The organism is Streptomyces sp. NPDC042100 (assembly GCF_055582325.1).
On record NZ_JBVJDK010000010.1, the window covers coordinates 1 to 111,316 of the forward strand.

Genomic DNA, 111,316 nt, shown 5'->3' on the forward strand with positions numbered 1-111,316 from the left:
CGCCCGGTTACATTCCGAACCCGGAAGCTAAGCCTTTCAGCGCCGATGGTACTGCAGGGGGGACCCTGTGGGAGAGTAGGACGCCGCCGAACAATATTTCAGGACCCCTGGGTCCCAGCGTTCACGCTGGGACCCAGGGGTCCTTTTGTTTTTCCTTGAATTTTTCTGAAGCGCGCGTCGGGGTGCCGGCTGCGCGAGAATGACTGCAGTACCCGAAGACAGGAGTCACGTCGATGTCCACCAACTCTCCCGACGACCGTCCGGAGCGCCGCCGCGACGGTGGCGACCGGGGCGGCTTCCGTGGGCCGCGTCGTGACGACAACCGTGGTGGCGGAGCCGGCGGCTACCGTGGCCGCGACGACCGTCCGTCCTTCCGGCGCGATGACCGCCGGGACGACCGGCGTGACGATCGTCGTGACGACAACCGTGGCGGTGGCGGTGGCTACCGTGGGCGGGACGACCGGCCGTCCTCCTCGTACCAGCGGGATGACCGCCGGGACGACCGGCGTGATGACCGGCGCGATGACAACCGTGGTGGCGGGTTCCGCCGCGACGACCGGCCCTCCTTCCGCCGTGATGACAACCGTGGCGGCGGCGGCAGCGGCAGCAGCGGCGGCGGCTTCCGGCGCGACGACCGCCGTGATGACAACCGTGGCGGTGGCTTCCGGCGGGACGACAACCGTGGTGGCGGCGGTGGCGGTGGCTACCGCGGGCGGGACGACCGGCCGTCCTTCCGGCGTGACGACCGCCGCGACGACAACCGTGGCGGTGGCGGCGGTGGCGGCTACCGTGGGCGCGATGAGCGGCCGTCTTCCTCGTACCAGCGGGATGACCGCCGGGACGACCGGCGTGATGACCGGCGGGATGACAACCGTGGTGGCGGGTTCCGCCGCGACGACCGGCCCTCCTTCCGCCGTGATGACAACCGTGGCGGCGGCAGCGGCTTCCGGCGCGATGACAACCGTGGTGGCGGTGGCGGTGGTTACCGTGGGCGCGATGAGCGGCCGTCCTCCTCGTACCAGCGGGATGACCGCCGGGACGACAACCGTGGTGGCGGGTTCCGTCGCGACGACCGGCGGGACGACAACCGTGGTGGGTACCGTGGGCGGGACGAGCGGCCGTCTTCCTCGTACCAGCGGGATGACCGCCGGGACGACCGGCGTGATGACCGGCGGGATGACAACCGTGGTGGCGGGTTCCGCCGCGACGACCGGCCCTCCTTCCGCCGTGACGACCGGCCCTCCTCGTACCAGCGTGACGACAACCGCGGTGGTGGCGGGTTCCGGCGTGACGACCGGCGGGACGACCGGCCCCGTGGGCCGCGTCGGGACGACGACCGGCGTGGTGGCGGCGGCTTCCGTGGCCGCGACGACCGCCGGGACGACCGTGGCGGCTACGGGCGCCGCGACGACCGGGACCGTCCGGACCGCGCGCCGATCAAGCGGCTGCCGATCCCGCCGGAGGTCACCGGCGACGAGATCGACCCGGATGTGCGTCAGGAACTGATGAGCCTGCCCAAGGGGCTGGCCGAGGACGTCTCGCGCAACCTCGTCATGGTCGCCCAGCTGATCGACGAGGAGCCGGAGAAGGCGTACGAGTACTCGCGCGTCGCGCTGCGGCTCGCCTCCCGCGTCGCCGCCGTCCGCGAGGCCGCCGGCTTCGCCGCGTACGCCACGCAGAAGTACTCCGAGGCGCTCGCCGAGTTCCGCGCCGCCCGCCGGATGACCGGCAGCGTCGAGCTGTGGCCCGTCATGGCGGACTGCGAGCGCGGTCTGGGCCGTCCCGAGCGCGCGCTGGCCATGGCCGGCGAGCCCGAGGTGCAGAAGCTGGACAAGGCCGGGCAGGTCGAGATGCGGCTCGTGGCCGCCGGTGCCCGCCGGGACATGGGGCAGCTCGACGCCGCCATCGTGACCCTGCAGAGCCCCGAGCTCGCGTCCAACGCCAACCACCCGTGGACCGCCCGCCTGCGGTACGCCTACGCCGACGCCCTGCTCGCCGCCGGGCGTGAGCGCGAGGCCCGCGAGTGGTTCGCCAAGGCGCTGGAGGCCGACAAGGACGGCTCCACGGACGCCTCCGACCGGCTCGCCGAGCTGGACGGGGTCGAGTTCACCGACGCGTTCGAGGACGACGAGGACGGGGACAGGGACGGTGACGAGGGCGCGCTCGGTGACGAGGCGGGCTCCGTGGACGATGTCGACGTCGACGGCGATGACGACCAGGACGATGACGACGACGAGGACCGGCGTCGTCACGTCTGAGGGGTGACCCTGTGACGAAGGCCCACCCCGAGCGGGGTGGGCCTTCGTCATGTCCGGGGCGGGGTCAGTCGAGCGCCAGGCTGCGCAGGACCAGGCCCGTGGCCGGCTTGGGGCCGAAGGACGTCGACTTGCGGGGCATCGTGACGCCCTGGCGGGCCAGGTCGCGGACGACCTCCTCCTTCACCGGGTGCATCAGGACCGCCGTACCGCCCCGGCGCTCCGCCTGGGCGACGGCCGCCTCCGTGTCGTGGATGTAGGCGATGTCCTCCGGGGCGTCCGGGATGTGCCAGACGTGCTCCAGGAGCGTGGCGTGCAGGACCGTCGCGTCCAGGGTGCGCCACGCCTCGGGGCGGTCCGCGCGGACCGTGGCGGCCAGCAGGGCGGGGTCCGGGCGGTCCACCAGGTGGAAGGCGCCGTCGCCGGCGAGGAGGAAGGCGTTGCCGTGGGCCGCGGCCGACGCCAGGGCCTCCTGGGCGGCGGGCAGCGGGCCGTCGACGCGCGTCACGCGGAAGGAGTCGCCCAGGGCGGCGAGGGCGTCCGCGACCGGGAGGCGGTTCAGGAGGCGGTGGATCGCCCGCACCCGCAGCGGGTAGCGGGCCGTGTCGATGAGGAGGACCAGGCCGTAGTTCCACGGGCCGGGCGCGGTGTGCTCCTCGCGCAGGCGCAGGTAGGTGGCCCAGCGGTGGTGGCCGTCGGCGATCAGCGCCTGGTGGCGGCCGAGCTCGGCGGCGACCGCGGCGAGGTCGGCCGGGTTGGTGACGGCCCAGAGGCGGTGGTGGAAGCCGTCCTCCGTGGTGGTGGAGAGCAGCGGATCGCGCTCCACCGTGCGGTCGATCACCGCTCCCGCTCCGTCGCCGTCGCCTCGGTAGGTCAGGAGCAGCGGCTCCAGGTTGGCGGCGGTGGTGCGCATGAGGGCGGCGCGGTCCTCGACGACGTGCGGCATGACGTCCTCGTGCGGCAGGACGATCCCCTCGCCGGGCGCGGACAGCTCCAGGGCGCCGATGAGGCCGCGCTGGAGGATGCCGTCGCCGCGCTGCTCGTACACGTACAGCGCCGGGTCGGGGTCCGGGGCGAGGATGCCGTCGGCGAGCCAGCGGTCCAGGGTGACGGCGGCCTTGCGGTGGCGGGTGCCGGCGGTGATGGCCTGGGGGAGGATCAGGCGCACGATGTTGTGGGGGTCGGCGGATTCCAGGTGGAGGAGTCCGTCGGGTCGTACGACGACGTCGTACGGGGGCGAGGTCACGGCTGCCAGGCTGCCGACCCGTTCGGGTACGTACCGGAGGCCCCGGAAGGGGGCCAGGCGCAGTCCTGGGGCGCGGACGTCATCGGCCGCGTGACCTGAAGTGTTCATCTCGTCATCGTAGGTGGCGGGTAGCGATGAGCGATGATCGGGGGAGCGGGGGAATTTCACCGAAGGACGTGAGGAGCACGTGGTCATGACGGGAATCGGCCAGGGCCGGCAGGGCAGGAACAAGCCGGACGGGAGCGCGGTCGCGCTGAGCGAGGCGTACGACACGGCGCTGCTCGACCTGGACGGCGTCGTCTACGCGGGCGGGCTGGCGATCCCGTACGCCGTCGAGGCGCTCGGCACCGCCCGGGCGGGCGGGATGCACCTCGCGTACGTCACGAACAACGCGCTGCGGACGCCGGACGCGGTCGCGGCGCACCTCACCGAGCTCGGGATCCCGGCGGAGCCGGGCGACGTCATCACCTCGGCACAGGCGGTGGCGCGGCTGATCGCGGACGAGCTGCCGCCCGGTTCGCGGGTGCTGCTGATCGGCGGCGAGGGGCTGCGGGTCGCGCTGCGCGAGCGGGGGCTGGTGCCGGTGGAGTCGGCGGACGACGACCCGGCGGCGGTGGTGCAGGGGTACGGGGGGCCGGAACTGCCGTGGGGGCGGTTCGCGGAGGCGAGCTACGCGGTGGCGCGGGGGCTGCCCTGGTACGCCTCGAACACGGACCTGACGATTCCCGGGGCCCGGGGGATCGGGCCGGGGAACGGTGCCGCGGTGGAGGTCGTGCGGATCGCGACCGGGGCCGAGCCGAAGGTCGCGGGCAAGCCGTTGCCCCCGATGCACCGCGAGACGGTGCTGCGCACCGGGGCCGAGCGTCCGCTGGTGGTGGGGGACCGGATGGACACGGACATCGAGGGGGCGTTCAACGGGGGCGTCGACTCGCTGCTGGTGCTGACCGGTGTGACGGATGTGGCGGGGCTGCTCGCCGCGGTGCCGGAGCACCGGCCGACCTACGTCTCCGCCGACCTGCGCGGGCTGCTCGTGGCGCAGCCCGAGGTGGTGGCGACGGCGGGTGCCGAGGGGGCGTTCCGGTGCGGGGGCTGGACGGCCTCGGTGAGCGGCGGGTCGCTCGTGGTGGAGGCGGCGGGTGAAGCCGGTGGGACCGGCGAGGCGGGTGGTGCGGGTGCGGGTGCGGTGGCGGGCTCGCTCGATCCGCTGGACGGGGTGCGGGCGCTGTGCGCGGTGGCCTGGACGGCCGCGGGCTCGGGTGCCTGTGGCCTCGACGCGGGGAAGGCGCTGGGGAGGCTGGGGCTGGCCTAGGACCGGCCGGAGGCGTGGGCGCGAGGGGCGCGCTGTCGAGGGAGGCGCTGGCGCGGGGCGGGGGCGTTCCGGTGCGGGGCCGCCGGGTGCGCGGCCATCGAGTGCGGGGACCGAGGGCGGCGGGCCGGCTCCGGTCCCGTACCCCTCCGCCCGGGGCGGCGGGTCGGCCCCCGGGCTCGTATCGGTGCTCCGGATCCTTCTGCTGTCAGGGGATCGATCACCGATGGGAGGGTAGGCTAACCTAACCTCGTGTTGGTCGAGAGTCCCTCCCGTATGAGCGCGGAGCCGGTCGGTCCTGTCCCGAAACCGTCGCGCCGCAACTCCCTGCGTGCCGCCGGTCTGGTGGCCGCCGTCGGAGTCCTGCTGCTGGTCTGTGTCCTGAGCATCATGATCGGCGCCAAGCCCGTGCCGCTCGCCGACGTGTGGCACGGCCTTTTCCAGAACAGCGGCATCCGCAACGACGTGGTCATCCACGACGTCCGGGTGCCCCGCACCCTGCTCGGGCTGCTCGTGGGCCTCGCCCTCGGGCTGTCCGGCGCGGTGATGCAGGGGCTCACCCGCAACCCGCTCGCCGAGCCCGGTCTGCTCGGCGTGAACGCGGGCGCCGCCGCCGCGGTCGTCTCCGCGATCGCGTTCCTCGGGGTCACCGACGCCGACGCGTACGTCTGGTTCGCCTTCGTCGGTGCCGCCGTCGTCTCCGTCGTCGTCTACGTCCTCGGCGGCAGCCGCAGCGCCACCCCCGTGCGCCTCGCGCTCGCCGGGACCGCGGCCACGGCCGCCCTCTACGGGTACGTCAACGCCGTCCAGCTGCTGGACTCCGCCGCCCTGGACCGGCTGCGGTTCTGGACGGTCGGCTCGCTGGCCTCCGCCACCATGGACACCGTCACGCAGGTCGCGCCGTTCATCCTGGTCGGCGCCGTGCTCGCGCTGCTCATCGTGCGCCCGCTGAACGCCATGGAGATGGGCGACGACACCGCCCGCGCGCTCGGCGCCCACCTCAACCGGACCCGGGTCATCGCGATGCTCGCCGTCACGCTGATGTGCGGGGCGGCGACCGCCGCCTGCGGGCCGATCGTCTTCCTCGGCCTGATGGTCCCGTACATCGTGCGCTCGATCACCGGCCCGGACATGCGCTGGATCCTGCCGTACGCGGCCGTCCTGTCGCCCGTGCTGCTGCTCGGCTCCGACATCGTCGGCCGGGTCGTCGTGCGGCCCTCCGAGCTCCAGGTCGGCATCGTCACGGCGCTCATCGGCGGGCCCGTCTTCATCCGACTCGTCCGCCGCAAGAGGATGGCCACGCTGTGAGCACCAAGACCCTGCGGACCGGCGGCGGCCTCTCCGTACGCTACGAGCCGCGCGCGCTCCTCTCCGTCCTCGGGCTGCTCGTCCTGTCCCTCGCCGCCTCGGTCGTGCTCATCGGCAGCGGCGACTTCCCCATCGCGCCCGGCGACGTCGTCGCCACCCTGCTCGGCAACGGCACGCCGGTGCAGGAGTTCGCCGTGATGGACCTGCGGCTGCCTCGGGTCCTCGTCGCCGTCTTCGTCGGCGCCGCGCTCGGCATCGGCGGCGCGGTCTTCCAGTCCATCTCCCGCAACCCGCTCGGCAGCCCCGACGTCATCGGCTTCGGCCAGGGCGCCAGCGTCGGCGCGCTCACCGTCATGGTGCTCTTCCAGGGCGGCGCCGCCGCGGCGGCCGGCGGCGCGATCGTCGGCGGTCTCGTCACCGGCGTCGTGATCTACCTGCTGGCCTGGAAGCGCGGTGTCAACGGCTACCGGCTGGTGCTCATCGGCATCGGCGCCGCCGCCATGCTCACCGCCGTCATCCACTTCCTCATCACCAAGGCACAGCTCGTCGACGCCACCCGGGCCGTCGTCTGGATGACCGGCTCGCTCGACGGCCGCGACTGGGCCCAGTTCTGGCCGCTGCTCGCCGTCAGCTGCGTGCTGCTGCCGGTCGTGCTCGGCCACGGGCGGGCGCTGCGGATGCTGGAGATGGGCGACGACGCCGCGTACGCCCTCGGAGTGAAGGTCGAGCGGACCCGGCTCGTGCTCATGGCCTCGGCCGTGCTGCTCGTCGCCGTCGCCACCGCCGCCGCCGGGCCGATCGTCTTCGTCTCGCTGAGCGCGCCCCAGCTGGCCCGCCGGCTGACCCGTTCGGCCGGCCCCAACCTCGCCGCTTCCGCGCTGATGGGCACCGCCCTGCTGCTCGTCGCCGACTGGGCCGCCACCCACGCCTTCGGCGAGCGGCAGCTCCCGGTCGGCGTCGTCACCGGCGTCCTCGGCGGCTGCTATCTGCTGTGGCTGCTCGTCAGCGAGCGGAAGGCGGGCCGGATATGACCATCCAGAACACCACCAGGAGCAAGGGTATGAACGGGCAGCAGCAGGCGCAGCGGCTCATGGCCGAGTCGGTCACGCTCGCCTACGACCAGCGGGTCATCGCCCGCGACCTCAGCGTCGCGATCCCCGACCACTCCTTCACCGTCATCGTCGGCCCCAACGCCTGCGGCAAGTCCACGCTGCTGCGCGCGCTGTCCCGGATGCTCAAGCCCAGTCAGGGCCGGGTGCTGCTCGACGGGCAGGCGATCCACTCGCTGCCCGCCAAGAAGGTCGCCAAGACCCTCGGACTGCTCCCGCAGTCGTCCATCGCCCCCGACGGCATCACCGTCGCCGACCTCGTCGCGCGGGGCCGGTACCCCCACCAGGGGCTGCTGCGTCAGTGGTCGCCCGAGGACGAGCGGGTCGTGCAGGAGTCGATGGCCTCGACCGGGGTCGCCGAGCTCGCCGAGCGGTACGTGGACGAGCTGTCCGGCGGGCAGCGGCAGCGGGTCTGGATCGCCATGGCGCTCGCGCAGCAGACGCCGCTGCTGCTCCTCGACGAGCCGACGACCTTCCTCGACATCCAGCACCAGATCGACATCCTCGACCTGTGCGCCGAGCTGCACGAGAACCAGGGCCGCACCCTCGTCGCCGTGCTGCACGACCTCAACCACGCCGCCCGGTACGCCACCCACCTCATCGCCTGTCGCGACGGCGAGGTCGTCGCCGAGGGGCCGCCGTCGGAGGTCGTCACGGCCGAGCTGGTCGAGCGGGTCTTCGGGCTGCGCTGCCAGGTCATCGAGGACCCCGAGACGGGCACCCCGCTGGTCGTCCCGGCGGGGCGCAAGGCGCGGGCCGGGCGCGGGACCGGGACGCCGGCCGCCGCCGCGGAGGCGGGTGCGGACGCGGACGCCGCCGGTGCCGCCGCGCCCGGCGCGGCGGTGCTGCCGGAACCCGCGCTACAGAAGTGACCGCAGTCTGAGGAGGTCGCGGAAGCCCGCCTCCAGGCCGACCCGGCCGGAGGCCCAGGCCTTCGCGAAGTTCAGCTCGCCGTCCACCATCGCCACCAGGTCGTCGCCGGTCATCCGGAGGCGGATCTGCGCCTTGTGGGGCGGCGGGCCGGGGACGGTGTCCTCGACCTCGATCCGGCCGTCCAGCAGCCTGCCGGTGAAGGTCGTGTCCAGGTCCGTCAGGTGGCAGCTCAGGGTGCGGTCGAACGCGGCCGCACCGCGCACCCCCTCGTCCGCCCGCGCGAGGTTGTCCGAAAGTCTGCTCAGTGCGCCGCGGCACTCCGTGATCGTCGCCATCGCCGACGACGGTACCCCAGCGCTTCGCGGTAGCGTCGGGGCATGAACGACGCGTACCCGCACCCCGCGGATGCCCGGCCGGCCGGCGGCGCCGCCGAAGGGCCCCCGGCCGCTTCCGGCCCCGCGTCCGGCGAGCCCTCCGGCCCCGGGCCCGGCGACCCCTACGAGGCCGCCGCGCCCGCCCCGCTCGGCGTCGTACGGACCCCCACCGGGCGGCCCGCCGTCGACGCGCTCCTGGACCGGCTCGGCGACGCCGACCACCTCACGGCCGACGGACACCTCGACGTGTACGAGGATGTACACCGTGGGCTGCGCGCCGAGCTGAGCTCGCTCGACGAGCGCCCCGCCCCCCGTCCGTACGACAACAGGAGCTGAACCGAACGTGGCAGGACCGGTCCGCCGCCGTCTCGACGCCGAGCTGGTACGGCGCAAGCTGGCGCGCTCGCGCGAGCACGCCAGCCAGCTGATCACCGCGGGCCGGGTGACCGTCGGCAAGACCGTCGCCACCAAGCCCGCCACCCAGGTGGAGACCGCCGCGGCCATCGTCGTCGCCCAGGACGACGCCGACCCCGACTACGTCTCGCGCGGCGGGCACAAGCTGGCCGGCGCCTTCGCCGCCTTCGTGCCGCTGGGCCTGCGGGTCGAGGGCCGCCGGGCGCTCGACGCGGGCGCCTCCACCGGTGGCTTCACCGACGTGCTGCTGCGCGCGGGCGCCGCCCACGTCGTCGCCGTCGACGTCGGCTACGGGCAGCTCGCCTGGTCGCTGCAGAGCGACGAGCGGGTCACCGTCAAGGACCGCACCAACGTGCGCGAACTGACCCTCGACGCCATCGAAGGCATCCCCGTCGACCTCGTCGTCGGCGACCTGTCCTTCATCCCGCTCGGCCTGGTGCTGCCCGCCCTCGCCGCCTGCACCGCGCCCGACGCCGACCTCGTCCTCATGGTCAAGCCGCAGTTCGAGGTGGGCAAGGAGCGCCTGGGCACCGGCGGCGTCGTCCGCAGCGCCGAGCTGCGCGCCGACGCCGTCAAGAACGTGGCCCGGCGGGCGGGCGAGCTCGGGCTCGGTGTCGTCGGCGTCACGGCGAGCCCGCTGCCCGGGCCCTCCGGCAACGTCGAGTACTTTCTGTGGCTGCGGGCCGGGGCGCCCGCCCTCGATCCGGCGGACGTCGACCGCGCCGTGGCGGAAGGACCTCGTTGAGCACTGGTTCCAGCACCTCGACCGACAGCACCCGTACCGTCTTCCTGCTCGCGCACACCGGCCGGCCGGCCGCCGTGCGCAGCGCCGAACTCGTCGTCCTCGGGCTGCTCCGCAGCGGCATCGGGGTCCGCGTCCTGGAGGCCGAGGCGGCGGACCTGCCGCTGCCGCCGTCCGTCGAGAAGGTGCCCGAGGCCTGCTCGGACGCGCTCGACGGCTGTGAACTGCTCGTCGTCCTCGGCGGCGACGGCACCCTGCTGCGCGGCTCCGAGTTCTCCCGCGCCTCGGGGGTGCCGATGCTCGGGGTCAACCTCGGCCGGGTCGGCTTCCTCGCCGAGGCCGAGCGGGACGACCTGGACAAGGTCGTCGACCGGGTCGTGACCAAGGCGTACGAGGTCGAGGAGCGGATGACCCTCGACGTCACCGTCTACCAGAACGGCGACGTCCTGCACCGCGACTGGGCGCTCAACGAGGCGGCCGTGCAGAAGGTGTCGCCGGAGCGGATGCTGGAGGTCGTCCTCGCGATCGACGGGCGGCCGGTGACCGGCTTCGGCTGCGACGGGGTGATCTGCGCGACCCCGACCGGCTCGACGGCGTACGCCTTCTCGGCGGGCGGCCCGGTGATCTGGCCCGAGGTCGAGGCGCTGCTGATGGTGCCGATCGGGGCGCACGCCCTGTTCGCCAAGCCGCTCGTGACCACGCCCGACTCGGTGCTCGCCGTCGAGGTCGAGCCGCACACCCCGCACGGGGTGCTGTGGTGCGACGGGCGGCGCACGGTGGAGCTGCCCGCCGGCGCCCGGGTCGAGGTCCGGCGCGGGGCCGTCCCGGTCCGGCTCGCCCGGCTGCACCACGCCTCCTTCACCGACCGGCTGGTGGCGAAGTTCGCCCTGCCCGTGTCGGGCTGGCGCGGCGCGCCGCACTGAGCCCGGCACGGGCGGGGCGGACCCGCCGGACAGGTCCGAAGGTCCACTCCGGTGGGTGACAGAAGGCCCCTGTGACCTGCGGATTCGCTCCCGGGCGGCAGGGGCCGTCGCACAGCGGGGCTCCGACCTCGTATGGTCTTCTCCGTGTTGGAGGAGATGCGGATACGGTCGCTCGGGGTCATCGACGACGCGGTGGTCGAGCTGTCGCCCGGGTTCACCGCGGTGACCGGCGAGACCGGCGCGGGCAAGACGATGGTCGTGACCAGCCTCGGGCTGCTGCTCGGCGGGCGCGCCGATCCGGCCCTGGTACGGATCGGGGCGGGCGCCGCCGTCGTGGAGGGCCGCATCGCGCTGCCCCCGGGCGCGCCGGTCGCCGCGCGCGCCGAGGAGGCGGGCGCCGAGCTCGACGAGGGCGCGCTGCTGGTCAGCCGTACCGTCTCGGCCGAGGGGCGCTCGCGGGCGCACCTGGGCGGGCGGTCGGTGCCGGTGGGGCTGCTCGCGGAGCTCGCGGACGAGCTGGTGGCGGTGCACGGCCAGACCGACCAGCAGGGGCTGCTGAAGCCGGCCCGGCAGCGCGGGGCGCTCGACCGGTACGCGGGGGACGCCGTCGCCGTCCCGCTGGGCGCGTACGGCGAGGCGTACCGGCGGCTGCGGGCCGTCGCGGTGGAGCTGGAGGAGATCACCACCCGGGCCCGGGAGCGGGCCCAGGAGGCGGACCTGCTGCGGTTCGGGCTCGGCGAGATCGAGGCGGTGGCGCCGCTGCCGGGCGAGGACGTCGAGCTGGCCGCCGAGGCGGAGCGGCTCGGGCACGCCGAGTCCCTGGCCTCCGCCGCCGCCCTCGCGCACGCCGCGCTCGCGGGCCAGCCGGAGGACCCCGAGGCCGTCGACGCGACGACGCTCGTCGCGGGCGCGGGCCGGGCCCTGGAGACCGTCCGGGCGCACGACCCGGCGCTCGCCGCGCTCGCCGAGCGGATGGGCGAGATCTCCATCCTGCTGTCGGACGTGGCCGGTGAGCTCGCCGGGTACGCCGACGACCTGGACGCCGACCCGCTGCGGCTCGCCGCCGTCGAGGAGCGGCGGGCGCTGCTCACGCAGCTGACCCGGAAGTACGGGGCGGACATCGCCGCCGTGCTCGCCTGGGCCGAGGACAGTGCCTCGCGGCTGACCGAGCTGGACGGGGACGAGGACCGGGTCGGCGAGCTGACCGGGGAGCGGGACCGGCTGCGCGACGAGCTGTCGCTGCTGGCGCAGCGGCTCACGGACGCCCGTACGGAGGCGGCGGCGCGGTTCGCCGACGCCGTCACCGCCGAGCTCGCCTCGCTGGCGATGCCGCACGCGCGGGTGTCGTTCGCGATCGGGCAGACCGAGGACCCGGAAGGTGTCGAGGTCGCCGGCCGCCGGGTCGCCTACGGCCCGTCCGGCGCCGACGAGGTCGAGCTGCTGCTGGCCCCGCACCCCGGGGCCCCGCCGAGGCCGATCGCCAAGGGCGCGTCCGGTGGCGAGCTGTCCCGGGTGATGCTGGCGGTGGAGGTCGTCTTCGCGGGCACGGACCCGGTGCCCACCTATCTCTTCGACGAGGTCGACGCGGGCGTCGGCGGCAAGGCGGCGGTCGAGATCGGGCGCCGGCTCGCCAAGCTGGCGAAGACCGCGCAGGTCGTCGTCGTCACCCACCTGCCGCAGGTCGCCGCCTTCGCCGACCGTCAGCTGCTGGTGGAGAAGACCAACGACGGCTCCGTCACCCGCTCCGGCGTCACCGTCCTGGAGGGCGAGGACCGGGTCCGGGAGCTGTCCCGGATGCTGGCGGGCCAGGAGGACTCGGAGACCGCGCGGGCGCACGCCGAGGAACTCCTCGCCACGGCGCGGGCGGACGGATGACGGCCTCCGTCTGACGGCTCGCGGCCCGCGGTTCGTGTCCGGCGGTCGCGTCCGGCGGGCCACGGCGGCGGGTCACGGTCCGGGGGCCCGGTCCGGTCCCCGGCCGCCGTCGGCGCCGTCGGTCCCGTCGCGGCCGGGGGGCGACAGGTGCGTCACGATCCCCTGGCCGGGGCCGGTCTCCCCGGTCACGCGGCGGCGTGCCACGTCGTAGGCCCAGGCGTACGTCGAGACCTTCTTCTCGATGGAGAAGTGCTTGCCCGTGGCGGAGTCGAGCACCGTGTGGAACTCCTCCATGAGCTCCTCCCACACCGCCGACGTGAAGTGCGCGTCCGTCCAGCCGTACAGCCCCTTCAGCTCGCGCTTGACCGCCGAGAAGAACGACTGCGGCTCCCTGCGCGGCGTGCCGACCCGCACCCCGTTCCGGCTCAGCCACTCCTGGAGTTCCGCCGGGGCGTCCAGCCACTTGTCCGGGCTGTCGCGGAGCTCGGCGTAGTCGACCCAGGCCCAGAAGCTCTCGGCGTCGGCGACGTCGGGGGCCTCGGCGTGGTGGGCGGGACAGAGCAGGGCGAAGTTCCGCACGTCGTTGGAGCCGCCGAGCTTGTCGGGGACCACGTGGCAGCGCTCGACCGGCCGCTTCCAGCAGACCAGGCAGGCGGGCTCGTCGAGCCCCAGGTACGCGGTGATGGCCTTGAGAGTCGGCTTGGACCTGCGCTCCTCCGCGTGCCTCTCGCGCGGCTTCAGGGACAGCTTCGCCGCGTCGTAGCCGTAGTCGCTGCCGTCGTCCGGGTAGCCGATGACCAGGGTGGCGGGCAGGTCGTCGCGCTGACGGTCGTTCCGGACCCGGAACAGCGGCGTACTGAGTTCGGTCAGGTACTGCAGCAGGTAGCCCATGCCGAAGTCCTGCATCAGCTCGAAGGCGTCGTGGTCGAAGCCCCCCGCCGAGTTCCGGTGGCCCTGGATGTCGAGGAACAGCAGGCGCGGCGCCCCGGGGGACTCCCGCTGGGCCCAGCCGACCATCTCGAAGAGGCGCTGGGCGCAGCGCTCGAAGTTCTCGTACACCTTCATGTCGTGGTAGATCGCCACCCCTTCGGGCCTCTTCCCCCGACCCGTGCGGGTCTGCTGCCGCGGCTTCTTCGCCATGTCCCCTCCCGTGTCGCGTCGTGCGCGGACAGCCTGTCAGCCGCCTCTGACACGGCGTTAGGCTGAACGGCATGATCAGGACAGGTGGCAGGGCCGCTTCGCTCGCCGTGGCCGCCGGGGTGTCCCGGGGCGTGTACGAGGGGCTGCGGCGGATCGGCGGACCCCGCTGGGAGCGGACGAACCACGCGGGGCGGGGCGTCCCCCTGTACGCGGGCCCCGCGGTCGCCCTCGGTGCCGCCGCGGGGGCCGGGGCGGTGCCCGGCGGGGGGCCGGCCGTCCTCGCGGTGCTGGCGGCGGGGGCGTGCGGGGCGTACGGAGACGTCCGAGGCGACGTCCCCGGTGACGGTGACGGGGGTGGTGACGGCCGGCGCGGCTTCCGGGCGCGGCTCGCGGCGCTGCGGGAGGGCGAGGTGACCGCCGGGGCGGTCAGGCTGTTCGGGATCGGGGCCGCCTCCCTGGCGGCCGGGGCGCTGCTCAAGGAGCGGCCGCTGGACAAGGTCCTCGCGGCGACCGTCATCGCCGGGACCGCCCACCTGGTCGGCCTGGCCGACGGCCGGCCGGGCCGGGCCGGGCTCGTCGTCCTCGCGCTCGGCGCGCCGGGGCTGCTGCGGGGGCCGCAGGCCGCCGCGCCCATGGGGGCCGTGGCCGCCGTCCTCGGCGACGACCTGGCCGAGGAGACCCTGCTCGGCGGCACCGGCGCGCACGCCCTCGGGGCGGCCGTCGGGGCGGCCGTCGCCGCCGGGAACGGACGGTTCGGGCTCGTGGTCCACGCGGCGGGGCTGGTCGCGGCGGCGGTGTACGGGGAGCTCGCCGACTGAGCCCGGGCCGGGGCGCACGCGCCTCGTCATGCACCGGCCTCACCCGTGTGGGTGATCCCCGTCGGTAAGTTGAGGCGCGCGACACGGTAACGACGCCACTTCGGTGCCGGAACGTGCGTACGGACTGGCATCCTTGGGCGCGTGACACAGCTCCGTACGGTCCAGGTGCTCGGCGGCGGCGGCGCGGGAAGCAGCGCGCACGTCAGATCACTGGCCTCGGGGCTCGTGGCGAGGGGCGTGCGGGTGACCGTGTGCGCCCCGCCCGAACTCGACCACACCTACGACTTCGTGGGCGCCGGCGCCCACTTCGTGCCCACGCCCCGGCATGGCGGCCCCGCCACCGTCGCGGCGCTCCGCAACCTCTCCATCGGCGCGGACGTCGTGCACGCGCACGGTCTCGACGCCTCCGTGCGGGCCGCGCTCGCGCTGTCGGGCGGCGGCGGTTCGCGGGCGCCGCTGGTCACCACCTGGCACACCCGGGGCCGGGCGGCGGGGGCCCGTGCCGGGCTGGTCCGGCTGCTGGAGCGGCGGACCGTGCGGGCCTCGGCCGTCGTCCTCGGCACCTCGTCGGAGCTGGTCGACCGGGCCCGCGGGCGCGGTGCCCGGGACGCCCGGCTGGCGCCCGTGACCGTACCCGCCTCGCGCGCTCCGGTCTGCCTGCACGACGGGAAGGCGCGGGCCGAACTGGGCGCCGTGGACCGGCCCTTGCTCATGGCGGTGGGCGCGCTGCGGCCCGGCCGGGGGTACGGGATGCTGCTCGACGCGGCACGCGCCTGGCGGGACCTGGACCCGCAGCCGCTGCTGGTGATCGCGGGGGAGGGGCCCGAGCGGCCGGAGCTCCAGCGGCGGATCGAGAGCGAGCGGCTGGGGGTCCGGCTGATCGGGCGCCGGGAGGACGTGGCCGAGCTGCTGGCCGCGGCGGACGTGGCCGTGCTGCCGTCCCGGTGGGAGGCCCGCTCGCTGCTCGCGCAGGAGGCGCTGCGGCTGGGCGTGCCGCTGGTCGCGACGGCCGTCGGCGGCGTGCCGGAGCTCGTCGGGGACGCGGCCGAGCTCGTGCCGTACGGCGACGCCGAGGGGATGGCGGCGGTGGTGCGGGAGCTGCTGGACGACGCCGACCGGCGGCTGGACCTGGCGGCGGCGGGGCGGGTGCAGGCGCGGACCTGGCCGACGGAGGACGAGACGGTGGCGCACGTCCTGAGCGTCTACGACGAGCTGACGGGGCGGTAGCGGCCGGATGCGGCCGCGCGCTCATCCCGTCTGCCGGCCCCGCCCCGGGGTCAGGTCGTGTGGCGGCGGGCCCGCAGCGCCAGCGAGAGGGCCAGGACCGTCTGGGGGTCGTCCAGGTCGGTGCCCAGGAGCTCCGCGATGCGGGCCAGCCGGTTGTACAGGGTCTGGCGGTTGAGGTGCAGCTCGCGGGCGGTCTCCGCCTTGCGGCCCGCGTGGGCCAGGTAGGTCTCCAGGGTCGGCAGGAGCGGCGGGCGGGAGGTGCGGTCGTGGTCGCGGAGCGGGCCGATGGCCCGGTCCACGAACGCCGCCAGGTCCGGGTGGTCCCGCAGCCGCCACAGCAGCAGGTCGGTGTCGAGGCGGCGGGCGTCGTACCAGGGCAGCTCGGACAGGCCCTGCGCGGCCGTCGCCGTCTCCGCCGCGTGCCGCAGCCCCGCCGAGGCGGCCGCCCAGCCGCCCGCGACGCCCACCACGACGACCGGCGGGTGGACGCCCGCCCGCTCCAGCCCGGCCCGCTCCACACCCGCCCGCAGCGCCGCCGCGACCCGGTCGGCGACCGCGGTGCGCTCGGACTCGGAGCGCAGCCCGAGGAGGAGCGGGACGCGGCCCTCCACGGGCCGGACGCCCAGCAGGACGGGCACGCCGACCGAGGAGAGCTCCTCCAGGACGGCGCGGGCCAGCAGCGCCCAGTTGCCGGAGGCGGAGAGCTCGGAGGCCAGCCGCATGACGACGGGCAGCAGTGGGCCGTCGCCGGGCCGGAAGCCGAGGACGCGGGCCTGGGCGGGGGCGTCCTCCGCCGAGATGCGGCCCTCCGCGAGGTCGGTCAGGAAGTCGCCTCGGCCCCGCGCCGCCAGCTCCTCCTCCTGCCGGGCCTGCATCAGGACGACCGCGAGCAGCCCGGCGGCCCGCTCGGCGGCCATCCGGTGCACGGGGGACAGCGCGGACGAGACGGCGAGCAGGACCAGCCGGGCCCGGACGCTGCCCGAGCCGGGGCCGCCGCCGGGCACGTCGACCAGGACCGAGCCGACCGGCGGCCCGGACTCCCGCGCCGCCCGCCCGCCGCGCAGCCCGTCCCAGACCTGGAGCGGGTCGGCCGGGCCGGACTCGGTGCCCGCCGCGTACAGCAGCTGGCCGTCGGCGGTCTCCAGGAAGACCGGGTTGAGGGAGAAGTCGGCGAGGATCCGCAGCACCTGCGGCACCCCGCCGCCGCCGAGCAGCGCCTCCGTGCACTGCCGGTGGACCTCCTCGGCCTGCCGCTGGAGCGCGTAGTGCCCGTTGACGATCTCGGTGTGGATCTCCTCCGTGACGGCGACGAAGGGGACCTCGCGGTGCAGCTGGACCAGGGGGAGGCCGGTGGCCCGGGCGGTCTCCACTATCGTCGCCGGCAGCCGGGCGAGGCGGGGGCCCAGCTCGACGACGAGCGCCGCGATGCCCCGCTCGGCGAGCCGCCGCACGAAGGCGCGCTGCTCGGCGGGGCGGGTGCCGAGCCCGAGGCCCGTGGTGAGCAGCAGTTCGCCGCCCTTGAGCAGCGAGGCGATGTTGGGCACCTCGCCGGCGTGCACCCAGCGCACGGTGCGGTGCAGCCGGTCGGCGCCCGCGACGACCTCCGGGAGCCCGCCGCGCAGCCCCGGAAGTTCGAGTGCCCGCTGCACGGTGATCCCGCCCTGATTGTCCATGGGGCGGGACGCTACCCGGGTCCGGGTTCCGGGGACATCACCGGGGTGTTACCGGACGGAACCCCTCAGCCGTCAGGGCGACAACTCGTCGTCCCGTGGCGGGAATTGTGCGACCGCATGTCGATTGTGGCCTACATCACCCCAGAGGATGCTCCTGCGCCATGGCAGAGAACCCCACCCCAGAGGTCCACCGGCTCAAGGCGGACTCGGTCGGCCTCGTCGGAGTCGTCTTCATGGCGGTCGCCACGGCGGCCCCCATCACGGCGATGACCGGCAACCTCCCCATCGCCGTCGGCTTCGGCAACGGCGTCGGCGCCCCCGCCGGCTATCTCTTCGCGACCGTCGTCCTGACCGTCTTCTCGGTCGGCTACGTGGCCATGGCGAAGCGGATCACCGCGGCGGGCGCCTTCTACGGCTACATCTCGCACGGCCTCGGCCGGATCGCGGGCATGGCCTCCGGCATGCTCGCCGTCCTCGCCTACATCGTCTTCGAGGCCTCGATCGTCGGCGTCTTCGCCTACTTCGCCAAGACGACCGTGGCCGACCAGCTCGGCGTGGACCTGCCGTGGGCCGGCTACGCGGCCGTGATGCTGGCGATCACCGCGCTCCTCTCGTTCTTCGACATCAACCTCACCGCGAAGGCGCTCGGCGTGATGCTGATCGCCGAGATCGCGGTGCTGTTCGCGGTGGCCACGGCGGTGCTGATCGCGGGCGGCGGCCCCGACGGCATCCCGGTCGAGCCGATCAACCCGAAGAACGCCTTCACCGGCGCCTCCGCCGGGCTCGGTCTCTTCTTCGCCTTCTGGTCCTGGGTGGGCTTCGAGTCGACCGCGATGTACGGGGAGGAGTCCCGCGACCCCAAGCGGGTGATCCCCAAGGCGACCCTGATCTCCGTCGTCGGCGTCGGGCTCTTCTACATCTACGTCTCCTGGATGACGATCGCCGGCAACGGCCTCGCCGGCTCGGTGAAGCTGTCCGCCTCCGCCAGTCCGCTCGACCTGTTCTTCGCCCCCACCGAGTCCTTCATCGGCGCCTGGGCCGTCGACGCCTTCCAGTGGCTGCTGCTCACCGGCTCCTTCGCCTGTGGCATGGCCTTCCACCAGTGCGCCTCCCGCTACCTCTACGCGATCGGCCGCGAGGGCTTCCTGCACCCGGCGCTCGGCCGCACCCACGCGCGGCACGGCTCGCCGTACATCGCCTCCTTCACGCAGAGCACCATCGCCGTGCTCCTCGTCGGCGCCTTCTGGGTCACCGGCCAGGACCCGTACATCCACCTCTACACGCTGCTCGCGATCCTCGGCACGATGGCGATCCTCATCGTGCAGACCCTCTGCTCCTTCGCCGTCATCGGCTACTTCCGCAAGAACCACCCCGAAGACCGGCACTGGTTCAAGACCCTCGTCGCCCCGCTCCTCGGCGGCGTCGGCATGACCGCCGTCGTCGTGCTGCTGATCATGAACATGGAGACCGCGGCCGGGCTCGCCGCCGGCTCCCTCTTCTTCAAGGCCATCCCCTGGATCGTCGGCCTGGTCTTCTTCGGCGGCCTCGGCCTGGGCTGGTACCTCAAGGCCCGGCGCCCCGAGCGCTACGAGATCATCGGCCGGATCGTCCTGGAGGACGCCGCCGAACGCGCCGACGACACCGAGGAGCCCGCCCCCGCCGCCGTGCCGCAGAGCTGATCCCTCCTCCCCGACGATCACCCAGGAGCGCCCCTTGGCACGCACCAACCCGATGCACCTCCTGAAGCGACTGGCCGCCGAGCACGCCGACGCCCGGCGGCCGGATATGGACCCAGCGCGCGCACTGGGCCTACGGGCAGACCTCCGAGATCGGCGGCGAGCTCATCGACACCAGCCACAGGAAGATCCTGGAGCTGTGCCGCCGCTTCGGCCTCGACACCGAGGACTTCCTCGGCGGCGCCTACGACGTCGAGTACGGGGCCGACAGGGCCGGCCTCGACCGCTCGTGACGAACCTGCTGCGGGACGCCCGGATGGGGGCCGGATCCACCTCGGCGGCGAGCACCGCTCGTACGACTTCCAGGGCTTCATGGTGGGCGGCGCGACCGAGGGCGAGCGGGCCGCGAAGGAGGTGATCGCCGCGCTGCGTCAGGCGGCGGCCGGTTCAGCCGGCCGGGACGATGTTCTGGTTGTACCGGAACACGTTCTCCGGGTCGTAGGCGGCCTTGACGGCGGCGAGCCGGCGGTAGTTCTCCGCACCGAACGAGGAGACGATCCGCTGCTCGCCCTCGGCGCCGACGAAGTTCAGGTACGTCGAGTCGAGCGCCCACGGCCGCACGTCGGAGCGCACGTCGCGCACCCACTGCCGGGCCGCCTCGTCGTCCGCCGGGTCCTCCCAGGTCGCGAAGGGGTGCACCGCCCAGGGCGCGGTGCGCCACGGCTGCGGGTACCCGGAGGGCCCGGCGGCCACCGCGCCGCCCATCAGGAACAGCACGTGCTGGGTGGCCGTGCCCGCCGGGATCCCGGTGCCTCGGGCGCAGAACACGTCCACGGCTTCGTCCGGGAGCTCCCGCAGATACTCGGCCGACCAGTAGTTCCGCAGCCCCGGCGGGTCGTCCATCATCGACTGGAGGTCCGCGTACGGGAGGTCCGTGACGACCTCCACCACCGGCCCCAGCGCGAACAGCGGCGCCGCGAACTCCCGCAGCTCCGCCACCGGCCCGGCGTACGTGAACAGCGCCCCGCAGACCAGCTTGCCGACCAGGTCGGCGGGTATGAATGGCTCCGGGGGAGCCGGCAGATAGATAGCGCCGCCACCCATCCCGTCGGGCGCGACGGCCCCGAGGTCCCGGAAGGTCCGCACCACCTCGGGTGCCTTCTCGGGCGGGTAGAGCAGCATCGACATGCTCATCTCGGGCAGCGGGTGCAGCCGCATCGTGAGCGAGGTCGCCACCCCGAAGTTGCCGCCGCCGCCGTGCAGCGCCCAGAACAGCTCCGGGTTCTCCTCGTCGGTGGCGTGGACGTGCCGGCCCTCGGCGGTGACCAGGTCGACGGCCAGCAGGTTGTCGCTGGCCAGACCGAACTTCCGCTCCAGCCAGCCCGAGCCGCCGCCGAGCGTGAAGCCGCCGACGCCGGTCGTGGACACCCGCCCGCCGGTCGTCGCCACCTGGAACGGCTGGCAGGCGCGGTCCAGGTGGGCCATGGTCGCCCCGCCGTCGATCCGTACCGTCATGTCCTCGGGGTCCACGACGACGCCGTGCATCCGGCGCAGGTCGACGACGAGCGCGCCGTCGATCACGGAGGTCCCGGCGACGCTGTGCCCGCCGCCGCGCACGGCGATCGGCAGTCTGGCCTCGCAGCCGAACAGGATCGCGTTCGACACGTCGGCCGCGTTGGCGCACTGGGCGATCACCGACGGGCGCCGGTCGATCATGCCGTTGTGCACGGCGCGGGCCTCGTCGTAGTCCGGGCCGCCCGGAGTGATCACCTCACCGGCCAGGTCCTCGACCAGTCCGGCCAGGGCGCTCTCGGAGATGTGGGGAGCCATGGGAGCCCCCCTTTCGTACGGGGGACGGGACCTTCCCATCGTAGATCCGGCCCCCCGTGCGCGCGCCTCAGCCCTCTCAGCCCCCGTAGGCCCCGCTGGCGGTCAGCCGCAGCGCGGTGTCGATCAGCGGGACGTGGCTGAAGGCCTGCGGGAAGTTGCCCACCTGCCGCTGGAGCCGGGGGTCCCACTCCTCGGCCAGCAGCCCCAGGTCGTTGCGGAGCGACAGCAGCCGCTCGAACAGCCTGCGGGCCTCGTCGACCCGGCCGATCATCGCCAGGTCGTCGGCGAGCCAGAACGAACAGGCGAGGAACGCGCCCTCGTCGCCCTCCAGGCCGTCCACGCCCGCCTCCTCGCCGGCGGTCGGGTACCGCAGCACGAAGCCGTCCTCGGTGGACAGCTCCCGCTGGATCGCCTCGATCGTGCCGATCACCCGCTTGTCGTCCGGCGGCAGGAAGCCCATCTGCGGGATCAGCAGCAGCGAGGCGTCCAGCTCCTTGGAGCCGTAGGACTGGGTGAAGGTGTTGCGCTCCTTGTCGTAGCCCTTCTCGCAGACGTCCCGGTGGATGTCGTCGCGCAGCTCGCGCCAGCGCTCCAGCGGGCCGTCGGCGTCCCCGGACTCGATCAGCTTGATCGTGCGGTCCACCGCCACCCAGGCCATCACCTTGGAGTGCACGAAGTGCCGGCGCGGCCCCCGGACCTCCCAGATGCCCTCGTCGGGCTGGTCCCAGTGGGTCTCCAGGTAGCGGATCAGCTTGAGCTGGAGCAGCGAGGCGTAGTCGTTGCGGGACAGGCCCGTCATGTGCGCCAGGTGCAGCGCCTCGGTGACCTCGCCGTACACGTCGAGCTGGAGCTGGTTGGCGGCCCCGTTGCCGACCCGGACCGGGCCGGAGTTCTCGTATCCCGGCAGCCAGTCCAGCTCCGCCTCGCCGAGCTCCCGCTCGCCCGCGATGCCGTACATGATCTGCAGGTTCTCGGGGTCGCCGGCGACCGCGCGCAGCAGCCAGTCCCGCCAGGCGCGGGCCTCCTCGCGGTAGCCGGTGCGCAGCATCGAGGAGAGGGTGATCGCCGCGTCGCGCAGCCAGGTGTAGCGGTAGTCCCAGTTGCGGACGCCGCCGATCTCCTCCGGCAGGGAGGTGGTCGGCGCGGCGACGATCCCGCCGGTCGGCGCGTAGGTGAGCGCCTTCAGCGTGATCAGGGAGCGCACGACGGCCTCCCGGTAGGGGCCGTGGTACGTGCAGTGCCCGACCCACTCGCGCCAGAAGTCGGCGGTCGCGGCGAGCGAGCCCTCCGGGTCCGGCAGCGCGGGCGGCTCCTTGTGGGAGGGCTGCCAGGAGAGGGTGAAGGCGATCCGGTCACCGGGGGTGACGGTGAACTCGGAGTAGGTGGTGAGGTTCTTGCCGTGGGTCTCGGCGGCGGTGTCCAGCCACACGGAGTCGGGTCCGGCCACCGCGACGGTGCGGTCGCCGACCTTGTGCACCCAGGGCACCACCCGGCCGTAGCTGAAGCGCATCCGCAGCGAGGAGCGCATCGGCACCCGGCCGCTGACGCCCTCGACGATCCGGACGAGCTGCGGGGCCCCGTCGCGCGGGGGCATGAAATCGGTCACCCGGACCGTGCCGCGCGGGGTGTCCCACTCGGACTCCAGGACGAGCGAGTCGCCGACGTAGCGGCGGCGGTCGGCGTGTGGCGCCGGCGCTCCTTCGGGTACGGCGGGCCCGACCCGCCAGAAGCCGTGCTCCTCGGTGCCGAGCAGCCCCGCGAAAACGGCGTGCGAGTCGAAGCGGGGCAGGCAGAGCCAGTCGACACTGCCGTCCCGGCAGACCAGGGCGGCGGTCTGCATGTCTCCGATGAGTGCGTAATCCTCGATGCGCCCGGCCACGTGCTCCACTCCAGATCGAACGGCCACATCGCCCGTGCGGGGGCGATGTCGTACAGGTCAGCGGTCAGGGGATCGTTGACGAGCTCTTGGTCCGGGGGAGGGCGGGGGTGGTGCCGTGCCGGTCCGGCTCGGCAGCGCGTCCGAGCAGAATACGACGCACCCTAGTGACCGGTGGCGCCGATCTTGTAACGGCGCTGCTCCGATCGGGTGAACGGGTCTTGACCCCGGCCACGACCGTGGCCGGAGCGCGACCGGTCACCCCGCCGGCCTTCCCGCCGGGACACGACCGACGACCCCGGGAAGACCCCGGCCGGAACCCCTGCCGACGCCTCCGCCGCGACCACCGGCGCACCCCGCCGCCGCTCCCGGGCCGAGCCGCCGGGCCCACGGCGTGTCGCGGTGTGTACGCACCCGACTGCCCCGTGTGGCCGGAAGCGGTCTCCCGATGTCGCTGATACCCTGGTACCCCGTGGACCGGTGGGAAACGGCGACAGCCGAGAACCCCGCAACCGCAGCGACGGCACCCCCCGATTCTTCCGGAGGGAACGCCGGTACGCACCTCCAAACGCGACCACGGGAGCCCCCTCTTGGCGATGCCGCCCAACACCACGACGACCAAGCACATCTTCGTCACCGGGGGTGTCGCCTCCTCGCTCGGCAAGGGCCTCACGGCCTCCAGCCTGGGTGCGCTCCTCAAGGCCCGGGGCCTGCGGGTCACGATGCAGAAGCTCGACCCGTACCTGAACGTCGACCCCGGCACCATGAACCCGTTCCAGCACGGCGAGGTGTTCGTCACCAACGACGGCGCCGAGACCGACCTGGACATCGGCCACTACGAGCGCTTCCTCGACGTGGACCTCGACGGCTCGGCCAACGTCACCACCGGCCAGGTCTACTCGCAGGTCATCGCCAAGGAGCGGCGCGGCGAGTACCTCGGTGACACCGTCCAGGTCATCCCGCACATCACCAACGAGATCAAGTCCCGCATCCGCCGCATGGCGACGGACGACGTGGACGTCGTGATCACCGAGGTCGGCGGCACCGTCGGCGACATCGAGTCGCTGCCGTTCCTGGAGACCGTCCGCCAGGTCCGCCACGAGGTCGGCCGCGACAACGTCTTCGTCGTGCACATCTCGCTGCTGCCCTACATCGGCCCCTCCGGCGAGCTGAAGACCAAGCCGACCCAGCACTCCGTCGCCGCCCTGCGCAACATCGGCATCCAGCCCGACGCGATCGTGCTGCGCGCCGACCGCGAGGTCCCGACCGCCATCAAGCGCAAGATCTCGCTGATGTGCGACGTCGACGAGGCCGCCGTGGTCGCCGCCATCGACGCCAAGTCGATCTACGACATCCCGAAGGTGCTGCACTCCGAGGGCCTGGACGCCTACGTCGTGCGCAAGCTGGACCTGCCCTTCCGCGACGTGGACTGGACCGTCTGGGAGGACCTCCTGGACCGCGTCCACAACCCCGACCACGAGGTCACCGTCGCGCTCGTCGGCAAGTACATCGACCTGCCCGACGCCTACCTCTCGGTCACCGAGGCCATGCGGGCCGGCGGCTTCGCCAACAAGGCCCGGGTCAAGGTCAAGTGGGTCACCTCCGACGACTGCAAGACCCCGGCCGGCGCCGAGAAGCAGCTCGGCGACTGCGACGCGATCCTCATCCCCGGCGGCTTCGGCGACCGAGGCGTGAGCGGCAAGGTCGGCGCGATCCAGTACGCCCGCGAGAAGAAGGTGCCGCTGCTCGGCATCTGCCTCGGCCTGCAGTGCATCGTCATCGAGGCGGCGCGCAACCTGGCCGGCATCCCCGAGGCCAACTCCACCGAGTTCGACCCCGCCACCGCGCACCCCGTCGTCTCGACGATGGAGGAGCAGCTGGCGTACGTCGAGGGCGCGGGCGACCTGGGCGGAACGATGCGCCTGGGCCTCTACCCGGCCAAGCTCGCCGAGGGCTCCGTCGTGCGCGAGACCTACGCGGACGAGCCGTACGTCGAGGAGCGCCACCGCCACCGCTACGAGGTGAACAACGCCTACCGCGCGGAGCTGGAGAAGAAGGCCGGCCTGGTCTTCTCCGGCACCTCCCCGGACAACAAGCTCGTCGAGTTCGTCGAGTACCCGAAGGACGTGCACCCCTACCTGGTCGCCACCCAGGCGCACCCGGAGCTCAAGTCCCGCCCGACCCGCCCGCACCCGCTCTTCGCGGGCCTGGTGAAGGCGGCCGTCGAGCGCAAGACGGGCAAGCCGGCCCAGTAGCCGCCGCGCGTTAACGTTGCCGGGGTACGGGTCCCTTCCGGGACGCGTGCCCCGGTTTTCGTAGTCGCGGTTCATGTGGGAGGACAGCCGATGCAGGTGCAGGACACCCCGGAGGAGTGGCGGGTCGTCGCCTCGACCACCCCCTTCAAGGGAAACAAGACGAGCGTCCGCACGGACGACGTGGTCATGCCGGACGGCTCGACGGCCCGCCGCGACTACCAGGTGCACCCCGGTTCGGTCGCGGTCCTCGCCCTCGACGCGCAGGACCGGGTCCTGCTGCTCAAGCAGTACCGCCACCCGGTGCGGCAGAAGCTCTGGGAGATCCCCGCCGGACTGCTCGACGTGGTCGGCGAGAACCCGCTGCACGCCGCCCAGCGCGAGCTGTACGAGGAGGCCCACGTCAAGGCCGAGGACTGGCGGGTCCTCACCGACGTCTACACCACCCCCGGCGGCTGCGACGAGGCCGTGCGGATCTTCCTCGCCCGGGACCTCGCCGAGGCGGAGGGGGAGCGGTACGAGGTCTCCGACGAGGAGGCCGACATGGAGCTGGCCCGGGTGCCGCTCGCGGAGCTGGTGCGCGGTGTGCTCGCCGGCGAGCTGCACAACAACTGCCTGGTGGTCGGCGTCCTCTCGCTCACGGCCGCGCTGGGCGGCGACGGCCTGGAGGCCCTGCGCCCCGCGGACGCGCCCTGGCCGGCCCGGCCCTTCGAGGCGTAAGTCCCGACCGGCGGGGGCCGCGCCGCCGGGACCCGTCGGGTGCCGGCGGGCTCGTCCGGTGCCGGCGAACCCGTCCGGTGGCGGCGGAGCCCCGGAGCCGCCGGTCGGACAATCCAGTGATCCGATCGGGGGATAAGCCCGCCGCGCTCCGCCGGGTCCGCCCCGCGCGCTGAACTACGCTCGGAAGCGCCCGTGCGGAGCCCCCCGCGGGATCGGCTCGTGCGCAGGTGGACGGGAGCGTGGCCCGTGACGGATCAGGCGGTGGGGGGTCCCCCCGGACGCGGTCTGGGGGAGGGTCTCCCCGGACACGGTCGGGTCGAGGGCGCCCCCGGACGCGGTCTGGTGGACGGTCTCCCCGGACGCGGTCCCGGGGGCGGTGCTCCCGGACGGGGTCCGGGCGAGAGTTCCCCCGGACGCGGTCCCCGGGAGGCCGGCGCCCCGCGGTTCTACGGCCGCCAGCGGGAGCTCAAGGCCCTGCGCGCCGACATCGAACGCACCGGCCTCGACACCCTCACCGGCCGCAAGGCCCCGCGCGCACGGGTCCTGCTGATCGCCGGCAAGCCCGGCTCCGGGCGCACCGCCCTCGCCGAGGAGCTCGTCGCGGGGCTCGCCGCCGACTACCCCGACGGGGTCTTCCGGGTCCGGCTCACCGAACCCGGCGGCGACCCCGTCCCCACCGGCCGCGCCGCCCAGGAACTGCTCGCCGCCCTCGGCGTCGCCGAGCCCCCGGGCGCCGCCGCCGACGAGCTCGCCTCCCTGGTCCGCGCCGCCTTCGCCGGGCGCCGGGCGCTGCTCCTGATCGACGACGCCGTCGACGCCGAGCAGGTCGACCCGCTGCTCCCGGACAACCCCGACAGCCTCGTCGTCGGCGTCGCCCGCGGCCCGCTCACCGGCATCCCGGACGTGCGGCCCTGCACCCTCGGCGGCCTCGACGCCAAGTCGGCCATCGAACTGCTCACCTCCTACACCGGCTCGGTCCGGGTCACCGTCGACCCGCAGGCCGCCGAGAGCCTGGCCGAGGAGTGCGGCGGACTGCCCGGCGCCCTCGTGCTGGCCGGCGGCTGGCTCGCCGCCCGGCCCAAGGCCTCCGTCGCCGACCTCGGCAAACGGCTGCGCGCGCTCAGCGGCGACCCGGTCACCCGCGCCTTCACCCTCGTCCACGCCTCGCTGCCGGGGCCCGCCGCGCGGATACTGCGACACCTGTGCCTCGCCCCGCTCGGCCGGGCCGACGCGCACACCGCCTCCGCGCTGGCCGGCTGCTCGGTCTCCGCCGCGGCCACCACCCTCGCCGACTTCGCCGCGACCGGGCTCGTCCGGGAGGTGCCCGGCGGGGACGGCCAGTACGAGCTGCCCGCGCACCTCGTCCCGCTGCTGCGCGCCCAGGTGGAGGAGTGCGACCGGCCCGCCGAGACACAGCTCGCCCGGGCCCGGATGCTGGAGCGGACCGTGCGGCTCCTCCAGTCGGGGCGGGCGACCACCGAACCCGAGGGCTCCCCGGCCCGCCGCCGGCTGGCCGGACTGCCCCGCGCGCTGCGCTTCCCGAACGAGGCCACCGCCGCCGCCTGGCTGGAGAGCCGCCGCCCGGTGCTGCTCGCCGCCGCGCGCCTCGCCGTCGCCGACGGGGAGCTGGACACCCTGGCGCGCCGGCTGATCGCCGCCCTGGTGCGGGCGCTGGCCGCGCACCGGGGTGCCGAGGCGGCGGCCCCCGACCTCTACGGGCTGCACCGGCTGGTGCTGGACGTCGCCGAGCGGCGGGGGCTGCACCGGGAGCGGGCCGCGGCGCTGCTGAACCTGGCGGACCTGGACGCGCGCACCGGACGCACCCAGGACGCATTGCTGCGATATCGGTCGGCTTTGGAGGCCGGAAGAGAAGCAAATGATCCGTACGCGGTGGGTCGCGCAATGGAATCCGTAGGTGGGGCCTACCAGGAGCTGGGAGACTGGTACCGGGCCGGCGACTGGTACGGCAGGGCGCTGGCCCAGCGGCTGGCCCGGGACGAGCGCGCCGACCAGGCCCGCCTCTACGGCCGGCTCGGCGCGGTGCACACCTACGCGGGCCGCTACGGCGAGGCGCTGCGCAGCTGGCGTGCCGCCGCGGCGGGCTATCGCAGGCTGGCCGATCTCCCGGGCCACGCACGGGCGTTGAGCGAGGCGGCCCGGGTCCAGGAGTACGCGGGCCGCCCCGAGGAGTGCCTGCGCACCTGCGAGGAGGCGGTCGAGTGGGCCCGCCGCGCCAAGGACGTACGGCTCCAGGCCGCGCTCCAGCTCCGGCTGGCGGACACCCTGGACCGGCTCGGCGACCCGGCGGCGGCGCGACTGCACAGGTCGGCGGCGGAGAGGCTGCTGGGAACCGAGGCTTCCGCCTACGAAATCCGTAGTGCTTCTGTCGAAGATTAGTACTTTGAAAGGCTAGACAGCGGGAACTCCTTCATTAGACTGGGTGAGCCGCGTTCGGTCGCGGTCTGTGCCGGTGCGCCGCAGTGCATCCGGGTATGTATGGCTATGCCGGACTTTGTCCGGTGCCGCCAGCGCCACAGTCACCCCCGTATTCACCCTGATTCAAGGACCGTGATCGACGATGAAGGTCGGCATCCCCCGCGAGGTCAAGAACAACGAGTTCCGCGTGGCCATCACCCCCGCGGGTGTCCACGAGCTCGTCCGCAACGGCCACCAGGTCTTCGTCGAGCAGAACGCCGGTGTCGGCTCCTCGATCACGGACGCGGAGTACGTCTCGGCCGGCGCCGAGATCCTCGCCACCGCCGACGAGGTCTGGGCCACCGCCGACCTGCTGCTCAAGGTCAAGGAGCCCATCGCGGAGGAGTACCACCGCCTCCGCAAGGACCAGACCCTCTTCACCTACCTGCACCTCGCCGCCTCCCGCGAGTGCACGGACGCCCTCCTCGAGTCCGGCACCACCGCCATCGCCTACGAGACGGTCGAGACCGCCAACCGCGCGCTCCCGCTGCTCGCCCCGATGTCCGAGGTCGCGGGCCGGCTGGCCCCGCAGGTCGGCGCCTACCACCTGATGCGCTCGGTCGGCGGCCGCGGCGTGCTCCCCGGCGGCGTCCCCGGCACCCACCCGGGCGAGTGCGTGGTCATCGGCGGCGGCGTCTCCGGCTGGAACGCCGTGCAGATCGCCATCGGCCTGGGCTTCCACGTGACCCTGCTCGACCGCGACATCAACAAGCTGCGCGAGGCCGACAAGATCTTCGGCACGAAGGTCAAGACGATCGTCTCCAACGCCTTCGAGCTGGAGAAGGCCGTCGTCGAGGCGGACCTCGTCGTCGGCGCCGTCCTCATCCCGGGTGCCAAGGCCCCGAAGCTGGTCACCAACGAGCTCGTCGCCAAGATGAAGCCCGGAAGTGTCCTTGTCGACATCGCGATCGACCAGGGCGGCTGCTTCGAGGACTCCCACCCGACCACCCACGCCGAGCCGACCTTCCAGGTCCACAACTCGGTCTTCTACTGCGTCGCCAACATGCCGGGCGCGGTTCCGAACACCTCCACCTACGCCCTCACCAACGCCACGATGCCCTACATCGTGTCGCTGGCGAACAACGGCTGGGTCGAGGCGCTGCGCCGTGACGCCGCCCTCGCCAAGGGCCTCAACACCCACGACGGCAAGGTCGTCTACAAGGAGGTGGCCGAGGCCCACGGTCTCGACCACGTCGAGCTGAGCAGCCTCCTGGGCTGACCCTCCCGTCGCTCCAGACAAGAGGAGAAACGGTCGGTCAACGCCTTCCGTCAACCTCACGCATCGGGCCGGACCTTGTCGAGCAAGGTCCGGCCCGTCGTGCGTCCGGCCACCGTCCGGCGGCCGGTCAACTCGCCTCGAACGTAACTCTTTAACCGTTTCGCGCACCCCTGAAACGTACGGTTCCATGCCTGCGCACCCTTGACAGCGGGGTGTTCGGTTGCCGACACATCGGGCCGGGTCCGGCGGATTGTGTTGCTGCGGACCGGTGACACGCCATAGAGTCGCCAACCGTCGGCATGGTGCCACGCTGACCTATCGATAAATGTTCCTGGTCACATCCAAGGAGGTAAGACGACTTGTGAATGAGTCGACATTTACTCCCGGGGGTGCGGAGTCAGGAGCCCCGATCGGCTCCGTCGCGGTGCGGGCCTTCGCGACGCACCAGCCCATGACGCCAGCCCATACGATGAAGATGACGGACGGCCTACACGTGAACGCCACGGCCGGCAACGAGATGGGCCGAGAGTCCACCCACTTCGCCGCCTTTGACGAGGTGCCCGAGGGGCACTTCTACGACCCCGACGCCGAGTACGAGCCCGACCCGGAGTACGCGGCCACCCTCGCACCCGACGCTGCCCGCCAGCGCCGCGAGCGGATCGGCCCCACCGGACGGCCGCTGCCGTACTTCCCGATCCCGGGCCCGCTGACCGACCACGGTCCCGCGAAGATCATCGCGATGTGCAACCAGAAGGGCGGCGTCGGCAAGACCACGTCGACCATCAACCTGGGCGCCGCGCTCGCGGAGTACGGCCGGCGGGTGCTGCTCGTCGACTTCGACCCGCAGGGAGCCCTGTCGGTCGGCCTCGGCGTGAACCCGATGGAGCTCGACCTCACCGTCTACAACCTGCTCATGGAGCGGGGCATGTCGGCGGACGAGGTGCTGCTCAAGACCGCGGTCCCCAACATGGACCTGCTCCCGAGCAACATCGACCTCTCCGCCGCCGAGGTGCAGCTGGTCTCCGAGGTCGCGCGCGAGTCGACGCTCCAGCGGGCGCTCAAGCCGCTGATGAACGACTACGACTACATCGTGATCGACTGTCAGCCCTCGCTCGGCCTGCTGACCGTGAACGCCCTGACGGCCGCTCACAAGGTCATCGTGCCGCTGGAGTGCGAGTTCTTCGCGCTGCGCGGTGTGGCCCTGCTGACCGAGACGATCGAGAAGGTCCAGGAGCGGCTCAACCCGGACCTGGAGCTCGACGGCATCCTCGCCACGATGTACGACTCGCGGACGGTGCACTCGCGCGAGGTCCTCGCGCGCGTCGTCGAGGCCTTCGACGACCACGTGTACCACACGGTGATCGGCCGGACCGTGCGCTTCCCGGAGACCACGGTCGCCGGCGAGCCCATCACCACGTACGCCTCCAACTCCGTGGGTGCCGCCGCCTACCGTCAGCTCGCCAGGGAGGTGCTCGCCCGGTGTCACGCCGAGTGAGTCTGCCCGGCGCCGACGAACTGTTCCGTACGACCGGCGGGATGGCGCTCCAGGCGTCCACGCCGCGCCGGGCCGTCCCGGCACCGGCGGGCGAGAGCGACACGGCGGCCTCAGAAGGAGGGGCTGGAGGGGCTGGAGGGGCCGGCGGGGCCGGCGGTGCGGAGCACGCCGCCGCGGACTCCGAGGCCGCCGAGCCGCGCGCCCGCGGGGCGGAGCCGGAGGCCTCGGCCCCCGCTCCGGCGAAGGCTCCGGCCGCCGCGCAGGCGGCCGCCCGCCGCCGGGCGCGCGCCGCCAGCCGGCGGCCCAGCGGGCGCGAGCGCCACGACGAGAAGATCACGGTCTACGTCTCCGCCGAGGAGCTGATGGACCTGGAGCACGCGCGCCTGGTGCTGCGCGGCGAGCACGGCCTGGCGGTCGACCGGGGCCGGATCGTCCGCGAGGCGGTCGCGGTGGTCCTGGCGGACCTGGAGTCCCGCGGCGACGCGAGCATCCTCGTCCGCCGTCTGCGGGGCCGCTGACGGTAGCCTGCGGGCTCCCGCACCCCCGTTCCACCAGGACCCCCGATGCCCCGCCCCCCTGACGAAACGTCCCGCCCGCCCCACCCCCGCCGTCTCCTGGGCCACGGCCCGGGGTCCCGGCCCCCCGTCACCCCGCCCGAGCCGGCCGCCTGGCCGCCCTCCGGGGAACCGGACGAACCCGCCGCCCCGGACGCGCTGCGGGGCCCGGGGGAGCCGCACACGGGCCCGGAGCGCGCCGAGGAGGCCGCAGGGTCCCCCGTACACCCGGAGGACGCGGCGGAGGCCGTGAAGACGCCGCAGAGCGCGTCGGAGGACGCGGCGGAGGCCGTGGAGGTCCCTGAGGACGCGCCGGAGGCTGTGGAGGCGCCCGTACCGCCCGAGGGGGCCGAAGGCGCCGCCGTGAGGCCCGTCGCCGCCGGGCCCGCTCCCGTACGGCCGGAGGCGGCCGAGCCCGCTCGCGTACGGTCCGAGGCGGCCGAGCCCGCTCCCGTACGGTCCGAGGCGGCCAGACCTGGCCCCGTGCCGTCCCCCGCCCCGTCCGAGCCGCCGTCCGGCGACGGGCGGTTCACCGTGCGGCTCGACAACTTCGAGGGGCCGTTCGACCTGCTGCTCCAGCTCATCTCCCGGCACCGCCTCGATGTCACGGAGGTCGCGCTCTCCAAGGTCACCGACGAGTTCATGGCGCACATCCGGGCCATGGGTCCCGACTGGGACCTCGACCAGACCACCGAGTTCCTGGTTGTCGCCGCCACGCTGCTCGACCTCAAGGCCGCCCGGCTGCTGCCCGCCGCCGAGGTGGAGGACGAGGCCGACCTCGCCCTCCTGGAGGCGCGGGACCTGCTCTTCGCGCGGCTGCTGCAGTACCGCGCGTACAAGAGGATCGCCGAGATCTTCGCCGAGCGCTGGGAGGGCGAGGGCCGCCGGTACCCCCGGACCGTGGGCCTGGAGCCGCACCACGCGGAGCTGCTGCCCGAGGTCGTCATCTCCATCGGCGCCGAGCGCTTCGCCGCCCTCGCGGTCAAGGCCATGCGGCCGAAGGCCGAGCCGACCGTGTACGTGGACCACATCCACGCGCCCCTCGTCAGCGTCCGCGAACAGGCGGGCGTCGTCGTCGCCCTGCTGCGCGAGCGCGGGGTGCTGACCTTCCGGGAGCTGGTGGCGGGCGCCGAGGACACGCTGACCGTCGTCGCGCGCTTCCTCGCCCTCCTGGAGCTCTACCGCGAGAAGGCCGTCGCCCTCGACCAGGAGACCGCCCTGGGGGATCTCACCGTCTCCTGGACGGGCGGCGGGACGGACCCGGCGGGGGCCGTCACCGACGAGTTCGACCAGGAAGCCCGCGTAGCCCGCGACGACCAGGAGGCCGCCCGATGAGCGAACTCGCCCTCAAGCCCGCGCTCGAAGCCGTCCTCATGGTCGTCGACGAGCCCGCCACCGAGGCCCACCTGGCCAAGGTGCTCGACCGCGCCCCGCGCGAGGTCGCGGACGCCCTGCGCGAGCTCGCCGACGAGTACACGGCCCAGGGCCGCGGTTTCGAGCTCCGGGTCGTCGCCGGCGGCTGGCGCTTCTACACCCGCGCCGCCTACGCGCCCGCCGTCGAGGCCTTCGTCCTGGACGGGCAGCAGGCCCGGCTCACCCAGGCGGCCCTGGAGACCCTGGCGGTCGTCGCGTACCGCCAGCCGGTCAGCCGTTCGAGGGTCTCCGCGGTCCGCGGCGTGAACTGCGACGGCGTCATGCGCACCCTGCTCCAGCGCGGTCTGGTGGAGGAGGCGGGCACGGAACCCGAAACAGGTGCGATCCTGTACAGGACGACGAACTACTTCCTGGAGCGGATGGGCCTGCGCGGCCTGGACGAGCTCCCGGAGCTCGCGCCCTTCCTCCCCGAGGCGGAAGCGGTCGAGCCGGACTCCCTGGAGGGCGTGCCGTCGTTCGATCCCGACGCAGACGAGACTACGGAAGACTGATGCGAAGCAGCGGCAGGAACAGCAGCGGAAACAACGGCGGGAGCCGTGGTGGCAACAGCGGCAGCCGCGGCGGCAGCAGCGGTGGCGGCTACCGGGGCGGCTCCGGCGGCTCCGGTGGCGGTGGCCGGGGTGGCTCCGGCAGCAGCGGTGGCGGCTACCGGGGTGGCTCCGGCGGCTCCGGCGGTGGCGGCGGCTACCGGGGTGGCTCCAGCGGCTCCGGTGGCTCCGGCGGCGGTGGCTACCGGGGTGGCTCCGGCAGCGGCGGCTCCGGCGGCGGCGGTGGCCGCGACGGGCAGAAGCGCTCGGTGAGCCCGCGCCGCCCCCGTCCCGAGGAGCGGAGCTACGACGTCGACGGCCTCGCCGGGCGTCCCTCCGACGGCCAGCGCCGCGGGCGCGGCGACGCCGCGCGCGGTGGCGCGAAGGGCGGCCCCAAGCAGTCCCCGAACCGAGGCGGCGGGCGCACCGCCCCCGCGCGGTCGCGCGAGTACGAGACCCGCGCGGAGGAGCGCAACCGCGAGCGGTACGCGGGCAAGCCCGAGATCAAGACCCCGAAGACCTTCCCCGGCGCCGAGCAGGAGGGCGAGCGGCTCCAGAAGGTGCTCGCCCGCGCGGGCTACGGTTCGCGCCGCGCGTGCGAGGAGCTGATCGAGCAGGCGCGCGTCGAGGTCAACGGCGAGATCGTGCTGGAGCAGGGCCTGCGCGTCTCGGACAAGGACGAGATCCGGGTCGACGGCCTGACGGTCGCGACCCAGTCGTACCAGTTCTTCGCGCTGAACAAGCCGGCCGGCGTCGTCTCCACCATGGAGGACCCGGACGGGCGCCAGTGCCTCGGCGACTACGTCACCAACCGCGAGACGCGGCTCTTCCACGTCGGCCGGCTCGACACCGAGACCGAGGGCATCATCCTGCTCACCAACCACGGCGAGCTGGCCCACCGTCTCACCCACCCCAAGTACGGCGTGAAGAAGACCTACCTGGCCGCCATCACCGGCCCGCTGCCCCGCGAGGTCGGCAAGCGGCTGAAGGACGGCATCGAGCTGGAGGACGGCTACGCGCGCGCCGACCACTTCCGGGTCGTCGAGCAGACCGGCAAGAACTACCTGGTCGAGGTCGTGCTGCACGAGGGCCGCAAGCACATCGTGCGCCGGATGCTGGCCGAGGCCGGCTTCCCGGTCGAGAAGCTGGTCCGCACCGCCTTCGGCCCGATCGGCCTGGGCGACCAGAAGTCGGGCTGGCTGCGCCGCCTGAGCAACACCGAGGTCGGGATGCTGATGAAGGAGGTCGGTCTCTAGGACCGGCCGTCCTCCGGGGACCCCGCGAGAGGCCCGTGACCGCGCCGCGGTCACGGGCCTCCGTGCGTCCGGCCCGCTCCGGCCGCCCCCGCGCACGAATTTCGTCCTTGTGTGCGAACGGCCCCAGGTTTATAGTCAGGGTGACTTTTAAAGGGTACGGGGGTGGGGAGGCGACCGCATGAAGCGTTACGGGCACGGCTTGGTCCTCGGCGCGTTCTGCCCGCCGCACGCCGCCCACCACCGGCTCGTCCGCACCGCCCACGAGCGCTGCGAGCGGCTCACCGTCCTCGTCCGGGGCTGCCCCGACGACCCGCTGCCGCTCGCCGAGCGGGTCGCCTGGATGCGCGAGATCCACCCCGAGGCCCTCGTCACCGGCACCACCGTCGAGGACCCGCTGCGCGCCGTCCGCGAGCCCGTCGACGCCGTCTTCACACCCGGCCGCCCCGCCGAGGACGTGCTGGGCGACCCCGCCGCCCACTGGGACCTCCTGGAGGCGCCCGTCCGCGCCGCGCTCACCCGGCGCGTGGTCGTCCTCGGCGCCGGTCACACCGGCACCACCACCCTGGTCCGCGCCCTCACCGCCCACTACCGCGCGCGCGGCGGCGTCTGGGCCCGCACCCGGTACGTCCCCGAGTACGCGCCGGAGTACCGGGCCGCCCGCGACGGCGCCCCGCTGCGCTCCGGCGACTTCCCGCTCATCGCGCTGGGCCAGGCCGAGCGCGAGGAGGAGCGGGCCCGGGACGGCTCCCCTGTCCTCTTCTGCGACACCGACGCCTTCACCGTCACCATCCGGCACGAGACCCACCTGGGCACCCGCAGCGCCGACACCGGCGAGATCGCCGCCCGCGCCCGCCACCACCTGTGGCTGCTCACCGACCACCGGGGCGTCGACGCCCCGGTTGCCCCAGTGGTCCCGGTGGTCCCGGTGGTCCCGGTGGCCCCAGTGGTCCCTGGCGACCCCGGCGATCCCACCCGACCCGCCGACCCCGGGGCAGCCGAGGCCGCCGCCCGGCTGCGGGACTGGGCCACCGCCCGGCTGCTCACCCAGCTCACCCGCACCGGCCGCCCCACCGCCGTCCTCACCGGACCCCACGAGGAACGCCTGGCCGCGGCCGTCGCCGCCGTGGACGCCCTGCTCGCCGCGCCCCTGGAGCGCCGATGACCACGGCCCACCCGGCCCTGGACGGCTACGACCCCCGCGCCTTCGAGCCCTTCGCCCTCACCGCCGACCTCGCCGTGCTCACCGTCCGGGGCGGCCGGCTGCACGTCCTGCTCGTCGAGCGCGGCCAGGAGCCCTACGCCGGGAGCTGGGCGCTGCCCGGAGGCTTCGTGCGGCCCGAGGAGTCGGCCGAGCTCGCCGCCCGCCGCGAACTGGCCGAGGAGACCGGCCTGTCCGGCGCCGTCGCCGCCCGGCTCCACCTGGAGCAGCTGCGCACCTACAGTGACCCGGACCGTGACCCCCGGATGCGGGTGGTCTCCGTCGCCTTCGCCGCCCTCGTGCCCGACCTGCCCGAGCCGCGCGGCGGCGGGGACGCGGCCCAGGCCCGCTGGCTGCCGTACGAGTCGGCCCGCGGGCTCGCCTTCGACCACGACCGGATCCTCGCCGACGCCCGCGAGCGCGTCGGCGCCAAGCTGGAGTACACCTGCCTCGCCACCGCCTTCTGCCCGCCCGAGTTCACCCTCGGCGAGCTGCGGGAGGTGTACGAGACGGTCTGGGGCGTCCCGCTCGACCGCCCCAACTTCCGGCGCAAGGTCCTCGCCACCCCCGGCTTCGTCCGGCCCGTCGAGGCTCCGCCGCGCCGCACCGGCGGACGGGGGAAACCGGCCGCTCTCTACCGGGCGGGCGAGGCCACCGCGCTGCACCCGCCGCTGCTGCGACCGGAAGGACGAACCACGTGACCCGCACGACGAAGAAGGCCGCGACCGGGACGATGCTGGGGCTGGCGCTGGGGGACGCGCTGGGGTACCCCACCGAGTTCAACGACGTGCCCGCGATCCTCGCGAAGACCGGGCCGTGGCGCGAGATGGCACAGCCGGTGCGGGGCGGGCGCTCCTACATCACCGACGACACCCAGATGACCCTCGCCCTCGCGCGCGGCCTGCGCACCGCCCTGGACCGGGGTCCGCTCACCCCGCTGCGGCTCGCCCGGCCGGTCCGCGAGGAGTTCGTCGACTGGTACCACTCGCCCGAGAACAACCGCGCCCCCGGCAACACGTGCCTGCGGGCGTGCCACCTGCTCGACTCCGACCGCCCCTGGCAGGACGCCAGCCAGATCGACTCCAAGGGCTGCGGCGCCAACATGCGCGTCGCGCCCCTCGGCCTGCTGCCCGGCCTCAGCGACGAGCAGCGGTCCGGCGCCGCCCAGCTCCAGTCGGCGCTCACCCACGGGCACCCCACCGCGCTGGCCGCCTCCGACCTCACCGCCCACGCCGTGTGGCTGCTCGCGCGGGGCGTCGACCCGGTGGGGCTGGTCGGGCGGCTGCGCTCCTACGCGTACGAGAGCCGGGACCGCTACCACGAGCGCTGGCTCGGCGACCTGTGGACCCGCTCGCAGGACCCCGACGCCGCCCGCTTCGTACGGCGCGGCTGGGACGAGTGCCTCGCCGTGCTCGAACGGCTCGACGCCGTGCGGCGCACCGCCGACCCGGAGCTCGACCCCTGCGCGTACACCGGCGACGGCTGGGTCGCCGAGGAGGCCCTGGCCACCGGTCTGCTCTGCTTCCTGCTCTTCCCCGACGAGCCGCTCACCGCGCTGCGCCGGGCCGCCTGCACCCGGGGCGACTCCGACTCGATCGCCTGCCTCGCGGGCGCCTTCGCGGGCGCCCACCTCGGCGCGGACGCCTGGCCCGCCGACTGGGTCGGGCCGGTCGAGCACCGCGACGAGCTGCTGGCCTTCGGGGCGCTCTGGGACGACACCCTCTAGCCGGGCGGGCTCAGAGCGCCGACGCGCGGGCCCGGGTCAGGAAGTCCTCGACGCGGTCCCGGTCCGGGGCGGCCGGCAGCGGGCTGCCGTCGCGGGCGCGGTCGGCCTCGTCGGCGAGCCGGGCGATCCGGCGCTCGACCTCCGCCCAGGAGACCTCACCCCGCTTCACCGCCAGCAGCCGCTCCCGCTCCTCCTCGCCCACGTCGATCCGGAGCTCGCCGCTGCGCAGCAGGTCGCGGCAGCTCGTCAGCAGGCGCAGCAGGTGCATGGCGTGCTTCCAGCGCGGGGCGCCGTACTGGCGCACGTCCGCCTCCAGCTTGCGGCCCTGGCCCTGCGCGTACCGCACGAAGGAGGTGTGGGCCGCGCGGGACAGGAAGGCGCCGCGCAGCTCCAGCAGTTCGCGGCCGACGGCGTCCGCGTGCTCGACGAGGGGGGAGTGGAGGCACTCCAGGACGTTGGGGTTGCTGCGCAGCGCGAGCTCGCAGAACCGTTCCAGCTCCCAGCTGAACTGCTCCTCGGCCGGGCCGTCCACATGGGCCGGCGGCTTCTCGAAGCGCCAGAAGAGCGGGGTCGGGGCGAGATAGACGCCCCGCCGGTCGACGTCGCTGCCCTCGGTCGCCAGACCGAACGCGCGCGACCCCATGACACACGAGTAGACCGTGTGGTCGCGGACCAGCTCTTCGGGGGTGAGGGGGGCCAGGGCGGCGGCCGGATGAGTCATGCGCGCCAGGCTAGGCCAGCGTGATGGCGCCCGCCGACACATTAATCGGCTCCTCGGGCAGCGGGCGGGGCGCGGGACCGGCCGCCACGGTGCCGTCGGCGACGCGGTACTTCGAGCCGTGGCAGGGGCAGTCGATGGTGCCGTCGGCGACCCGGTCGACCAGGCAGCCCTGATGGGTGCAGACCGCCGAGAAGGCCTTGAAGACGCCCGCCGACGGCTGGGTGACCACGACCTTCGCGTCCTTGAAGACGGTGCCGCCGCCGACCGGGATGTCCGCGGTCCGGGCGAGCGGCCCCGCCGAGGACGTGCCGCCCGTGCCGCCGTCACCGCCGCCCGAGCCGCCTCCGCAGCCGGAGACGGCGGAGACGGCGGCCAGGGCGGCGCCGCCGGCGAACAGCGCGGAACGGCGGGGGAGGGAGTCTGCGGTCATACGGCCAGGGTGGCCGGGCGCCGCCCGCCCGCGCGGCGACACGCCTACGCCCAGGGCGCCAGCTCCCTCGCACGGCCGTCGGCGTCCCGCCGCACCTCCAGGACGCCCGTCACCGCCGCCCGCTCGACCGGCCCGTACACGTGCGGGAAGAGCCGGTCCTCCGAGCCCTCCCAGCGGACCTCGCCGGAGAGCAGCGCCGGGTCGATCACCAGCACCAGGAGCGGGCCGGCCACGTCCCGGTAGTGGGCGTCGGCGATGGCCAGGGCGGCCGGCCCGTCCGGGGAGCAGTGGACGAAGCCCTCGGCCGCGAGGGAGGGCGGGGCGTAGGGGAGCGAGGGATCGGCGGACCATGCGTCCAGCGGTACGACGTGCAGCAGCATCCGACAGTTGTACCCCGCCGCACCGTGCGCCGGACCGCTACCCCGAGTGGCGGAACGCACCGGTACGGGCGAGATTGGGCGTGTTCCCCTCGGGCCCTCCTCGAACGAAAGGCACCCCCCATGGCGGGAAACGATCTCGGCAGTCTGCTCGGCGGTCTCCTCGGCGGCGGCCAGGGCGGCGGCTCCGGCGGCGGCGCGGGCAACCTCCTCGGCGCCCTCCTCGGCGCGCTCGGCGGCGGCCAGAGCGGGGGCGGAGGCGGCGGAGGCGGCTCCAATCCGCTCGGCGGGCTCCTCGACATGCTGGCCAGGTCCGGCCTCGCCGACCAGGCCCAGTCCTGGATCGGCACCGGCCAGAACCAGGCCGTCAGCGGCGCCCAGATCGCCGAGGCCCTCCCCGACGACGCCCTGCTGCGGGCCGCCGAGCAGGCCGGGGTGAGCCCCCAGGAGGCCGCCGACCAGCTCGCCCAGGCGCTGCCCCAGGCCGTCGACAAGCTGACGCCCGGCGGCGACCTGCCCCAGGCGGGCACCTCGCTGGAGGACCTGATCCGGCAGCAGAACCTCTGAACCGTCTCGAAGGGCGGGCGCGCCGCGACGGTGCTCCGGGCGGCTGACTAGGCTGACCGGAGCACCGGCACAGGCGAGAAGGGGTGACGGGACCGTGGACGTTCCCCTGATCCGCGCCCGGGAGCTCGACGTCCAGGGCGCCACGCCCCGGGTCGTCCGGCTCCTCGCGCACGCCGAGCCGGCGCCGCCCACGTCCCGGATCGCGCACGTCCACCTCGGCGCCGCGGCCACCCTGCGCAAGGACATCGCCCAGTGAGAACCGCGCTCGTCATCGGAACCGGCCTGATCGGCACCTCGGCGGCGCTCGCCCTCGCCGGCCGGGGCATCCGCGTCCACCTGCGCGACCACGACCCCTCCCGCGCCAGCACCGCCGCCGCGCTCGGCGCCGGCACGGACGAGGCCCCCGAGGGCCCGGTGGACCTCGTCGTCGTCGCCGTACCCCCCGCGCACACCGCGGGCACCCTCGCCGGGGCCATGCGCGCCGGGCTCGGCCGCGGCTACATCGACGTGGCCAGCGTGAAGGGCGGCCCCAAGCGGGAGCTGGAGGAGCTCGGCCTCGACCTCACCGCGTACATAGGGACGCACCCGATGTCCGGCAAGGAGCGCTCCGGGCCGCTCGCCGCCACCGCCGACCTCTTCGAGGGCCGCCCCTGGGTGCTCACCCCGGGCCGGGACACCGACACCGAGGTCCTCAACCTCGCCCTGGAGCTCGTCGCGCTCTGCCGGGCCGTCCCCGTCGTCATGGACGCCGACGCCCACGACCGCGCCGTCGCCCTCGTCTCGCACACCCCGCAGCTGGTGTCCTCGATGGTCGCGGCGCGCCTGGAGCGGGCCGACGAGACCGCCGTGCGCCTCTGCGGCCAGGGCATCCGCGACGTCACCCGGATCGCGGCCTCCGACCCGCGCATGTGGGTCGAGATCCTGTCCGCCAACCCGGGCCCCGTCGCCGACGTCCTCGCGGGCGTGGCGGCCGACCTGGACGAGACGGTACGGGCGCTGCGCGCCCTGGAGTCCGGCGACGACGCCAAGCGCCGGGCCGGGGCCTCCGGCGTCGAGGACGTGCTGCGCCGCGGCAACGCCGGCCGCTCCCGCGTCCCCGGCAAGCACGGTGCCGCCCCCACCTCGTACGAGACGGTCGTCGTGCTCATCAGCGACCAGCCCGGCGAGCTGGCCCGGATCTTCGCCGACGCCGGCCGCGCGGGCGTCAACGTCGAGGACGTGCGCATCGAGCACGCCACCGGCCAGCAGGCGGGCCTGGTCCAGCTCATGGTCGAGCCCTCGGCGGCCCCCGCCCTGGCGGAGGCGCTGCGCGAGCGGGGCTGGGCGCTGCGGACCGGCTGAGCCGGGCTCCCCGGGGCCCCGCGAGGGCTCCGGGGCCCGCTGGGCCGAACGGGGGCGGGGGACTCGGTAACCTTGTGGGGGTCCCCGCACGTCCGCCGGGGCCTCCCGCTCACCCAGGAAGGCGTTCCCCACCGTGGAAACCGTGATCGTCGCCATCGACGGCCCCTCCGGCACGGGCAAGTCGAGCACCTCGAAGGCGGTGGCCGCCAAGCTGGGGCTGAGCTACCTCGACACCGGCGCCCAGTACCGGGCCATCACCTGGTGGATGATCAGCAACGGCGTCGACGTCCAGGACGCCGAGGCCGTCGCCAACGCCGCCGCCAAGCCCGTCATCGTCTCCGGCACCGACCCGGCCCGGCCCACCATCACCGTCGACGGCCTCGACGCGGCCGGGCCGATCCGCACCGAGGAGGTCACCTCCAAGGTCAGCGCCGTCAGCGCCGTCCCCGAGGTGCGCGCCCTGATCACGGAGCTCCAGCGGTCCATCGCCAAGGGGGCCGAGCACGGCATCGTGGTCGAGGGCCGGGACATCGGCACCACCGTCCTGCCCGACGCCGACCTCAAGATCTTCCTCACCGCCTCCCCGGAGGCCCGCGCCGCCCGCCGCTCCGGCGAGGTCAAGGGCGCCGACGTGCACGCCACCAGGGAAGCCCTGATCAAGCGGGACGCGGCCGACTCCAGCCGCAAGACGTCCCCGCTCGCCAAGGCCGAGGACGCCGTCGAGGTCGACACCACCGAGCTCACGCTCGACCAGGTCATCGAGTGCGTCGTCACCCTGGTGGACGAGAAGCGGACGGCCGCCAAGTGACCGAGCCCTCCGGGAAGGGCGCCGCCGTCGGCCGCGGCATCGGCATCGGGCTGATGTACGGCTTCTGGAGACCGCGCGTCCTCGGCGCCTGGCGGGTACCGGCCTCCGGTCCCGTCATCCTCGCCGTCAACCACGCGCACAACCTCGACGGCCCCATGCTCATGGGCACCGCCCCGCGCCCCGTGCACTTCCTCATCAAGAAGGAGGCGTTCGTCGGGCCGCTGGGCACCTTCCTTGAGGGCATCGGCCAGCTCAAGGTCGACCGGGACAGCACGGACCGCGCCGCCATCGGCAACGCCCTCGCCGTCCTGGAGCACGGCGGCGTCCTCGGGATCTTCCCCGAGGGCACCCGGGGCGAGGGCGACTTCGCCTCGCTGCGCTCCGGGCTCGCCTACTTCGCCGTCCGCAGCGGCGCCCCGATCGTCCCGGTCGCGGTCCTCGGCAGCACCGAGCGGCCCGGACGGCTGGTCAAGGCGCTGCCCCGGCTGCGCAGCCGGGTGGACGTCGTCTTCGGCGACGCCTTCGACGCGGGCGACGGAAGCGGCCGGCGCACCCGCAAGGCACTGGACGAGGCGACCTTCCGGATCCAGGAACGCCTCACCGACCACCTGAAAAACGCCAGGCGCCTCACCGGGCGCTGAGCGACACTCTCAGTAGTGGGCCCCGCCGCCCGGGGACCCACCGACCACGAATGATCAAGGAACGGACTTCATGAACGACCAGCACGACCACGGGGCACTTGGCGACGCCGAGTACGCGGAGTTCATGGAGCTCGCCGCGGAAGAGGGCTTCGACGTCGAGGACGTCGAGGGCGCGATCGAGGAGGCCGGGCACGGCCCGCTCCCCGTCCTCGCCGTCGTCGGCCGTCCCAATGTCGGCAAGTCGACCCTGGTGAACCGGATCATCGGCCGCCGCGAGGCCGTCGTCGAGGACAAGCCGGGCGTCACCCGCGACCGCGTCACCTACGAGGCCGAGTGGGCCGGCCGCCGCTTCAAGGTCGTCGACACCGGCGGCTGGGAGCAGGACGTCCTCGGCATCGACGCCTCCGTCGCCGCCCAGGCGGAGTACGCCATCGAGGCCTCCGACGCCTGCCTCTTCGTCGTGGACGCCACCGTCGGCGCCACCGACACCGACGAGGCCGTCGTCAGGCTGCTGCGCCGCTCCGGCAAGCCGGTCGTCCTCGCCGCCAACAAGGTGGACGGCCAGTCCGGCGAGGCCGACGCCACCGCCCTGTGGTCCCTCGGCCTCGGTGAGCCCTACCCGGTCTCCTCGCTGCACGGCCGCGGCACCGGCGACCTCCTGGACGCCGTCCTGGAGGCCCTGCCCGAGGCCCCCGAGCAGCGCTTCGGCAACGCCATCGGCGGCCCGCGCCGGATCGCCCTGATCGGGCGCCCGAACGTCGGCAAGTCCTCCCTGCTCAACAAGGTCGCCAACGAGGACCGCGTGGTCGTCAACGAGCTCGCGGGCACCACCCGCGACCCGGTCGACGAGCTGATCGTGCTCGGCGGCAAGACCTGGAAGTTCGTCGACACGGCCGGCATCCGCAAGAAGGTGCACCTCCAGGAGGGCGCGGACTACTACGCCTCCCTGCGCACGGCCGCCGCCGTCGAGAAGGCCGAGGTGGCCGTCATCCTCATCGACACCACCGACCACATCTCCGTCCAGGACCAGCGCATCATCACGATGGCGGTCGAGTCGGGCCGCGCCATCGTCATCGCCTACAACAAGTGGGACGAGCTCGACGAGGAGCGCCGCTACTACCTGGAGCGCGAGATCGAGACCGAGATGCAGCAGGTCTCCTGGGCGCCCCGGGTGAACGTCTCCGCCAAGACCGGCCGCCACATGGACAAGCTGGTCCCGGCCATCGAGACCGCCATCGCCGGCTGGGAGACCCGCGTCCCCACCGGCCGGCTGAACGCCTTCCTCGGCGAGATCGTCGCGGCCCACCCGCACCCGATCCGCGGCGGCAAGCAGCCCCGCATCCTCTTCGGCACCCAGGCCGGCACCAAGCCGCCGCGCTTCGTGCTCTTCGCCTCCGGCTTCCTGGAGGCCGGCTACCGCCGCTTCGTCGAGCGCCGGCTGCGCGAGGAGTTCGGCTTCGAGGGCACCCCGATCCACATCTCGGTGCGGGTCCGCGAGAAGCGCGGCAAGAACGCCAAGGCGAGCAAGAAGCAGTAGGGCCCGGATGGGCGAACGGTGAACGGCGGAGGGCCGGGGCGATCGCGCCCCGGCCCTCCGCCGTCCGTCCCGGCGTCCCCGCCGTCCGCTACATGCCGGCCCGGGGCCCCGGTGGCAGCGCGTATGCCGACCAGCCCGTATGCCGGTGCTGCCCGTGGTGGCCCTGGCCGTACGCCTGCCCGTACCCGCCCGCCCCGAAGGCGCGGAAGGCCAGCTCCTCCTCGCCGCTGCGGTCGCCCGGCAGCGTGCGGAAGGTACGGCGGTACTCGGAGTACAGGGCGTCGTAGATCGGCGTCGCCGACTGGCCCGCCGACACGTCCTGCGCCGGACGCATGGACGGGATCGGACTCGGATACTGCTGGCGGAAAGGGTCGTATGGGTGCACGTAGGTGCCAACGACCCCGCCGTCCGTGAGATGCGGGCGCCCCTCGGAAAGAGGAGCCCGCCTCGGCCGAGGCACCGCCGGCACGCGCGCCGGCCCTATGGCCGGCCGGTCCTCCCTCACGTGCCCGCCAGCGGCATGGCGGCGGCCACCAGACGCCCGTTCGCCGCGGCCTTCTCCAGGGCGTCCCGGAGCAGGTCCTCGCGCGGCTGCTGCCCGATCGAGCCGACCGGCGCGGCGAACACCAGCACCGTGTGCGACTTGTTGGCGGCGGCCCGCCAGCCCTCGGTGACCTGGAGCGGCTGGTGCGCCTGCCACCAGGCGGCCTGACCGGCGCCGCCGGGGCCCGGCTGGAGCACCGAGTGCAGCTGGCCCATGGCCACCAGCACCGACCAGCCCGGCAGCGGGGCCGGCTTCACGTTCATGTCCGACACCGGCTGGAAGCCCTGCTCCGCCAGCAGCGGCAGGAACTCGTCCACCAGCCCCTCCGAGCCGGGCCGGGCCACCGGGGCGGTCGGCTCCACGACCAGCGCCGGGTGCAGCTCGCCCTCGATCAGCACCAGGCCGCTGGTGACGCCCAGCACCGCCTGCTCCGGGTGGGCCACGGCCAGCGAGTCGGCGGCGTCGGCCGCCGCGATGGACGCCACCGCGCCCTGGAGCTGCGCCTCCTCGACCCGGACGACCTGGGACGGGATGCAGCTGGCGTGGGCGAAGGCGAGGACGGCGGTCTCGTCGCCGACGAACAGCACGGTGCTGGTGCGCTCCTGCTCGGAATCGCCCGGCGTACGGCAGGAGGTGCAGTCGTAGCTGCCCGGGGCGTTGTCGCCGGCGAGCAGCCGGTCGGCTTCTTCGTCGCCGATCTCGGCGCGTACGTCCTCGCTGACGTCGAGCAGTCGCGGCACGGGGGGCTCCCTGGAACTCGGTACGGGCGACGGCCGGGCGGTTCCCGGGCGTCTCATGCCGACTTCAACGGGCAAGGCTCGGCCGGGGTCACGCGCGGGCGCCCGGCAACTTGCGTGACGCCGACCGGGTGGGATGTGAACGGTGTTCCGCGCGGCACCGGCCGGGCCGCCTCGGCACGTGCCTAGCCTGCGCCGATGTCGAAGATCCGATATGCGACGGCCGGTGCCGTCCTGGCCGCCGCGCTCCTCGTCCCGGGGACGGTCGCCGACACCGCGGCGGCGGCACCCTCGCCGGTCGAGGCGTGCGTACAGGACCAGTGGCCGTGGGGCTGCGTCGCCGAGTGCGAGAGCGGCGGGCGCTGGGCGGCGAACACCGGCAACGGCTTCTACGGCGGGCTCCAGTTCTGGCCGCCGACCTGGCGCGAGTTCGGCGGCACCCGCTACGCCCGGCGCGCCGACCTCGCCACCCGCGCGCAGCAGATCTCCGTCGCCGAGGACGTCCTGCGGGTCCAGGGCTGGAGCGCCTGGCCGGTCTGCTCCAAGCGGTACGGGCTGAGCGGGCGCGCGCACGTGGTGCAGCCCGGCGACACCCTCAGCTCGATCGCCCGCCGCTTCGCCGTGAAGGGCGGCTGGGAGGCGCTGTACGCGGCGAACCGCGCGGCGGTCGGGGACGACCCGGACCGGCTGATGACGGGCACCCTGCTGCGGCTGCCGTAGCGCCGGGCGCCGGGCCGGGAGCGCCGCCCGACACGTCGACTTTCTTGCGCTGTGCACCGGATCGGCACACTCTGGAAGTACAGGTCCCGGTTGCCGCGACGCGCTTCCGATACGCGGCTCACCGCCCACCCCTCCGGCGGTGGGCCGCTCCGCGCCGGGCACAGTACAGTCGCCCCGACCACGCACTTGACCGGGGGGAACCGGCAGCTTCATGCGCATCTCTTTCCTGCTCCACAACGGCTACCACATCGGCGGCACGATCCGGGCGACGTTCACGCTCGCCGCCGAGCTGGCGGCCCGTCACGAGGTGGAGATCGTCTCGGTGTTCCGGCACCGCGACGAGCCGATCCTCGGCCTCCCCTCGGGAGTGACGCTGCGTCACCTCGTCGACCTGCGGAAGAAGAGCCCGGGGTACGACGGGGAGCACCCCGACTTCCGGCGGCCCGCCCGGGTGTTCCCGCGCGGGGACGGGCGCTGGAAGCAGTACAGCGCCCTCACCGACACAAGGATCGGCGCGCACCTGGCCTCGGTCGAGGCCGACGTGCTGGTCGCCACCCGGCCGGGCCTCAACGTGCAGCTGGTCCGCCAGGCCCCGCGCGGGCCGGTGCTCGTGGGGCAGGAGCACCTGATCCTCGACGGGCACGCCTACCGGCTGCGCCGCGACATCGCGCACGAGTACGCGCTGCTGGACGCCGTCACCACCGTCACCGAGGCCGACGCCCGCGCCTACCGGGCGCTCGGCCTGCCCGGTGTCCGCGTCGACGCCGTCCCGAACAGCGTGCCCGTGCCGGCCGTGCCGCCCGCCGACCCCGCCGCCAAGGTGGTCGTCGCGGCCGGGCGGCTCACCCCGGTCAAGCGGTACGACCTGCTGATCGACGCCTTCGCCGACGTGGCCGCCGCGCGCCCCGACTGGAAGCTGCGCATCTACGGCACCGGCGACGCCTCCGACAACCTGAGGAAGACGCTGGCCCGGCAGATCGAGCGCCGCTCCCTCGGCGGGCACGTCTTCCTGATGGGCACCGCGCATCCGATGGAGCCGGAGTGGGCCAAGGGCTCGCTCGCCGCCGTCACCTCCCGGCGCGAGTCCTTCGGCATGACCATCGTCGAGGCCATGCGCTGCGGCCTGCCGGTCGTCTCCACCGACTGCCCGCACGGCCCCGGCGAGATCATCGAGGACGGCGTCGACGGGCGGCTGGTCCCCGTCGACGACACCGCGGCGGTCGCCGCCGCGCTGCTGGCGCTCATCAACGACGACGAGGGGCGGGCCCGCGCGGCGAAGGCGGCGCTGGCCTCCGCCGAGCGCTACGACCCGGCCCGGATCGCCGCCCGCCACGAGGCGATCTGGACCGAACTCGCCGCCGCGCCCGCCGCCCGCCCCCGCGCCCACGGGCGGGCCGGGGCGGCCGCGCACCGCGCCGTCGGCAGCGTCCTCGACGCGGTCTACGGGGCGAAGGCCCGCGCGGGCCGGCTGGTCCGCCGCCTGCGCTGACGCGACCGGCCCCCGGCCCCGTACCGGCGTCCCCGGCCCCGCACTCGCCCCGTACTCGCCCCGGACCGCCCCGGATCGCGGACCGTGGCTGTCCGCGAGGGCTGGCAGACTCGGCCGCATGTTGGAGACCTCCGCGCGGCTGCTGCGTCTGCTCTCGTTGCTCCAGGCCCACCGGGAATGGTCCGGGGCCGATCTCGCCGAGCGGCTCGGCGTGACCTCCCGGACCGTGCGCCGGGACGTCGACCGGCTGCGCGAGCTCGGCTACCCGGTGAACGCCACGCCCGGCACCGGCGGCGGCTACCAGCTCGGGCCGGGCGCCGAGCTGCCGCCGCTGCTGCTCGACGACGAGGAGGCGGTCGCCGTCGCCGTCGGCCTGCGGGCCGCCGCGGGCCAGGGCGTCGAGGGCATCGGCGAGAGCTCGGTGCGCGCGCTCGCCAAGCTGGAGCAGGTGCTGCCGGGCCGGCTGCGGCGCCGGGTGAGCGCCCTGACCGCGTACACCGTCCCGATGCTGCGCACCCCGCGCGACCGGATCGACCCGGCGGTGCTCACCGAGCTCGCGCACGCCTGCCGGGACGCCGAGCGGCTGCGCTTCGCGTACCGCGACCACGGCGGGGCCACCACCCGCAGGACCGTCGAGCCGCACCGGCTGGTGTGCAGCGAGCGCCGCTGGTATCTGGTGGCCTGGGACGTCGACCGGGACGACTGGCGCACCTTCCGGGCCGACCGGATCGAGCCGAAGCCGCCGCACGGCCCCCGCTTCCCGCCCCGCGAGCCGCCCGCCGAGGACCTGGCCGCCTATGTCTCGAAGGGCGTGTCCACGGCGGTGTACGCGACGGAGGCGACGGTCCGGCTGCACGTGCCGCTCGCCGAGGCGGCGGGGGTGGTCGGGCCGGCCGACGGGGTCCTGACACCCGACGGGGACGCCGCCTGCCTGCTGCGCACCGGCGCCCACAGCCTGGAGGTGATGGTCGTCCACGTCTCGATGATGGGCCTGGAGTTCGAGGTGGTGGACCCGCCGGAGCTGGCCGACCGGGTCCGGGTGCTCAGGGACCGGCTGTCCCGGGCCCTCGACCGGCCGGGAGCCGCTCCGGCGGCCGACGCGTGAGTGTGTGCGCGGTGCGCGGGAATTGTGAAAGCCGCCCATGTGGGCGGATGCCCCGGAATTCCCGGCGGAGGGGGTCGCGGGGGAATTCCGGAGAAGGGCCGATAAAAGCCGGATGAGCAGCCGGAAACCGTCCGTGCGAACGATCGGGTCCCTGTCAAACATATGTCGAGAACCTGTGACACAAGCGTGACCGGCAAGGGACTAACGTGAGCTGTATGACACCCGAACACGCACCCGAAACGTATGTGGGGCTCGGCGCCGACACCGCCGAGCGGATCGCCCGGAACAGGGGCTGGCGCGTCGTCCGGCGCCTGCCGCCGGGCTCCATCGTGACCATGGAGTACCTGGCCGGGCGCATCAACTTCGAGGTCGAGGACGAGGTCGTCACCCGCGCCTGGCTCGGCTGACGCGCGCGGCGCCACCATGACGGAGGACCCCCGCCGGGATCGGCGGGGGCCCTCCGTCATGGTGTGCGGCGGCTCAGCCGCCGGTGACCGGCCGTGAGTGCGCCGGGCGGCGGCTGCCCGCCGGACCGGCCGGGGCGCGCTCCGAGCGCACCGCGTGGTGCGGGCGGGCGGGCGCGAGCGGCGGGTTCGGCAGCCCGGCCGCGCGGCCCGTGGCCGCCCGCCCGGAACCGGCGCCGATCTTCTCCCGGACCGGCTCCCCGTCGGCCGTGGGGCGCTGCGGGAAGAGCCCGGACACCGGTCCGCCGGCCGCGACGGGCAGCGAGGGGACCAGCCGCCGGCGGGCCCGAAGCTGCTCGCGCAGCCGGTCCCGCAGGTCCAGGATCCAGGCCTCGGCCACCGCGATCACCGGCTCGCACCAGGGCAGCGCCAGCAGGATCAGCAGGCCCGCGGCCCAGCCGAGCAGCACGTCGCTGAGCCAGTGGGTGCCGAGGTAGACGGTGGTGAGGCCGACCCCGAGGGCGACCACGGCCGACAGGGCCGACAGATAGCGCCGGGCCCTCGGCGTGGTCGCGAGGTAGGCCAGGATGCCCCAGGTCACGACCGCGTTCGCGGTGTGCCCGGACGGGAATATATCGCCGCCCGCGAAGAGCTCGGCGGAGCCGACCTGCGTCGCGTAGTGGGGGCCGAGGCGGCCGAGTCCGAGCTTGACCGCGCCGACGGTCACGTTGAGGAGGAGCAGCGCGGCGCCGAGGGAGAGCAGCGGGCGCAGCGTGTGCTGGCGCCAGGAGCGCCAGCCCAGCCAGGCCGCCACCATCACCGCGGTGGGACCGCGCTGGCCGAGGACGACGTAGTAGTCGAGGAAGGCGTGCAGCTCAGGCCACTGCTGATAGGGCCGGAAGAGCATGATCTTCCAGTCGAGGGTCACCAGCCAGGTCGACAGCAGCACGGCGACGACGATGGCCAGATAGAACGCCAGCGTCCCGCCGAAGAGGGCGAGACGCGTGCGGGTCATCCGCGGGACCTCTATCTTCGGCGGTTCCGGCTCCCGGTCCAGCCGGGCAAAGATGTCGGTACGCACCCAATCGACGTTACAGGGAGTGAGTAGCGACCTTGGTCGTTCCGGTCTCTTCGTGATGACGATGTGATGTGGAGTTGCTCTCAGGTGCGCGTTTGTTCCCGTCGCCCGTCGGAAAATCCGATGACCTTCTGCCCTATTGCCGAGCCCCTGTTTGCGGAAGTCTGTTTGAAGGCCCGGAGAATACCGGGGCAATTGGCAGGGCGTCCTTCCGCGCGGAATTCCAGACGGCGCGCGGTGGGGGCCGAGTGGCGTACGCCACACCGCGCGGCCCGCCGTGGTGAGAGCTGCGCCACGCGCTCGGGCCTTGAACTCGCGTACGCTGACGGTCGCTCGCCCGTCGATGCCGGGCCGCCGCGGGGTCCGGCCCCGGCAGGTGCCCGCCGAGCGCGAGGGCTTCACTGGGAGGTACGTACATGACGCGGACGAACACGGCCGGAGCGCGGCTCCGAACCGCTGCCGGCGGCGCCAACCGCTGGCTCGTCCTCGTCGTCCTCTGCGTGAGCCTGCTGCTCGTCGCGCTCGACTCGACCGTGCTGCACGTCGCCGTCCCCTCGCTCACCGAGGACCTGCGGCCCAGCTCCACCGCGCTGCTGTGGATCGTCGACGCCTATCCCCTGATCTGCGCCTCGATGCTGATCCTCTTCGGCACCCTCGGCGACCGGGTCGGCCGCAGACGGGTGCTGCTCCTCGGCTACGCGCTGTTCGGCGTCGCCTCCGCGGTCGCCGCGCTCGCCACCACCCCCGAGGTGCTGATCGCCGCCCGCGCCCTGCTCGGGACCGGCGGCGCGATGATCATGCCCGCCACCCTCTCGATCCTCCGCACGGTCTTCCCCGACCGGCGCGAGCGGGCCACCGCGATCGCCGTCTGGACGGCGGTCGCCGCCATCGGCGCCGCCACCGGCCCGGTGCTCGGCGGCTTCCTGGTCGAGCACTACTGGTGGGGCTCGGTCTTCCTGATCAACATCCCGCTGATGGCGCTGATCCTCCCGCTGGGCCGCTGGCTGCTGCCCGAGTCCAAGGGCGGCGGCGACGGCCCCTGGGACGTGCTCGGCGCGCTGATGGCCGCCGCCGGCGTGCTCGGCTCCGTCCTCGGCGTCAAGCGGCTCGGCGCCGGCGACCCGCCGCTCGCCCCCGCCACCCTCGGCCCGCTGCTGATCGGCGCCGCGCTGCTGATCCTCTTCGTACGGCGGCAGAAGCGGCGCGCCCACCCGCTGATCGACATGCGGCTCTTCTCCCGCCCGGCCTTCACCACCTCGGTCGGCTGCATCGTGCTCGGGATGCTGGCCCTGGTCGGCCTGGAGCTGATCGCCGTCCAGTACCTCCAGCTGATCCTCGGACTCAGCCCCCTGGAGACCGGGCTGCGGCTGCTGCCGCTGACCTTCGCCGCCATGGCCGCCGGCGCCACCGGCTCGTACACGCTGCGCAGGCTCGGGCCGCGCCGGATGGTCGGCTGGGGCTTCGTGCTGACCGCCGCCGCGGTGCTGCTGCTGGTCCTCATGGGGCAGTACGACCGGCCGCTGCTGCTCACCGTCGGCTTCGTGATGCTCGGCTTCGGGCTCCAGACCACGCTCTTCTCGGCGTACGAGTCGATGCTCAGCGAGGCGCCCGCGGACAGCGCGGGCGGGGCGGCGGCGATCGGCGAGACCTCGTACCAGCTCGGCGCGGGCATGGGCATCGCGCTGCTCGGCAGTGTCATGAACGCGGCCTACGGGCCCGGTCTGAGCGGGCTGCCCGGGGTGCCCGTGGAGGCGACGGACGCCGCCGCGAACTCGCTCGGCGAGGCCTATCAGGTGGCGGCCCGGCTCGGCGGTCCGGCGGGGGAGACCCTGCACCACGCGGCCCGGCACGCCTTCGTGAACGGCCTGCACGTGACCCTGTTCGTGAGCGCCGGGCTGCTGCTGCTCGGGGCGCTGATGGCCCTGCGGCTGCCGAGGGTGATGGAGTGCGCCGCGGACCCGGAGCGGGCCGACGGCCCCGAAGGCGCGGAGCCGGCGGAGGCCGTGGAGCCGGCGGAGGCCGTGGAGCCGGCGGCCGGCGCGGACCGGACGGAGCCGGTGGCGGGGACCGCGAAGGTGCCCGGCAGCCGGGAGCCCGCGGAACCGGCCGGCTCGGCCCGGCCCCGGTCCTGACGCGGGACCGGGCCGGAGGGAGCCGAGGCGCGGCCGGGTTCAGCTCTGGTTGAAGAAGCCGCCCTGCGAGCGGCCGGCGGACTCGCCGCTGACGATCTGGGTGTCGGCCGGGGTCAGCAGGAAGACCCGGGTGGCCACCCGCTCGATCGAGCCGCGCAGGCCGAAGGCGAGACCGGCGGCGAAGTCGACCACGCGCTTGGCGTCGTTCGGCTCCATCGCGGTCAGGTTCACGATCACCGGGACGCCGTCCCGGAAGAGCTCGCCGATGCCCCGGGCGTCCCGGAACCCGTCGGGCGAGACGGTGGCGATCCGACGGCCCTGCTCCTGCGCCGTGTCGGTCGCCACCCGCACCCGCGGGTCCGTCACCCAGGCGTCGCCGGTGCTCTCGGCACCGTCGGCGTACTCGTCGTCGTAGTAACGCTCGTCGTTGTCCTCGACGAGTCCCAGCCAGGCACTCGCCTTGCGCACCGATCCCATGGACGCCTCCTTTCAGCGCGGTCACTTGTGGTTCCGCAATCCCTATCGTGGTCCATGATGCGGATCGCGCGCCAAGTGGATAGTCGGCGCGCAGGGGATTCGTGACGGTACTGGTGCAGAACGCCGGGTCCGAAAACTGGCGAATCGTCAGGAATCTTGCGGTATCGACGGGCTGACAGGGGCTCGGCCCGGGGTGCGCAACTTAAAATACGAATGTCGGTCCGGAAGGGTGACGACAGGGGCGTACGGGTGAACCGTCGCGCCCGGCAACCACGGGGGAGAACGTCTTGTTCGGCATGGTCAGACCCTGCTCGCACCGCCTCGCCGAGGGGCTCAAGACCGAGTGGATGGCCCATCTCTGCGGCCTCTGCCTGGCACTTCGCGCCGACCACGGGCAGCTCGCCCGGGTGGTCACCAACTACGACGGCCTGATCGTCTCGGTTCTGACGGAGGCTCAGACCGGCGCCACCCCGGCCGGCCGCCGCACCGCGGGGCCCTGCGCGCTGCGCGCCCTGCGCACCGCGCCCGTCGCCCGGGGCGAGGGCGCGCGGCTCGCCGCCGCCGTCTCGCTCGTGCTCGCCTCCGCGAAGGTCCGCGACCACGTCGCCGACCGGGACGGCCTGTTGGCCCGCCGCCCGGTCGCCGCCGCCGCCCGCCGGGTCGCCCGGTCCTGGGACCGGGCCGGCGCTCGCACCGGCCGGGAGCTCGGCTTCGACACCGCGGTCCTGGTCGACGCCGTCGACCGGCAGGCCGGCATCGAGGCGCTCGCCGGGCCCGGCACCCCGCTGCTCACCGTCACCGAGCCGACCGAGACCGCGACCGCCGCCGCCTTCGCGCACACCGCCGTCCTCGCCGGGCGCCCGGACAACGCGGCGCCGCTCGCCGAGGCCGGACGCCTCTTCGGACGCCTGGCCCATCTGCTGGACGCCGTCGAGGACCAGAGCGCCGACGCCGCCGCCGGGGCCTGGAACCCGCTGACCGCCACCGGCACCTCTCGCGCGGAGGCCCGCCGGCTCGCCGACGACGCGCTGCACGGCATCCGGCTCGCGCTCAAGGACGCCGAGTTCGCCGACGGGCGGCTCGCCCACGTACTGCTCGCGCACGAGCTGCGCACCTCCGTCGACCGCGCCTTCGGCACGACGAGCTGCTCCCACGGGGCGCCAGGGCCGGGGCAGCCGCACCAGCCGGTGCCCGGGAACCCGTACGCCCAGCCCGGCCCGTACGGAACGGGCGACCCGTTCGCCAAGCCGGGCGGCCCGGCGGGCCCCGGCGGTCCGGGCGGGATGCCGCCGCTGGGCGGCGGAGGCGGTGGCGGCGGGGCGCACAAGCCCGAGCCGCGCGGCTTCCTCGCCGGGTGCGCCGCCTTCACCTGGCTGTTCTGCACCTGCCAGATGTGCTGCGCCGAGAAGTACGAGGGCCCCTGGTCCCGCAAGAGGCGCGAGGGCTGCTGCCACAGGTGCGACTGCAACGGCGACTGCGGCGGCTGTGACGGCTGCGACTGCTGCTGTCCCTGCGACGGCTGACGGCCGCCGGTTCCGCACCGGCCGTCGGGCCCCGGTGCGGCGGGGTCCGACGGCCGGCGGGTCACTCGGCCGGCACCGGGGTCACTCGGCCGGCGCGGGGGTCACCTGGTCGGCGCCGGGATCTCCGGCGGCGAGATCCGCGACTCGGCGATGCCCGAGGCGGACACGCCCCACTTCTTCAGGATCCGGTCGTAGGTCCCGTCCGCCTTCAGCCCGTTCACCGCGGCCTGGAAGGCGGGCGGGAGCTCCGAGCCCTTCTTGAAGGCGAAGCCGACGTCGAGGCGCCGGTACTCGTTGAGGAACTTCGTGCCCGGCTGCTGGGTCACCGCGTACCGGATGCCGTTGATCGTGCTCATCAGCACCTCGCTGCGGCCCTGCTGGAGCGCCAGCCAGGCGGCGGTGGTGTCGGCGAAGACGTTCACCTCGTACGGCTTCTCGCCGGCCGCCGCGCAGCGGTCCTTGTTCTTCTCCAGGGTCCGCTCGAAGGTGGTGCCCGCGCCGGTGGCCACCTTGAGGCCGCAGAGCTGGGTGAGGTCGGTGATGCCGGACAGCTTCGAGTCGGCGCGGGCCGCGAAGCCCTGCCCGTCGTTGATGTACGTGACGAAGTCGATCGTCTTGCGCCGCTCCTCCGTCACGCCGAAGTTGCCCATGCCGATGTCGTACTTGCCGCTGCCCAGGGCCGGCAGGATCACCTCGAAGCCCGCCAGCTCGGTCTTCACCTCCAGGCCGAGCGCCTTGCCCACCGCCTGCGCGAAGTCGGCGTCCAGACCGACGACGGTCTTGCCGTCCGGCAGGTAGGCCGAGCTCGGCGGGGTGCCCACCGAGGTGGCCAGGGTCAGCTTGCCCCGCTGTCTCACGTCGGCGGGCAGCAGCTTCGCCGCCGCCTCGTTCTTCGTGACGCCCGCCGTCACGTCCTCCGTCGGGAGCGCGGCCTGGGCGCCGCCCTTCCCGGTCGCGCCGGCCGGAGCGGTCACCGGTTCCCCGGAGCCGCAGGCCGTGAGGGCGAGGCCGGCCGCGGCGGTCAGGGCGAGCAGGGCGGTGGCGCGCCGGGTGCGCGCGGTGCGCTGGATCTTCATGGCTTCGGGCTCTCCAGGTACTTCTCGAACGGCAGCGGCCCGATGGACTCGGGGTCGGCGGCGACGTCGAAGAGGGGGCGGTATCCGGTCGCCAGGTAGAGGCCCTTGGCCTCGGGCTGGCGCGGACCGGTGGTCAGGTAGATCCGGGTGTAGCCGCGCTCGGCGGCCTCGTCTTCCAGGGCGGTCAGGACCCGGCGGGCGAGACCGCGCCTGCGGTGCGCCGAGTGGGTCCAGATCCGCTTCAGCTCGGCGGTGTGCTCGTCGTAGCGGCGGTAGGCGCCGCCCGCGACGGGCCGGCCCTGCTCCAGGAGCAGCAGGAACGCGCCCCTCGGCGGGGCGAACTCCTCCGCCGGATAGCGGCTCAGGTCCTCCGAGGAGCCGTACCGGGTCTCGTACTCGTACGCCAGCTCGTCGAGGAGCGGGCGCGCCAACGGGTCGGTGGTCGTGGTCCGGTGCACGGACAACGCGAAGGTCATGGATTTCCTACGGAACAAGTAGGGAAAAAGGCGAAGGGCGGGGCAGGACGAGGGGAGTCGAGCTCAGGCACTCACGGTCGTGCGGAGGTGAAGGCGCCGCGGGACAACAGCACGCGGGCAGGGCGAAGCAGGGGGTCGGCTCAACAGGAAGAGGACCACACGCGACCGAAGTCGATGTGGGAGCGCGTGACCAGCCACTGCTGCGGATTCATGGCCCAAGTGGAACAGGCATCCGTTTCCCCGTCAACCGGGATGAGACGAACAGCTCACACTGCGGACGGACTTGACAGCGGTCCGTGCCCGCCGACTACGTTGAAGGAGCGGACCGTGCTGAGGGGCTCGGATCCGCGGCTCACCGCGCGTGAAGGCGCACTCCCGTGTTCGATCCGTCCTTGGAATCCACGGAGCCTTCGCCATGTCCGCGATCCTCACCAAGACCCCCGTCGCCGCCCCGCCCGACGAAGAACCCGCGCCGCGCATCGTCCCCGCCCGCCGCACCGGCCAGTGGACCGCCGCCGCGGCCGTCCTCGCCCTCGTCGCGCTCGGCCTGATCTCCGTCGCCACCAACCGCGCCTTCCAGTGGGACGTGGTCGCCGCCTACTTCACCTCCGCGTCCGTACTGCGCGGGCTCGGGCTCACGCTGTGGCTCACCGCCGTCGTGATGGCCCTCGGCTTCGTCCTCGGTACCCTGCTCGCCGTGATGCGGCTCTCCACCAACCCCGTGCTCCGCTCGGTCAGTTGGGGATACGTGTGGTTCTTCCGGTCCACGCCGATCCTGGTCCAGCTGCTGTTCTGGTTCAACTTCGGGATGCTCTACCCGACGATCCTCGGCGTCAGCACCGTCAACCTCCTCGGCCCCGTCTCCGTCGCCGTCATCGGCCTCACCCTGCACGAGGCCGCCTACGCCGCCGAGGTCGTCCGAGGCGGCATCCTCTCCGTCGACCGAGGCCAGATCGAGGCCGCCCAGTCGCTCGGCCTCGGGCGCGTCCGCCGGCTCACCCGGATCGTGCTCCCGCAGGCCATGCGCGCCATCGTGCCGCCCGCCGGGAACATGCTGATCGGCACCCTCAAGGGCACGTCGATCGTCTCCGTCATCGCCGTCCAGGACCTGCTCTACTCCGTCCAGCTCGTCTACCACGCCACCTACCAGGTCGTCCCGATGCTCCTCGTCGCGACCCTCTGGTACGTCCTCGTCACCTCCGTCCTCAGTGTCGGCCAGCACTACGTCGAGCGGCACTACGCCCGAGGGACGGCGGGTGCCCGATGAACCGTCCCGCCACCGAACGCCGCTCCATCGTCGTCGTCGGCGCCGGGCCCCGCGGCACCGGCTTCCTCGAACGGCTCGCCGCCAACCTCCCCGAGCTGTACGGCGACCGCCCCCTCGACCTGCACCTCGTCGACCCGCACCCGCCCGGCGGCGGCCGGATCTGGCGCACCTCCCAGTCCCCGCTGCTCTGGATGAACTCCCAGGCCGAGGACGTCACCATGTTCACCGACGAGACCGTCGCCCTCGACGGCCCCGTCCGCCCCGGACCCACCCTCGCCGAATGGGCCGGCCTCGACGGCCGCACCTTCCCCAGCCGCCCGCAGCAGGGCGCCTACCTGCGCTGGGTCTACGAGCGCGCCCGCGCCGAACTGCCCGCCACCGTCACCGTCCACGAACACCCCACCACCGCCCTGCGCGTCACCGGCCCCCGCGACGGGCGGCAGCGGGTCTGGCTCGACGGCCACGCCGTGCCGCTCACCGCCGACCTCGTCGTCCTCGCCCTCGGCCACCTCGAAGCCCGCCCCGACCCCCGGCAGCGGGAGCTCGGCGACTTCGCCGCCCGGCACGGCCTCGTCCACCTGCCGCCCGACTTCACCGCCGACAGCGACCTGTCCGCGCTGCCCGCCGGCGAACCCGTCCTGGTCCGAGGCTTCGGCCTCGCCTTCATCGACCTCATGGTGCTGCTCACCGAGGGCCGCGGCGGCTCCTACGAAGAGGCGGACGGGGAGGGCGACGGCTCCGGCCGGCTCGTCTACCGGCCCTCCGGGCGCGAGCCGGTGCTGCACGTCGGCTCGCGGCGGGGCGTCCCGTACCACTCCAAGATCGGTTACGAGCTCGACGGCGAACGCCCGCCGCTGCCCCGCTTCTTCGGCCCCGCCGAGGTGGACGGCCTGCTCGCCCGGCCCGGCGCCGTCGACTTCCGCCGGGACGTCTGGCCGCTCGTCGACAAGGAGCTCGGCTGGGCCCACTACCACCGCCTCTTCGGCGCCCACCCCGAGCGGACCGCCCTCCCCTGGGCCGACTTCGAGGAGCGGTACGCCGCCGCCCCGCCCCGCTCGCCCGAACTCGACGCGCTCGTCGCCGCCGCCGTGCCCGACCCGGCCGACCGGCTCGACCTCGACGCCCTCGACCACCCGCTCGCCGGTGTCCGGCACGGCTCCGACCAGAGCCTCCAGGACGGGCTGCGGGCCTACATAGCCGCCGACCTCGACCGCCGCCACGACCCCGCCCACAGCTCCGACCTCGCCGTCTTCGGCGCCGTCCTCTCCGTCTACGGGCAGCTGCTGCGCCTCGGCGACATCGGCGACCCCGGCAACTGGTGGCACGGCTTCTTCAGCTACCTCGCCTCCGGCCCGCCCGGCCCCCGGCTGCGCCAGCTCCTCGCGCTCTCCGACGCCGGACTCGTCCGCTTCCTCGGCGCGGACGTCACCGTCGAGACCGACGAGGAGCGCGGCGTCTTCCGCGCCCGCTCCGCGAGCCTGCCGGGGGAGTGGACCGAGGCCCGTGCCCTGGTCGAGGCCCGGCTGCCCGACCCGACCCTCGAACTCACCGGCAGCCCGCTGCTGCGCGCGCTGTACGAGGCCGGGGCCCAGGCCACCGAGGCCGGACTGCTCGCCGTCGACCCCGGCGACGGCCGGGTGCTGGACCGCGAGGGGCGCCCGCACCCGAGGCACTTCGCGCTCGGCCCGCACACCACCGCCCGGGCCGGCGGCGCCTTCACCCGGCCGCGCACCGGCGGCTTCGCCTTCGCGCAGAACGACCGGACCGCCCGGACCGCGCTTGCCCTGCTGCGGGACCTGTCCTGTCCGCGGCCCGCGGCCGGGCCCGCAGCCGGGCCCGCCTCCGAGCCCGAGCCCGAGCCGGTGTCCGAGCCGGTGTCCGTGCCCGATCCCGCGCCCGAGCCGGTGTCCGCGCGCTGAGCGCCCGCCGCCCGCCCGTACCGCCACCCGTCCGCAGGCCCTCCCGTACCGCCTCCGTCCTCCTCACGTACCGAGGTACCGCCATGTCTCTCACCAGCGATCCTCCCGTCGACGCGCCCCCCAGAAAGACCGGCGCCGAAGCCGTCGCCGACGACTCCGCCGCGCTCAAGGTCGTGCCCGTACGCCACCCCTGGCGTTGGGTCGCGGTCGTCGCCACCGCCGTCGTCCTCGCCCAGTTCCTCAACGGGCTGATCACCAACCCCGGCTGGGAGTGGGAGGTCTTCGCCCGCTTCTTCACCGCCGACGCCATCCTCAAGGCCGTCTGGGTCACCCTCCAGCTGACCTTCTACGGCACCGCCCTCGGCTTCGCCCTCGGCATCGTGCTCGCCTTCATGCGCCTGTCCGCGAGCCCCTTCCTCAAGGCCGTCGCCTTCGGCTACATCTGGGCCTTCCGTTCGATCCCGCTCATCGTCCAGCTGCTCTTCTGGTTCAACCTGGCCTACCTCTACAAGGAGCTGAGCTTCGGCATCCCCTTCGGGCCGAGCTTCTTCTCCTTCGACACCATGGGCCTGGTCGGCGCCATGAGCGCCGCCGTCCTCGGCCTGGCGCTGCACCAGGCGGCCTACGCGGCGGAGATCGTCCGAGGCGGAGTCCTCTCCGTCGACGGCGGCCAGCTGGAGGCCGCGGCCTCGCTCGGCATCCCGCGGCTGCGCCAGCTGCGCCGGATCGTGCTCCCGCAGGCCATGCGCTCGATCCTGCCCAACGCTGCCAACGAGATCATCTCGCTCTTCAAGGGCACCTCGATCGTCTCCGTCATGGCGATCGGCGAGCTCTTCTACCAGGTCCAGGTCGTCTACGGGCGCAACGGCCGGGTCGTCCCGCTCCTGATGGTCGCCACCGCCTGGTACATCCTGCTCACCACGGCGCTCTCCATCGTCCAGCACTACGTCGAACGTCACTACGCGAAGGGGAGCACCCGATGAGCGCCGCCACCGCCACCGCCGAGCAGTCCGACACCAAGGTCCGGATCCGGTCCGTACGCAAGAGCTTCGGCTCCCTGGAGGTGCTGCGCGGCATCGACCTCGACGTGCGCCCCGGCGAGGTCACCGTCATCCTCGGGCCCTCCGGCTCCGGCAAGTCCACCCTGCTGCGGACCATCAACCACCTGGAGAAGGTGGACAGCGGCTCCATCAGCGTCGACGGCACCCTGGTCGGCTACCGCCGCTCCGGCGACAAGCTCTACGAGCTGCGCGAGCGCGAGATCCTCAAGCAGCGCACCCGGATCGGCTTCGTCTTCCAGAACTTCCACCTCTTCCCGCACCTCACCGTCCTGGAGAACATCGTCGAGGCGCCCGTCTCCGCCCTCAAGCGCCCCCGCAAGGACGCCGAGGCCACGGCCCTCGCCCTGCTCGAACGGGTCGGACTCGCCGACAAGGCGAAGGCCTACCCGAAGCAGCTCTCCGGCGGGCAGCAGCAGCGGGTCGCCATCGCCCGCGCGCTCGCCCTCGAACCGAGCCTGCTGCTCTTCGACGAGCCGACCTCCGCGCTCGACCCGGAGCTGGTCGGCGAGGTGCTCGACGTCATCAAGGACCTGGCCGCCTCCGGCACCACCATGATCGTCGTCACCCATGAGATCGGCTTCGCCCGTGAGGTCGCCGACACGGTCGTCTTCATGGACGAGGGCCGCATCGTCGAGCAGGGCCCGCCGGCCGAGGTGCTGGAGAACCCCCGGCACGAGCGCACCCGCTCCTTCCTCTCCAAGGTCCTCTGAGCTCTCTTCCGTTCCTTCTGCCCCTTCCGCTTCTTCCGTTCCTTCTGCCCCTTCCTCGCTTCCTGATCGCCGATCGCCGATCACCCCCTACGACACCGGGAGTCCCGTCATGTCCGTACGCCGCCGTCCGCTCGCCGTCGCGCTCGCCTCGCTCACCGCCCTGGCCTCGCTCACCGCCTGCGGCGCCACCGACGCCGCCACCGACCAGGTCGCGCCCAAGGGCCAGAAGGGCACGGGCAGTTCGATCAACCTGGGCCCGGACCAGAAGCGCATCCACACCGCCAAGGTGGACGCCATCGCGGCCAAGCTGCCCGAGGCCGTGCGCAAGCGCGGCACGCTCTCGCTGGGCGTCTCCACCGGCAGCGCCCCGCCGCTCGGCTTCTACGCCACCGACGACAGAACCCTCATCGGCGTCGAGCTGGACCTCGCGACCCTGGTCGCCGACACCCTCGGCGTGAAGCCCGAGTTCTCCGCCGTCTCCTGGGAGAACCTCTTCGTCGGCCTGGACAGCGGCAAGTTCGACGGCGTCTTCTCCAACGTCACCGTGACCGAGGAGCGCAAGGACAAGTACGACTTCGCCACGTACCGCCTCGACGACCTGGCCTTCGAGGCGAAGAAGGGCTCCGGCTGGAAGGTGAAGGGCCCGGCCGACGTGGCGGGCAAGACCGTCGCGGTCGGCTCCGGCACCAACCAGGAGAAGATCCTGGTCGACTGGAGCAAGGAGAACGAGCAGGCGGGCCGCGAGCCGGTCGACATCAAGTACTTCCAGAACGTCTCCGACTACTACCTGGCCCTCCAGTCCGGGCGCATCGACGCCTACCTCGGCCCCAACCCGAGCGCCGCCTACCACGTGGCCGCCGCCGGGCAGACCGAGATCGTCGGCAAGTTCTCCGGCGCGGGCGACGGCCTCCAGGGCAAGATCGCCGCCACCACCAAGAAGGACAGCGGACTCGTCGGCGCCTACGCCGAGGCGCTGAACCACATCATCGAGAACGGCACCTACGGCCAGGTCCTCAAGCGCTGGGGGCTGAGCAGCGAGGCCGTGACCGGCTCCGAGATCAACCCGCCCGGCCTGCCCCGGACCAAGAACTGACCCGGTATGGAAAGGTTTCCCACCATGAGCACGGACGCATCGCAGGACCAGCAGGACTGGCAGCACTGGCACGAGCAGCGGGAGGCGGCGGTCGCCTCCTCCTACGGGCCGCTCTCGCTGACGGGCACCCACTGGCTCTCGGACTACCCGGAGGGGCGAATTCCGGCCGTTCCCGGTGAGTGGCGCGCGGAGGGCGACGACGTGGTCCTCACCGCCGCCGCCGAGGACGCGCTGACGGTCGACGGCAAGCCGCTCGCCGGCACCGTCCGGCTGGGCGCCGACCACGGCCCGATCCACGAGTCGCGGGTCGCGGCGGGGGACCGCAGGCTGGTCGTGCTGCGCCGCGAAGGGGAGTGGGCGGTACGGGACTTCGACCCGGACGCGGAGGCCCGGCAGGCCTTCCGGGGCATCGAGGCCACCCCGTACGACGAGGCATGGGTGCGGCCGGGCGTGTTCCGTCCGTACGCCGAGGAGCGGCACGTCCGGGTGGAGAACGCGGACGGCAGGGAGCGCGGGCTCGGTCTCGCCGGCGAACTGGTCTTCGACCTGCACGGAGCCGAGCACACCCTCCAGGTCGCGGTGGAGGCGGACGGCACCCTCTGGGCGGTCTTCGCGGACGCCACCAGCGGGCGGGACAGCTTCCGCTTCCGCTTCCTGCGGCCGCCGGCTCCGGCGGCGGACGGTTCGGTGACCGTGGACCTGAACCGGGCGCTGCTGCCGCCCTGCGCGTTCGCCGCGCACTTCATCTGCCCCTTCCCGCCGCCGGGGAACACGCTCGACACGGCGGTCGCGGCGGGGGAGCGGCGGCTGGTCGAGGGCTGAGCGGGAGCCCTGTCCGCACGGTGAGGGCGGCCCCCGGAGTCACGACTCCGGGGGCCGCCCTTCCGTCTGTCCCCGACCGTCCCCGACCGTCCCCGACCGTCCTCGACCCGTCCTCGACCCGTTCTTGAATCGCCCTTGAATCGTTCTTGGGGCGTCTTCAACTCGCTTGATCCGTAAGGCGGTTGAAGCCTTCACGGCCGAAAGGTGCCCTTGTGTGGTCGGGGGGCGGCCCCGAGACTCCCCCACAGCGCCGGCCCTGGGCCGCGCCTCACGGGCCCGACACCCCACTGCGGGCCCCCGATTCCCCTCGGGAGGAACGAGAAGTGAGGACCATGCGCACCACCCCCACGAGAACCGTCCGGATGCTCGCCGTCGCGACCGGCCTGGCCGCCGCCGCGGCGTTCGCCGTCCCGGCCGCCAGCGCCGCCCCCACCGGCGTGCCCGGCCCCTTCAGCGCCACCCAGCTCACCGCCGCGGGCGACGCCGTCCTCGCGGCCGACGTCGCGGGCACCGCCTGGCGCGTCGACCCGGCCACGAAGACGGTGGTGGTCACCGCCGACTCCACCGTCTCGGCGGCCGACATAGCCCGGATCAAGCGCCAGGCCGGGAGCAACGCGGGCGCGCTGCGCGTCGAGCGCACCGCCGGGAAGTTCAGCAAGCTGATCTCCGGCGGCGACGCGATCTATGCGAGCGGCTGGCGCTGCTCGCTCGGCTTCAACGTCAGGGACAGCGCCGGCAACTACTACTTCCTGACCGCCGGGCACTGCACCGACGGGGCCGGCACCTGGTGGGCCGACTCCGCGAAGACCACCGTCCTCGGCACCACGAGCGGGTCCAGCTTCCCCGTCAACGACTACGGCATCGTGCGCTACACCAACGCCTCGGTGACCAAGTCCGGCTCGGTCGGCAGTGTGGACATCACCAGCGCCGCGAACGCCACGGTCGGCATGTCGGTCACCCGCCGGGGCTCCACCACCGGCACCCACGGCGGCACCGTGACCGGCCTCAACGCCACCGTGAACTACGGCGGCGGCGACATCGTCTACGGCATGATCCAGACCAATGTCTGCGCCGAGCCCGGCGACTCCGGCGGCCCGCTCTACTCGGGCAGCCGCGCCATCGGCCTCACCTCGGGCGGCAGCGGCAACTGCAGCTCCGGCGGGACGACCTTCTTCCAGCCGGTGACCGAGGCGCTGAGCGCCTACGGGGTCAGCGTCTACTGAGCCCCCGGCCCCTTCGGTGCCCCCGGCGGACGCGTCGGGGGCACCCCCCTCCAAGATCTTGTGAATCCTTTCACAAAAGGACTTCCGGCCCCGCCGCTCAGGTCTTTCATCGAGTCTTTTCGCAGGTCATCGGGTGTCGAATAGGAGGTGAAGAAAAACCACGGGACACAGAAGGAGTGCCTGCCATGGAGGCCAAGGAGATGGTGGACGGACTCGTCCAGGCGGCTCTCGCCGCCCTCGACACGTTCGAGACCCTCGACCAGGAGCAGGTCGACCACATCGTGAAGAAGGCCTCGCTGGCCGCCCTGAGCGCCCACGGGGAGCTCGCCCGGCTCGCCGTCGAGGAGACCGGTCGCGGTCTGTTCGAGGACAAGGCCGTCAAGAACCTCTTCGCCTGTGAGCACGTCACCCACTCGATGGCCGGGCTGAAGACCGCCGGCGTCATCCGCCGCGACGAGCTGAACGGCATCACCGAGATCGCCGAGCCCGTCGGCGTCGTCTGCGCGATGACCCCGGTCACCAACCCCACCTCGACCACGATCTTCAAGGCGCTGATCGCGCTGAAGACCCGCAACCCCATCGTCTTCGCCTTCCACCCCTCCGCGCAGAAGTGCTCGGCCGAGGCCGCCCGGATCGTGCGCGACGCCGCCGTCGCCGCCGGCGCGCCCGCCGACTGCGTGCAGTGGATCGAGGAGCCGTCGATGGCGGCCACCGGCGAGCTGATGAACCACGAGGGCGTCTCCACCATCCTCGCCACCGGCGGAAACGCGATGGTCCGGGCCGCGTACTCGTGCGGCAAGCCCGCCCTCGGCGTCGGCGCCGGCAACGTGCCCGCCTATGTGGCCAAGGACGCCAAGCTGCAGCGCGCGATCCACGACATCGTGCTCTCCAAGGCCTTCGACAACGGCATGATCTGCGCCTCCGAGCAGGCGGTCGTCCTCGACCAGGAGATCTACGAGCAGGGCATCGCCGAGTTCGAGCGGCTCGGCGCCTACGTGGTCTCCGCCGCCGAGAAGACCAAGCTGGAGGAGTACGTCTTCGGCACCACCGCCTTCGCCACCAACTGCGGCGGGGCCAAGCTCAACGCCGCGGTCGTCGGCAAGTCGCCGCAGTGGATCGCCGAGCAGGCCGGCTTCGAGGTCCCCGAGGGCACCTCGATCCTGCTGGCCGAGTGCGCCGAGGTCGGCGAGAACGAGCCGCTCACCCGCGAGAAGCTCTCCCCGATCCTGGCCGCCCTCAAGGCCGACTCCACCGCGCACGGCCTGGACCTGGCCGCCCGCATGGTCGAGTTCCACGGCCTCGGCCACAGCGCCGCCATCCACACCGAGGACGAGGCGCTGGCCGAGGAGTTCGGCAAGCGGGTCAAGGCGATCCGCGTGATCGTCAACGCCCCCTCCACCTTCGGCGGCATCGGCGACGTCTACAACGCCTTCCTGCCCTCCCTCACCCTCGGCTGCGGCTCGTACGGACACAACTCCGTCTCGAACAACGTCACCGCGGTCAACCTGATCAACGTCAAGCGGATCGGACGGCGCAACACCAACATGCAGTGGTACAAGATCCCGCCGAAGATCTACTTCGAGCGCAACGCCATCCGCTACCTCGGCGAGATGGACGACGTACGCCGGGTCACCATCGTCACCGACAAGACCATGGGCGCCATCGGCTTCGTCCAGAAGGTCACCGACATCCTCAACGGGCGCACCGAGCCGGTGACCATCCAGGTCATCGACAACGTCGAGCCCAACCCGGAGCTCGCCACCGTCCGCGCCGGCGCCGCCGCCATGCGCGACTTCGGCCCGGACACCATCGTGGCCCTCGGCGGCGGTTCGCCGATGGACGCCGCGAAGATCATGTGGCTGATGTACGAGCGCCCCGAGGTCGAGTTCGCGGACACGAAGGAGAAGTTCTTCGACATCCGCAAGCGCGCCTACCGCTTCCCGAAGCTGGGCGAGAAGGCCAAGCTGGTCGCCATCCCGACCACCTCGGGCACCGGCAGCGAGGTCACCCCGTTCGCGGTCATCTCCGACCCCGAGGCGGCGCAGAAGTACCCGCTCGCGGACTACGCGCTCACCCCGGACGTGGCCATCGTCGACCCGATGCTGCCGCTGAACCTCCCGGCCACGGTGACCGCCGACTCCGGCTTCGACGCCCTGACCCACGCCACCGAGGCGTACGTCTCGGCCTACGCCAACGACTTCACCGACGGCCAGTGCCTCCAGGCCATCAAGCTGATCTTCGAGAACCTGGAGACCTGCGTGAAGGAGGGCGCCAAGGCGCCCGAGGCCCGCGAGAAGATGCACAACGCGTCGACCATCGCCGGCATGGCCTTCGCCAACGCCTTCCTCGGCCTGGTGCACGCCATGGCCCACACCCTGGGCAACACCTTCCACGTGGCACACGGGCGCACCAACGCCCTGCTGCTGCCCCACGTGATCCGGCACAACGGCACCGTGACCCACAAGGCCGTGCCGTGGCCGAAGGCCGAGGTCTACCGGGCCCCGGAGCGCTTCCAGGAGATCGCCAAGCTGCTCGGTCTCCCGGCCGCGACCCCGGAGGAGGGCGTGGAGTCCTACGCCCGCGCGGTCGAGGAGCTGCGCGCCAAGTGCGGCATCCCGGCCTCCTTCCAGGAGGAGGGCGTCGACGAGGCGGCCTTCCTGGAGGCCCTGCCCCAGCAGGCGATGAACGCCTACGCCGACCAGTGCGCGCCCGCCAACCCGCGGATGCCGATGATCGACGACATGAAGGCGCTGATGACCCGGGCGTACTACGGGAAGTAAGCGTCAGGGGCATACGGCGGGGCCCCCGGTCTTCACGACCGGGGGCCCCGTCGGCATGTCCGGACCCGGCTAGGCGGCGGGCTCGCCGACCTCGGCGGCGATCGGCTCCGCGTGCGGCTTGCGCTTCAGGGAGGACATCACGAGGGTGATGGCGGTGCCGACCACCGCCCAGGCGGAGAGGACCAGCAGCGGGCCGGTGACGTCGTTGCCCTTGAAGTAGGCGATCGAGCGGGCCGCCCAGGTGCCGGCGCCCGGGGGCAGGGCCGGGCCGATCGCGTTCCAGAAGGGTGGCAGCATCGGCAGCGGGAAGGCGCCGCCCGCGCTGGGGTTGCCCGCGACCACGATGAGCAGGATCGCGAGGCCGATGCCGACGATCCCGAAGACCGACTGCAGGGCCAGGGTGGCGGCGCCGACGGCGAAGACCACCAGGGTGCCCAGGCCCCACAGGGCGGCGACGCTGCCGGGCAGGGCGTCCAGGATCGGGCCGACGATGATCGCGCCGCCGAGTCCGCCGAGGACCGAGTAGAGCGCCAGGGTGCCGAGCCGGATGACCGCGCGGTGGGTGTTGGCGGGCCGCGAGCCCGCGCTGATCGCCAGGATCGCGGCGCAGATGTAGCCGCCGACGCACCAGCCGACGACCAGGTAGAAGGCGGAGAGACCGTCGAAGTCCTTGGGGGAGGCGGGCGCCACGTCCACGGTCTTCACCGCGCGGCCCTGGGCCGCCTCCAGGGTGGTGAACATCTTCTGCAGGGTGGTGGAGAGCACGGTGCCGCCGCCGGAGGCGACGAGCAGGGTGTCGGTGCGGCCGGTCGGGTCGATGATCAGGGCCCCGTCGATCTCCCGGTTCATGATCTGGTCCCGCGCCGCGTCCGCGCTCTCGACCGTGCGCGGGTCGAGCGGGTCCTTCGGCAGCTTCTCCAGCCGCTCCACCATCGGGCCCGCGACCACCTGCGGCGCGACCACGCCGAAGGGGACGTCCCGGGGCTTGGGATCGTGCAGGGCCCCGACGTACGAGGCGATGAACAGCATCTGGAGGGCGAAGACGCCGACGACCAGCAGGGCTGCTCGGGGGGTGACGGCGCTCTTCAGTTCGTCGACGAGGGTCATGCCCCCCAGGCTCTGCGGGACCGGCCGTCACCGCAGGTGGGAGGGGACCGAACGGGTTATCGCACGGGCGTTCGAACATGGGTTACGCTGGAACCGAGGGGGTGGGAACGTACGTACGAATTCGATGCGGAGGTGTCACGCATGGCGGACTTCACGCATCTGCACACCGCCTCGGGCTTCTCGCCGCGCTACGGCGCCTCCCACCCCGCCCGGCTGGCCGAGCGCGCCGCCGAGCGGGGCATGGACGCCCTCGCCCTGACCGACCGCGACACCGTCGCCGGTGCCGTCCGCTTCGCCAAGGCCTGCGCGACGGCGGGCGTCCGGCCCCTGTTCGGCGCCGACCTGGCGTACGAACCGGCCCCGGGCCCGGTCTCCGGCCCGGCCTCCGGCCCGTTCGGCGGCACCGCCGCCCGCGGCTCCGTGCGCCGGGTGCCCGTACGGGGCGGTGCCTTCGTGGACGAGTCCGCGCCCCGCGCCGTCTTCCTCGCCCGCTCCCGGACCGGCTGGGCCGCGCTCTGCGCCCTGATCACCGCCGCCCACGCCCGCGCGGGCGAGGGCCGGCCGGTGCTGCCCTGGGCCGCCGGTGCCGCCGCCGTTCCCGACGGCGGGCTCTTCGTGCTGCTCGGGCCCGCCTCCGACGTCGGCCGCGCCCTCGTCGCCGGACGCCCCGACCGGGCCGCCCGGCTGCTGGCGCCCTGGCGCGAGCGGTACGGGGACGCCCTGTGCCTGGAGGTCGTCCCGCACGGGCTGCCCGGCACCGGGCCCGGCTCGCTGCGGCTCGCCGCCCGGACCGTCGGCCTCGCCGCCGAGCAGGGCGTCCGGCCCGTGCTCGGCAACGAGGTCCGCTACGCCGACCCCGGCCAGGGCCCCGTCACCGACGTCCTCGACGCCGCCCGCCGGCTGGTCCCCGTCGACCCGCGCGGCGGCGGGCTCGACGCCGGAGAAGGCTGGCTCAAGGACCCCGCCGCCATGCGGGCCGCCGCCGAGCGGACGGTCGAGGCCGCCGGCTTCCGCCGCGAGGCCGCCCAGCGGCTCCTCGACCACACCGCCGCCGTCGCCGCCGCCTGCCTGGTCGACCCCGAGGACGACCTCGGCATGGGCTCCGCGCACTTCCCCGAACCGCGCCTGGTCGGCGCCGCCCACCGCACCGCCCAGCGGGTGCTCGCCTCCCGGGCCGCCGCGGGCATGGTCCTGAAGGGGTACGAGAGACGGCCCGGCTACTGGGACCGGATGCACCGGGAGCTCGACGTCATCGCCCACCACGCCTTCGCCGGCTACTTCCTGACGGTCGCCCAGGTCGTCGACGACGTCCGGGGCATGGGCATCCGGGTGGCCGCCCGAGGCTCCGGCGCCGGCTCCCTCGTCAACCACCTCCTCGGCATCGCCCACGCCGACCCGGTCGAGCACGGCCTGCTGATGGAGCGCTTCCTCTCCAAGCGCCGCACCGCGCTCCCCGACATCGACATCGACGTCGAGTCCGCCCGCCGCCTGGAGGTCTACCGGGCGATCCTCGGCCGCTTCGGCGCCGAACGGGTCGCCGCCGTCGCCATGCCCGAGACCTACCGGGTCCGGCACGCCGTACGGGACGTGGGCGCCGCCCTCTCCATGGACCCCGCCGACATCGACCGGATCGCCAAGGCCTTCCCGCACATCCGCGCCCGGGACGCCCGCGCCGCCCTCGACGAACTGCCCGAACTGCGCGGGCTCAAGGACGAACTCCAAGGCCGCAAGCGCTTCTGGAGCCTGGTCGAGGCCCTCGACGCGCTGCCCCGGGGCACCGCCATGCACCCCTGCGGCGTGCTCCTCTCGGACGCCTCGCTGCTCAGTCGCACCCCCGTCGTCCCCACCGCCGGCGAGATCCCCCCGGGCCCCGGCGACCCGGCGCCCGCCCCCATGCCCATGACCCAGTTCGACAAGGAGGACGTCGAGGACCTCGGCCTGCTCAAGCTCGACGTCCTCGGCGTGCGGATGCAGTCCGCGATGGCGCACGCCGTCGCCGAGATCGGGCGGGCCACCGGCACCCGCCCCGACCTCGACGCCGTCCCGCCCGGCGACCCCGCCACCTACCGGCTGATCCGCTCCACCGAGACCCTGGGCTGCTTCCAGATCGAGTCGCCCGGCCAGCGCGACCTGGTGGGCCGGCTCCAGCCGGAGACCTTCCACGACCTCGTCGTCGACATCTCGCTCTTCCGGCCGGGCCCGGTCGCCGCCGACATGGTCCGCCCCTTCATCGAGGCCCGGCACGGCCGCGCCCCCGTCCGCTACCCGCACCCCGACCTGGCCGGAACCCTCAAGGAGACCCACGGCGTCGTCGTCTTCCACGAGCAGATCATCGAGATCGTGAGCATCATGACCGGCTGCGGCCGCGACGAGGCCGACCAGGTGCGCCGGGGGCTGTCCGACCCCGAGCCGCGGGGGCGGATCAAGACCTGGTTCGCCGAGCGGGCCGGGCGGCGGGGGTACGCCCCCGAGGTGGTCGCCCGCACCTGGGAGATCGTCGAGGCCTTCGGCTCGTACGGCTTCTGCAAGGCCCACGCGGTCGCCTTCGCCGTGCCCACCTACCAGTCGGCCTGGCTCAAGGCCCACCATCCGGCCGCCTTCTACGCCGGGCTGCTCACTCACGACCCCGGCATGTACCCGAAGCGGCTGCTGCTCGCGGACGCCCGGCGGCGCGGGGTGCCGGTGCTGCCGCTGGACGTGAACCGGTCGGCGGTCGCCCATCGTATCGAACTGGTGTCCGATGAGCCTCCGGTGTGGGGCCTCCGGCTCGGCCTCGCCGACGTCCACGGCATGAGCGAGACCGAGGGCGCCCGCATCGAGACCGGCCGCCCCTACGCCTCCCTGCTCGACTTCTGGCAGCGCGCCCGCCCCCGCCGGCCCGTCGCCGAACGGCTCGCCCAGGTCGGAGCCCTCGACGCCTTCGGCGCCAACCGCCGCGATCTGCTCCTGCACCTGACCGAACTGCACCGTCTCCAGCGCGGCGCCGCCTCCCACGGAGGACAGCTCCCGCTCGCCCGAGGCGACCGCACCGCCCCGGTCGGCCTGCCCGACCTCGACGAGTCCGAGCGCCTCAGCGCCGAGCTCGGCATCCTCGGCATGGACGCCTCCCGCCACCTCATGGACGACCAGCGGGCCTTCCTGCGCGAGCTCGGCGTCGTCTCCGCCGAGCGGCTGCGCTCCGCCCGGCACGGCCAGACCGTCCTGGTCGCCGGCGCCAAGGCGGCCACCCAGACCCCGCCGATCCGCTCCGGCAAGCGGGTCATCTTCACCACCCTCGACGACGGCACCGGCCTGGTCGACCTCGCCTTCTTCGACGACTCCCACGAACGCTGCGCCCACACCGTCTTCCACTCCTGGCTGCTGCTGGTCCGGGGCGTGGTGCAGCGGCGCGGCCCGCGCAGCCTCAGCGTGGTCGGCTCCGCCGCCTGGAACCTCGCCGAGCTCGCCGAACTGCGCGCGAGCGGCGGCCTGCGGGCGGTCGGCGAGCGCCTGTCCGAGGGGCAGGGGCAGCCGGGGGAGCCGGAACAGCGGGCCCCCGAGGGCGCCGGCCGCCGCATCACCCTGTCCACCGGCTACGAGCTGAACCCCTGGGCCGACCTCAGGCCCGCGGGCGAGGGCGCCGCGACCCCGGCGCGCAAGCTCTGGCACAGCAGCCCCGGGAGCGCCGGATGATCCTCTGCGTACGCTTCCGGCTCGCCCCGATGTACGAGGCGACGCTTCCCCATCTCATCGACCTGCTGACGGAGTTCACCCCGCTCGTCCAGGCCGACCCGGCCGGCGAGGTGCTCGCCGACGTGCGCGGCGCGCTCCGCTACTTCGGCTGGGGCCCGGCCGAGCTCGGCTCGGTGATCCGGGTCAGGGCCCTCGCCCTGTACGGGGTGGACTGCTCCGTCGGCGCCGGGCCCAACCCGATGCTGGCCCGGATGGCGGCCCGCGAGGCCGGACCCGGCCCCACCAGGGTCGTCGAGGACCCGGCGGAGTTCCTGCGGGACCGCCCGGTCCTCGCCCTCGACGGCGTCGGCCGCGCCACCGCCCGCACCCTCTGCGGCTACGGGCTCGACTCGGCCGGCCGGGTCGCCGACGCGCCGCTCGCCGTGCTCCAGCGGCTCGTCGGCGCGAAGACCGGCCGCGAGCTGTGGGAACGCGCCCGGGGCATCGACCGCACCCCCGTCGTCCCCGGCGCGCTCTCCCGCTCCCTCGCCGCCGAGCGCTCCTTCCCGCACGACGAGCTCGATCCGGCCGAACAGCGCCGGGCCCTGCTCTCGCTCACGGCGGAACTGGGCGCCCGGATGCGGACGGAGGGCCAGGTCTGCCGCTCCCTCACGGTCACCGTGCGGTACGCCGACCGCGGCACCTCCGCCCGCACCCGCGTCCTGCGCGAACCGACCGCGCACTCCGCCGAGCTCACCGCCCTCGCGTACGCCGTCCACGGCTCCTTCGGCCTCCAGCGCGCCCGGGTGCGGGGCCTCGCCCTGCGCGCCGAGGGCCTGGGCCCGGCCGAGGAGGCCGCGCACCAGCTGTCCCTCGATCCGGCGGACGACAAGGCCCGCCGGATCGAGGCGGTCGCGGACCGGGCCCGGGCGAGGTTCGGCCCGCGCGCGGTCATACCGGGTTCGCTGGCGGCGTGAAGTCGGCTGTGGGGCAAGGCTCTTGACGGTGTGCCAGTTTTTACCGACGCGTAACTTCCCAGTCGAGGCTACCCGTGCGTAGCTTGACGGAAGCGCATCCCCACTTGTGGTCCGGACCGCAGGGCGTATGGCAACGCACCCATCGAGTTTCCCCCTGAGCCGCGAGGAGACCGCCCGATGCTGCCCCGGACCCCCCGAACCCCCCTGAAGCACGCCCTCAGAGCCCTGGCCGTGCTGCTGCTGACCGCCGCCGCCACGCTCGCCCCCACCGCCGCCGCCCAGGCGGCCCCGGCTCCCAGCCGGGGCTGGAACGACTTCTCCTGCAAGCCCTCCGCCGCCCACCCCCGCCCGGTCGTCCTCGTCCACGGCACCTTCGGCAACTCCGTCGACAACTGGCTGGGCCTGGCGCCGTACCTGGTGGACCGCGGGTACTGCGTCTTCTCGCTCGACTACGGGCAACTGCCCGGCGTGCCGCTCTTCCACGGCCTCGGCCCCGTCGACAAGTCCGCCGGACAGCTCGCCGCGTACGTCGACCGGGTGCTCGCCGCCACCGGAGCCCCGAAGGCGGACCTCGTCGGGCACTCGCAGGGCGGCATGATGCCCCGCTACTACCTGAAGTTCCTCGGCGGCGCGCAGAAGGTGAACGCGCTCGTCGGCATCGCCCCGGACAACCACGGCACGACCCTCAACGGCCTCACCAAGCTGCTGCCGTACTTCCCGGGCGCCGAGGACCTGCTGTCCGCGTCGACCCCGGGGCTCGCCGACCAGATCGCCGGCTCGCCCCTCATGACCAAGCTGAACGCGGGCGGCGACACCGTGCCCGGCGTGCGGTACACGGTCATCGCCACCCGGTACGACGAGGTGGTCACCCCGTACCGCTCCGGCTTCCTCGACGGGCCGGACGTGAACAACGTCGTGCTCCAGGACCTGTGCGCGCTCGACCTCTCGGAGCACGTGGCCATCGGCACGGTGGACCGGATCGTCATGCACGAGGTGGACAACGCCCTCGACCCGGCCCACGCGAGCCCGACCACCTGCCTGTCCGCGCTCGGCTAGGGCCCGATCCGCCGGACAGGGCCCCAGGGCCTGCCCTAGCGACGGGCCGCCCGGCGGCGGGTCGTGGCGAACAGGAACGCCGCGCCCGTCCCGAGCACGGCGGCGCCGCCCAGCGCCAGGTACGGCGTGGTGGCGTCGCCGCCGGTCTCGGCCAGCTCGGTCCCCGGCCCGCCGGCCGCGACGGGGACCGAGCCGCCGCTCGTCGAGCCACCGCTCGTGCCGGTGCCTCCGGTGCCTCCGGTCGTGCCGGTGCCTCCGCTCGTGCCGGTGCCACCGGTCGTGCCGGAGCCCGCCTGCGACGCCGACTTCGTGGGCGCCGGGGTCGCCGTGTGGCCCCCGTGCCCGGAGTGCCCGCCCGTCGAGGGCGCGGCGGTCGGTGCGGAGGCGGTCGGCGCCGGGGTGCCGGGCGTGCCGCCGGTGTCCTTCCCGAACACCACGTCCGAGCAGGTGTAGAAGGCCTCGGGGGAGTCCGACCGCTGCCAGATCGAGTAGATCAGGTGCCGCCCGGACTTCTTCGGCACGGTGCCCTTGAACACGTAGTCGCCGTTGCTCATCGGCGGGTCGGCGACGGTCACGAAGGGCTTCGCCTCCAGGTCCGACCACTTCAGCGGCTTCGCCGGGTCGTAGCCGTCCTTCGTCACGTACAGCGCGAAGGAACCCTTGTGCGGGGCGGTGCCCTTGTACCGGAAGGTGTGCTCACCGGCCGCCATCGGGCTCGACGGCCAGTCCGCGCGGGGCAGGTCGAGGCCCCGGTACGTGGCGTTCCCGGCGCTGCACAGCTTCCCGTCCGGGATGATCTCCCGGCTCCGGCCGCCCGCGTTGGCGATGTTCACGCCGTTCCAGTCGTAGAACGCCTGCTTCCCGCTCGCGGCCACGGCCGCCTTGCACGCCGCCGAAGTCGGATTCTCCGGCCCCTCCGCGTAACAGGCCGCGACCCGGCTGACCGGGTCGGTCATCGACCCGTGCGCGAACGCGGGCGCGGAACCGAGCCCGGCCAGCGCGAGGACGGCCGAGGCGGTGACGGCGGTGGCGAGGGCGGTACGGGGCGATCGGGGTGAGGACATGGGGGGACAGCTCCTTCACGAGGGTGGGGTGTGGGGGGTTGCCCAGCAAACTAGCCCCCGGAATACGCCGATCCGATGCTCCGGCGGCCCTCGTGAGGATCTTTATGGTCGTGTTAAGGGGCCTCTAAGCGGGGCCACAGACAGGGCGTCAGCCCAGCCGCCGGTAGCGGCGCTCCGGGCGGCCCGTACCGCCGTAGCGAAGGGTGATCTCGGCGCGGCCGGTCTCCGCGAAGTACTCCAGATAGCGGCGGGCGCTGACCCGGGACAGCGAGCCCGCCTCGGCGCACTCCGTCGCCGACAGGCCCTGTGGATGGGCCCGCAGGATCGTGTCCACCAGCTCGGCCGTGTGGGCCGCCAGGCCCTTGGGGAGCTCGCGGGAGCCGCGCGGCCGGGTGCCGAAGATCTGGTCCACGTCCTCCTGCCGCGCCTCCGCCGCCGCCAGCTCGTCCAGCCGGCTGCGCAGCGAGGCCACATGGCGCAACTGCTCCTGCAGGGCGGCCTGGTTGAAGGGCTTGATCAGGTAGTGCAGGGCCCCCGCGCGCAGCGCCGCCCGGATCGTGTCCACGTCCCGCGCGGCCGTGATGAACAGCGCGTCCATGGCCAGCCCCGAGGCGCGCAGCTCGCGCAGCACCGCGATCCCGTCCATGTCCGGCAGGAAGATGTCGAGCAGCAGCAGATCGGGCCGCAGCGCGTGCGCCGCGCGCAGCGCCTCCGCGCCGTTGTGGGCGGCGCCCACGACGGAGAAGCCCGGCACCGCCGACACATAGCGGCAGTGCAGCTTGGCCACCATGAAGTCGTCGTCGACCACCAGCACCTTCGTCACGCGGACAACGTAGGGCGCGACCACAAGGACCACAACGTCCGTTGGTTGCGGAAGCGAGACAGCTTCTTAACGCGCAGGCAACATGTGGGCCACCTCACACCCATCGATCCCTCCGATCCCTACCCTTCGAGAGGCGGCTCACGTGCGGCTCAGCACTCCCCTCGCCCTGTTCGGGGCGGCGCTGCTCGTGCTCGTGGGACCGCCGCTGCTCAGCACCGGCAGCGGCTCCGACACCGGCACGCAGATACCCGGCCTGCGGTTCATGGTCCCCAACACCCCCGGCGGCGGCTACGACATCACCGCCCGCACCGCGGCGAAGAACGCCGAGGAGGCCGGACTCACCACCGGCGTCGAGGTCTTCAACCTGCCCGGCGCGGGCGGCACCGTCGGCCTCACCCGGCTCGTCGGCGAGCACGGCAACGGCCGCCTCGCCATGTCCATGGGCCTCGGCGTCGTCGGAGCCGTACACACCAACAAGACCCCGAAGACCCTCGCCGACACCACCCCGATCGCCCGGCTCACCATGGAGCAGGACATCGTCGTGGTCGGCAAGGACTCCCCGTACAAGACCATCCAGGACCTGCTCGCCGCCTGGAAGAAGGACCCCGGCAAGCTGCCCGTCGGCGGCGGCTCCTCGCCCGGCGGCCCCGACCACCTCGCCCCGATGCTGATGGCCCAGGCCGCGGGCATCCCGCCGAAGAGCGTCAACTACATCCCCTTCGACGGCGGCGGCGAGCTCCTCGCCTCCATCCTCGGGAACAAGGTCGCCTTCGGCGTCTCCGGCGTCGGCGAGTACCTCGACCAGATCAAGGCCGGCGAGCTGCGGCTGCTCGCCGTCACCGGCGCCGAGCGGGTCCCCGGCCTCGACGCGCCCACCCTGCGCGAGGCGGGCCTCGACACCGAGTTCATCAACTGGCGCGGCATCGTCGCCCCGCCCGGCCTCTCCGACGCCGAGCGCGACAAGCTGATCGTCCTCGTCACCAAGCTGCACGAGTCCCCGCAGTGGCGCCAGTCCCTGAAGACCCACGGCTGGAACGACGCCTTCCTGCCGGGCGACGAGTTCGGCACCTTCCTCGCCGAACAGGACCGCCGCGTCGCCTCCGTGCTGAAGGAGCTGGGACTGTGACCACCCCCGCCACCCCCGCCGCCGAAGAGACCCCCGCCGAGCGCCCCTCCTGGCTGCGCGAGCACTCCGAGCTCGGCGTCAGCGTGATCCTGCTGGCCCTCGGCGTCCTCGTCCTCACCGACGCCCTCACCATGGCCGTCGACGTCGCCCAGCGCGGCCCCGTCGGCCCCCGCACCGTCCCCCTCGTCGTCGGCGGCGGCCTGCTCCTCATCGCCGTCCTGCTCGCCGTCGACGTGCTGCGCGGCGGCCGGGGCGAGGCCGAGGGCGGCGAGGACGTCGACCTGTCCGAGCCCGGCGACTGGCGCACCGTCCTGCTCCTCGCCGGCGTCTTCCTCGGCTTCGCCGTCCTCATCGGCCCGGCCGGCTTCCCCGTCGCCGGCGCCCTGCTCTTCTGGGGCGCTGCCTACGCCCTCGGCAGCCGCCACCCGCACCGCGACCCGCTGATCGCCGCCGGCCTCTCCCTGCTCACCTACGTCGTCTTCGACAAACTGCTCGGCGTCCCGCTGCCCGGCGGCCCGCTGATGGGAGTGCTCTGACCCATGGACTCGCTCACCTCCCTGCTCGACGGCTTCGGCACCGCGCTGACCCCCGTCAACCTGCTCTGGGCCGCCCTCGGCGTCCTCCTCGGCACCGCCATCGGCGTCCTGCCCGGCATCGGCCCCGCCATGGCCGTCGCCCTGCTGCTCCCCGTCACGTACGGCCTGGAGCCCACCGGCGCGTTCATCATGTTCGCCGGTATCTACTACGGCGCCATGTTCGGCGGCTCCACCACCTCCATCCTGCTCAACACCCCCGGGGAGAGCGCCGCCGTCGTCGCCGCCATCGAGGGCAACCCGATGGCCAAGTCGGGGCGCGGCGCGCAGGCCCTCGCCGCCGCCGCCATCGGCCACTTCGCCGGCGGCATGACCGGCACGATCCTGCTCGTCCTGCTCGCCCCGGTCGTCGCCGCGCTCGCCGTCGACATCGGCGCCCCCGACTACTTCGCCATCATGGTCCTCGCCTTCATCGCGGTGACCTCCGTCCTCGGCTCCTCCCGCGTCCGGGGCCTCGCCTCCCTGCTCATCGGCCTCACCCTCGGGCTGGTCGGCCTCGACCAGATGACCGGCCAGCAGCGCCTCACCTTCGGCTCGCTCCAGCTCGCCGACGGCATCGACGTCGTCATCGTCGCGGTCGGCCTCTTCGCCATCGGCGAGGCCCTGTGGGTCGCCGCCCACCTGCGCCGCAACGCCGGCGAGCCGATCCCCGTCGGACGCCCCTGGCTCGGCCGCGACGACGTGCGGCGCACCTGGAAGGCCTGGCTGCGCGGCCCGTTCATCGGCTTCCCGTTCGGCGCGATCCCGGCCGGCGGCGCCGAGATCCCGACCTTCCTGTCGTACGTGACGGAGAAGCGCCTCTCCAAGCACAAGCACGAGTTCGGCAAGGGCGCCATCGAGGGCGTCGCGGGCCCCGAGTCCGCCGCCTCCGCCTCCGCCGCCGGCACCCTCGTCTCCATGCTCACCCTGGGCCTGCCGACGACCGCCGTCGCCGCCGTGATGCTCGCCGCGTTCCAGCAGTACGGCATCCAGCCCGGCCCGCTCCTCTTCGAACGCGAGCCCGAGCTGGTCTGGGGCCTGATCGCCTCGCTGTTCGTCGGCATGGTGCTGCTCCTCGCCCTCAACCTGCCGCTCGCGCCGGTCTGGGCCAAGCTGCTGCGCATCCCCCGTCCGTACCTCTACGCCGGCATCCTGTTCTTCGCCGCCGTCGGCGCGTACGCGGTCGGCGGCGAGGCCCTCGACCTGGTGATCCTGCTCGTCATCGGCCTCATCGGCTTCGGGATGCGGCGCTACGGACTGCCCGTGCTGCCCGCCGTCATCGGGGTCATCCTCGGCCCGGCCGCCGAGCAGCAGCTGCGCCGCGCCCTCCAGATCAGCGACGGCTCGCTGACCGGCCTGGTCAACACCCCGTTCTCGGTGACGGTCTACGCGGTGGTGCTGCTCCTGCTGGGCTGGCCGCTGGTGGGCAGGCTGATCAAGCGCCGCCGTACCGTGGAGGCATGACGCCCGACCGTACGGCGCACCACGCGCCCCGCCCCGCCCTCGCCACCGACGTGCCCGCCGTGAAGGCCGTGATCGACGCGGCCTTCCACCACTACATCGAGCGGATCGGTCTCGTACCGGCCCCGATGGAGGAGGACCACGCGGCGAACGTGGCGGCGGGGCGCGTCTTCGTCGCGGGCGAGCCGCCGGCCGGGCTCGTCGTCGTGGTCCCGGAGGCGGACCACCTCTACCTCGACACCATCGCCGTCCACCCGGACGCCCAGGGCACCGGCCTCGGCCGCGTCCTGATGGAGTGGGTCGAGGCCCGGGCCCGCGCGCTCGGCCTGCCCGAGGTGCGGCTCTTCACCAACGCGATGATGTGGGAGAACCAGAAGCTGTACGAGCGGTACGGCTACGAGGTCGTCGAACGACGTCTTGACGGACCGTACGACCGTATTCACTACCGAAAGACGGTCGGCGAGTCGCCGCTCAACTCGCCCCCGATGGGGTGAGTTTCGGACAACCGGCGGCTTGATCCGGTATCCCTGGCGGGCAGCTCCACCCCACCATCCCCCCATGCCCCGAAGGGACCCCCACCCATGCGCGCTCGCCTCGCCGTCGCCGCCGGTGTCCTGCTCGCCGCCACCGCGACCGCCGCCCCCGCTCACGCCGCCCCCGCCGACACCGTCACCGTCGATCCGCGCGGCACCCTCGCCGCCGACGGCACGGTCAGCGTCTCCGGCACCTACCGCTGCTCCGACGACAGCGCCGGCCCCGTCTTCGTCAGCTCCACCCTCGTCCAGGGCGCGCACTCCGCCGCGATCGGCGGCACCCAGGCGGTCTGTGACGGCCAGGTCCGTTCCTGGACCAACAGCGCCGTCGTCAAGGACCCGGCCTACCGCCCCGGCCCGGCCCAGGTCCAGGCGGCCCTGATGCAGCTCGTTCTGACCGGCCCGCTGGGCACCCCGACCCCCGAGTTCACGGTCGAGCAGGACCGGGACATCACCCTCGGCTAGCGGCGGGGGGCCGGGCCCGGCGGGGCCGGACCTTGCGGGGAGCCGGAGCCGGAGCCGGCGCGGACCGGAGCCGGCGCGGACCGGACCCGGCGCGGACCGGACCCGGCGGGGGGCCGGGCCCGTCCCGTACCGTCGGACGGGCCCTACCGGGCGTCCCGCCCCGCCAGCAGCTCCACCAGTCCGTCACGGCCCAGCGCGTCCAGCTCGTCCAGGGCGCGCACGGCCCGCTCCGCCGCCTCCGGGTCGGCGGCGGCCAGGCCGCTCGCCGCGAACTCGTCCTCGTCGAGCCGCAGCACGCCCGCCCCGTCGGCCGGCACCCACAGGTCCAGGTCCAGGTCCTCGACCAGCACCTCGGCCCCGTCGGCGCGGACCACGGCGGGCCGGGTCACGTCGCAGTACCAGCCCTTGAGCGCGCCGTCGCCGGAGCGGACCTCCTTCACCGCGTACCAGCGGTCCCGCCAGTAGTGCTCGGTGAAGACGTCGCCCGGCTCGAAGCGGACGAAGCCGAAGTCCCGGACGCCCTCGGCCGCCCAGGGCGCCCGGACCGTCAGCCGGACCCCGTCGTCGGCGAGCAGCTCCGCCGGGTAGCGGATCTTGGTCCGCCCGGCCTTCACCAGGGCGATCTCAACCGAGCGACCGGACATGCCGGATCTCCTTCGCGGCGATCTCGTAGCCCAACCACTCGTTGATCGCCAGCATCGGCCCGTTGCCGGTGTCGTTGCCGGTGAACGCCTCCGTGCAGCCCGCCGCCCGCGCCAGGCGCAGCGCGTGGTTCTTCACCAGCTTGGCGAGCCCCCGGCCCCGGAACTCCGGCGCGGTGCCGGTCATCCCGGAGCCGAAGCGGCCGAGCCCGTCCGTCTGGGCGGCGGTGAACGCCGCCGGGCGCCCGTCGACCAGCGCCACGGTGGTGAGCCGGTGGTCCAGCAGCGGGTGCCGCCAGGTGCTCTCCAGCCAGTGCGCGTAGTCGGTCAGTTCGGCGGCCACGTCGCCCGGCTCGTCGGCCGTGGTCAGCGCGTCCAGCTCGAACAGCGGACGCGGGTCGGCGGCGAAGTCCGTCGCCGGACGCAGCTCCACCCCGGCCGGGAGCTCCTGGAGCGGCGGCAGCGCGGCGGCCGTCAGGTCCAGCCGCAGGAAGTACGCGGAGCGGCTGGGCGCGTAGCCGTGCCGTCCGGCGAAGGCGAGGCCGGCCGGCTCGTCCGGGACCCAGCTGAGCAGGGTGGCCGCCCCCACCGAGGCCAGGTGCTCCTCGCCCGCGCGCAGCAGCAGGGCCCCGGCGCCGCGCCCGCGGTGCCCGGGGTGGACGTAGACGTTGACGTTGCCCATGCCCGGCTCGGGGGACTCGTGGGCGAGCGACACCTGCGCCGTACCGATGATCTCCCCGTCGGCCTCGGCGACCAGCGGCCGCTGGTGCGCGTCGGGATGGGCGTGCGCCCAGTCGTGGGCCGCCTGGGCGCCCGTGGCGAGCATGAAGGGCAGGGCGGCGCGCCGGACCAGGGCGAAGCCCTCGGCGTCGGCGGGGTCCTCGGGCCGTACATCACGGACGATCACAGTCATGGGGCCGCACGCTATGCGGCGGTCCCGTCCGGCCGCCTCCCATTTTCCCGTCGGCCGGGTGCACAATCGGGCGGGTGACGCTTCGAATCAGCGTGGACCAGCACTCCACCACCGCCCCGTACGAACAGCTTCGCGCCCAGATCTCGGAGAGCGCCCGGTCGGGGGAGCTGCCCGTCGGCTACAAGCTCCCGACGGTGCGGGGCCTCGCGGAGGACCTCGGACTCGCGGCGAACACGGTCGCGAAGGCGTACAAGGCGCTGGAGGCGGACGGGGTGATCGAGACCCGTGGCCGCAACGGCACCTTCGTCGCCGCCGCCTCCGACGCCGCCTCCCGCCTCGCCGCGACGGCCGCGGCTGCCTACGCGACGGAGGCGCGGCGCCTGGGCCTGAGCAGAGCGGCGGCCGAGGCGGCGGTCGCCGAGGCGCTCCGCGCGACGTACGACGCCTGAGCCCGCCCCCGGCCCGGACGTGCCCCGGGCCCGGGCACCCGCCCGGCCCGGGGCCCGCCCCGCGCTACAGGTAGAGCCCCGCCTCGGTGGCCCGCTGCTCCGGCATCCCCACCGCCGCGGTCCCCCGGCGCAGCGCGAACAGCTCGGCGAGCGTGGCGCCGTCGGGGCCGATGCCCTCCTCGTGTCCCAGCCAGGCGGTCGACTCGGCGCGGGTCAGCCGGCCCACCTCGATCCGGGCCAGGCAGCGTCCGGGGCGGACGACGGCGGGGTGCAGGCGCTCCAGGTCCTCGTTGGTGGTGACGCCGACGAGGACGTTGCGGCCCTGGCCGAGCAGGCCGTCCGTCAGGTTGAGCAGCCGGGAGAGCGCCTGGCCCGCCGTGTGCTTGGCCTCGCCGCGGATCAGCTCGTCGCAGTCCTCCAGGAGCAGCAGCCGCCAGCGCCCCTTCGGCGTGCCCTCGTCCTCGCCGATCGCGATGTCCATCAGATAGCCGACGTCGCTGAACAGGCGCTCCGGGTCGAGCACGCAGTCGACCTGGCACCAGTCGCGCCAGGAGCGGGCGAGGGTGCGCAGGGCGGAGGTCTTGCCGGTGCCCGGCGGGCCGTGGAGCAGCAGCAGCCGCCCGGTGATGTCCTCGGGCGTGACGGCCATCAGCCGGTCCATCGCCCCGGCCACCGGCGCCGTGTAGTTGGGGCGGATCTCCTCCCAGGTCCCGGCGCCGATCTGCCGGGTGGTGCGGTGCGGGCCGCGCCGGGGCGACACGTACCAGAAGCCCATGGTGACGTTCTCGGGCTGCGGCTCGGGCTCGTCCCTGGCCCCGTCCGTCGCCTCCTTGAGCACCCGTTCGGCGAGCTCGGCGTCGGTGGCGGTGACGGTGACGTCCGCGCCGCGGCTCCAGCGGGACACCAGCAGCGTCCAGCCCGCGCCCTCGGCGAGCAGCGCGCTGCGGTCGTCGTCCTTGGCGGCCCGCAACAGGCGCGCGCCGCCGGGCAGCAGGGTCGCGGCGGGCTTCACCCGGTCCAGGGTGGTGCTCAGCGCGTGCGGCTGCGCCCCGGTGGCGAACCGCCCGAGGAACAGCGCGTCGACGACGTCCGAGGGGGAGTCGCTGTCGTCGACGTTCAGCCGGATCGGCAGCGAGGTCTCGGGTGGCGCCCCGGCCGGTTCCCCGGCCGCGCGCTCGCCTTGGTTGGCAGACATGGCGCTCATGATCCGGCAACCGGGCATTCCGTGCACGGGGTTTTGAAGGGGACGTTCCGAGGACCCCGCCCCACGGCGGATGACCTACGGTCAGCTGGCTCGATATCAACCGTTTCTGAGGGGAAGTCGAGGGTAATCGGCCACGAGTTTTGGCATGGACACTTCCAACGCGCCGGATCCGCTGCTACTACCTGGTAACGCAGAGATCCTGCTACAGGAGGTCCCATGAAACTGTCCCGTTTTTCGGCTTTCTCCTCTTCGCTCCTGCTCGGTGCCGTCCTCGCCCTCACCGGGGCGGGCGCCGCGCAGGCGGCCGGGAACGCCGCCGCCGTCGACTACGTGGCCCTGGGCGACTCGTACTCCTCGGGCGTCGGCTCCGGGAGCTACGACAGCGCCAGCGGCGACTGCAAGCGCTCCACCAAGGCGTACCCGGTCCTCTGGAAGAACGCGAACGCCCCCTCGTCCTTCGCGTTCACCGCTTGCTCGGGCGCCCGAACGGGTGATGTCACGGCCAGTCAGCTCGGACCTCTCAACACCGGCACCGACCTGGTGTCTCTCACGATCGGAGGCAATGACGCCGGTTTCGCCGACGTCATGACCACCTGCGTCCTGCAGTCCGAGGCGACCTGTATCAACCGCGTGAATCAGGCCAAGGGCTACGTCGACTCCACTCTGCCCGGCAACCTCGACTCGGTGTACACCGCGATCCGCAACAAGGCCCCCAACGCCCGGGTCGTGGTGCTCGGCTACCCGCGCTTCTACCAGCTCGGCGGCACCTGCGTGGCCGGCCTCAGCGAGAACGAGCGGCGCGCCATCAACGACGCCTCCGACTACCTCAACGCGGCCACCGCCAAGAGAGCCGCCAACCACGGCTTCACCTTCGCGAGCGTCGTCCCCGCCTTCACCGGGCACGAGATCTGCTCCTCCGGCACGGCCTGGCTGCACAGCGTCAACTGGCTGAACATCGGGGAGTCGTACCACCCGACCGCCGCCGGCCAGTCCGGCGGCTACCTGCCCAGCTTCAGGAACGTGGCGTAGCACCCGGCGCGGGGGTCGCCGGCGACGTCGAGGCCGGCGGCCCCGTGGGAGTGGTGGCCCCGCCCGTCGGGGTCGCCCTCTCGCACGTCACCGAGAAGTCGGCCAGCCCGGACCGGGTCTCGACGGGGGTGCGCACCTCCACCCCGACCGCGTCCGTCAGCGTGCCGTCCGGCCGGTACACCGCCTGGACCCGGCTCACCTGCCGCTCGGCCGGGCCGCCCGCCGGGAAGTCCAGCGTCCGCCACGCCGAGTCCTGCCCCTCGCCGCTCCGGGTGATCCAGCGGTACGAGACGGAGGCCGGCGTCCCGCCCACCGTGAACGTCGCCGTGAAGGCGGGCGCCCGGTCCCGCGGCGGCGGACAGCTCCCCGTGTAGTCGGCGCGGTCCGCGCGCACGGACACCACCACCGAGACCGCGGGCGTCCCCGTGGGCGACGTCGTCGGCGGGGTGGTGGCCGGCGTCTCGGGCGGGGCGGCGGTGGTGGCGGGCGTCGTGGCGGGGGTGCCCGTCGTGACCGGCGGGGCGGGCGGCGCGGACGGGCCCTCCTCCCGCAGCAGCGCGTACGTCAGCCCGCCGCCCACCAGCAGCAGCGCCGCGATCCCGGCGACGAGCGCGCCGCGCCCGCGCCGCCGCTCCCCGGCCCCGCTCCCGGCCTCCGGGCCGTCGGGCGCGGGCATCGGGGCGGTCGGCCCGCCCGAGGGCCCGTACGGCCCGCCGGACCCGCCGGAGCCCCCGTACCCGTCGCTTCCGTCGCTTCCGCCGCCCGCGCCGGACGGCCGCCGGGGCGGCGTCGCGGGGAAGGCGCCGTACGTCGCCGCCCGGGCCGGTCCGTCGCCCGCCGCGATCGCGCGCAGCCGCTCCTCGGCCTCGGCCGAGGCCATCCGCGACTCCGGGTCCTTGCGCAGCAGCCCCTCGACCACCGGTGCCAGCGCCCCGGCCCGCTCCGGCGGCGCGGGCTCCTCGTCCACCACCGCGCGCAGGGTGTCGAGCGCGGTGTCGCGGCGGAACGGCGAGACGCCCTCCACCGCCGTGTACAGCAGCACGCCCAGCGACCAGAGGTCCGACTCCGGGCCCGGCGCCCGCCCCATCGCCCGCTCCGGCGCGAGGTACTCGGGGGAGCCGACCAGCTCGCCGGTCATGGTGAGCGGCGAGGTGCCCGCGACGGCCGCGATGCCGAAGTCGGTGAGCACCACCCGCCCGTCGTTGGCGAGCAGCACGTTGGCCGGCTTGACGTCCCGGTGCAGCACCCCCGCCTCATGCGCCGCGCGGAGCGCCGCGAGCACGTCGGCGCCGATTCCCGCCGCCCGCGCGGGCGGCAGCGGGCCCTCCGCCTCCAGGGTCTCGGCGAGGGTGAGGCCGCGGATCAGCTCCATCACGATCCACGGGCGCCCGTCCTCGGTCACCACGTCGTAGAGGGTGACGGCGCCGCGGTGCGCGACCCGGGCGGCGGCCCACGCCTCGCGCTCCAGGCGCGCGTAGAGCCGCTCCCGGTCCTCGGCGGGCAGCCCGGCCGGGGCGCGCACCTCCTTGACCGCCACCTCGCGTCCCAGGACCTCGTCCCGGGCCCGCCAGACGGTCCCCATCCCGCCCTCGCCGAGCACGTCCAGAAGCCGGTACCGACCCGCGATCACCGTCATCCCCCCACGGTAGCCGAGGCCGGGCGGCTTGTGGTGGCGGAGATCACACCCTGGGGAAAGCGCGGCGGCGGGGGTCCCGCGTGCAGGATGGTTCGTGACGGTTCGACAGGCGTTCGACCGCTGTCCAACTCGCCCTGGAATCAGACGGATTCGGACAGTGATCGTCAACCCCCGTACACAAGCGGTGAATCCTGCGGCCGGAATGCACGGGTGTCGTAGCGGGGCGATAGGGTTAACCTGCCCGGGCCGGGTGCCCTCGTACGGGTGGGGAGTGACATGGAACAGATAGTGATGCGCAGCAGGCCGCGCGTGCCTGCCATCACCTGCGGGAGCAGTGCGACCAGTTCGCGGCTCGACCGCCATCTCGCGGTGCTCGGCGGTCCCGCCGTGCCCCAGCGTGAGGCGGCCGAGGCGACGCTGCTGATGCGCGAGCTGACGGCACGTGAGACACCGAAGCACGGCCACCACAGCCGCAGCTCCCGGGTCTCGCTCTTCGCCCCGCTCCGCAGGCTCCGCCGCTCCCTCTTCGGCAGCCACGGCTGACCGACCGTCCGTCCGGACCGGGCTCCCGCGTACCCCGACGCATCGCCCCCGCCCGTTCCGCTCGGCCGGCCGACCGCGCCTGACCGCTCACCCGTGACACCCCGCCGGACGTGTCCCCGCCCGTCCGGCGTCTCACCCCGGTCCGGATCCGGCCGTGACCGGGGCCTCAGGCGCGCGCGTAGCGCCTGACCGCCGCCGGTGCGGCGAGCGCTCGGCGCCGCCGCCCGGAGCGCGCACCCGACCCGGCGCCCCGCCCCGCGTCGTCACGGCGCCGCTCAGTGCGCCTCCACCGTCACGGTGAAGGAGAAGCGGTCGCCCCGGTAGCGGATCCGGGCCACGTCGACCACCCGGCCCTCCTCGTCGTAGGTGACGCCGGTGTAGTGCAGGATCGGCGAGAGCAGCGGCACCCGCAGCAGGGCGGCCGTCTCGGGGTCCGCGAGTCGGGCCTCGACGGTGTCGGTGATGCGGCTGATCCGGACCCCGACCAGGTCCCGCAGCACCTTCGTCATCGGCCAGCGCTCCAGGTCGGCCGGGTCGATGCCGGCCGCGATCTCCGGGAGCACCGCGTTCTCCGCCCAGTTGGTCGGCTCGCCGCTCTCCCCGTCGGCGCGCAGCCGCCGGTAGACCGCGACCTCCCCGGCCCCGGGGAAGTACTCCGCGAGCTCGCCGGGGACCGGCCCGGTGCCGTGCCCGAGGACGGTGGTCCGCTCGCCGGACTGCTGGGCCACGATCGCGTCGATGGAGCCGAGCAGCCGGCGCGGGGTGGAGCGCCGGGCGCCCGGCTCGATGAAGGTGCCGCGCCGCCGGTGCCGGCTGATCAGGCCCTCCTCCTCCAGCTCCTTCAGCGCCTGGCGCATGGTCAGCACGCTGACGCCGTAGTGCTGGGCCAGCTGCTCCTCGGTGGGCAGCCGCAGCGAGGCGTCCGGGGTGCGGCCCAGTATGGAGGCGCGCAGCGACTGGGACACCTGGTACCAGAGCGGCAGCTTCCGGTTCAGCACCAGCGAGTCGGGGGCGAAGGCGGTCACGGCGTTCTCCGTACGACGGCTATGAGACGTCCGGCCAGGACCTTACGGCCGGAAGTGGCGCTGAAGACCCTGCCATACGTCGTCGTAGCGCTGCTGCAGGTGGTCGGCCTCCGCCGCCTGCGGGGTGGCGGTGATCGGCCAGCGGGTCTCGAACATGAAGGCCAGACCGTCGTCGATCTTGTGCGGCTTGAGCTCGGCGGCGCTGGCCCGGTCGAAGGTCTCCCGGTCGGGGCCGTGCGCGGACATCATGTTGTGCAGCGAGCCGCCGCCCGGCACGAAGCCCTCCGCCTTGGCGTCGTAGGCGCCCTCGATCAGGCCCATGTACTCGCTCATCACGTTGCGGTGGAAGTACGGCGGGCGGAAGGTGTCCTCGCCGACCAGCCAGCGCGGCGCGAACACCACGAAGTCGACACCCGCGAGCCCGGGGGTGTCGGACGGCGAGGTGAGCACCGTGAAGATCGACGGGTCCGGGTGGTCGTACGAGATCGTCCCGATCACATTGAAACGGCGCAGGTCGTAGACGTACGGGGTGTGGTTGCCGTGCCAGGCGACGACGTCCAGCGGGGAGTGGCCGTAGGTCGCGGACCACAGGTTGCCGCAGTACTTGTTGACGACCTCGACCGGGCCCTCGACGTCCTCGTAGGCGGCGACGGGCGCGCGGAAGTCCCGCGTGTTGGCCAGGCCGTTGGCGCCGATCGGGCCGAGGTCGGGGAGCTGGAAGGGCGCCCCGTAGTTCTCGCAGACATAGCCCCGGGCCGTCGCGTCGAGCAGCTCGACGCGGAACCGGACCCCGCGCGGGACCAGCGCGATCTCGCCGGGGGAGACCGCGAGCAGGCCGAGCTCGGTGCGCAGCAGCAGCCCGCCGTGCTCGGGGACGATCAGCAGCTCGCCGTCGGCGTCGCTGAACACCCGCTCCATCGGCGCGTTCGCGTGGTAGAGGTGCACGGCCATGCCGCTGCGCTGGGCGGCGTCGCCGTTGCCGCCCAGCGTCCACAGCCCCGCCAGCCAGTCCGTGCCCGCCGGGGGCTCCGGCAGCGGGTTCCAGCGCAGCCGGTTGGGGTCGGGCACGGTCTCGGTGAACGGGGCGGTGCGCACGGCCCCGTTGCCGATCCGGGTGAACGGCGGGTGCGCGGCCGAGGGGCGGATCCGGTAGAGCCAGGAGCGCCGGTTGTGCGCCCGGGGCTCCGTGAACGCCGAGCCGCTGAGCTGCTCCGCGTACAGGCCGAGCGGCGCCCGCTGCGGCGAGTTCCGGCCCTGCGGCAGGGCGCCGGGGACGGCCTCGGAGCCGTGCTCGTTGCCGAATCCCGTGCTGTAGCTCAGCGCTGCGGCCGTCTTGCCGGCCTGTTCCGCGTTCATCGCGTGCTCCTGTCCTGACGCTCACAACAATCCTATGCATGACCGTAGGATTCCGCTCCCGCTCGCGTCAACGGTGCTTTTCCGGAGCTCTTGGACGTGGTGCGTGCACGGGGGGTTCCAAAAGATGAACATTGCTCTACTCTCTCGCGCATGTCGTGGACCCGAAGGTTCGTTCTCGCGCTCACCGCCGTCCTCGCGGCCCTCGCCGCCACCCTCGTCGCGGCCCCCGCCGCCCTGGCCCACGAGGAGCGGCCCGTCACCCTGCCCGACGGCTCGGGCAGCGTGCCCGTGCTGCGCACCGGCGAACCGGACCTGCTGGTCTGCAAGGCCGACCGGGCCGACTTCGAACGCCGGATCGCCGCCTTCCCGGCCGCGCTCAAGGCCCGCAACCTCGCCCTCTTCGAACGCTGCACCGCCCCCGGCACCCGCCAGGGCTTCCGCCACATCCAGCAGGCGGTCGACGCCGTCGACCGCCCCGGCATGACCCTCGCGATCCTGCCCGGGCTCTACGAGGAGGAGCCCTCCCAGCCCGCCCCCACCGGCGCCTGCGCCGCCCTCAAGGCGCCGCTCTCCGGGCTCGGCTACCAGATCCTCAGCTACGAACAGCAGAAGCGCTGCCCCCACAACCAGAACCTGGTCGCCATCCTCGGCAAGAAGAACCTCCAGGTCGAGGGCACCGGCGCCTCCCGCCTCGACGTCGTCGTCGACGCGAAGTACACCAAGCTCAACGCCATCCGCGCCGACGGCTCCGACGGCGTCTACTTCCGCAACTTCACCGCCCAGCGCACCACCTTCAACTCGCTCTACGTCCTCGCCGCCGACGGCTTCGTCATCGACGACGTCCTCACCCGCTGGAACGACGAGTACGGCTTCCTCACCTTCGCCTCCGACCACGGCCTCTACAAGAACTGCGAGTCCTACGGCAACGGCGACTCCGGCATCTACCCCGGCTCGGCCTCGAACATCAACGACGGCCGAGGCTACGACGTCCCCCGCTACGCCATCGAGATCACCGGCTGCCGCAGCCACCACAACATGGTCGGCTACAGCGGCACCGCCGGAGACTCCGTCTACGTCCACGACAACGAGTTCGACCACAACATGGGCGGCGCCTCCATGGACTCCGCCTTCCCCGGCCACCCCGGACTCCCGCAGAACCACGCCCGCTTCGAACGCAACCTGATCCACGACAACAACGCGAACTACTACCCGTACGTCGCCGACGGCACCTGCGCCAAGCCGCCCGCCGAACGCGGCTACGAGCAGGGTGTCGTCTGCCCCCAGATCTCCATGCCGCCCGGCACCGGCATCATCACCGCCGGAGGCAACTGGAACCTCTACGAGAACAACTGGGTCTACGGGCACCAACGCGCCGCCTTCTTCCTCAGCGCCGTCCCCGCCTTCATCCGAGGCGAGTCCGCCTGGGGCAAGCAGACCGACACCTCCCACCACAACCGCTACGCGGGCAACCACCTGGGCGTCGACCGCGCCGGCGCCTCCCGCCCCAACCGCACCGACGTCTGGTGGGACGGCCAGGGCGGAGGCAACTGCTGGCAGGCCGACGCGGGCCCGAGCACCCCCACCTCCCTCCCCGCCTGCGGCGCCGCCCGAGGCCAGGTCACCGGCGACACCGGCCGCCTCGTCGGCGAACCCGCCAAGCTCGCCCAGCTCCTCGTCTGCGCCGACTACAACGTCCAGGCCCGCCGCCTGCCCGCTGGCTGCGACTGGTACGGCGCCCGGGGCATCCAGCGCGTCGAGACCCAGCTGGCCCTCGGCACCGCCGTCGTCCTCGCCCTCGTCGGCACCCTCCTGTGGTGGCGCCGCCTGCGCCCCAGCCGCCCCGCCGCCGTCGCCACCGGCCTGGGCCTGACCGGCCTCGCCCTCGACGTCGCCGGCTCGACCCTCGCCCTCACCCCGACGCCCGTCCCCGCCCTGGCCCTGCTCCTCACCGGCCTCTGGTGGACCGGCACCGGCCTCGCCCTGCGCGCGAGCGGCACCCGCCCCGTCTTCGCCTGGACCACCGTGGCCCTGGGCGCCCTCACCCTCCTCGACGCCTTCGACAAGGCGGTCCTGATGATCCCGTGGATCCCCCTCGGCCCCGCCTGGATCCGAGGCCTGCTCGCCGTGGTCTGGGTCCTCTGGGCCGTGATCGCCGCAGGCACCCGCACCCCCTCCTCCTCCTCCACCACCACGACGACCACGACCCTGGCGGGCAGCCCGGCATGACACCTCCGACCCCCACCTCCCGCCCCACACCCGGCCGCCTCACGACTCCCGGGGCCTCCACGACTCCCGGGACCTCCACGACTCCCGGGGCCCTCACGGCCCCCGCGCCCGAAGCCGCCCGTACGGTCCGGGGCGCCCGGATCGTACGGGGCGCCCGGGTCGCCGGTGCTGGCCGTGGTGCCCGTACCGCCCGCGTCGCCCGTACCGCCCGGCTCGCGCTCGGCCTCGTCGTGGGTGCCGTGCTGCTGCTCTCCGGGTGCGGCGGGCGGCCCACGACCCACCACAAGCCCGGCACCAGCCACCAGGAGGCCACCGGCGCCAACGGCACCGTCCTCGCCGCCAAGGACGCCACCGGGCACCGCCTCCGCGAGGTGCCCGCCGCCGGGGCGCCCGGCGTGCGCGTCGAAGTCCGCCCTGACAGCGAGGGCGGCTGGAACGTCCACCTGCTGGTGGAGAGGTTCCGCTTCACCCCCGAGAGCACCGGCGGCGCCGCCCTCCTCGGCCGAGGCCACGCCCGGCTCCTCCTCGACGGCCGCGAGACCGCCCGCGCCTACGGCCCCTGGGCCCACGTCCCGGCCGGCGCCCGCACCCTCACCGTCCGGCTGTACGCCGACGACCACACCGTCTGGGCCGTCGCGGGCCGCCCGGTCGAGGCCGTCGTCCCCCTGACCGCCGCCGCGCCGTCCGACGGCACCCCGCCCGGCGGCACCGCGTCCACCGCACCGACCGCGCCGCCCACGACCACGGCCCCCGCCCCGCCGGCCGGCCGTACCCTCACCGTCACCATCAGCGGCGACTCCGTCCAGCCACCCCCTTCCCGGGTCGCGTTCAAGAAGGGCGAACGCCTCACCCTCCAGGTGACCAGCGACCGCGCCGACACCCTCCACGTCCACGGCTACGACCGCGAACTCCCCCTTCCCGCCGGAACTCCGGCCACCCTCACCCTGACGCTGGACCGCACCGGCCTCTTCGAGGTGGAGACCCACGAGTCCGGACTCGTGCTGACCCAACTCGTCGTCCGATGACGGGGCTGCCGCTCGCCCATGGCGTGGGCTCCCAGCACGACCTGCCCCTCTCGCCCTTCTACGCCTACGCCGGCGCCTTCGCCGCGCTCTTCGTCTCCTTCCTCTCGCTCGGCCTGCTCTGGTCCTCCTCCCGTTTCCGGGGCGACCGGGCCGGCCGCCCCCTGCCCGCCGCCGTCCAGCGCCTCGCCGACGCCCCCGCAACCCGCGCCGCGCTCCGGGCGCTCGGCGCCGCCGCCGCGCTGCTCCTCGTCCTCCACCTCCTCCTCGGCCCCGACGACCCGGACCGCAACCCCGCCCCCGGCGCCGTCTACGTCCTGCTCTGGGTCGGACTCGTCCCCGCCTCCCTCCTCCTCGGCCCCGTCTGGCGCCTGCTCAACCCGCTGCGCGCCCTGTACTCCGCTCCGCGCCGCCTCCGGCCCCTCCCTTCCGAGGGGCGCCCGCCACGCCCGCTCCCCGCCCGGCTCGGCATCCGGCCCGCCGCCCTCGGCCTGCTCCTCTTCACCTGGCTCGAACTCGTCGCCCCCGACAACACCTCCGCCCCCGTCCTCCTCACCGCCCTCGGCACGCACGCCGCGGTCCAGCTCCTCGGCGCCGCCCGCTACGGCCCCGACTGGTTCGCCCGCGCCGACCCCTTCGAGGTCTACTCCTCCCTCCTCGCCCGGCTCTCCCCGCTCGGCCGCCGCGCCGACGGCCGGCTCGTCCTTCGCTCCCCCTTCGACGGGCTCGACGCCACTCCGCCGCTCCCCGGTCTCGTCGCCTCCGTCTGCGTCCTGCTCGGCTCCACCGCGTACGACGGCCTCTCCGACAACCCCCGCTGGATCACCGTCCTCCAGACCTCGTCCCTCGGGCGCACCCCCACCGCCACCCTCGGACTGCTCGCCGCCGTCGCCCTCGTCGCCGCCCTCTACGGACTCTGCGCCGGAGCCCTGCGTCTCCTGAACCGCGAACTCGCCACCCCGCTCACCTCCTTCGCCCACTCGCTCCTGCCCATCGCCCTCGGCTATCTCGTCGCCCACTACTTCTCGCTCTTCGTGACCGAAGGGCCACGTACGGTCATCATGGCAGTGGGCACTGACAACGCCCCCTCGCCCGCCCCACCGCTGGGTCCCGGCGGCCTCGCGACCCTCCAGGTCGCCTCGATCGTCGTCGGCCACGTCCTCGGCGTCGTCGCCGCGCACGACCGGTCCGTCCGCCTCTTCCCGCCCGACCGTGCCGTGGCCGGCCAGCTCCCGCTGTTCGCGCTGATGATCGCGTACACCCTCGGCGGGATCGGCCTGCTGATCGCCTGACTCCGGCCGGAACGGCATGATGGTCCCCGTGCCCCAGCCCGACCAGCAGTCCCCGGCCGTGCGGCGGACCGTTCCGGCCCTCCGCCGCGCCCCCGTGCAGCAGCGCAGCGCCGAACGCCTCGCCCGGATCCTCGACGCCTGCGCCGAACTCCTCGACGAGACCGGCTACGAGCAGCTGAGCACCCGGGCTGTCGCCGCTCGGGCGGGTGTCCCGATCGGCTCCGTCTACCGCTTCTTCGGCAACAAGCGGGCCCTCGCCACCGCCCTCGCCCTCCGCAACCTGGACCGCTACGCGGCCCGCATCGCGGCGCGGCTCGACGCCCTGCCGGACGGCCCGTCGGACGCCCCGCCCGGCGCGGCCCCCGGCGGTGGCTCCGGCGATGGCCCCGGCGGTGGCTCCGGCGATGGCCCCGGCTGTGGAGACGGCGATGGCCCCGGTGGCGGAGGCGACGATGGCCCCGCCGGTGGCGGCCCCCACGCCGACGCCATCGTCCTCGTCGACGTCGTCCTTGACGAGTACATCGCGATGAAGCGGACCGTCCCCGGTTTCGCCCGCGTCGACTTCGGCATCCCGGCCCCCGGCGAGGAGGGCGACGAGCCCCCCAACCACCTCGTCGTCGACCGCATCTGCGGGCTGCTCGCCGGCCCGCTCGGCCGGTCCGCCGACGAGGCGCTGCGCCGCCGGGTGCTCGTGGGTGTCGAGGCCACCGACGCCCTGCTGCAACTGGCCTTCCGCGCCGATCCGTCCGGCGACCCCGCGCTGATCGCCGAGACCCGCACCCTCCTCCGCGCCTACCTCGCGCCCTCCCTCGGCTGAGACGTACGGCCGTGACCTGGGGTTTTGCTCGTATTGCTCACGCGTCAACATCTTGTTAACGCCGGAACCGGCCACCTACCGTCATCCGCACCGCCGCTCTGGCGGGAGTTCAAGGGTGAACGTGAGGTGTCCTCCCATGCTGACCATCCTCGGCTTCGCCATGATCGCGACCTTCCTGGTCCTGATCATGACGAAGAAGATGTCGCCGATCGCGGCGCTCGTGCTGATTCCCGCGCTGTTCTGCGTCGCCGTCGGACAAGGGGCCCAGCTGGGCGACTACGTCATCGAAGGCGTCGGCAAGCTGGCGCCGACGGCCGCGATGCTGATGTTCGCGATCGTCTACTTCGGCGTCATGATCGACGTCGGCCTGTTCGACCCGATCGTCCGGGGCATCCTGCGCTTCTGCAAGGCCGACCCGATGCGCGTGGTGGTCGGTACGGCGGTGCTCGCCGCGATCGTCTCGCTGGACGGTGACGGCTCCACCACCTTCATGATCACCGTCTCGGCGATGTACCCGCTGTACAAGCGCCTCGGCATGAGCCTGGTCGTCATGACCGGTGTCGCCGCCACCGCCAACGGCGTCATGAACACCCTTCCCTGGGGCGGCCCGACCGCCCGTGCGGCCACCGCGCTCAAGCTGGACGCCGCCGACATCTTCGTCCCGATGATCCCGGCGCTCGCCATGGGGCTGCTCTTCGTCTTCGTCCTCTCTTACGTGCTCGGCCTCCGTGAGCGCAAGCGCGTCGGCTATCTGAGCCTGGACGAGGCCCTGGTCCCGGAGTCCGAGACCGTCCTGGTCGGGGCGGGCGGCGGCACCGGCTCCACCGGCTCCACCAGGGGCGGCAAGGGCACCAAGGGCGCCAAGGCCGGCAACGGCGCGGGGGGCGGCGAGGCGGCGGACGCCGGTCCCGGTACCGGTAGCGGCGGCGACGCCGAGGACGAGGGCTTCCAGGGGCTCGACCCGAACCGCGCGACCCTGCGTCCCAAGCTGTACTGGTTCAACGCCGGTCTCACCGTCGCCCTGCTCGCCGCGATGATCATGGAGCTGCTGCCGATCCCGGTGCTGTTCCTCCTCGGCGCGGCACTCGCGCTGACGGTCAACTACCCCAAGATGGCCGAGCAGAAGGAGCGCATCGCCGCCCACGCCGACAACGTCCTCAACGTCTCCGGCATGGTCTTCGCCGCGGCCGTCTTCACCGGCGTGCTCACCGGCACCGGCATGGTCAAGCACATGGCGGACTGGCTGGTCGGCGCGATCCCCGAGGGCATGGGCCCGCACATGGCGCTGGTGACCGGCCTGCTGAGCCTCCCGCTCACGTACTTCATGTCGAACGACGGCTTCTACTTCGGCGTCCTGCCGGTGCTCGCCGAGGCGGGCGCGGCCCACGGCGTGTCGCCGCTGGAGATCGCCCGCGCCTCCCTCGTCGGCCAGGCCCTGCACATGTCGAGCCCGCTGGTCCCGGCGGTGTACGTGCTGGTCGGCATGGCCAAGGTCGAGTTCGGCGACCACGCCAGGTTCACTGTGAAGTGGGCCGCGCTGACCTCGCTCGTGGTGCTCGCGGCGGGGATCCTCTTCGGGATCATCTAGGCCCGGACGGGTGGAAGTCGAGGGGTGGCGCGGCACGGTGCCACCCTTCGTGTCATTTCGGTCACTAATAGTCAGATTATCGGTTCACGAAATCCGAGATCTGCACGCGCGTGCGTCCGTGTATTCGCGCGTCAGTACGACTGGAGGACACTCGCATGACCGTTCCGGCTCTCCGCCCCCTGCTCTCCTCGGCCGTCGCCGCCCTGGTCATGGGCTCGGTCGCCCTCGCGGGGGCGCCCTCGGCGTTCGCCGCCCCCGGCGACAACGGCGACGTCAAGATCCACAAGTCGGGTACCGCCCCCGACAGCAACAAGGACGAGCCCAAGGTCTGCAAGTTCTACCTCGCCGCCTTCGGCTTCGACGGGCTCCAGGAAGTCAGCTGGGACATCTCCCCACAGCCGCCCAAGGTGGACTCGCCGAACCTCAGCGGCAAGATCGCCCTCGGCGTGAGCGGTGACGGGCACACCAGCGACCTCGTCCTCCCCGACGGCCAGTACAAGCTCGACTGGACCTTCGTGGGCGAGACCGGCACCGGCAAGCACAAGGTCTTCAAGGTGGACTGCGGCACCATCGCCAGCCCGCCGCCCAGCAGCCCGCCCCCCACCACCGGAGGCAGCGGCAGCGGCGGCAGTACGGGCGGCAACGGCAAGCCGCCGCACGGACCCGTCGGAGCGGGCGGCGGCGGATCCGCCGGGACCACCGCCACCGACGACGGCTCCGCCTTCGGCGTCGGATCCGCCCTCGCGGCGGGCCTCGCGGGCACCGCCGGACTGATCCTCATCCGCCGCGCGCGCCGCCGCAACGATGGCGCCGCGTAGGTCCTCCTCCCCGCGCAGGACGGTTACCCCCGGCCGGGCTCCCGCCGCCGCAGTGAGCGAGCGGAGCCCGCGCCGGAGCCACCCGCGCGGGCCGGCCTCGCGCAGGCCCGGCGCCCGCCGGCAGCGCAGGCTCCGCAGGCTCGCCCGTACCGTCGCCGTGACCCTCACCCTGGTGATCGGCGGGGTCTGGTGGGCCCAGGACGGCGAACCGGACGGTCCGGCGCTCGCGGCCGGGCCCACCGCGCACGGCGTGGCGGCGCCGGCCGCGGGGGATTCCCGGCCGAAGGACGCCGTCCACGCCGCGGCCCGGGCCACGGCCAAACCACAGCCCCCACCCGCACCCCTCGGAAGATCCCGCCCCACCACCCTCGGCGTCCCCGCCATCACCATCGAGGCCCCCGTCGTCGGGCTGGGCCTCGACCCGGCCGGCGGACTCGGCACCCCGCCGGTCGACAATCCCCGGCTCGTCGGCTGGTACGCGGGGGGTCCCGCCCCCGGCGAGCGCGGCACCGCGGTCATCGTCGGCCACCGCGACACCCGCACCGGACCGGCGATCTTCCTCAACCTCAACTCGCTCACCCCCGGCAACACCGTCCGGGTCGCCCGGGCGGACGGCCGCGTCGCCGTCTTCACCATCGACCGGGTCCGCACGTACGCCAAGACCGCCTTCCCCGACAAGGAGGTCTACGGCGCCACGGGCCGTCCCGAACTGCGCCTGCTCACCTGCGGCGGAACCTTCGACCGCAAGGGCGGCTACGAGTCGAACATCGTGGTCTTCGCCCACCTCACGGGCGTCGACCGGGCGATCTGAACCGCGGGGGCCGCCCGGCAGGCCCCCGCCTCGCCCGCTCCATCCGCCTTATCCGACCCATCTGCACCATCCGCCCCATCGGTTGCCATTGGTTGCCATCGGGTTCCAGTCGTTCTATCCGCTCCATCCGCTCCATCCGCTCCATCCGCTCCATCCGCCCCGGCGGGCCCGTGCCATCCGGTGTGGGCCCGCCGGGTTCGGCTGTTCCTGGCGAGAAATCGCCAAGCCCTTCCGTCTCCGCGAGCTGGGCGCGCAAGATGATCGAGGAGTCGGAGGGTGCCCGCGGCCGCAGCGTGGAGACCGTCCGGCGCCGGCATCACGGGCCGTTCCGCAGCCAGTTCGCCGAGCGTCCCCGCCTCGCCCGGAACGGCCGGTCCCGTCCCTCCTCGGGACCGCGCCCCGCCCCCGGGCGTGTCCGGCCCAAGGGCGGCAGCGGAGAGGCCGGTTCGGGATCTTCCGCTCCCGCCCCGGATCCGCTCCGTGGCCGGCCGGTCCGCCGGCCAGCCGTCCAGGGCCTCGGCGAATGCCCCGCTGCCCGCGCTGGTGCCCCGCCGCCCGCGCGGGTGCCGCCCGCCCGCGTACCCCCGCGACCACGCCTCCCCGTCCCGCCGCCGACGGTCGCTCTCGCGCGCTGGCAAGGCGGGAACCCCCAGACCCCGCCCGCCACGCCTGTGCGGGTGCCCGTGGACAGCGGGAGAGCCGGAGGGTGAGGATCGGTGGGCGGGAAGCGGGGGTGTCGTCGGCGGGCGGGGGAGCCTGGCGCCCGAAAACTAACAGCGCTAGTTTGGGTGCCGGCCGTGTGCGCGAGCGCGCCGCCCCGACGCAGGACGCCCGACGCAGGAGGAGACAGCGGATGAAGGCCCACGACGCGATGTACATCGGCGGGGAGTGGCGCCCCGCCGCCTCCACGGAGACGATCGCCGTGATCGACCCCGCCGACGAGCGGGTCATCGCCCATGTCCCGGCCGGCTCCGCCGAGGACGTGGACGCCGCCGTCCGGGCCGCCCGCGCCGCCTTCCCCGGCTGGGCCGCCACCCCGCCCGCCGAGCGGGCCGCCGCGATCGGCGCGCTGCGCGACGCGCTCGCCGCCCGCGCCGAGGAGATCGCCGCCACCGTCACCGCCGAGCTCGGCGCCCCGCCGCAGCTCGCCGCCGCCGTGCACGCCGGGCTGCCGATCGCGGTGGCCGGCTCGTACGCCGAACTCGCCGCCGTCCACCCCTTCGAGGAGAAGGTCGGCAACTCGACCGTCTACTCCGAGCCGGTCGGTGTCGTCGCCGCGATCACCCCCTGGAACTACCCGCTCCACCAGATCGTCGCCAAGGTCGCCCCCGCCCTCGCCGCCGGCTGCGCCGTGGTCCTCAAGCCCGCCGAGGACACCCCGCTCACCGCTCAGCTCTTCGCCGAGGCCGTGCACGCCGCAGGGCTCCCGGCCGGCGTCTTCAACCTGGTCACCGGCCTCGGCGCGGTCGCCGGGCAGGCCCTTGCCGAGCACCCCGGCGTGGACCTGGTCTCCTTCACCGGCTCCACCGCCGTCGGCCGCCGGATCGGCGCCCTCGCGGGCGGCGCGGTCAAGCGCGTCGCGCTCGAACTCGGCGGCAAGTCCGCCAACGTCATCCTGCCCAGCGCCGACCTCGGCAGGGCCGTCGCCGTCGGCGTCGCCAACGTCATGTCCAACTCCGGCCAGACGTGCAGCGCCTGGACCCGGATGCTGGTCCCCGCCGAGCGGTACGAGGAGGCTGTCGCCCTCGCCGCCGAGGCCGTCGCCAAGTACGTCCCCGGCGAGCGCCTCGGGCCCGTCGTCAGCGCCCGGCAGCGCGACCGGGTCCGCGGCTACATCGAGAAGGGCCTCGCCGAGGGCGCCCGGCTCGTCGCGGGCGGCCCCGAGGCCCCGCGCGAGACGGGCTACTACGTGGCCCCGACGGTCTTCGCCGACGTCACCCCCGACATGACCATCGCCCAGGAGGAGATCTTCGGCCCGGTGCTCGCGATCATCCGGTACGCCGACGAGGCCGAGGCGCTCGCCATCGCCAACGGCACCGTGTACGGGCTCGGCGGCGCCGTCTGGGGTGAGCCGGAGGAGGCCGTCGCCTTCGCCCGCCGCATGGAGACCGGGCAGGTCGACATCAACGGCGGCCGGTTCAACCCGCTGGCCCCCTTCGGCGGCTGGAAGCAGTCCGGCGTCGGCCGCGAGCTCGGCGCCCACGGGCTCGCCGAGTACCTCCAGACCAAGTCCCTGCAGTTCTGAGCGCCGTACCGACCCGAGGAGCCCACCCTTGATCCGCGCCGCCGTCCTGCCCGCCGTCGGCTCTCCCCTGGAGATCACCGGCATCGAACTGCCCGAGCCCGGCCCCGGCCAGGTCCGGGTGCGCCTCGCCGCCGCCGGGGTCTGCCACTCCGACCTGTCGCTGACCAACGGGACGATGCGGGTGCCCGTGCCCGCCGTCCTCGGGCACGAGGGCGCCGGCACGGTCGTCTCCGTCGGCGAGGGCGTCACCCACGTCGCCCCCGGCGACGGCGTCGTCCTCAACTGGGCGCCGTCCTGCGGCACCTGCCACCCCTGCTCGCTCGGCGAGGTCTGGCTCTGCGCGAACGCGCTGACCGGCGCCGCCGCCGTGTACGCCCGCGCCCAGGACGGCACCGAGCTGCACCCGGGGCTCAACGTGGCGGCCTTCGCCGAGGAGACCGTGGTCGCCGCGAACTGCGTGCTGCCCGTCCCGGACGGCGTGCCGCTCACCGACGCCGCCCTGCTCGGCTGCGCCGTCCTCACCGGCTGGGGCGCGGTGCACCACTCGGCGCGGGTCCGGCAGGGCGAGACCGTCGCGGTGTTCGGCGTCGGCGGCGTCGGCCTCGCCACCCTCCAGGCCGCCCGGATCGCCGGCGCGTCCACCATCGTCGCCGTGGACGTGTCGCCCGAGAAGGAGGGCCTGGCCCGGGCCGCCGGGGCGACCGAGTACGTGGTCGCCTCCGACACCACGGCCAAGGAGATCCGGCGGCTGACCGGCGGGCACGGCGCCGACGTGTCCGTCGAGTGCGTCGGCCGCGCGGCCACCATCCGTACCGCCTGGGACGCCACCCGGCGCGGCGGGCGCACCACGGTCGTCGGCATCGGCGGCAAGGAGCAGCAGGTCACCTTCAACGCCCTGGAGCTCTTCCACTGGGGCCGCACGCTGTCCGGCTGCGTCTACGGCAACTCCGACCCGGCCCGGGACCTCCCGGTGCTCGCCGGCCACATCCGGGCTGGCCGCCTCGACCTGGGCGCCCTGGTCACCGAACGGATCCCCCTGGAGGGCATCCCGGGCGCCTTCGACAACATGCTCGCGGGCAAGGGCGGCCGGGCCCTGGTGGTTTTCTGAGGTCCTAGGGCCGGTCGTCACACCTCCCGTCTGCCTCGCGACGCCTGGCACGCGCTCTCGCCGCACCGGGCGAAAGCCCGAGTACGTCCAGTACGCGGGCTTTCGCCCGGCACGCCGAGAGCACGCACCAGACGCCGCGAGGCCGCCCTCCGGGCGACGACGGGACTTTGACGACCGGCCCTAGGCCCGCGTACCCGTTCCCGCCGGGGCCGTCCGGGACGGCTTCGGGCGGGAGCGGGAGACCGCCACGCCCGCCAGGCACAGCGCGCCGCCCGCGAGCGTGAGCGGGCCGGGCAGCTCGCCCAGGAAGGCCCAGGCCAGCAGCACGACCAGGGCGGGTACGGCGTACGTCGTCGCGCCCATCCGGCCGGCGGTGGTGCGGGCCAGGGCGTAGGCCCAGGTGGTGAAGGCGAGGGCGGTCGGGAAGACGCCGAGGTAGACCATGTTGAGGGTGGCGGCCAGCGGCGCCCGGCCCGCCTCGTCGACCAGCCGCCCGGCGAACGGCAGACAGGCCACCGCGCCGATCAGGCAGCCGAAGGTCGTCACCTGGAGCGCGCTGCCGTGCGCCAGCGCCGGCTTCTGGGCGACGACCCCGCCCGCGTACGCCACCGCCGCCAGCAGGCACAGCGCGACGCCGAGCACCGAGGCGTGCCCCGCGCCGGACATCGAGAGCCCCACCGCCACCGCCCCCGCGAACGAGACCGCCATCCCGGCGAGCAGCCGGGGCGGCAGCGACTCCTTCAGGACGTACCCGCCGAGCAGGGCGATCAGGATCGGACCGATGTTCACGACCATCGCCGCCGTGCCCGCGTCGACCTCCTGCTCGCCCCAGTTGAGCACCACCATGTACACCCCGAACCACAGCAGCCCCGACACGGCGATGCCCGGCCAGGCGGCCCGCGGCGGGAGCCCCTCGCGCCGGACCAGCAGGACCGCGCCGAGGACCAGGGAGCCGGCGAGCAGCCGGCCGAGGGCGAGGGCGCCGGGGGAGTAGGCGGCGCCCGCGCTGCGGATGGAGACGAAGGCGGAGGCCCACAGGACGACGGTGACACCGGCGGCGGCGAGCGCGAGACGGGAGGAGTGCTTCGGCATGGGGTGACCGTACGGCGCGGATCGTTCGGCGTTCACCGCAATATCGCCGCTGCCGCTGCCGCTGCCGCTGCCGCTGCCGCTGCCGCTGCCATCGGCATCGGCATCCGCATCTGCACCGGTCGGCACCCGTGCCCCGCTCATCGCAGCGCCGCCGGATCGACGCCCAGCCGCTCGCGCAGCGCCCGCTCGCCCTCCGGGGTCACCCGCACCGCGCGCTCGGAGCCGATCCGTACGCACCACCCGGCGTCCAGTGCGTGCCGGCACAGCTCCGCCCCGGCGAGCCCGGCGAGGTGCGGCCGGCGCTCGGTCCAGTCCAGGCAGCCGCGCGCGAGGGGCCGCCGGCCCTTCGGTACGAGGGGGACGCCGAGCTCCGCGAACCAGGCCACGCCCCGGTCGGTGAGGGCGAAGCCGGTGTCCTGGCGCAGCAGTCCGCGCGCGGTCAAGGCGTCGGTGAGGGTGGTCCCGAGCCGTCCGGCGAGATGGTCGTAACAGGTGCGCCCGCGCGCCATCGCGTGCCCGGCGTTCACCGCCCGCAGCCCGCGAGGCGGTTCGGGCGCGGTGGGCGCGGAGCGGGCGGCGAGCTCTTCGACGAGGTGCGCGACACCGGGGTCGGCGAGCCGCACGTACCGGTGCCTGCCCTGCCGCTCCTCGGTGAGCACCCCGCCCGCGACGAGCCGGCCCAGGTGCCCGCTGGCGGTCGAGGGGGCCACCCGGGCGTGCCGGGCCAGCTCGCCCGCGGTCCAGGCCCGCCCGTCGAGCAGGGCGAGCAGGAAGGCGGCGCGGGTCTCGTCGGCGAAGAGCGCGGCGAATGAGGCGAGGTCTCGGGAAGCCATGCCCCCAGCATCGCGCGGAGACGGTTCGGCGGCGGCCGAAGCGTCCGGTCCGGTCGCGTGGCCGTCGGCGGTCAGGCGGTCCCGCCGGGGCGCGTTTCGCCGACGCTCGCCTCGTCGGCCTCGTCGGCCTCGTCGGCCTCGTCGGCCCCGTCGGCCCCGCCGACGCGCGCCCCACTGGCCCCACCGGCCCCACCGACGCACGCCCCACAGGCCCCGCCGACGCTCGCCCCAGCGGTCGGCGCGTACGGCGCGTACTGCGCCCCGAGGCCGTCGAGCAGGGCCCGCAGTCCCGTCTCGAAGGCGACCCGGTCGACCTTCTCGCGCCGCTCCGCGAGGAGGTGCGCCTGGCCCAGGTGCGGGTAGTCGGCCGGGTCGTAGGCGGTCTCGTCGTCGACGAAGCCCCGGGCGAAGGAGCCGAGGGCGGAGCCGGTGACGAAGTAGCGCATCAGGGCGCCGATGGAGGTGGCCTGGGCCGGCGGCCAGCCCGCCCGGACCATCCCGCCGAAGACGGCGTCGGCGACCCGCAGGCCGGCCGGGCGGCGCCCGGGGCCCTGGGCGAGCACGGGGACGATGTGCGGGTGCCCGTCGAGCGCGGCCCGGTAGGAGAGCGCCCAGTCGTGCAGCGCGGTGCGCCAGTCGCGGGGGTCGCCGGGCGAGAACATCGACAGGTCGATCTTGGCGCTGACCGCGTCCGCGACGGCGTCCAGGATCTCGTCCTTGGTCCGGAAGTGGTTGTAGAGGGAGGGGCCGCTCACACCGAGCTCGGCCGCCAGCCGCCTGGTGGAGAGCGCCGCGAGCCCCTCGGCGTCCACGAGCGCGCCCGCCGTCTCGACGATGCGGTCTCGGCTGAGGAGGGGCTTGCGCGGTCGGGCCATGGCGCACATAGTAGGCCCGAGCCTGAAAACTAGCAGTGGTAATTAAACGGGACGGGGTGGCACGGTGGAGCTGGCGCTGAGCGAGGAGCAGGAGGCCGTACGACGCCTCGCCGAGGACTTCGTCGCCCGTGAGGTCACCCCGCACGTGGTCGACTGGGACCGGGCCGAGGACGTCGACCGGGCGATCGTGAAGAAGCTGGGCGCCGTGGGCTTCCTGGGACTCACGATCCCGGAGGAGTACGGCGGTTCCGGCGGCGACCACCTGGCCTACTGCCTGGTGACCGAGGAGCTGGGCCGAGGCGACTCCTCCGTGCGCGGCATCGTCTCCGTCTCCCTCGGCCTGGTCGCCAAGACCATCGCCTCCTGGGGCGACGAGGAGCAGAAGCGGACCTGGCTGCCCCGGCTCGCCTCCGGCGACGCGATCGGCTGCTTCGGCCTGACCGAGCCGGGCACCGGCTCCGACGCGGGGAACCTGGCCACCCGCGCGGTCCGCGACGGCGACGCGTACGTGATCGACGGCAGCAAGATGTTCATCACCAACGGCACCTGGGCCGACGTCGTGCTGCTCTTCGCCCGCACCGGGGACGCCCCCGGCCACAAGGGCGTCTCCGCCTTCCTGGTGCCCACCCACGCCCCCGGGCTGACCCGCCGCACCATCCACGGCAAGCTCGGGCTGCGCGGCCAGGCCACCGCCGAACTGGTCCTCGACGGGGTCCGGGTCCCGGCGGGCGCCCTGCTCGGCCCCGAGGGCAAGGGCTTCTCGGTCGCCATGTCCGCGCTCGCCAAGGGCCGCATGTCGGTCGCCGCCGGCTGCGTCGGCATCGCCCAGGCGGCGCTCGACGCGGCGGTGCGGTACGCGGGGGAGCGCGAACAGTTCGGCAAGCCCATCGCCTCGTACCAGCTGGTGCAGGAGCTGATCAGCGACATCGCGGTCGACGTGGACGCGGCCCGGCTGCTCACCTGGCGGGTGGCCGACCTGATCGACCGGGGCGAGGAGTTCGCCACGGCCGCCTCGAAGGCCAAGCTGTTCGCCTCGGAGGCGGCCGTCCGCGCGGCGAACAACGCCCTCCAGGTCTACGGCGGCTACGGCTACATCGACGAGTACCCGGTCGGCAAGCTGCTGCGGGACGCCCGCGTGATGACCCTCTACGAGGGCACCAGCCAGATCCAGAAGCTCATCATCGGGCGGGCGCTGACCGGGGTGTCCGCGTTCTGAGTACCGGTGGCGGCCCGCTGAGTATCCGGGCGGATGCGACCCCGGCCGCCCCCGCCCGATGCTGTCGGACATGAGCGACTACCCGGACAAGCGGCAGCAGCAGAACACCTCCGCCTACTACGTGCAGGCGATCCTCTCCTTCGGCCTCGCGCTCCTCGCGCTGACCGTCGGCATCTACCGGCTGGAGGCCAGCGCCTGGGTGCGCGGCTTCCTCGCCGTCGCCGTCCTCTACCTCACCACCTCCGCCTTCACCCTCGCCAAGGTCGTCCGCGACCGGCAGGAGAGCTGAGCCACACGCTCTAAGCGCTTGCTCAGCTTCGATGTATGGTGTCGTTCCCGAAGGTCCGACGAGGAGAGTGCGATGAGCGTGGCGGAGGAGACGCCCGGCGGCGAGGACGCGCCGTGGGTCGAGGTCACGCCCGAGGCGGCCCGGCGGCTGCTCGTCGCGGCCGTCGAGGCCTTCGCCGAGCGCGGCTACCACGCCACCACCACCCGCGACATCGCCGGCCGGGCCGGGATGAGCCCGGCCGCGCTCTACATCCACTACAAGACCAAGGAAGAGCTGCTCCACCGGATCAGCCGGATCGGGCACGACAAGGCCCTGGAGATCCTCCGGGAGGCCGCCGACGGCCCCGGCACCGCCGCCGAGCGGCTCGCCGACGCCGTGCGCTGCTTCGTGCGCTGGCACGCCGAGCGGCACACCACCGCCCGGGTCGTCCAGTACGAGCTCGACGCGCTCGGCCCCGAGCACCGCACCGAGATCGTCGGGCTGCGCCGGGAGTCCGAGGCCACCGTGCGGCGGATCATCAACGAGGGTGTGGCGGCCGGGGAGTTCGACGTCCCCGACGTGGCCGGCACCACCGTGGCGGTGCTCTCGCTCTGCATCGACGTCTCGCGCTGGTTCAACACCCAGGGCCGTCACACCGCCGACGAGGTCGGCGCGCTCTACGCCGACCTCGTGCTGCGGATGGCCGGGGCCCGGAAGGAGCGTCAGAAGTAGTAGCGGGAGAGCGACTCGGCGACGCAGACCGGCTTGTCGCCGCCCTCGCGCTCCACCGTCACCACCGCCTTGACCTGTACCCCTCCGCCCGCCTCCGTCACCTCGGCGAGGACGGCGGTGGCCCGCAGCCGCGAGCCGACCGGGACCGGGGCGGGGAAGCGCACCTTGTCCGTCCCGTAGTTGAGGCCCATCCTCATCCCCTCGACCCGCATGATCTGCGGCACCAGGACCGGCAGCAGCGAAAGGGTCAGATAGCCGTGCGCGATCGTGCGCCCGAACGGGCCCTCGGCGGCGCGCTCCGGATCCACGTGGATCCACTGGTGGTCGCCCGTCGCGTCGGCGAACTGGTCGATCCGCTTCTGCTCGATCTCCAGCCAGTCGCTGTGGCCCAACTGCTCGCCGACCCCGGCGCGCAGCTCCTCGGCGGAGGTGAAGATCCTCGGCTCGGCCATGTTCCCGCTCCCTCTCGTCCCGATGGCGTCGGCGACGTCGGAGACGCGGCTGACGTCCACGCTGTCTAAGCGCTTGCTCAGCGCGCCTGCTCAGCATGTGGGGCGGGCGGCCTCCTGTCAACGGAGCGGCGCCGGGCTCGCGTAGGCTCCACCGGGTGCCGCAGATTCCCGAGAAGGTCCACGAACTCACCGTCGGTCAGCTGTCCGCGCGCAGCGGCGCCGCCGTCTCGGCCCTTCACTTCTACGAGTCCAAGGGCCTGATCAGCAGCCGCCGCACCAGCGGCAACCAGCGCCGCTACGGTCGCGACACGCTCCGCCGGGTCGCCTTCATCCGGGCCGCCCAGCGCGTCGGCATCCCGCTCGCGACCGTCCGCGACGCCCTGGCCCGGCTGCCCGAGGAGCGCACGCCCACCCACGAGGACTGGGCCCTGCTCTCGGCCGCCTGGCGGACCGAACTGGACGAGCGGATCAAGCAGCTCGGCCGGCTGCGCGACCACCTGAGCGACTGCATCGGCTGCGGCTGCCTCTCGCTCAGCACCTGCGTGCTGTCCAACCCCGACGACGTCTTCGGCGAACGGCTCAGCGGCTCGCGCCTGATGCCCGAGCGCCGGGCCTGACCGGGGCGTACGGGCGGAGGCGCCGCGGGCGGAGGCGCTGCGAGCGGGGACCCGCCACCCCCGTGGGCGGGCCCCCGCTCGTCTCGTGGACGTGCGGCGCCCGTGCCGTGGGGCAGGATGCGGCGCGCGGGATCGTCCCCGCACACTCTGCCCGTCGGGCGGCGGGCCGGGCGAACCGTTTTCGCGGCCGAGGGCGGGCCCGTCCGGCAGGTCCTAAGCGCTGACCGGCGCCGCCAGCGCGGCGGACACCAGCTCCGCGTTGGAGCGGGCCGGGCTGCCGTCGGGCAGCAACAGGGTGTCCTCCAGGCCGATCCGGCCGTCCAGCCCCAGGCGGCGGGCCAGCCGCAGCAGCGGCCACGCGGTCGCGCCGCTGCCGTGCAACAGGACCGGGCGGGCGTGCGGGGAGCGGGCCAGGGCGGCGAGCAGGGCGCGGGCCGTGGCCTCGGCCGTCGCGGGGGAGGGGTCGGTCACCTCGGCGTGGACGCGCAGGACCCGCCCGGCGAGCGAGGAGCGCAGGAAGCGGGCCGGGCCGTCCGTGCCGGAACGCAGGCAGGCCTCGACGGCGACGCCCCGGCCGAGCAGGGCGCCGGCGAGGGCTTCGGCCCCCGGTTCGTGCCAGTTGACGCAGGCCTGGTCGGGCAGTGCCGTCCAGGCGCGGACGCGGGCGAGCCGGCGCACCGGGTCGGCCTCCGAGCGGACCCCGGTCGTCACGCCCACCGGCACGTCCACGGCCGCGCGGATCGCGGCGAGCGTGTCGGCGAGGACCCGCGGCGAGAGCGTGTCGCTGCCGCAGGGAGTCTTGGGGTGTACGTGCACGTCGTCGGCGCCCGCGGCGACGGCGGCGGCCGCGGCGACGGCCATCGCGTCCGGGGACATCGGCACCGCCGCCGAATCCCCGGGCCCATGGCCCCCGTTGAGACAGACCTGGAGCATCAGGCCACCGACGCCAGGCGCGGCAGCGCGTCCCCACGGGTCCGGGCGAGCGCCCGGGACGTGAGGACGGCGCGCGGTATGAGCACCCCGCAGTCCTCGCACACGGGACCGAACCAGGGCTCGTCCGAGAGCTCCGCGCGCCACTCGATGCGCGGCCCCGCGCACACCGGGCAGTGCTCGCCGGGGCCCCGCTTCAGGGCCTCCACCAGCCGCCCGACCACCTCGGGCAGCGGCTCGCGCGGATGCACGGCGGGATCGTCGCAGCGGGCCACCCCGTTGCCGCCCCAGATGCGGCGGTGCCACTCGTCGAGCGCGCCCGGCCGGCGCAGCCCGCCGTGCTTCTCGCGCCGCCTGCGCGCGGCGAACTCCTCCTCGTACGCGAGCCATACGGCCCGCGCCTCCTCCAGCTCGTCCAGGGCGGCCACCAGCCGCCCCGGATCGGCCTCCCGGTCCTCCGGGCCGAAGCCGTGGCTCCGGCACAGATGATCCCAGGTGGCCCGGTGACCATAGGGCGCGAACCGCTCAAGGCACTTGCGCAGCGAATACCGCCGCAAGGCCGTGTCGCTCCCTGGATCACGGACCTGTCTCGCGAGACTCCGGAACCCGGCCATCCTCTGCCCACCTCCGTCGCTGTGGCACTTCGGCGATATGAGAGGGACGAACGGGAGCCGCCGCGTGTTCCATCGAAAATCCGATGGCAGCCATCAGCGGGCCTCCGGAGGCCGGAAAAGCACCCCCGCGCGGAGCGCGGATCCGTGTCTCAGCCGCCGAACCGCCCTGCCTTCGCGACCACTCGGGCCAGCTCCGGGTGGCAGACGTCACTATGCTCCGAGACCACCTCGGCCGCGTCGACGCTGACACATCCGGAGCCCGGCACTCCGTCCCGCAGGGCCGCGCCGAGGCTGCGGGCGGCCGTCCCGGGAACGGCCTGAATGCCGTCGTAGCCGACCGCCCCCCAGCGGCGCTCGTCCTGCCCGAGCAGCGCGTCGTCGTCGCGCGAGAGCCGGGAGGCGAGCGGGTAGAACACCCGCAGCGCGGTGTCGTGCCGGGAGTGGCAGGCCACCAGGGGCCCGTCGATCCGGCGCTGGAGGTCCGGCAGCGAGCCGCGTCGGCCGGGCGCGTGGGGCAGCCGCGCGGCGAACGCGTAGTGGGAGAACGCCCCCTGGAGCAGCGTCACCGACTTCACCGTGCGGCTGCCCTCGGGCAGGCCGAGCAGGGCGTGCGCCATCAGCCGGCCGCCGAAGCTGTGCCCGGCGAGGTGGACGCGCAGCCGGGGCGCCGCGTCCGCGAGTTCGCCGAGCACCGGGCCGAGCCCCCGGGCGCCGACCACGCCCGCGCGGCGCTTCATCGTGTAGTACGTGGCCTGGCGCAGCGCCTCCTCGGCGCCCTTCCACAGGCGCTTCAGACGCGCGCCGCCCAGCAGCGCGGGCCCCGCGTCGTCCGGCGGACCGCCCGGCCCGTCCGCCTCCCGCGCGGCCGCGAACACCGCGTACGTCGTGAGCGGATCGGCGCACAGGAAGGCCGGCACCTCCGGGTCGCCGTCCGCCGCCAGCCCGGCCCGGTCCGTGTCCGTCAGCTGCCGCAGCAGCGCACCGAACTCGGCGAAGGCCGACTCCCGCGCGGGAGCCGATCCGACGAGCTCCGCGATCCGCGCCACCACCGCCGTCTTGCCCGGCACGGTGGCCGCGAGCGCGGCGAAGTCGGGGACCGGCTCGTCGGAGAACATCATCGAGGGCCAGACCACTCCCGCGTACCCGAGCCGCACCCCCGGCCCCGTCAGGGCGGGGAAGGGGGCGAAGAAGGCCGAGTAGAAACGGGTCGCCGTGGTGGGCGAGTTGTTCCAGCCGTGCGCGAAGGCCAGCAGGTCCGTGCATCCCTGGCGGGCGAGCTCGGCGAGCCGTGCCGCCTGCCCGGCCGGACCGCCGGGGCCGTCGCCGTCCTTGTCGAAGACGATCTCGCGGTACGGCCCGACACTCAGCTCCGTCATGGCCCCGTCCCTCCGCGTCGAGGGGTGCCGTCGGCACCGGGATTCTCTTCCGATTCTTCCCCCTCGGAGGGACGGGCAGTCGTCAGCGGAGGAACCGCGCCGCCGAGATCTCGGGGAAGTGCAGCACGGCGTCGTACGCGGTCGCCAGCCGTACGTCCGTCACGTCGCCCTCCCACGGGAAGGCCGTGCCGACGGACCGGGTGGGCCGGGCGACCGCGAGCCAGCGCCGGGCCGCCGGGGTCGCGGTCCGCACGTCCAGCAGGAACGGCCGGTCCGACACCCGGTCCAGGACGTGCGCGTTGCTGTCGGCGCCCAGCGGGCCGACCCGGAACTCCCGGACCGGCTCGCCCGGCGCCTCCGTGTCGTGCGCGTTGAACGAGCCGCGCCCGAAGGTGGTCCCGATCGCCACGTAGCCCGCGCCCAGCGCGTCGCGCAGGAAGGCGCCCTGGAGGCGCGGGTACTGGTCGGGCCGGGGGCTCTCGTAGCCGACGTGCCCGTCGTGCGCGGACAGCACCATCCGGCCGCCCGTGCGGCGCTGCCACCAGACCGTGTTCTCGGCCATCGTCCGGTCGCGGTACAGCATCGCCTCCGCCGTCTGCGGGGCGCCGCGCTCGCCGAGCAGGTCGTACGCGTACTCCCTGCCGACCTGCGCGATGGCCCGCGCGTGCTGCACCGCCCAGGCGTGCGCCTCGCGCGCGGTCCGGTCCCGGCCCGCCGGCGGCTGCCGCTCCAGGAGGGCGAGGGCCGCGTCGGTGTCCGCCGCCATGGCCTCGCGCTCGGCGAGCGGCCGGGTCAGGTGGGCGTTCATCCAGGCGTCCACGGCGCCGGCCGGCCGCGAGGCGCGGTACAGCTCCCGGAAGCGGGGCAGCAGCGCCGGCCGCGTCCGGGCCACATAGCCGGTGACCTCGTCGAAGAGCCCGGGGCCCGCGTAGCCGAGGTCGTTGCCCATGAAGCGCACCGGGTGGTCCGGGTGGCGCAGGTTGTGCCGCCGCATCCAGGTGAACAGGTCCAGGTACTCCTCGGTGTTCCAGAAGCCGTACGCGTTCTGGAACTCCTCCCGCATGATCCGGCGGATGTCGCCCCTGCCCTCGCGCACATAGGCGTCGACGAGCAGCCCGGTGCTCCAGTTGGCCTCCAGGGCGAAGGTGGTGAAGCCCTGGCGCTCCACGAGCTGTTCGAAGATCTCGTGCTTGGCCCGGAAGAACTCGCGGGAGCTGTGCGTGGCCTCGCCGACGCCCACCACCTTCGCGTCGCCGACGATCCGCTCCAGGGCGCGGACGTCGGTCGCGGGGCGGGCGGTGGCGGCGAGCGCGCGGGCCGGGTCGGGCGCCCCGCCGGGGCGGGCGGCGGCCGGGGCGGCGGGCGCGAGCAGGCCCACGCAGAGGGCGGCGAGCAGGACGGTCAGGGGGCGGCGGCGCCGTAAGGAGACGTTCATGGCGACCAGCCAACCCGGTGCGGGGCGGGCCGGACATCCGGCCCGCCCCCGGCACCGCACGGGGGCCTGCCCCCCGGCCGGGCCCCGGTCAGCGGTAGAGCAGGTAGCCCCGGCGCACCGCGCGGAACGCCGCCAGGTCCGTCTCCCAGGCGCCCACGACCTCGTCCGCCGGCGCGCCCGCGTCGATCATCGCGCGCACCCGGTCCGAGCCGGTCAGCTTGTCGATCCAGTGGTCCGCGCGCCACGCGAAACCGCTCCAGCTCCGCCGCGCGGTCACCAGCAGCGCGATCCCGGTGCGCACCGGGTCGAAGGCCGCGCGGTCGTGGACCATCAGCTGGAGCCCGCCGACCGTCTTCCCCTGGAACTTGGAGAAGGTGGGCGCGAAGTAGGCCTCGCGGAAGCGCACCCCGGGCAGGTCCAGGGCGTTCGCCGCGGCGGCCCACCGGCCGTCGATCCCCTCCGCGCCGAGCAGCTCGAAGGGGCGGGTGGTGCCGCGCCCCTCGGAGAGGTTGGTGCCCTCGAAGAGGCAGGTGCCGGAGTAGACGAGCGCGGTGTCGGGCGTCGGCATGTTGGGGCTCGGCGGCACCCACGGCAGCCCCGTGGCGTCGAAGAACTCGCCGCGCCGCCAGCCGCTCGCGGTGACCGTCTCCAGCGCCACCGGCTTCGCCAGGAACTCCCCGTTGAAGAGCCGGGCCAGCTCCGCCACCGTCATCCCGTGCGCCTGCGCGATCGGCTCGCG

Annotated in this window: 101 protein-coding genes, 1 rRNA gene and 2 pseudogenes (1 of these 104 cut by a window edge); 71 read left to right on the forward strand and 33 right to left on the reverse strand. The window is 73.9% G+C overall.

Features of this window, described 5'->3' with window-relative positions:
• From rrf to ACZ6J5_RS22640, 3 genes are all read left to right on the forward strand, one after another.
• Positions 1-92, forward strand: a 5S ribosomal RNA gene (rrf, locus tag ACZ6J5_RS22630); the annotation flags it as partial.
• 220 nt (positions 93-312) lie between these two features.
• Positions 313-1,506: a hypothetical protein gene (locus ACZ6J5_RS22635; protein WP_469394757.1), complete on the forward strand. Its 1,194-nt coding sequence runs from the start codon at positions 313-315 to the stop codon at positions 1,504-1,506.
• Positions 1,446-2,258, forward strand: coding sequence for a tetratricopeptide repeat protein (locus ACZ6J5_RS22640; RefSeq protein WP_469394731.1), 813 nt, complete (start codon positions 1,446-1,448; stop codon positions 2,256-2,258). Before ACZ6J5_RS22635 ends, ACZ6J5_RS22640 begins: the two co-directional genes overlap by 61 nt.
• A 64-nt stretch (positions 2,259-2,322) precedes the next feature.
• On the opposite strand, the gene ACZ6J5_RS22645 is transcribed toward ACZ6J5_RS22640, so the two are convergent.
• Positions 2,323-3,609, reverse strand: a complete 1,287-nt coding sequence (locus ACZ6J5_RS22645; RefSeq protein WP_469394226.1) for a DUF1015 domain-containing protein — start codon at positions 3,607-3,609, stop codon at positions 2,323-2,325.
• Between the two features lie 85 nt (positions 3,610-3,694).
• Here ACZ6J5_RS22645 and ACZ6J5_RS22650 point away from each other — a divergent pair, with 85 nt between their 5' ends.
• From ACZ6J5_RS22650 to ACZ6J5_RS22665, 4 genes are all read left to right on the forward strand, one after another.
• The gene (locus ACZ6J5_RS22650; RefSeq protein ID WP_469394228.1) at positions 3,695-4,810 is read left to right on the forward strand and encodes an HAD-IIA family hydrolase; all 1,116 of its coding nucleotides are present in this window, start codon (positions 3,695-3,697) and stop codon (positions 4,808-4,810) included.
• 273 nt (positions 4,811-5,083) lie between these two features.
• Positions 5,084-6,115: an iron chelate uptake ABC transporter family permease subunit gene (locus ACZ6J5_RS22655; protein ID WP_469394732.1), complete on the forward strand. Its 1,032-nt coding sequence runs from the start codon at positions 5,084-5,086 to the stop codon at positions 6,113-6,115.
• On the forward strand, positions 6,112-7,146 hold the full coding sequence (locus ACZ6J5_RS22660; RefSeq protein WP_469394230.1) for a FecCD family ABC transporter permease: 1,035 nt from the start codon (positions 6,112-6,114) through the stop codon (positions 7,144-7,146). The genes ACZ6J5_RS22655 and ACZ6J5_RS22660 overlap by 4 nt, the downstream gene beginning before the upstream one ends.
• Entirely contained in the window at positions 7,143-8,096 is a 954-nt protein-coding gene (locus tag ACZ6J5_RS22665; protein ID WP_469394232.1) for an ABC transporter ATP-binding protein, read from the forward strand. Before ACZ6J5_RS22660 ends, ACZ6J5_RS22665 begins: the two co-directional genes overlap by 4 nt.
• On the opposite strand, the gene ACZ6J5_RS22670 is transcribed toward ACZ6J5_RS22665, so the two are convergent.
• Positions 8,085-8,432, reverse strand: a complete 348-nt coding sequence (locus ACZ6J5_RS22670) for an SCP2 sterol-binding domain-containing protein (protein WP_469394234.1) — start codon at positions 8,430-8,432, stop codon at positions 8,085-8,087. The genes ACZ6J5_RS22665 and ACZ6J5_RS22670 overlap by 12 nt on opposite strands.
• A gap of 42 nt (positions 8,433-8,474) precedes the next feature.
• Here ACZ6J5_RS22670 and ACZ6J5_RS22675 point away from each other — a divergent pair, with 42 nt between their 5' ends.
• The 4 genes from ACZ6J5_RS22675 to recN all read left to right on the forward strand — a co-directional run bounded on the left by ACZ6J5_RS22675 (position 8,475) and on the right by recN (position 12,425).
• On the forward strand, positions 8,475-8,807 hold the full coding sequence (locus ACZ6J5_RS22675) for a hypothetical protein (RefSeq protein WP_469394236.1): 333 nt from the start codon (positions 8,475-8,477) through the stop codon (positions 8,805-8,807).
• 7 nt (positions 8,808-8,814) lie between these two features.
• On the forward strand, positions 8,815-9,630 hold the full coding sequence (locus ACZ6J5_RS22680; RefSeq protein WP_469394238.1) for a TlyA family RNA methyltransferase: 816 nt from the start codon (positions 8,815-8,817) through the stop codon (positions 9,628-9,630).
• Positions 9,627-10,550, forward strand: coding sequence for an NAD kinase (locus ACZ6J5_RS22685; RefSeq protein WP_046909537.1), 924 nt, complete (start codon positions 9,627-9,629; stop codon positions 10,548-10,550). Before ACZ6J5_RS22680 ends, ACZ6J5_RS22685 begins: the two co-directional genes overlap by 4 nt.
• A gap of 132 nt (positions 10,551-10,682) precedes the next feature.
• Positions 10,683-12,425: a DNA repair protein RecN gene (recN, locus tag ACZ6J5_RS22690; protein WP_469394240.1), complete on the forward strand. Its 1,743-nt coding sequence runs from the start codon at positions 10,683-10,685 to the stop codon at positions 12,423-12,425.
• 72 nt (positions 12,426-12,497) lie between these two features.
• Here the strand turns inward: recN and ACZ6J5_RS22695 are convergent, their stop codons facing one another.
• Positions 12,498-13,565 carry an HNH endonuclease signature motif containing protein gene (locus ACZ6J5_RS22695; protein ID WP_469394242.1) on the reverse strand — a complete coding sequence of 356 codons (1,068 nt, stop codon included), beginning with the start codon at positions 13,563-13,565 and terminating at the stop codon, positions 12,498-12,500.
• A gap of 71 nt (positions 13,566-13,636) precedes the next feature.
• Here ACZ6J5_RS22695 and ACZ6J5_RS22700 point away from each other — a divergent pair, with 71 nt between their 5' ends.
• Both ACZ6J5_RS22700 and ACZ6J5_RS22705 read left to right on the forward strand, forming a co-directional pair.
• Entirely contained in the window at positions 13,637-14,383 is a 747-nt protein-coding gene (locus ACZ6J5_RS22700; RefSeq protein ID WP_469394244.1) for a hypothetical protein, read from the forward strand.
• 141 nt (positions 14,384-14,524) lie between these two features.
• Entirely contained in the window at positions 14,525-15,610 is a 1,086-nt protein-coding gene (locus tag ACZ6J5_RS22705; RefSeq protein ID WP_469394246.1) for a glycosyltransferase family 4 protein, read from the forward strand.
• A 50-nt stretch (positions 15,611-15,660) separates the two neighbouring features.
• Here the strand turns inward: ACZ6J5_RS22705 and ACZ6J5_RS22710 are convergent, their stop codons facing one another.
• Positions 15,661-17,283, reverse strand: a complete 1,623-nt coding sequence (locus tag ACZ6J5_RS22710; protein ID WP_469394248.1) for a PucR family transcriptional regulator — start codon at positions 17,281-17,283, stop codon at positions 15,661-15,663.
• 161 nt (positions 17,284-17,444) lie between these two features.
• On the opposite strand from ACZ6J5_RS22710, the gene ACZ6J5_RS22715 reads away from it, so the two are divergent.
• Together ACZ6J5_RS22715 and ACZ6J5_RS22720 are read left to right on the forward strand one after the other, a co-directional pair.
• Entirely contained in the window at positions 17,445-18,962 is a 1,518-nt protein-coding gene (locus tag ACZ6J5_RS22715) for an APC family permease (RefSeq protein WP_469394250.1), read from the forward strand.
• 149 nt (positions 18,963-19,111) lie between these two features.
• On the forward strand, positions 19,112-19,252 hold the full coding sequence (locus tag ACZ6J5_RS22720) for a hypothetical protein (RefSeq protein ID WP_469394734.1): 141 nt from the start codon (positions 19,112-19,114) through the stop codon (positions 19,250-19,252).
• A 154-nt stretch (positions 19,253-19,406) separates the two neighbouring features.
• On the opposite strand, the gene ACZ6J5_RS22725 is transcribed toward ACZ6J5_RS22720, so the two are convergent.
• Both ACZ6J5_RS22725 and ACZ6J5_RS22730 read right to left on the reverse strand, forming a co-directional pair.
• Entirely contained in the window at positions 19,407-20,789 is a 1,383-nt protein-coding gene (locus tag ACZ6J5_RS22725) for an FAD-binding oxidoreductase (RefSeq protein ID WP_469394252.1), read from the reverse strand.
• A 76-nt stretch (positions 20,790-20,865) separates the two neighbouring features.
• Positions 20,866-22,668: a glycoside hydrolase family 15 protein gene (locus ACZ6J5_RS22730; protein WP_469394253.1), complete on the reverse strand. Its 1,803-nt coding sequence runs from the start codon at positions 22,666-22,668 to the stop codon at positions 20,866-20,868.
• 593 nt (positions 22,669-23,261) lie between these two features.
• Between ACZ6J5_RS22730 and ACZ6J5_RS22735 the strand changes: the two genes are divergently transcribed.
• From ACZ6J5_RS22735 to ACZ6J5_RS22790, 12 genes are all read left to right on the forward strand, one after another.
• Entirely contained in the window at positions 23,262-24,920 is a 1,659-nt protein-coding gene (locus ACZ6J5_RS22735) for a CTP synthase (protein ID WP_469394736.1), read from the forward strand.
• A 90-nt stretch (positions 24,921-25,010) separates the two neighbouring features.
• Positions 25,011-25,637 (forward strand): NUDIX domain-containing protein, encoded by a 627-nt coding sequence (locus ACZ6J5_RS22740; protein WP_469394255.1) that lies wholly within the window; start codon positions 25,011-25,013, stop codon positions 25,635-25,637.
• A gap of 342 nt (positions 25,638-25,979) precedes the next feature.
• The gene (locus tag ACZ6J5_RS22745) at positions 25,980-28,034 is read left to right on the forward strand and encodes an AAA family ATPase (RefSeq protein ID WP_469394257.1); all 2,055 of its coding nucleotides are present in this window, start codon (positions 25,980-25,982) and stop codon (positions 28,032-28,034) included.
• Between the two features lie 181 nt (positions 28,035-28,215).
• Complete coding sequence (gene ald, locus ACZ6J5_RS22750) at positions 28,216-29,331, forward strand: alanine dehydrogenase (protein WP_469394259.1); 1,116 nt, start codon at positions 28,216-28,218, stop codon at positions 29,329-29,331.
• Positions 29,332-29,800: 469 nt separating this feature from the next.
• On the forward strand, positions 29,801-30,826 hold the full coding sequence (locus tag ACZ6J5_RS22755; RefSeq protein ID WP_046909525.1) for a ParA family protein: 1,026 nt from the start codon (positions 29,801-29,803) through the stop codon (positions 30,824-30,826).
• A complete protein-coding gene (locus tag ACZ6J5_RS22760) occupies positions 30,823-31,344 on the forward strand; it encodes a hypothetical protein (protein ID WP_469394738.1) in 522 nt (173 codons plus the stop codon). The genes ACZ6J5_RS22755 and ACZ6J5_RS22760 overlap by 4 nt, the downstream gene beginning before the upstream one ends.
• Positions 31,345-31,389: 45 nt before the next feature.
• On the forward strand, positions 31,390-32,715 hold the full coding sequence (locus tag ACZ6J5_RS22765) for a segregation and condensation protein A (protein WP_469394261.1): 1,326 nt from the start codon (positions 31,390-31,392) through the stop codon (positions 32,713-32,715).
• Positions 32,712-33,305 carry an SMC-Scp complex subunit ScpB gene (gene scpB / locus ACZ6J5_RS22770; protein ID WP_469394263.1) on the forward strand — a complete coding sequence of 198 codons (594 nt, stop codon included), beginning with the start codon at positions 32,712-32,714 and terminating at the stop codon, positions 33,303-33,305. The genes ACZ6J5_RS22765 and scpB overlap by 4 nt, the downstream gene beginning before the upstream one ends.
• Positions 33,305-34,597 carry a pseudouridine synthase gene (locus ACZ6J5_RS22775; RefSeq protein ID WP_469394265.1) on the forward strand — a complete coding sequence of 431 codons (1,293 nt, stop codon included), beginning with the start codon at positions 33,305-33,307 and terminating at the stop codon, positions 34,595-34,597. The genes scpB and ACZ6J5_RS22775 overlap by 1 nt, the downstream gene beginning before the upstream one ends.
• A gap of 178 nt (positions 34,598-34,775) precedes the next feature.
• Positions 34,776-35,759 carry an AAA family ATPase gene (locus tag ACZ6J5_RS22780; protein WP_469394267.1) on the forward strand — a complete coding sequence of 328 codons (984 nt, stop codon included), beginning with the start codon at positions 34,776-34,778 and terminating at the stop codon, positions 35,757-35,759.
• Positions 35,756-36,496 carry an NUDIX hydrolase gene (locus tag ACZ6J5_RS22785; protein WP_469394269.1) on the forward strand — a complete coding sequence of 247 codons (741 nt, stop codon included), beginning with the start codon at positions 35,756-35,758 and terminating at the stop codon, positions 36,494-36,496. The genes ACZ6J5_RS22780 and ACZ6J5_RS22785 overlap by 4 nt, the downstream gene beginning before the upstream one ends.
• 32 nt (positions 36,497-36,528) lie before the next feature.
• On the forward strand, positions 36,529-37,521 hold the full coding sequence (locus tag ACZ6J5_RS22790; RefSeq protein WP_469394739.1) for an ADP-ribosylglycohydrolase family protein: 993 nt from the start codon (positions 36,529-36,531) through the stop codon (positions 37,519-37,521).
• A 10-nt stretch (positions 37,522-37,531) separates the two neighbouring features.
• Here the strand turns inward: ACZ6J5_RS22790 and ACZ6J5_RS22795 are convergent, their stop codons facing one another.
• Genes ACZ6J5_RS22795 through ACZ6J5_RS22805 form a run of 3 tightly spaced genes read right to left on the reverse strand, consistent with a single transcriptional unit; the run spans position 37,532 to position 39,052 of the window.
• Positions 37,532-38,242 (reverse strand): nucleotidyltransferase domain-containing protein, encoded by a 711-nt coding sequence (locus ACZ6J5_RS22795; protein ID WP_469394271.1) that lies wholly within the window; start codon positions 38,240-38,242, stop codon positions 37,532-37,534.
• A gap of 10 nt (positions 38,243-38,252) precedes the next feature.
• A complete protein-coding gene (locus ACZ6J5_RS22800) occupies positions 38,253-38,672 on the reverse strand; it encodes a Rieske (2Fe-2S) protein (RefSeq protein WP_469394273.1) in 420 nt (139 codons plus the stop codon).
• A 44-nt stretch (positions 38,673-38,716) separates the two neighbouring features.
• Positions 38,717-39,052 carry a DUF952 domain-containing protein gene (locus tag ACZ6J5_RS22805; protein WP_469394275.1) on the reverse strand — a complete coding sequence of 112 codons (336 nt, stop codon included), beginning with the start codon at positions 39,050-39,052 and terminating at the stop codon, positions 38,717-38,719.
• Positions 39,053-39,172: 120 nt separating this feature from the next.
• On the opposite strand from ACZ6J5_RS22805, the gene ACZ6J5_RS22810 reads away from it, so the two are divergent.
• From ACZ6J5_RS22810 to der, 6 genes and pseudogenes are all read left to right on the forward strand, one after another.
• The gene (locus ACZ6J5_RS22810) at positions 39,173-39,616 is read left to right on the forward strand and encodes a YidB family protein (RefSeq protein ID WP_469394277.1); all 444 of its coding nucleotides are present in this window, start codon (positions 39,173-39,175) and stop codon (positions 39,614-39,616) included.
• 64 nt (positions 39,617-39,680) lie between these two features.
• Positions 39,681-39,872 (forward strand): annotated as a pseudogene (locus tag ACZ6J5_RS22815) (chorismate mutase); the annotation flags it as partial.
• Positions 39,869-40,957 carry a prephenate dehydrogenase gene (locus tag ACZ6J5_RS22820; protein ID WP_469394279.1) on the forward strand — a complete coding sequence of 363 codons (1,089 nt, stop codon included), beginning with the start codon at positions 39,869-39,871 and terminating at the stop codon, positions 40,955-40,957. The pseudogene ACZ6J5_RS22815 and the gene ACZ6J5_RS22820, both read left to right, overlap by 4 nt.
• 133 nt (positions 40,958-41,090) lie before the next feature.
• Positions 41,091-41,765: a (d)CMP kinase gene (gene cmk, locus ACZ6J5_RS22825; RefSeq protein WP_469394281.1), complete on the forward strand. Its 675-nt coding sequence runs from the start codon at positions 41,091-41,093 to the stop codon at positions 41,763-41,765.
• Complete coding sequence (locus tag ACZ6J5_RS22830) at positions 41,762-42,406, forward strand: lysophospholipid acyltransferase family protein (RefSeq protein ID WP_469394283.1); 645 nt, start codon at positions 41,762-41,764, stop codon at positions 42,404-42,406. Before cmk ends, ACZ6J5_RS22830 begins: the two co-directional genes overlap by 4 nt.
• A 70-nt stretch (positions 42,407-42,476) precedes the next feature.
• The gene (gene der / locus ACZ6J5_RS22835; protein WP_469394285.1) at positions 42,477-43,943 is read left to right on the forward strand and encodes a ribosome biogenesis GTPase Der; all 1,467 of its coding nucleotides are present in this window, start codon (positions 42,477-42,479) and stop codon (positions 43,941-43,943) included.
• An 88-nt stretch (positions 43,944-44,031) separates the two neighbouring features.
• Here der and ACZ6J5_RS22840 read toward each other — a convergent pair whose 3' ends face one another.
• Both ACZ6J5_RS22840 and ACZ6J5_RS22845 read right to left on the reverse strand, forming a co-directional pair.
• Positions 44,032-44,277: a hypothetical protein gene (locus ACZ6J5_RS22840; RefSeq protein ID WP_469394287.1), complete on the reverse strand. Its 246-nt coding sequence runs from the start codon at positions 44,275-44,277 to the stop codon at positions 44,032-44,034.
• Positions 44,278-44,444: 167 nt separating this feature from the next.
• On the reverse strand, positions 44,445-45,227 hold the full coding sequence (locus ACZ6J5_RS22845) for a hypothetical protein (RefSeq protein ID WP_469394289.1): 783 nt from the start codon (positions 45,225-45,227) through the stop codon (positions 44,445-44,447).
• A 195-nt stretch (positions 45,228-45,422) separates the two neighbouring features.
• Between ACZ6J5_RS22845 and ACZ6J5_RS22850 the strand changes: the two genes are divergently transcribed.
• From ACZ6J5_RS22850 to ACZ6J5_RS22865, 4 genes are all read left to right on the forward strand, one after another.
• Complete coding sequence (locus tag ACZ6J5_RS22850; protein ID WP_469394291.1) at positions 45,423-45,944, forward strand: LysM peptidoglycan-binding domain-containing protein; 522 nt, start codon at positions 45,423-45,425, stop codon at positions 45,942-45,944.
• Between the two features lie 211 nt (positions 45,945-46,155).
• Positions 46,156-47,433 carry a glycosyltransferase gene (locus ACZ6J5_RS22855; protein ID WP_469394293.1) on the forward strand — a complete coding sequence of 426 codons (1,278 nt, stop codon included), beginning with the start codon at positions 46,156-46,158 and terminating at the stop codon, positions 47,431-47,433.
• A 118-nt stretch (positions 47,434-47,551) separates the two neighbouring features.
• A complete protein-coding gene (locus ACZ6J5_RS22860; protein ID WP_469394295.1) occupies positions 47,552-48,538 on the forward strand; it encodes a helix-turn-helix transcriptional regulator in 987 nt (328 codons plus the stop codon).
• A 215-nt stretch (positions 48,539-48,753) separates the two neighbouring features.
• On the forward strand, positions 48,754-48,945 hold the full coding sequence (locus tag ACZ6J5_RS22865) for an I78 family peptidase inhibitor (RefSeq protein ID WP_469394297.1): 192 nt from the start codon (positions 48,754-48,756) through the stop codon (positions 48,943-48,945).
• A gap of 73 nt (positions 48,946-49,018) precedes the next feature.
• On the opposite strand, the gene ACZ6J5_RS22870 is transcribed toward ACZ6J5_RS22865, so the two are convergent.
• Positions 49,019-50,023, reverse strand: coding sequence for a phosphatase PAP2 family protein (locus ACZ6J5_RS22870; RefSeq protein ID WP_469394299.1), 1,005 nt, complete (start codon positions 50,021-50,023; stop codon positions 49,019-49,021).
• 413 nt (positions 50,024-50,436) lie between these two features.
• On the opposite strand from ACZ6J5_RS22870, the gene ACZ6J5_RS22875 reads away from it, so the two are divergent.
• A complete protein-coding gene (locus tag ACZ6J5_RS22875) occupies positions 50,437-52,152 on the forward strand; it encodes an MFS transporter (RefSeq protein ID WP_469394301.1) in 1,716 nt (571 codons plus the stop codon).
• Between the two features lie 39 nt (positions 52,153-52,191).
• On the opposite strand, the gene ACZ6J5_RS22880 is transcribed toward ACZ6J5_RS22875, so the two are convergent.
• Positions 52,192-52,629, reverse strand: a complete 438-nt coding sequence (locus ACZ6J5_RS22880) for a cell division protein SepF (RefSeq protein ID WP_469394303.1) — start codon at positions 52,627-52,629, stop codon at positions 52,192-52,194.
• Between the two features lie 287 nt (positions 52,630-52,916).
• Between ACZ6J5_RS22880 and ACZ6J5_RS22885 the strand changes: the two genes are divergently transcribed.
• Complete coding sequence (locus ACZ6J5_RS22885; RefSeq protein ID WP_469394305.1) at positions 52,917-54,152, forward strand: DUF5685 family protein; 1,236 nt, start codon at positions 52,917-52,919, stop codon at positions 54,150-54,152.
• A 101-nt stretch (positions 54,153-54,253) separates the two neighbouring features.
• On the opposite strand, the gene ACZ6J5_RS22890 is transcribed toward ACZ6J5_RS22885, so the two are convergent.
• Entirely contained in the window at positions 54,254-55,228 is a 975-nt protein-coding gene (locus tag ACZ6J5_RS22890; RefSeq protein ID WP_469394307.1) for an ABC transporter substrate-binding protein, read from the reverse strand.
• Positions 55,225-55,704, reverse strand: a complete 480-nt coding sequence (locus tag ACZ6J5_RS22895) for a GNAT family N-acetyltransferase (RefSeq protein WP_469394309.1) — start codon at positions 55,702-55,704, stop codon at positions 55,225-55,227. Before ACZ6J5_RS22895 ends, ACZ6J5_RS22890 begins: the two co-directional genes overlap by 4 nt.
• Positions 55,705-56,119: 415 nt before the next feature.
• Here ACZ6J5_RS22895 and ACZ6J5_RS22900 point away from each other — a divergent pair, with 415 nt between their 5' ends.
• The 8 genes from ACZ6J5_RS22900 (at position 56,120) to adhE (ending at position 66,579) form a co-directional block, all read left to right on the forward strand.
• The gene (locus tag ACZ6J5_RS22900) at positions 56,120-56,971 is read left to right on the forward strand and encodes an amino acid ABC transporter permease (RefSeq protein ID WP_469394311.1); all 852 of its coding nucleotides are present in this window, start codon (positions 56,120-56,122) and stop codon (positions 56,969-56,971) included.
• Positions 56,968-58,890, forward strand: coding sequence for an FAD/NAD(P)-binding protein (locus ACZ6J5_RS22905; RefSeq protein ID WP_469394313.1), 1,923 nt, complete (start codon positions 56,968-56,970; stop codon positions 58,888-58,890). Before ACZ6J5_RS22900 ends, ACZ6J5_RS22905 begins: the two co-directional genes overlap by 4 nt.
• Before the next feature lie 83 nt (positions 58,891-58,973).
• Positions 58,974-59,873, forward strand: coding sequence for an amino acid ABC transporter permease (locus tag ACZ6J5_RS22910; protein WP_469394315.1), 900 nt, complete (start codon positions 58,974-58,976; stop codon positions 59,871-59,873).
• Entirely contained in the window at positions 59,870-60,661 is a 792-nt protein-coding gene (locus ACZ6J5_RS22915) for an amino acid ABC transporter ATP-binding protein (RefSeq protein ID WP_469394317.1), read from the forward strand. Before ACZ6J5_RS22910 ends, ACZ6J5_RS22915 begins: the two co-directional genes overlap by 4 nt.
• Before the next feature lie 109 nt (positions 60,662-60,770).
• Positions 60,771-61,754 carry an ABC transporter substrate-binding protein gene (locus ACZ6J5_RS22920; protein WP_469394318.1) on the forward strand — a complete coding sequence of 328 codons (984 nt, stop codon included), beginning with the start codon at positions 60,771-60,773 and terminating at the stop codon, positions 61,752-61,754.
• Positions 61,755-61,778: 24 nt separating this feature from the next.
• Entirely contained in the window at positions 61,779-62,576 is a 798-nt protein-coding gene (locus ACZ6J5_RS22925; protein ID WP_469394320.1) for a DUF1684 domain-containing protein, read from the forward strand.
• 332 nt (positions 62,577-62,908) lie between these two features.
• A complete protein-coding gene (locus tag ACZ6J5_RS22930) occupies positions 62,909-63,799 on the forward strand; it encodes a S1 family peptidase (RefSeq protein ID WP_469394322.1) in 891 nt (296 codons plus the stop codon).
• 185 nt (positions 63,800-63,984) lie between these two features.
• On the forward strand, positions 63,985-66,579 hold the full coding sequence (adhE, locus tag ACZ6J5_RS22935; protein ID WP_469394324.1) for a bifunctional acetaldehyde-CoA/alcohol dehydrogenase: 2,595 nt from the start codon (positions 63,985-63,987) through the stop codon (positions 66,577-66,579).
• Between the two features lie 69 nt (positions 66,580-66,648).
• Here adhE and ACZ6J5_RS22940 read toward each other — a convergent pair whose 3' ends face one another.
• Entirely contained in the window at positions 66,649-67,686 is a 1,038-nt protein-coding gene (locus ACZ6J5_RS22940) for an ABC-2 transporter permease (protein ID WP_469394326.1), read from the reverse strand.
• A gap of 141 nt (positions 67,687-67,827) precedes the next feature.
• Between ACZ6J5_RS22940 and ACZ6J5_RS22945 the strand changes: the two genes are divergently transcribed.
• From ACZ6J5_RS22945 to ACZ6J5_RS22955, 3 genes are all read left to right on the forward strand, one after another.
• Positions 67,828-71,358 (forward strand): DNA polymerase III subunit alpha, encoded by a 3,531-nt coding sequence (locus ACZ6J5_RS22945; protein ID WP_469394327.1) that lies wholly within the window; start codon positions 67,828-67,830, stop codon positions 71,356-71,358.
• Positions 71,355-72,314, forward strand: coding sequence for a DNA polymerase Y family protein (locus ACZ6J5_RS22950; protein ID WP_469394329.1), 960 nt, complete (start codon positions 71,355-71,357; stop codon positions 72,312-72,314). The genes ACZ6J5_RS22945 and ACZ6J5_RS22950 overlap by 4 nt, the downstream gene beginning before the upstream one ends.
• A gap of 177 nt (positions 72,315-72,491) precedes the next feature.
• Entirely contained in the window at positions 72,492-73,370 is an 879-nt protein-coding gene (locus tag ACZ6J5_RS22955; RefSeq protein WP_469394331.1) for an esterase/lipase family protein, read from the forward strand.
• A 35-nt stretch (positions 73,371-73,405) separates the two neighbouring features.
• On the opposite strand, the gene ACZ6J5_RS22960 is transcribed toward ACZ6J5_RS22955, so the two are convergent.
• Positions 73,406-74,434: a lytic polysaccharide monooxygenase gene (locus ACZ6J5_RS22960; protein WP_469394333.1), complete on the reverse strand. Its 1,029-nt coding sequence runs from the start codon at positions 74,432-74,434 to the stop codon at positions 73,406-73,408.
• A gap of 148 nt (positions 74,435-74,582) precedes the next feature.
• Positions 74,583-75,257, reverse strand: coding sequence for a response regulator (locus ACZ6J5_RS22965; RefSeq protein ID WP_469394334.1), 675 nt, complete (start codon positions 75,255-75,257; stop codon positions 74,583-74,585).
• 142 nt (positions 75,258-75,399) lie between these two features.
• Here ACZ6J5_RS22965 and ACZ6J5_RS22970 point away from each other — a divergent pair, with 142 nt between their 5' ends.
• The 5 genes from ACZ6J5_RS22970 to ACZ6J5_RS22990 all read left to right on the forward strand — a co-directional run bounded on the left by ACZ6J5_RS22970 (position 75,400) and on the right by ACZ6J5_RS22990 (position 79,414).
• Entirely contained in the window at positions 75,400-76,383 is a 984-nt protein-coding gene (locus tag ACZ6J5_RS22970; protein ID WP_469394336.1) for a Bug family tripartite tricarboxylate transporter substrate binding protein, read from the forward strand.
• Positions 76,380-76,919 carry a tripartite tricarboxylate transporter TctB family protein gene (locus ACZ6J5_RS22975; protein WP_469394338.1) on the forward strand — a complete coding sequence of 180 codons (540 nt, stop codon included), beginning with the start codon at positions 76,380-76,382 and terminating at the stop codon, positions 76,917-76,919. Before ACZ6J5_RS22970 ends, ACZ6J5_RS22975 begins: the two co-directional genes overlap by 4 nt.
• Positions 76,920-76,922: 3 nt before the next feature.
• Positions 76,923-78,419 carry a tripartite tricarboxylate transporter permease gene (locus ACZ6J5_RS22980; protein WP_469394340.1) on the forward strand — a complete coding sequence of 499 codons (1,497 nt, stop codon included), beginning with the start codon at positions 76,923-76,925 and terminating at the stop codon, positions 78,417-78,419.
• The gene (locus ACZ6J5_RS22985; protein ID WP_469394342.1) at positions 78,416-78,910 is read left to right on the forward strand and encodes a GNAT family N-acetyltransferase; all 495 of its coding nucleotides are present in this window, start codon (positions 78,416-78,418) and stop codon (positions 78,908-78,910) included. Before ACZ6J5_RS22980 ends, ACZ6J5_RS22985 begins: the two co-directional genes overlap by 4 nt.
• Before the next feature lie 87 nt (positions 78,911-78,997).
• Complete coding sequence (locus ACZ6J5_RS22990; protein ID WP_469394343.1) at positions 78,998-79,414, forward strand: DUF6299 family protein; 417 nt, start codon at positions 78,998-79,000, stop codon at positions 79,412-79,414.
• Positions 79,415-79,557: 143 nt separating this feature from the next.
• Here the strand turns inward: ACZ6J5_RS22990 and ACZ6J5_RS22995 are convergent, their stop codons facing one another.
• Complete coding sequence (locus ACZ6J5_RS22995) at positions 79,558-80,058, reverse strand: ribonuclease FAU-1 family protein (protein WP_469394345.1); 501 nt, start codon at positions 80,056-80,058, stop codon at positions 79,558-79,560.
• On the reverse strand, positions 80,039-80,968 hold the full coding sequence (locus ACZ6J5_RS23000; RefSeq protein WP_469394347.1) for a GNAT family N-acetyltransferase: 930 nt from the start codon (positions 80,966-80,968) through the stop codon (positions 80,039-80,041). Before ACZ6J5_RS23000 ends, ACZ6J5_RS22995 begins: the two co-directional genes overlap by 20 nt.
• Before the next feature lie 74 nt (positions 80,969-81,042).
• Between ACZ6J5_RS23000 and ACZ6J5_RS23005 the strand changes: the two genes are divergently transcribed.
• Complete coding sequence (locus ACZ6J5_RS23005; RefSeq protein WP_469394349.1) at positions 81,043-81,417, forward strand: GntR family transcriptional regulator; 375 nt, start codon at positions 81,043-81,045, stop codon at positions 81,415-81,417.
• Between the two features lie 64 nt (positions 81,418-81,481).
• Here ACZ6J5_RS23005 and ACZ6J5_RS23010 read toward each other — a convergent pair whose 3' ends face one another.
• The gene (locus ACZ6J5_RS23010) at positions 81,482-82,612 is read right to left on the reverse strand and encodes a DUF5925 domain-containing protein (RefSeq protein WP_469394351.1); all 1,131 of its coding nucleotides are present in this window, start codon (positions 82,610-82,612) and stop codon (positions 81,482-81,484) included.
• 225 nt (positions 82,613-82,837) lie between these two features.
• On the opposite strand from ACZ6J5_RS23010, the gene ACZ6J5_RS23015 reads away from it, so the two are divergent.
• Entirely contained in the window at positions 82,838-83,650 is an 813-nt protein-coding gene (locus tag ACZ6J5_RS23015) for an SGNH/GDSL hydrolase family protein (protein WP_469394353.1), read from the forward strand.
• Here ACZ6J5_RS23015 and ACZ6J5_RS23020 read toward each other — a convergent pair.
• On the reverse strand, positions 83,634-85,286 hold the full coding sequence (locus tag ACZ6J5_RS23020; protein ID WP_469394355.1) for a serine/threonine-protein kinase: 1,653 nt from the start codon (positions 85,284-85,286) through the stop codon (positions 83,634-83,636). The two genes, ACZ6J5_RS23015 and ACZ6J5_RS23020, sit on opposite strands and share 17 nt — an antisense overlap.
• A 276-nt stretch (positions 85,287-85,562) precedes the next feature.
• Between ACZ6J5_RS23020 and ACZ6J5_RS23025 the strand changes: the two genes are divergently transcribed.
• Positions 85,563-85,829, forward strand: coding sequence for a hypothetical protein (locus ACZ6J5_RS23025; RefSeq protein WP_469394357.1), 267 nt, complete (start codon positions 85,563-85,565; stop codon positions 85,827-85,829).
• A gap of 275 nt (positions 85,830-86,104) precedes the next feature.
• On the opposite strand, the gene ACZ6J5_RS23030 is transcribed toward ACZ6J5_RS23025, so the two are convergent.
• The gene (locus ACZ6J5_RS23030) at positions 86,105-86,854 is read right to left on the reverse strand and encodes a GntR family transcriptional regulator (protein ID WP_469394359.1); all 750 of its coding nucleotides are present in this window, start codon (positions 86,852-86,854) and stop codon (positions 86,105-86,107) included.
• Between the two features lie 42 nt (positions 86,855-86,896).
• On the reverse strand, positions 86,897-88,210 hold the full coding sequence (gene hmgA / locus ACZ6J5_RS23035; protein ID WP_469394361.1) for a homogentisate 1,2-dioxygenase: 1,314 nt from the start codon (positions 88,208-88,210) through the stop codon (positions 86,897-86,899).
• Positions 88,211-88,360: 150 nt separating this feature from the next.
• On the opposite strand from hmgA, the gene ACZ6J5_RS23040 reads away from it, so the two are divergent.
• The 9 genes from ACZ6J5_RS23040 to ACZ6J5_RS23080 all read left to right on the forward strand — a co-directional run bounded on the left by ACZ6J5_RS23040 (position 88,361) and on the right by ACZ6J5_RS23080 (position 100,137).
• On the forward strand, positions 88,361-90,436 hold the full coding sequence (locus ACZ6J5_RS23040; protein ID WP_469394363.1) for a right-handed parallel beta-helix repeat-containing protein: 2,076 nt from the start codon (positions 88,361-88,363) through the stop codon (positions 90,434-90,436).
• On the forward strand, positions 90,433-91,461 hold the full coding sequence (locus tag ACZ6J5_RS23045; protein ID WP_469394364.1) for a hypothetical protein: 1,029 nt from the start codon (positions 90,433-90,435) through the stop codon (positions 91,459-91,461). The genes ACZ6J5_RS23040 and ACZ6J5_RS23045 overlap by 4 nt, the downstream gene beginning before the upstream one ends.
• Entirely contained in the window at positions 91,458-92,750 is a 1,293-nt protein-coding gene (locus ACZ6J5_RS23050; RefSeq protein ID WP_469394365.1) for a hypothetical protein, read from the forward strand. The genes ACZ6J5_RS23045 and ACZ6J5_RS23050 overlap by 4 nt, the downstream gene beginning before the upstream one ends.
• A gap of 19 nt (positions 92,751-92,769) precedes the next feature.
• Positions 92,770-93,567 carry a TetR/AcrR family transcriptional regulator gene (locus tag ACZ6J5_RS23055; protein WP_469394741.1) on the forward strand — a complete coding sequence of 266 codons (798 nt, stop codon included), beginning with the start codon at positions 92,770-92,772 and terminating at the stop codon, positions 93,565-93,567.
• A gap of 136 nt (positions 93,568-93,703) precedes the next feature.
• A complete protein-coding gene (locus ACZ6J5_RS23060) occupies positions 93,704-95,155 on the forward strand; it encodes a CitMHS family transporter (protein WP_469394367.1) in 1,452 nt (483 codons plus the stop codon).
• Between the two features lie 155 nt (positions 95,156-95,310).
• Positions 95,311-95,973: a hypothetical protein gene (locus tag ACZ6J5_RS23065; protein WP_469394368.1), complete on the forward strand. Its 663-nt coding sequence runs from the start codon at positions 95,311-95,313 to the stop codon at positions 95,971-95,973.
• Positions 95,974-96,025: 52 nt separating this feature from the next.
• Complete coding sequence (locus ACZ6J5_RS23070) at positions 96,026-96,784, forward strand: class F sortase (protein ID WP_469394370.1); 759 nt, start codon at positions 96,026-96,028, stop codon at positions 96,782-96,784.
• Positions 96,785-97,637: 853 nt separating this feature from the next.
• The gene (locus ACZ6J5_RS23075; protein WP_469394371.1) at positions 97,638-99,029 is read left to right on the forward strand and encodes an aldehyde dehydrogenase family protein; all 1,392 of its coding nucleotides are present in this window, start codon (positions 97,638-97,640) and stop codon (positions 99,027-99,029) included.
• A 28-nt stretch (positions 99,030-99,057) separates the two neighbouring features.
• Complete coding sequence (locus tag ACZ6J5_RS23080; protein ID WP_469394373.1) at positions 99,058-100,137, forward strand: Zn-dependent alcohol dehydrogenase; 1,080 nt, start codon at positions 99,058-99,060, stop codon at positions 100,135-100,137.
• Positions 100,138-100,317: 180 nt separating this feature from the next.
• Here ACZ6J5_RS23080 and ACZ6J5_RS23085 read toward each other — a convergent pair whose 3' ends face one another.
• The 3 genes and pseudogenes from ACZ6J5_RS23085 to ACZ6J5_RS23095 form a co-directional block, all read right to left on the reverse strand.
• Positions 100,318-101,229: a DMT family transporter gene (locus ACZ6J5_RS23085; protein WP_469394375.1), complete on the reverse strand. Its 912-nt coding sequence runs from the start codon at positions 101,227-101,229 to the stop codon at positions 100,318-100,320.
• 137 nt (positions 101,230-101,366) lie between these two features.
• Entirely contained in the window at positions 101,367-102,062 is a 696-nt protein-coding gene (locus tag ACZ6J5_RS23090; protein ID WP_469394377.1) for an ArsR/SmtB family transcription factor, read from the reverse strand.
• A gap of 245 nt (positions 102,063-102,307) precedes the next feature.
• Positions 102,308-102,937, reverse strand: a pseudogene (locus ACZ6J5_RS23095) (TetR/AcrR family transcriptional regulator); the annotation flags it as partial.
• Between the two features lie 64 nt (positions 102,938-103,001).
• Between ACZ6J5_RS23095 and ACZ6J5_RS23100 the strand changes: the two are divergent.
• The 3 genes from ACZ6J5_RS23100 (at position 103,002) to ACZ6J5_RS23110 (ending at position 105,153) form a co-directional block, all read left to right on the forward strand.
• Positions 103,002-104,153, forward strand: coding sequence for an acyl-CoA dehydrogenase family protein (locus tag ACZ6J5_RS23100; RefSeq protein ID WP_469394379.1), 1,152 nt, complete (start codon positions 103,002-103,004; stop codon positions 104,151-104,153).
• Positions 104,154-104,223: 70 nt separating this feature from the next.
• The gene (locus ACZ6J5_RS23105) at positions 104,224-104,442 is read left to right on the forward strand and encodes a YiaA/YiaB family inner membrane protein (RefSeq protein WP_469394381.1); all 219 of its coding nucleotides are present in this window, start codon (positions 104,224-104,226) and stop codon (positions 104,440-104,442) included.
• A gap of 72 nt (positions 104,443-104,514) precedes the next feature.
• Positions 104,515-105,153 (forward strand): TetR/AcrR family transcriptional regulator, encoded by a 639-nt coding sequence (locus ACZ6J5_RS23110; protein WP_469394383.1) that lies wholly within the window; start codon positions 104,515-104,517, stop codon positions 105,151-105,153.
• Here ACZ6J5_RS23110 and ACZ6J5_RS23115 read toward each other — a convergent pair.
• Positions 105,144-105,605, reverse strand: coding sequence for a MaoC family dehydratase (locus tag ACZ6J5_RS23115; RefSeq protein ID WP_469394385.1), 462 nt, complete (start codon positions 105,603-105,605; stop codon positions 105,144-105,146). The two genes, ACZ6J5_RS23110 and ACZ6J5_RS23115, sit on opposite strands and share 10 nt — an antisense overlap.
• A 155-nt stretch (positions 105,606-105,760) precedes the next feature.
• On the opposite strand from ACZ6J5_RS23115, the gene soxR reads away from it, so the two are divergent.
• The gene (gene soxR / locus ACZ6J5_RS23120; protein ID WP_469394387.1) at positions 105,761-106,222 is read left to right on the forward strand and encodes a redox-sensitive transcriptional activator SoxR; all 462 of its coding nucleotides are present in this window, start codon (positions 105,761-105,763) and stop codon (positions 106,220-106,222) included.
• 213 nt (positions 106,223-106,435) lie between these two features.
• Here the strand turns inward: soxR and ACZ6J5_RS23125 are convergent, their stop codons facing one another.
• The 5 genes from ACZ6J5_RS23125 to ACZ6J5_RS23145 all read right to left on the reverse strand — a co-directional run.
• Positions 106,436-107,155 (reverse strand): 3-keto-5-aminohexanoate cleavage protein, encoded by a 720-nt coding sequence (locus tag ACZ6J5_RS23125; RefSeq protein WP_469394389.1) that lies wholly within the window; start codon positions 107,153-107,155, stop codon positions 106,436-106,438.
• Complete coding sequence (locus tag ACZ6J5_RS23130) at positions 107,155-107,766, reverse strand: hypothetical protein (RefSeq protein WP_469394391.1); 612 nt, start codon at positions 107,764-107,766, stop codon at positions 107,155-107,157. Before ACZ6J5_RS23130 ends, ACZ6J5_RS23125 begins: the two co-directional genes overlap by 1 nt.
• A 149-nt stretch (positions 107,767-107,915) precedes the next feature.
• A complete protein-coding gene (locus tag ACZ6J5_RS23135) occupies positions 107,916-109,142 on the reverse strand; it encodes a serine-threonine protein kinase (protein WP_469394393.1) in 1,227 nt (408 codons plus the stop codon).
• 82 nt (positions 109,143-109,224) lie between these two features.
• Positions 109,225-110,577, reverse strand: a complete 1,353-nt coding sequence (locus ACZ6J5_RS23140; RefSeq protein WP_469394395.1) for an erythromycin esterase family protein — start codon at positions 110,575-110,577, stop codon at positions 109,225-109,227.
• Positions 110,578-110,665: 88 nt separating this feature from the next.
• Positions 110,666-111,316 carry the 3' portion of an exo-beta-N-acetylmuramidase NamZ family protein gene (locus ACZ6J5_RS23145; protein WP_469394397.1) on the reverse strand. The gene runs 636 nt beyond the window's last position, so the window shows 651 of its 1,287 coding nt (coding positions 637-1,287); the start codon falls outside the window, past its right edge; its stop codon occupies positions 110,666-110,668.

Excerpts from the sequence above, each read along its gene's own strand:
- ACZ6J5_RS22645 (WP_469394226.1), bottom strand. The coding sequence starts at position 3,609 with ATGAACACTTCAGGTCACGCGGCCGATGACGTCCGCGCCCCAGGACTG.
- ACZ6J5_RS22650 (WP_469394228.1), top strand. The coding sequence starts at position 3,695 with ATGACGGGAATCGGCCAGGGCCGGCAGGGCAGGAACAAGCCGGACGGG.
- ACZ6J5_RS22655 (WP_469394732.1), top strand. The coding sequence starts at position 5,084 with ATGAGCGCGGAGCCGGTCGGTCCTGTCCCGAAACCGTCGCGCCGCAAC.
- ACZ6J5_RS22665 (WP_469394232.1), top strand. The coding sequence starts at position 7,143 with ATGACCATCCAGAACACCACCAGGAGCAAGGGTATGAACGGGCAGCAG.
- ACZ6J5_RS22670 (WP_469394234.1), bottom strand. The coding sequence starts at position 8,432 with ATGGCGACGATCACGGAGTGCCGCGGCGCACTGAGCAGACTTTCGGAC.
- ACZ6J5_RS22675 (WP_469394236.1), top strand. The coding sequence starts at position 8,475 with ATGAACGACGCGTACCCGCACCCCGCGGATGCCCGGCCGGCCGGCGGC.
- recN (WP_469394240.1), top strand. The coding sequence starts at position 10,683 with ATGGTCTTCTCCGTGTTGGAGGAGATGCGGATACGGTCGCTCGGGGTC.
- ACZ6J5_RS22695 (WP_469394242.1), bottom strand. The coding sequence starts at position 13,565 with ATGGCGAAGAAGCCGCGGCAGCAGACCCGCACGGGTCGGGGGAAGAGG.
- ACZ6J5_RS22700 (WP_469394244.1), top strand. The coding sequence starts at position 13,637 with ATGATCAGGACAGGTGGCAGGGCCGCTTCGCTCGCCGTGGCCGCCGGG.
- ACZ6J5_RS22710 (WP_469394248.1), bottom strand. The coding sequence starts at position 17,283 with ATGGACAATCAGGGCGGGATCACCGTGCAGCGGGCACTCGAACTTCCG.
- ACZ6J5_RS22715 (WP_469394250.1), top strand. The coding sequence starts at position 17,445 with ATGGCAGAGAACCCCACCCCAGAGGTCCACCGGCTCAAGGCGGACTCG.
- ACZ6J5_RS22725 (WP_469394252.1), bottom strand. The coding sequence starts at position 20,789 with ATGGCTCCCCACATCTCCGAGAGCGCCCTGGCCGGACTGGTCGAGGAC.
- ACZ6J5_RS22735 (WP_469394736.1), top strand. The coding sequence starts at position 23,262 with ATGCCGCCCAACACCACGACGACCAAGCACATCTTCGTCACCGGGGGT.
- ACZ6J5_RS22740 (WP_469394255.1), top strand. The coding sequence starts at position 25,011 with ATGCAGGTGCAGGACACCCCGGAGGAGTGGCGGGTCGTCGCCTCGACC.
- ald (WP_469394259.1), top strand. The coding sequence starts at position 28,216 with ATGAAGGTCGGCATCCCCCGCGAGGTCAAGAACAACGAGTTCCGCGTG.
- ACZ6J5_RS22755 (WP_046909525.1), top strand. The coding sequence starts at position 29,801 with ATGAAGATGACGGACGGCCTACACGTGAACGCCACGGCCGGCAACGAG.
- ACZ6J5_RS22765 (WP_469394261.1), top strand. The coding sequence starts at position 31,390 with ATGCCCCGCCCCCCTGACGAAACGTCCCGCCCGCCCCACCCCCGCCGT.
- scpB (WP_469394263.1), top strand. The coding sequence starts at position 32,712 with ATGAGCGAACTCGCCCTCAAGCCCGCGCTCGAAGCCGTCCTCATGGTC.
- ACZ6J5_RS22775 (WP_469394265.1), top strand. The coding sequence starts at position 33,305 with ATGCGAAGCAGCGGCAGGAACAGCAGCGGAAACAACGGCGGGAGCCGT.
- ACZ6J5_RS22780 (WP_469394267.1), top strand. The coding sequence starts at position 34,776 with ATGAAGCGTTACGGGCACGGCTTGGTCCTCGGCGCGTTCTGCCCGCCG.
- ACZ6J5_RS22785 (WP_469394269.1), top strand. The coding sequence starts at position 35,756 with ATGACCACGGCCCACCCGGCCCTGGACGGCTACGACCCCCGCGCCTTC.
- ACZ6J5_RS22790 (WP_469394739.1), top strand. The coding sequence starts at position 36,529 with ATGCTGGGGCTGGCGCTGGGGGACGCGCTGGGGTACCCCACCGAGTTC.
- ACZ6J5_RS22795 (WP_469394271.1), bottom strand. The coding sequence starts at position 38,242 with ATGACTCATCCGGCCGCCGCCCTGGCCCCCCTCACCCCCGAAGAGCTG.
- ACZ6J5_RS22800 (WP_469394273.1), bottom strand. The coding sequence starts at position 38,672 with ATGACCGCAGACTCCCTCCCCCGCCGTTCCGCGCTGTTCGCCGGCGGC.
- ACZ6J5_RS22805 (WP_469394275.1), bottom strand. The coding sequence starts at position 39,052 with ATGCTGCTGCACGTCGTACCGCTGGACGCATGGTCCGCCGATCCCTCG.
- ACZ6J5_RS22810 (WP_469394277.1), top strand. The coding sequence starts at position 39,173 with ATGGCGGGAAACGATCTCGGCAGTCTGCTCGGCGGTCTCCTCGGCGGC.
- der (WP_469394285.1), top strand. The coding sequence starts at position 42,477 with ATGAACGACCAGCACGACCACGGGGCACTTGGCGACGCCGAGTACGCG.
- ACZ6J5_RS22840 (WP_469394287.1), bottom strand. The coding sequence starts at position 44,277 with ATGCGTCCGGCGCAGGACGTGTCGGCGGGCCAGTCGGCGACGCCGATC.
- ACZ6J5_RS22850 (WP_469394291.1), top strand. The coding sequence starts at position 45,423 with ATGTCGAAGATCCGATATGCGACGGCCGGTGCCGTCCTGGCCGCCGCG.
- ACZ6J5_RS22855 (WP_469394293.1), top strand. The coding sequence starts at position 46,156 with ATGCGCATCTCTTTCCTGCTCCACAACGGCTACCACATCGGCGGCACG.
- ACZ6J5_RS22860 (WP_469394295.1), top strand. The coding sequence starts at position 47,552 with ATGTTGGAGACCTCCGCGCGGCTGCTGCGTCTGCTCTCGTTGCTCCAG.
- ACZ6J5_RS22865 (WP_469394297.1), top strand. The coding sequence starts at position 48,754 with ATGACACCCGAACACGCACCCGAAACGTATGTGGGGCTCGGCGCCGAC.
- ACZ6J5_RS22875 (WP_469394301.1), top strand. The coding sequence starts at position 50,437 with ATGACGCGGACGAACACGGCCGGAGCGCGGCTCCGAACCGCTGCCGGC.
- ACZ6J5_RS22880 (WP_469394303.1), bottom strand. The coding sequence starts at position 52,629 with ATGGGATCGGTGCGCAAGGCGAGTGCCTGGCTGGGACTCGTCGAGGAC.
- ACZ6J5_RS22890 (WP_469394307.1), bottom strand. The coding sequence starts at position 55,228 with ATGAAGATCCAGCGCACCGCGCGCACCCGGCGCGCCACCGCCCTGCTC.
- ACZ6J5_RS22895 (WP_469394309.1), bottom strand. The coding sequence starts at position 55,704 with ATGACCTTCGCGTTGTCCGTGCACCGGACCACGACCACCGACCCGTTG.
- ACZ6J5_RS22900 (WP_469394311.1), top strand. The coding sequence starts at position 56,120 with ATGTCCGCGATCCTCACCAAGACCCCCGTCGCCGCCCCGCCCGACGAA.
- ACZ6J5_RS22905 (WP_469394313.1), top strand. The coding sequence starts at position 56,968 with ATGAACCGTCCCGCCACCGAACGCCGCTCCATCGTCGTCGTCGGCGCC.
- ACZ6J5_RS22910 (WP_469394315.1), top strand. The coding sequence starts at position 58,974 with ATGTCTCTCACCAGCGATCCTCCCGTCGACGCGCCCCCCAGAAAGACC.
- ACZ6J5_RS22915 (WP_469394317.1), top strand. The coding sequence starts at position 59,870 with ATGAGCGCCGCCACCGCCACCGCCGAGCAGTCCGACACCAAGGTCCGG.
- ACZ6J5_RS22920 (WP_469394318.1), top strand. The coding sequence starts at position 60,771 with ATGTCCGTACGCCGCCGTCCGCTCGCCGTCGCGCTCGCCTCGCTCACC.
- ACZ6J5_RS22925 (WP_469394320.1), top strand. The coding sequence starts at position 61,779 with ATGAGCACGGACGCATCGCAGGACCAGCAGGACTGGCAGCACTGGCAC.
- ACZ6J5_RS22930 (WP_469394322.1), top strand. The coding sequence starts at position 62,909 with ATGCGCACCACCCCCACGAGAACCGTCCGGATGCTCGCCGTCGCGACC.
- adhE (WP_469394324.1), top strand. The coding sequence starts at position 63,985 with ATGGAGGCCAAGGAGATGGTGGACGGACTCGTCCAGGCGGCTCTCGCC.
- ACZ6J5_RS22940 (WP_469394326.1), bottom strand. The coding sequence starts at position 67,686 with ATGACCCTCGTCGACGAACTGAAGAGCGCCGTCACCCCCCGAGCAGCC.
- ACZ6J5_RS22945 (WP_469394327.1), top strand. The coding sequence starts at position 67,828 with ATGGCGGACTTCACGCATCTGCACACCGCCTCGGGCTTCTCGCCGCGC.
- ACZ6J5_RS22950 (WP_469394329.1), top strand. The coding sequence starts at position 71,355 with ATGATCCTCTGCGTACGCTTCCGGCTCGCCCCGATGTACGAGGCGACG.
- ACZ6J5_RS22955 (WP_469394331.1), top strand. The coding sequence starts at position 72,492 with ATGCTGCCCCGGACCCCCCGAACCCCCCTGAAGCACGCCCTCAGAGCC.
- ACZ6J5_RS22960 (WP_469394333.1), bottom strand. The coding sequence starts at position 74,434 with ATGTCCTCACCCCGATCGCCCCGTACCGCCCTCGCCACCGCCGTCACC.
- ACZ6J5_RS22980 (WP_469394340.1), top strand. The coding sequence starts at position 76,923 with ATGGACTCGCTCACCTCCCTGCTCGACGGCTTCGGCACCGCGCTGACC.
- ACZ6J5_RS22985 (WP_469394342.1), top strand. The coding sequence starts at position 78,416 with ATGACGCCCGACCGTACGGCGCACCACGCGCCCCGCCCCGCCCTCGCC.
- ACZ6J5_RS22990 (WP_469394343.1), top strand. The coding sequence starts at position 78,998 with ATGCGCGCTCGCCTCGCCGTCGCCGCCGGTGTCCTGCTCGCCGCCACC.
- ACZ6J5_RS22995 (WP_469394345.1), bottom strand. The coding sequence starts at position 80,058 with ATGTCCGGTCGCTCGGTTGAGATCGCCCTGGTGAAGGCCGGGCGGACC.
- ACZ6J5_RS23000 (WP_469394347.1), bottom strand. The coding sequence starts at position 80,968 with ATGACTGTGATCGTCCGTGATGTACGGCCCGAGGACCCCGCCGACGCC.
- ACZ6J5_RS23010 (WP_469394351.1), bottom strand. The coding sequence starts at position 82,612 with ATGTCTGCCAACCAAGGCGAGCGCGCGGCCGGGGAACCGGCCGGGGCG.
- ACZ6J5_RS23015 (WP_469394353.1), top strand. The coding sequence starts at position 82,838 with ATGAAACTGTCCCGTTTTTCGGCTTTCTCCTCTTCGCTCCTGCTCGGT.
- ACZ6J5_RS23020 (WP_469394355.1), bottom strand. The coding sequence starts at position 85,286 with ATGACGGTGATCGCGGGTCGGTACCGGCTTCTGGACGTGCTCGGCGAG.
- ACZ6J5_RS23025 (WP_469394357.1), top strand. The coding sequence starts at position 85,563 with ATGGAACAGATAGTGATGCGCAGCAGGCCGCGCGTGCCTGCCATCACC.
- hmgA (WP_469394361.1), bottom strand. The coding sequence starts at position 88,210 with ATGAACGCGGAACAGGCCGGCAAGACGGCCGCAGCGCTGAGCTACAGC.
- ACZ6J5_RS23040 (WP_469394363.1), top strand. The coding sequence starts at position 88,361 with ATGTCGTGGACCCGAAGGTTCGTTCTCGCGCTCACCGCCGTCCTCGCG.
- ACZ6J5_RS23045 (WP_469394364.1), top strand. The coding sequence starts at position 90,433 with ATGACACCTCCGACCCCCACCTCCCGCCCCACACCCGGCCGCCTCACG.
- ACZ6J5_RS23050 (WP_469394365.1), top strand. The coding sequence starts at position 91,458 with ATGACGGGGCTGCCGCTCGCCCATGGCGTGGGCTCCCAGCACGACCTG.
- ACZ6J5_RS23055 (WP_469394741.1), top strand. The coding sequence starts at position 92,770 with ATGGTCCCCGTGCCCCAGCCCGACCAGCAGTCCCCGGCCGTGCGGCGG.
- ACZ6J5_RS23060 (WP_469394367.1), top strand. The coding sequence starts at position 93,704 with ATGCTGACCATCCTCGGCTTCGCCATGATCGCGACCTTCCTGGTCCTG.
- ACZ6J5_RS23065 (WP_469394368.1), top strand. The coding sequence starts at position 95,311 with ATGACCGTTCCGGCTCTCCGCCCCCTGCTCTCCTCGGCCGTCGCCGCC.
- ACZ6J5_RS23075 (WP_469394371.1), top strand. The coding sequence starts at position 97,638 with ATGAAGGCCCACGACGCGATGTACATCGGCGGGGAGTGGCGCCCCGCC.
- ACZ6J5_RS23085 (WP_469394375.1), bottom strand. The coding sequence starts at position 101,229 with ATGCCGAAGCACTCCTCCCGTCTCGCGCTCGCCGCCGCCGGTGTCACC.
- ACZ6J5_RS23090 (WP_469394377.1), bottom strand. The coding sequence starts at position 102,062 with ATGGCTTCCCGAGACCTCGCCTCATTCGCCGCGCTCTTCGCCGACGAG.
- ACZ6J5_RS23105 (WP_469394381.1), top strand. The coding sequence starts at position 104,224 with ATGAGCGACTACCCGGACAAGCGGCAGCAGCAGAACACCTCCGCCTAC.
- ACZ6J5_RS23110 (WP_469394383.1), top strand. The coding sequence starts at position 104,515 with ATGAGCGTGGCGGAGGAGACGCCCGGCGGCGAGGACGCGCCGTGGGTC.
- ACZ6J5_RS23115 (WP_469394385.1), bottom strand. The coding sequence starts at position 105,605 with ATGGCCGAGCCGAGGATCTTCACCTCCGCCGAGGAGCTGCGCGCCGGG.
- ACZ6J5_RS23125 (WP_469394389.1), bottom strand. The coding sequence starts at position 107,155 with ATGCTCCAGGTCTGTCTCAACGGGGGCCATGGGCCCGGGGATTCGGCG.
- ACZ6J5_RS23130 (WP_469394391.1), bottom strand. The coding sequence starts at position 107,766 with ATGGCCGGGTTCCGGAGTCTCGCGAGACAGGTCCGTGATCCAGGGAGC.
- ACZ6J5_RS23135 (WP_469394393.1), bottom strand. The coding sequence starts at position 109,142 with ATGACGGAGCTGAGTGTCGGGCCGTACCGCGAGATCGTCTTCGACAAG.
- ACZ6J5_RS23140 (WP_469394395.1), bottom strand. The coding sequence starts at position 110,577 with ATGAACGTCTCCTTACGGCGCCGCCGCCCCCTGACCGTCCTGCTCGCC.